Raw genomic sequence first — 114,396 nt, 5'->3', positions numbered from 1 at the left:
CGGTAACCCAGGCTAAGCTTGCGCTACTCACCTTAAACGGCAGTTCAGGTTTTTCCGTTGCGCGATAATACCAGTTAGGGGGCGACTCTGTGTCGGACTACCAGCAGTTCGCCGCAGCGGCTTTAGTGTTTTTCACGGGTGCGATGACTATAAGTTTCGGCAAAGGCTTTTCGCGCCGATCAACTCTATACGCGGATCGAATTGCTTTGAATACGTTCGGTTGCTTGGCAGCTGCGGTCGCAATCGTATTTGCCCTCGTACTTTGGCAAACTTTTTAGGCCAGCCCGGCCAGTACCGTTCGCTCTGAATGACCTAAATGGACCCTACTCGTTCGAAGCCTAGCACCTTATTCAATTGAAGTAGAAACGGTGAAACGGAGCTCAACGGCACCACGTTCGGAGCTCGCTTCCTGCGGGCCAGAGCAAACATCAGCTTGCGCGCCATCGGGATTAGCTGAAATTTTTCAGTCAGGGGTGCCCGAATTACCGCCCGGCGAAAGACTGGCCTGCCGGATGCCAGCGCGGGGCATCCGGTTTGCATCTCCTAGGCGTCGTGGCCTGCCTCTGGCGGTCTGCATTGCGCAGACGGCGAATGCCTCCGATGGTGCGCCCGGCGATTCGCTCACCCGGGAGACATAATCATGAAGATCACTTTCGTAGCCGCAATGATCATTGGCATCGCGATCAGCGCACCCGCATCCGCATCCGCATCCGCATCCGCGCGGAATTACGACTGCGCGAAAGCTGGAAACGCAAACAAGGCGGCCTGTAAAACCGCGTCCGTGTCAGCAACTAAGGTAATTGCCAAGTCGGCCTCGAAAGCGACCGCAGCGCCAAAGGCGGTCACAACCAAAGTCGCTTCAACCACCACAACCAAGAGGACTACCGAGCGGACTTATGATTGCTCCAAGGCGGGCAACAAGACCAAAGCTGTGTGCAAATCAGCTGCCATGACGTCTAGCAAGCCGGTCGTCAAACAAACGACGACCGCTGTGGCAGCGCGGAATTATGACTGCTCGAAAGCGGGCAACGCAACAAAGCAGGTCTGCAAAATATCGGCTGTTTCGCATCAGGCTACTGTCACCAAGCCGGTCGCATCGCCGCGGGCCGCTCCGTCACGTCCCTCGATGGCACCCGCTCCCTCACCGGCCAGCAGCATGGCAAGCGGCGTGACTGCCATGTGCAAAGATGGCTCGACGAGCCATGCGAAGGTGCACGCAGGTGCATGCTCGCATCACGGTGGCGTGGCGAAGTGGCTTTAAACTAACGGACTTCGCGGGCTCGGCTCAATCACCGGGCCCGCGCAATCCGCCTTCGACAGTCCGCCGCACCTTGAGCCGGAGGCCACCGAGCAAGCCGATGGACCGGATACCGACGACGAGCCCGAGTTATACGACCACGGCCGATGAAATGTCGAGGACGACGACGAGCCCCGCTATTGGGATATTGCATGCCGGATATGGGATCATCGATGATTCGATAGAACCATCATCACCTTACGCACTTTGAGCCTTCCCCGCTCATGGCTAGCCCGCCCAGCTCCGGCTCGGGATTTTAACCTTCCTGACCGGTCCAAGCTTGGCCGGTCGTTATTGTGGTCATGGTCCGAACTTTGCGTCCACCGGGACCATGGTGCGCCCCCCCGATGATGAGCTGCTCGATGCTTCGTAGCCCGAGGGTTAGCAGCTATGTAATTCTGTTCAGTTTGAGACGTGATTGTCGTTGACGTCGGGGCGGGCGCGGGAGCCTGTATCACGACAGGCGGTGCGGATCGTGCCGCTGCCGCAGCAGCCTGAGCGGCAGCGGCGTCCGACTGCGCCGCCGCGGGCCGCGCGTTTGCCTCTGCTGCCTGACGCTGCGCTTCGGTCGTGGCCGCTTGCTGTGCATCCGTGCGTTGGCGCTGCGACGCTGCTAAAGTCATGTGTCGGCTAGTCCAGACGCGTGAGTCGCATCGTGAATATCGGCATCCTTCGCATGATGCCTGAGTTCGCCTTCTGCGAGGTGAAGGGCTGCCACTGCTTGGGCATGAAGGCGTGGCGCGTAACCTGTTGCCCCCACGAAATTAACCGCGTCAATTTTGGCCTTGGCGGCAGCAATTGCTTTGCGAGCCAAGTCAGCCTTTCCCTCACCAAGTGCCCCCGACGATAGAGTTACCGCCGTGGAGGCAATAGAACCAAGCGCGAAGCGCAACTTATAAATCATAAATTCTATCCCTCTGAAACGACGGAATAAATGATCAACAGCGTTCCGGATCCATTGGCCTTCGCCTCGTGAAGCGCGGCGAGCATCCGCCAAGCCGGACTAGAATTTGCCAATAAATGTCTTGCACGGGCACGGTTCCTTCAGCCATTTAGTGCATCACGTTCCGCGATGGCGATCCTCTGTCGCCTACAATGTCGAAAGGGTAATTATGCACACGACCGTCAAGGCGCTGATGCTTGGAGCTGTTTGTCTCGGGATGACCGGCTGCAAGGTAAATAAGACTCAGGAAGGTAAACTGCCCGAAGTTAACGTGAGCGCGAAAAGTGGCCAGCTTCCCGAGTATAATGTTCAGGGGCCGAAGGTTGAAATGGGCTCGAAGAACGAGACGGTTAAAGTCCCAACGGTTAAAGTCAAAACGCCTTAGTCCAAGGACCGCTATTTTGCCCTTGGCGTGTTAGGTCCCACCCGGTGCCCCGTGGGACCAAGGCGAGGCGAGAAGGCCGGTCATTTATTTGACCGGCCTTTTGCTTACGTGTTACTGGCAGGAATAGTTTTTACCTATGACGCATTCTTCATTCGATGACTGCGTATCTTTGCTGAATTGAGGACCGGTCGGTACCTCCGATTGTCCATGCTTCCCTGACAGAGCGAAATTTGACGCGGCTAAAGACGACGTGATGCCGCGCTTTCCCGCCGATCATGTGCGTGCCATGATCGGCTAGTGGGAAAGCCAGCGATCAACACAAATATCATAGCAGGGCTTTCGGTCGCTGGGCTCGTCCTTCCTGAATCGATTGCCTATGGCTCAATTGCCGGGCTACCGCCGGTCCACGCGCTGGCTGCCGCGCTCGCGGGCCTGAGCGCTTATGCTATCGCGGGACGGTGCCGGGAGGCGATCGTCACGCCAACCTCGGCTAGCGCGGCGGTACTGGCAGCGGCACTCGCTAGCCTGGGCCCGGGCGCGCCCGAAGCGCGGCTGGCGTTGACGCTCGCGCTGGTTGGCTGTGTTGGTCTGCTGTTCGTTCTTGCAGGTCTATTGCGGCTGGGCTTCGTCGCAGCCTTCGTGTCACGGCCAGTGCTGCGCGGCTTTGCGTTCGGACTGGCGGCAAGCATTGTGCTTCGTCAGTTCTTTTCGGTTACTGGGGTTCACCCAATCCGCAGCTTGCTAATTTATCAGCTAGGCGAGGTCGCCGCAGGCGTCGCGCGATGGAATGTCACTGCGTTGGCGATTGCCGGGCTTGCGCTGAGCGTCATGCTCGCCTTGCGTCGATGGCGCATGGTGCCAGCGGCATTTGTCATGCTGGGGTTGACTGTGGCACTTTCGTTTGTCGTCGATTTTGGCGGGATGGGAGTGCCGACGATTGGCCGGATTGCCCTCAATATCGATTGGCCGATGCTTCCCCGAATTGGCGTCTCGCAATGGCTGTCGATCGGATCGGCGAGCCTCCCCCTTGCCCTGATCCTATTCGTCGAAGCGTGGGGAACGAGCAGAACGCTGGCGTTGCGGCATGGCGATACGCTCGACCCCAATCGTGAACTGGTGGCGCTTGGATTTGCGAATCTGGCTGCAGCGAGCGTTGGAGGACAGCCAGTCGGGGCGGGCTTTTCAGCCTCGTCGGCCAATGACGCTGCGGGTGCAACCAGTCGCCTCGCCGGAGCGGTCGCCGCAATCGCGCTGGCCGCGCTGTTGCTCGTCGCGTTGCCGTTGATCGCGCGAGTGCCGAGCGCGGTTCTGGCCGCGATCGTCGTCGCCGCGCTGGCCCATGCGCTGGATCCGCGCCCGCTGTTGCGGTTGTGGCAGCTAGGACGGGATCAGTGGGTCGCACTTGCCGCGGCGGTCGGCGTGCTTGCCTTTGGCGCTCTCTATGGGATGCTGCTTGCGGTATCGCTGTCGGTGCTGGCCATCGCCCGACGTCTGTCGGAGCATGACATCGATCGGCTGGGCCAGCTCGACGGGGGACGCAACTACGTCGATCTGGCACGCCATCCCGACGCCCATGTCGATCCCGCCGTCCTCGTCGTCCGCCCACGAGAACCGCTGTTCTTCGGCAATGCCGAGGCTATCATGAACGCCATCGAACGCGCGACGGGCGCGGAGACGCGGGCCGTGGTTCTCAGCCTCGAGGAAAGCTACGATCTCGACAGCAGCGCGGTCGACGTTTTGAGCGAAAGCGCAACCCGGCTCCAGGCACGCGGCCAGCGCTTGATCCTAGGGCGACTGAAGGACCCGGTGCGCGAATTGCTTGCCGTGGCGGGAGAACCGCTGGCAACGCTTGCCACCGAAGGCCATCGAAGCGTCGCCGACGCGGTTGAGTCAGCGCGCGCCCAACCCGGGTTACAGGAGATACCTCATTGAGAAACAGCCGCGAACCCATCGTGACTCCCATTCAGATCGCCTCTCTCCGTCCGACGCAAATTACCGTGGGATTGCACGAAGTGGAGCGCAAGCGCCTGCAATGGCGCGGTGAGGGAGAACACGGCGGCGCCTATCTTGGTCGGCATATGATCCCTGTCGTGCTCGGGCCTAAGCGGCGGCCCTATGTGATTGATCATCATCACCTGGCACGAGCACTTCATGACGAAGGGCAAAGCGAAGTACTAACGACGGTGGTTGCCGACCTTCACCAGCTTAGCCTTCCGGCATTCTGGATATTTCTCGATAATCGTGGCTGGCTCCATCCGTTTGACGCCGACGGCAAGCGGCGCGACTATTCGGCAATCCCCAAGCGAGTTGCCAAGCTAGTCGACGATCCATTTCGATCACTGGCGGGGGCGGTGCGCGAAGCAGGCGGCTATGCCAAAGATACCACGCCGTTCAGCGAATTCATTTGGGCGGACTATTTCCGCCGCCGGCTCAAGCGTCCGCAGCTTGAAGCCCATTATGAGCGCTCAGTCGCCAAAGCCTTGGTTCTTGCGCACGCGCATGAGGCTTCCTTCATGCCGGGATGGTGCGGTCCTGACCACTTCCTCTCAGCGCCGTAAGCGAGATCGCTTAAGCTGAACGTTGATCATATGCGTCCTCCCGGGAATGGCCGCTCGTAAGCTCATGAAAACTTTGCAGAGCGGCCGGGTCTAGGCGCTTTGTCGACAGACCCCTAGACTTGGCTGTTAGCCGACTGATAGATATTGGCGGCATAGAGGTTGGCATCGTCGAGGCTCGGGCCTTAGTGTTAGTTAAACACTCGGTTTGATAGCCGCTGACGGATCGCGTCCGCCCCAGGTCATTCAGCAGGCGATCAGCGGATTGGAGAAAGGTGGCCGCCTTGGCGTCCACGCTCGCAGACTGCAAAGCGATAGAGGTTTTGTGGCATTTTTCTACCGTCGCTGAACGGTATGAGATTTTGCTAAGGCTGGCCCAAAGGACATATTCTGATGCTCCACTGGCCGTTCATTCTCGTCCTGATCCATCTCGTGTTGATCGTTCGCGCGTTACTGGTTGAGGGACGCGATCCCTATTCACGGTTAGCTTGGGTGCTGGCGCTCCTTTTATTTCCGATCGCGTCGATCGTCGCCTACTTGTTGCTCGGCGAACCATGGGTTTCGGGCCGCTTCCGGCGACAAGCGGACTGCGCCTACAAAGAACTGGCTAAGCTGCAGCCCGATCCGCTGGATGACGACGCAATTGAAGCGATCCCCGAAGCTGATCGTGGTCCATTCCAGGTGGTCCAGCATATCAGCCGCTTCGCGGCGACCAGCGGAAACACGGTCGCGTTGATGGCCGACAGCAATGACGCCATCGCGGCGATGGTGGCGGCGATGGCGGCGGCCGAGCATCACATCCATCTCACCACCTATATCTGGCTTACTGATCGTAACGGCCGGTCAGTGGTGAAAGCGCTAATCGCGGCGGCGAAACGAGGGGTTAAATGCCGCGTCTGCGCCGACGCGATCGGGTCGCGCTTGATGATCCGGGCGCCACAGTGGGAGGCTATGAAGCAGGCCGGGGTCAAGCTTTGCCCCTCGCTTGGCCGAGAAGGGCGGTTGAGCTTCATCGCTGCGCACCGCATCGACTTGCGCAACCATCGCAAAATATTGATCATCGATGGACGCGTTGCCTTCATCGGAAGCCAGAATCTGGCGGATCCTGAGTTTCGAATAAAGGCGAAGTTTGCGCCTTGGGTGGATATCATGCTGCGTGTCGACGGGCCGGTAGCTGCCCAGAACGACATCCTGTTCGCCAGCGATTGGGTGATTGAGAAGGGCGAGGATCTGAGCCGAGAGCTCTGCGGCGCGCCGGTCACCGGAACCGGCGACGTCACCGCGGTCGCTTTCGGGACCGGCCCCTTGTCGCATCGCGGGGCGATGTCTGACGCATTCGTCGGCCTGCTCTATGCTGCGAATGAGGAAGTCGTCATCACGACACCCTATTTCGTGCCCGATCCGCCATTGCTAGCGGCCCTGCTGAGTTGTGGGCGACGGGGCGTGAAGACCAGCCTCATCCTGCCCCGGCACAACGACAGCCGGGTTATCGGCGCAATCAGTCGCGCGCTTTATCCACAACTCGTCGATGCTGGGATCAGCCTATTTGAATATCGCCCGGGACTGCTTCATGCGAAGACGATGGTCGTGGATGGCGTGCTGTGCCTGCTGGGCTCGTCGAACATGGATCGGCGTAGTCTCGAGCTGAACTTCGAGAACAATCTGCTCTTTCATTCGCGTGCAGTGGCTGCGCTGATCCGCGAGCGGCAAGACTCCTATCTGGCGGACAGCGATGCGGTTGACCCCGACACGGCGCGAAATCGATCGGTCTTCAAGCGGCTCGCAGACAATATACTGACCATGGCAGGAGCACTTTTTTAGGGAGCCGATTGGCATAGTGATCGCAGCCCAACCGAGGAACGGCTGCGTAAGAGATCAAAATGACCGGCATCGAAACGACCGCTGTTGGGCGCATTCCCGCCGAACGTCGTAAATTGCACGGAAGGCGGCTTGGGTTGGTGAGATATTTCCGGGAACGTCCGGAGATGGGCGCAAAGCGGACAAATCTTCGAGTGTTCACAAATGATTAGTGCCCCAATATCTGCAACCTGCGGTCGTTAAAACGATTGCATGGGCAATCTCGAGATCTCTCGATCGGTTTCTCCATGGTACATGCACATAAACCGGCCGCGAATGCCCGCCAGCGCCATTGGCTGCACACTCCGCAGAGTGGCGGTCATACATTCGCTATACGAATGATAGGCATATTTCGGAACGTAGCCCTCGCCCAATGCATGAAGCGGCTCGCCTTGCACGGACACGACCAGTGCCGAGAACCATGCCTTGTTCACTTCAGAATTATCCTCGTTTGAAGTTAGCCGCGAGGGCCCAGCCGCTCCCGCGTAAACTAAGCCGTCAAGCAACGCACCGGTCGCCAAGCGCCCACGACGATGCGGCGCGGGCGGTTTATTCCCAGCAACCGCAATAGCCTTATCGCCACGAGCCCTAGCTAACTCACCGAGCTGATTTGAGTTCTCGGGAATTGCCCGACCCTCAGTTGTAAAGCGGCACCGTCCGGTCAGTTCGCGCCCGGCCACGAAATACTGCACCGTCACGTCTCTCCCGTCACCGCGCGCGATCTCATCCGTGTCGGCATCGGCAGAGGGGAACATCGGTAAGTCGTGGGCCCAGGCCCACGAGCAGTAATCTTTCTCCCAGCTTCGCGCGACCTGAGCCAATTGAGTGCGCCAGGCTGCGTCGTCAGTCGTCGGTCGCGTCGCTGGCTCAGCGCGTATCGCTTCAATGGTATGCTGGACGCTACTCGCGTCCGACGCAGTCTTCTTGAGATTGACGGCCCCCTGCCCCGCATCGTTCAATGTATAAGCTGCTGCCCCAAGCAGCGCTGCTGCGACGAGCCCCTGTACCAAGCGCATGTACGATCCCCCGCTCGCCCGGCAGGAGCCGGGTGGTTCGTAACGTGCGAGCACGGGTGCAGCACGCCCCACGTATTCGCCGTGAGGCTATTGTATTTCGCGGGCCGCCCGACAGGAGCGGACCCATGCTCAGCACATCACTGTGCGTCGCGAAGGCTTACGAGACCCGAGCGACGCAACCAGTGTTACCGGCAACTTCTCAAAATGTCACCAGCAGCTTTGCTGAAACAAGGAGACGCCCTCGCCCTTCTCAATATAACCCGCCTTCAACGCCGCCCACTCGCGCCGTTTATGAGCGCCGTGTAAATTTTCAGGCCCGCCTCCGGGTCTGCCCTGAGCCTCTTGAGCTCCTCCTCGTCCGGTATTTCCACAACTCGCGCCGCCCACTGCTCCGCATCGGTTTGATAATTGAGGATAGTTCGCACAGCGTCCTGTTTCCCAGCGAGAGCTTGCTGGGCGGTCCGAGTAAGGATTGCTTCAATCATCGTCATTTTAGTCTTCTTATCGTTAATGGTAATTGAAATTTCGCGCTGCGAAACTCTGTTCAGAAGCTCCATCAACGTCTCGCGCTTGGCAGCTTTTTTCTTGCCTTTCGGCCGCCCACTGGGATTGCCTGACTGGCCCTTGGCGAACCGGTGCTGGGCCGGCGGACGACAATATCCGACCGCGTAATCGCCGCTCTGCCCTTTCGACCGCCGGCTCACGCTTCACCTCCCAGGCGCTCGCGGGAAACCGCGTCGAACGTGCCTCCGTGTTCAGAAAGGATAGCGTTTTTACCGGTGAGCGCCTGGTAGCGGCGGATGATGACGTCACAGTACAATGGGTCATATTCGATCATCCGCGCCGTCCTGCCGCATCGGTCTGCCGCGATTAGCGTCGTGCCTGAGCCACCGAAACAGTCGAGCACGATGTCGCCACGGCGCGTACAGTCCTCTATGGCATCAACGACAAGCTTGAGGGGCTTCACCGTGGGGTGCATCGAAAGCTCGTCGGCCCGCGTCGCGGACATGCTGCTGATGCCCGCATAGTCCCATACGTTAGTCCGGTAGCGACCCGACTCGCCGAGGCCGAAATTGTTTAGGTGCGGCGCCTTTCCGATCTTGTAGATGAACACCAGCTCGTGCTTGCTTCGGTAAAACGACCCCTGTCCGCCGTTCGTCTTGTTCCAGACGCAAAGCTGCTTCAGGCCGTCCAAGACAAGGTCACCAGCGTTCATCAGCTCCAGCATATGGCGCCAGTCCATGAAGATATAAGCCAGTGCTCCATCACGAGCATTTCCCGCCGCGAGGCCAAGGGTTATCGCGAGAAAGGCCGTGAATTCTTCAGGCGACATTTCGCCGCTGGCCATGGCAAACTCACGGTGCTTCGTCTTTCCCGATCCCGAGACGTGTCCGTTTATCGGGACATTATAAGGAGGGTCCGTGAACACTAGGTCCGCCTTCGATCCATTCATAAGGCGGTGGAACACTTCAATTTGCTGAGCATCACCGCACACCAACTGATGCCGTCCAAGCGTCCAGAGGTCGCCAACACGCGAAACCGGGGTTTGCTGAGGCAGGGGCACGATGTCGCCGCCGTCAATTGTTTCAGGTGACGAGGCGGTCGCCGTGTCCAGTGCGATGTCGATTTCCGCGATCGAGAAACCCGTTACGTCCATATCGAAGCCGGCATCGATCAGACTTTGAAGCTCCGCGGCCAGCATCTCCTGGTCCCAGCCGGCATTGAGGGCGAGTTTGTTGTCCGCAATGACAAGTGCGCGCCGTTCCTCCGGGCCGAGATGAGAGAGCCGCACAACTGGTACCACCTTCATCCCAAGCTGCTTCGCGGCAGCCAGTCGCCCGTGACCGGCAATGATCTGGAGCTCGTCTGAAACCAGGATCGGATTTGTAAATCCAAACCGATCTATGGATCCGGCGATTTGTTTGACTTGTGTCGCGGAGTGAGTGCGCGCGTTTCGCCCATATGGCTTGAGCAACTTTAAAGCTACGTTCTCTATTTGCATTTCATTTGCCCCTATCAGCTCCCCTAACAAGGGACATTTTGATCTCAACGAATTCTAATTTCAATCCGTTAAATATTTTGGGGGCATTTATGACGGCTGTTTTTTACTCGGTTGACGGTCCTGTCAACTTAAGGCAATTGATATAATACTTAAATATCTGACACTTAAAATCTCGGTCGAGCAGACGGCTGGGATCCAGCGAACCGGAAAAAAAGACTCAATTGTTAAAATTTTTTGCCGCTTTTTTAGGGGTTTGGAATGCCTCGGATGCTACCAGGAGGCACGCAGTCTAAATGCTGGGCGTCCGCGGACGTGCGCGATTCGGCCAGCTTGCCGAACTCAGTATTCCTGAAATTGTAATCTGAATACTTGTCGGCTCCGTCGTTGCACCGAACAACGCGGCGATGATGACGAACAGCAGGGAGTGTCCGATCGCTGATGTCGATCCCAGCGATCCTTGCTTCCATTTTTTTCATTCCCTGATAGCTCGCCTAGGGAATGCACGAAATTTCCGTGGCGTTTTCAGAGCGTTGTGCGCCACACGGTCGTCGAATTGCATAAGTACGGCGCTGTTTGCCTGTTCTTTTCGCTGTTAGCAGGCAATCGTCTGTGAGAGACGGGTTCGCGGTGCACTGCGTCGCGCACCACTCGACGCTTAGTGCTGGGGCGAAAAGTCACATCGAAGTTTCGCGTAACGAGGCTTCGCCCAAGCGGTGACCAGGCGACTGCTGTCACGAAAGCTGCGAATCGCAATCCGCTCGAGTTCGGACCGATTGTAACAGCAGCAGCCCCGCGATCAGAAGTCCGGACAGCGGCAATAGGCCAACCCGTTGGGATCCACTCATCGCAGTGGCAACCTGAACGAGCAGCGGGCCAAGCCACATGGTCGCGGTTCCGGCGATCACGAATAGTCCGAAGAAAATGCCGATGCGGTCGGGTGGAGCGACCCGGGTGAGCATCGTCCGGCTCGACGAATAGGCGGCGGTCACGGTGACCGCGCCGAGGATGCTGGCCAGGATCAACCCGACCTCGGGGGCAGTGGTGAACATCGGGCCGTTCCACAGCGGGACGTGGGCGGCGGGGTTGAACGGTTGGTAGAAAAACGACGTCTTCGTATTACCGAGCAGCAGGAGCTGGGAGACGATCACGCCGATGATCTCGATCGTCAGCGCGCGCTTCGGGCCGAGACTGCTATCGAGCTTGCCCGCTAGGAGCCCGCCGACGACCGAGAAACTGCTGAGGATCAGGCCGTAGGCAAGCAACTGCAGCGTCTGCCAGCCCATCGCGCCCGCGGCATAGACGCCGATGAAGATGAGGATGCCCGTCAGCCCGTCAGTGAATAATAGTCTGGAGCCGAGGTAAACGAGCGCATCGCGATGCCCCCGCGCCTCGACGAACAGCTTCCGCAGGTCACCGACTGCGAGGCGGACCGCTTGGCCGATCTTGATCCCGGTGGCGGGAACGTCGGGGACATAGCGCAGCAGCGGGATCGTCAGGAGTGCCAGCAGGACGGCGATGATCGGGCCGACGATGCGGTCAGTCTGGTGGCTCGCAGGATCGAGCCCGAACAGCGGCTGCGAGGGGATGAAACTCCACGCCACCTTGCCCGGAAGTGCGAACGCCCACAGCGTGAAGGCGAGAAGGGTCACCGAGACGAAATTGCCGAGCGCAAGCGCGAGCCCCGACGCTTCGCCCGCGCGTTTCATCCCTGCGGCGGGAAGGAGCAGCGCATTGTGAAGCGTCTCGGTGTAGGCGAACAGCGCGCCGAGCAGCGCGAGCATGGCGATGACGGTGGTGATGCCGAGCCCCGCGTCGCCCGGCCTCGCGAACCATAGTAGCGCAATCAGCGGCACCATCATCGCGACCACTGCCGCCAGCCACGGCTTGCGTGGGCCCATCCGATCGACCGTCGCGCCCAGCAACGGTGCCGTGAGCATGACCAGCCACCCGCCATATTTCGCGCCCGACGCGACCAGTTCCTGCCCGCGCACCGGATCGCCGATGACGCTCGTCACCAGATAGGGCACGAACACATAGATTGTGATGAGGATGACATAGGGGTCGCGTCCGCCCTGGAACATCGCCCAGCTCCAGATCGAGCGGGTGTTTGCGCTAGTCGGGTTCGCGGCAAGCGGCTCGCTCACGCGCCCGACAGGACGGCCTCAACCAGCCCCGCTGCCTTGGCATAGGGCGCATAGAAGGCGGCGATCATGTCGCCCTCGCCGCGGATCACGACGCCGCGTTGGTTGGAAAATTCGCGATAGCCCTCGATACCGTGGTGACGGCCCATGCCGCTCATGCCCGATCCGCCAAAGCCCAATGAAGGCAGCGCGCCCTGCACTGCGCAAGTGTTGACGCACGCCCCGCCCGAGTGGGTGCGGTCGAGCACATCACGGGTCAGTGCCTCGTCAGCGCCGAACACATAGAGCCCGAGCGGGCGCTCGCCGGCGTTGATCCCGGCGATAACGGCATCCAGATCGTCATAGGGGACGATGGGCAGGATCGGGCCGAAGATCTCCTCCTGCATGATGCGCAGGTCGGCGGCAGGATCGATCACCAGCGACATCGGCATCCTCCGCGACGTGGCGTCGACACTGTCGTCGGATTCAAGCGTGACGATCTGCCCCTGCCGCTCGCGTACTTCGGCGAGCATGTCAGTCAACCGCGCAAGATGGCGCGGCGAGATGATCCCGGTGACCTCGTCGCCGCGCGCATAATCGGGCGCGGCTTCCGCCAGGAACGCCTTGGCATGGTCGACGAATGCATCGACCTCGCCGCGCGGCACGAGCGCATAATCGACCGAAATGCACATCTGGCCATTCTTGATGATCTTGGTGCCGATGACCGACTCGACATTGGCGGCGTTGACCGATCCGAGAGTCATGATCGCCGGGCATTTTCCACCGAGTTCGAGCGTCACTGGGGTCAGATTGGCGGCGGCGGCCTGCATTACCTGGCGGCCGACGTTGGGGTTGCCTGTGTAGAGGAGGTGATCCCACGGCGTGGCCGCGAAAGCTTGGGCGACGTCGAGCCCGCCATTGACGACATGGACGACCGCAGGGTCGAATGCGGCGGCGACCATCTCGGCCAGCAACGCGCCGCACGCCGGGGTATATTCGGATGGCTTGATGATCACCCGATTCCCCGCCGCGAGCATTTCGGTCAGCGGACCGACCGACAGGTCGAACGGGAAATTCCAGGGCACGATATTCCCGACCACGCCCTTGGGCTGGAGCTGGACAAATGCCTGCGCGGTGCCGTGGAGCGCGGCTTCGGTGTGGCGAACCGATGGCCGCATCCACTCCTCGAGATGCTCGAGAACATATTGCGCGCGACCGACGACGCCGAGGACTTCGATCAGGTCCGACGCGGGTCGCGGGTGCGCGCCGAAGTCGGCAATGAGCGCGTCGCCGATCTTCTCGCGGTTGGCCATCATCATGCCGATCAGCGCCATCAGCCGTTCGCGGCGGACCTCGATCGACGGATTGCGGTCGGTCGAGAAGGCCGCCTTCTGCGAGGCGAACGTGGCAGCGAGATCGCCGATCGCGGCACTGTCGTCGGCGGGGTGGACGACCGGATTGGAGACGCTTTCGAGGATCGACATCTGAGTGTCCTTCAGGAAGTTGGGGCTTGGCCGAGCATGGCGGCGAGCAGTTCGGTCCGTTCGTCCCTCACCACTTCGGGCTCGCGAACGACCTGCGCGTGGAAATCGCGCAGCTCCTCGGGAATGTACCAGTGAAGCGTGTCCGAAACGTAAGCCTGCCAAACCACTTCGGCGACCGCCGACGGTGCAATCAGTCGCCACATTCCGTCCGGCGGGGCCATGCCGCGCACGGGGTCGGACAGTAGAGGCGTATCGATCAGGCCGGGGAGGAGGTCGTTGGCGCGCACACCATAGCGCTTGAGTTCGATCGACAGCGCCTCGGTCAGCCCGCGAACAGCATGCTTGGTCGCCGAATAGATACTGATCCCGGCAGTGCCGAAGATTGCCGACGACGACGACATGTTGAGCAGCAGCGAGCCTGGAGTCGCGCGCAAGAACGGGATTGCCGCGCGCGCGCCGATGATCACGCCGATCAGGTTGATGTCGATGACCCGCTTGATCTCGTCCCACGGCTGCTCATCGAGCAGGCCGCCGGCGCCGACCCCGGCATTGTTGAACATCAGGTCGAGCGTTCCGCCGGTCGCCTCGCCGAAGCGCGCCATCGCCGCCCGGAACGCGTCGGGATCGGCGACGTCAAGCAGCTCGAACAGGCCATGGCCGTCGATCTCCACCGCAAGGCTGTCGAGGCCGGCCTGGTTGACGTCGTAAGCGCCGACGAACCAGCCTTTTCTCGCGAACAGCAGCGCGGTCTCGCGCCCCATCCCCGACGCCGCGCCCGTAATGAAGATCGACTTTCGCGCCTCAGCCATCAACGGATTCCTTGTTGCCATGCGCGTGCGCGCCGTCGAGTTCGAGCCCGTCGAACGTACCCGCCCTGCGCCATTCTGCGAGAATGTTGACGAATGCGACCGGCCCCGCGCCGAACGGCAAATTGCGGTCCGAAGCGACCGAGCGCTGGCCCTCGTTATTATAGAAGCCCGGCGTGCAGCTCTCGAGGAATGCGCGGCGTGCTTCTGACAAGTCTAGCACGGCCTGAACCCATTGCTGTTCGGCCTCGGCCGTCGCTTCGACCGTTTCGATCTCCCGCTCGCGCGTGCTCGAGACGAGATAGGCGAGATGTTTCGACTGCTCATCAATCATGTGCGGGAAGTTCACTGACATCCCCGATTGGGTCTGGCTCATGACGAAGCAGTTGGGAAAGCCGCGGCTGTGCATGCCATGGAAAGAGATCATTCCGTCGGCCCATTTGTCGTGCAGCGCCTGCCCGTCGACCCCGACGACTTCGAAACCGGATCGCTTCGAATAGTCGGTCGCGGTTTCGAATCCGGTGGCGAAGATCAGGCAGTCGATTTCGTGGCTTTGGCCGCCGGCGACGATGGCATGATCGGTAATTGCCTCGACCCCGCGTCCCTTGGTATCGACCAGCGTGACGTTGGCGCGGTTGAAGGTCGTCAAATAATCGTCGTGGAAGCAGGGCCGCTTGCAGTGAAGGCTGTACCACGGTTTCAAGGCGTCGGCGGTAACGGGGTCTTCGACCAATTCGTCGATACGGTCGCGGACGCGGGCCATCGCCTCGAGATCGGCCTCTTCGAAGATCGCATCGGGCGTGCGCGTCGGATCCTGCGCAAACTTCTCGCGCGCTGCCTTGGCGAGGATCGTCCAGCCGTCGCCGACCAGGTCGGGGACATGGAGGTCGCCGGTGAACTGGCAGGTAAAACTCTCGATCCGCTTCTGCTGCCAGCCCGGTTCGAGCCCGGCATACCAGTCGGGATCGGTGTCGGAATTGTTGCGCACATCGAGCGCCGACGGGGTGCGCTGGAACACGAACAGCTGCTTGGCGTCGCGAGCGAGGGGTGGGATGCATTGGACAGCGGTAGCCCCGGTGCCGATGATGCCCACGCGCTTATCGGCGAGGCCGTTCATCGGCGCAGTCGCGCTGCCACCGGTATACGCATAATCCCAGCGGCTCGTGTGGAAGCTATGGCCCTTGAACATCTCGATGCCGGGAATGTCAGGCAATTTAGGACGGTTGAGCGGGCCGGTCGTCAGCACGACGAATTGCGCACTGAATTCATCGCCGCGGTCAGTTGCGACGCGCCACCGCGCGGTTCCGCCATCCCAACTCAGGCGCGTGACCTGGGTCGAGAAGATCGCCTCGTCGTAAATGCCGAAATGGCGCGCGATGCGGCGGCAATGCTCGCGAATTTCGGCCGCCTTTGAATAGCGCTCGGTCGGCATGTAGCCGGTTTCCTCGAGCAACGGCAGGTAGATATAGCTTTCGACATCGCACGCTGCGCCGGGATAGCGGTTCCAGTACCATGCGCCGCCGACATCGCCCCCGGCCTCGACAATGCGCACTTTTGGTATGCCCGCCTGCTTCAATCGTGCCGCCGTCAGCAGCCCGCCGAACCCGCCGCCGACAACCAGCACATCGACCTCATCGCAGATTGGCTCGCGTTCGACCCTTGGCGTGTAGGGGTCGGCGACGAGGTTGGGCGACACCTCGGCAATGTCGCGGTAGCGACGGTCCCCAGCCGCAACGCGCGCATTGCGTTCGGCCGCATATCGCTTGCGCAGATGTTCGAAGTCCAGTTCGGAAGGGTCGATGTCAGCCATGCTCAATCCCACTGCGAAATTGCGGTGCGGCAGCTCGTATTGAGCCCCCGCACACGATCAGAAGCGCTTGCTTAAGGTGACGCCAAAGGTGCGCGGTTCGCCAAGGAAGCCGGTGTAGCTGCCATCTTGCGCGACGGTCGGGAAGCTCAACACCACAGTCTTTGTATTGGTCAAATTGCGCGCCCAGAACAGGATTTGCACGCCGAGCGGTTCGCTGGCGATGCCGAGGCTGGCGTTGACGTTGTGGACGCCGAAAGTGCCGACATTCGCCGGGGTCGTTTCGGTCAACAGCGTCTTGCTGCTGTAGTCATATTCGCCTCGGAGGAATCCACTCAGACCATTGCCGAACTTCTGTGAAATCGTTGCCGAGGTGGACGTGTTCCATTTGGGAATTCCCGCCGGGCGCTGCCCTGACAGGTCCCGGAAGAACGGGATAGCATTGGTCGAAGGGTTCCGCGGGCAACGTACCGTGTCGAAGGCAACGCACGGCGCGCGAGTGAAGCTGTTGTATTTGGCGTCCAGATAGGTGACCGCGCCAGTCAGGGCGAGCCACGGCAGCGGCCGGACGGCAGCATCGATCTCGAAGCCCTTGACCGACTCCTTGCCAGCGTTGACCAGGCTGTAGCCCGTTCCGGTGTAGGCGTTTGACTGGAAACCCTTGATGGCTTGGTTGAACACGGCAAGGTTCACAAAGCCGCCGCGGAAATTGGTTTTCAGGCCCGCCTCGTAGAGGGTGACACTTTCGGGATTCGCGGTCCGGCCGACGCCATTGTTCGGCGCCCGCGCATCGGTCGAAAGGTTGAACGCGCCCGCCTTCCAGCCGGTCGAGAAACTGACATAGGCATTGACCCGCCCAAACTTATATTGCGCGCGGGCAAGATAGGTCAGCTTGTGGGCCTTGAGGACGCCAGACTCGTTGGCGTTGGGATAATTGACGGGGCCATGGGTCGGTACGTCGCGGTAGAAGAATTGCACCGGGTTGAGGGCCGCGAATGCATTTGCGGGCACACCGATATAAGGCAGCTGCGGGACATTCTGCAGGTTGAGAAGTGAAAACTTGTCGTAAAGTACAATGTTCGAGGTCGAGGCTTTCCGATCGCTCAGATAGGCCAGTCCCCCAGTCAGCGTGAGTGCGTCGGTGACCTTGTAATCGGCTTGGCCGAACAGCGAGTAACTATCCTGCTTCAAGGTAAATGGCGCAACAATCGCAACCCCCGGCTGAAAATAGGTGCGACCCGCAACAATCGACGGCGTGACATAGCCCTGCAGCGTCTCGAGCAAGGTAATGTTGCCTCCGCTTAGAACATCGACATATGGGCGAATGTCGCGGCCAAAGTTGATCGTGCTCGACGTCTCCAGATTTTCATGGTCGTAAAAGGCGCCGACCAGCCAGTTGAACCGACCTTTCCCGTCGGATGCGAGGCGGAATTCCTGAGTGAAAGTCTTGGTACGGGTATGATCGACCCGGCTCGCGATATCGGCGCTAGTGAAGTCGACATCCTGCGCGCTGTTGTTAAGCTGGTCGCGATAGGCGGTGATCGAGGTCAGCTTGGCGCCGCCGAAATCATAATCAACCTCGCCTGAAATCCCCTTGCCGACGATAGTATTGGTCGGATCGACATTCAGCGTCGTCTCGCGATTATATTTGCGATTGGGGTCGCCAATTTTCGCGCCGAGGCCAAATGGTCGAGGAGCGCCGATGAATTGCGACGCGGGGCCATTCAGCAATTGCACCGTGCCGCAACACAGCTCATCGATCCTGTTGTAGTCGGCGATGATCCGAACCCCGAGCTGGGAAGTCGGGGTCCACAGCAGATCGCCCCGCACCGAGTAGCGGTCGCGATTGTTGAGCCGGGTGCCGGTGGCGAGATTGCGAATCGTGCCGTCGCGATCATTCACGTTGCCCGACAGGCGCAGCGCGAGCGTCTTGCTCAACGGCCCGGTCACGGTACCTTTGGCCACGACCTGACCGTAATTGCCCAGTGTAACCTCGGCACTTCCGCCGGGTTTGAACTGCGGCCGACGCGTAACAATGTTGATCGCGCCGGCCGAGACGTTCTTGCCAAACAAGGTCGATTGCGGGCCACGCAACACTTCGATCCGCTCAACTTCCGGAAGATCGTTAAGCGAGGCGGCGCTGCGCGAGCGATAAACGCCATCGATGAACACGCCGACGGAGCCTTCAATGCCGACATTGCCGGCGCCATTGCCGAAACCGCGGATATAGAAGTTGGTTTCCGCGACAGAGGTGCCCTGGGTCACCTTGAGCGATGGAACCACTGACTGGAGATCGCTCAGATCGCGGATCTGGGCGCGCTCGATCGTCTGCTGACTGGTAACGGCGACCGAGACTGGCACGTCCTGCAGGGTCTGCACGCGCTTGGTCGCCGTAACGATAATGTCGCTCGAGCTATCGGCAATGCTCGAGCCCGTTGCGGGGATCCCTGGGGCAGAGGTGACCGGTACGGTGACATCCTGAGCCGACGCCGCGCTTGCTAAGGTCAAGGTTACCGCCAAAAGTGAAGCGCCTGCGAAATATGTTCGAGCCATGTCCATCTCCCGGTGGCTCGATGTTTTCCCGAGCCTGTAGACGAATTCTAGCTCGGACTAGATTTTGGTACAAGCTAGAAAACACACATTGCCCGAATTGCTGGCGCCCGTTAGGTCAGCGTCGTGGACCATACCGCTACTTCCTCGCGAGCCATCGCCGACCCTGCCTCGCGGACCGTCTCGCGAAAGTCGATTTCGAAGAGCCACAAGTCGGCAAGCAAGCGTCGCGCGATCATGCGGGTGGCGATCGACGTCATTAATCTGCGCAGCTTCGCGCTCGCGACGATGACTGAAATTGCCGACAGGCTCGGTTTGAAGGACGCCGCACTTTACTATTATTTTCCGGGCAAACAGGCTCTCGTCTATGCCTGCCACGTCGATTCGATGGAGCGGTTCGAGCGGCTAGTCGGCGAAGCCGAGGCGAGCGCATGCGATGGACTCGGCAAAATCGGCTTGCTGCTCAAACTGTTTCTCGAAGACTCCGAAAGCCATGGCCAGCACCTTTATTTTGGCGACCACAGTTACCTCGCCGAGCCGGATAGGCTCGCGATCGACGACTGGGCGGCGCGTCTCACCAAACGCATCGAGGGATTTATTGAAGCGGGCATTGCTGACGGTTCAGTTCGGATGTGCGAAGCAGAGCTCACCGTTCAGCTGATTCTGGGCATGCTGATCTGGCTCGGCAAGTGGGCCCCGTCCATCGAAGGTTTGACTGCAGAGCGGCTGCTTGCTTCGCTCTCGTCGCTAACCATCGGCGGGCTGCGCGCAGAGCCGACGCGACACTGTCTTCCGTGAAACAAGCCACGCGGCCGTTCTTCGGAGACGTTCTCAAGCTGCGTTTCCCTGCCCGCCTCGCGAATGGCGAGCAGGTCAGCCGCCATTTCAGGACGTGATTGGACGGCCGGAGCGCGATTCGCCCGCCGGGACCCGACGGACCCAAGTCCGCCCAACGTGCCAATCTCAATGACAGAATAAACGGCTGCTTTCGGTATCGGCGGTCCTGCTCACGAACGATTGAGGATAGGCGCTTATCAGACTTCCTGTTGCTCGCGATCTCGTTGAATACGCGTCAAATTAGCGAACGCAGTAGGCGCCGCCTTTCGAATTCTCTGTACAAGGGCGAGCTTTGCGGAGTCGTCATGATCGACGGCCGCCATAAGGCCCGAGAAGCCATCAAGCCGCGACTTCCGCAGCCACGCGCGAGAGTCGCTGTCGTGAGACTGTCGTTGCTGATTCGCCATATTTCCCAAGATCAGTGGCACGTAGTCAGCGACGGTGTCGCCCATCGACACCGGCTCGCACAGCGCATTCTTGATTTCATCATCATGTTTGTGCGCCTCGACAAAGGCGATCATCGCTGCGCTGAGTGATGTACGCGGGGACAAGACATATTGGAGAATGATCCGGTCGCCTTGAAAGACGGGCTGGACCGGACACGGGACTGCCCCCGATGCCGTGCAATCAATGTACATCGGTGACCCACACGTCGGTTCGTTGCCATCGGCAAACTCAATTGACCCGGCCTGGATCGTCCGCACTCGCCCGCGTCGGACCACCTTCTTGATCCTTTGAAGCACCTTGATCTCGTGCGTTGACATCGTCGCAAAGTGCATCGTCCGTGGCCTCACGCTGCGATCGATCCGTAACATCACGCCGGTTCGTTCGAGACGATCGAACAGGTCGTCGAGGTCAGCCGCTTCAGCGTATGCTTCCATCTGCGCAGCCTGCGCGCCGATGCAGACTTCGAAGAAGTCCATGGCCGGTTGTATGGCCTGTCGATTGATCAGCCAGGATTCGCGCGGTCGTACCCAAGTGACGGCCTCGGGCAAAACGCCAGTGGTCAGCAGCCAATGGGCCACGTCCATGCCAGTCTTTCCGCCGCCCAGGATCACGTATCCGCTTGGAGGCGGTCCGTGACGCAGAACGGTCGCTAGGCGGTGCGGTGTAACGAGTTGTACGCCATCTCCGACCAGGAAGCTCGGCGTGTGGAGCGCTGGAACCGATGCTTCCAGATAGGTAGCATCGACCGTCTTTCGCCGGACCCGGAGCTTCGACATGGCACCGGAGGTCAACGACACAAATGTGCCATTGCCTTTGTATTCGGACAACGGGTGGTAGGTCACCCGGCCGCTCGGAAGGAAAATGCGACGCATCACCTGTTCGAAGTATGCACGCACCTCGGTACCGCTCGAGAGTTCGTAAAGTCCGGCGTTGTGACCATTTGTGTCCTTTGCGCCCGTGCCCAGGGGTAATGAATTCACTCCATAGAGCATCGACGGCTGGTGAAGGGTGACGAACGGATAGGCGTGGTTCCAATGGCCGCCGGGCGCTGCTTCGCGATCGACGATCGTCAAATGAGCATCGGTTTCGGTCAGCAGGGTGTCGGCGAAGGCCATGCCGACAGCCCCCGCGCCAATGATCAGATAATCGGTTTCGGTCACTATCCGCGCGCTTCGAGGACCATGTTGAATGGACCATCGGTCGCACGCCGGACACTGCCAAAGCCGCCGCTGCGGATAACCTCGCTCAGGCGCGCCTCGCCGGCCTGAGCGCCCAAGCCCTCGCCGACCTCTTGGTCGAGCGACGTTGGAATGCAGATCATCGTCGACGCATTGTAGAACAGCCGCCCGACCGGGTTCATGTTGTCCGCAGGGGTATCGCCCGCGTTCGGCTCGACGATCATCCATGTGCCGTCGTCGGCAACAATGCGACGCATATGCGCTGCGCATCCCGGTGGGTCGCCCATGTCGTGCAGGCAGTCATACATGGTGACGAGGTCGAAGCCCTGTTCGGCAATTTCCTTCGCCGCGACTGCCTCGAACCGCACGCGATCGCCAAGTCCGTGCTCCCGGGCATGCTCTCGCGCCGAAGCGATCGACGGTTCGTGAAAGTCGAAGCCGACGAAACTGCTCTTGGGGTAAGCCTTGGCCATAAGCAGGGTCGAGAAGCCGACGCCACAGCCGACATCTGCAACACGTGCTCCGGCTTGGAGCTTTGCCTCGACGCCGTCGAGTGCAGGAAGCCAATTCTGGACGATGTTGTTGACATAGCCGGGCCGGAAGAACTGCCCCGTCGCGCAGAACAGGCAACCGGCATGATCTCCCCACCGAACTCCGGATCCCTGCCGAAAACACTCTTCAACCTTTGGTTCGGCCTCGATCATCGCGGCCGCCAGCTCAAAGGCGCCGGCGAGATAGACCGGGCTGTCCTTGACCACGAATACGAGTGCCTGTTCGGGCGAGAGGCTGAATCGATCCGTCGTGGCGTCGTAGAGAGCATAGCCGTTGGCCGCCTGCGCGAGTCCCCACTCGCGGACATAGCGCACCGCCAGGCCGCCGGTGCGCGCCGCCAGTTCGGCCGCAGTTGCTGGCCCGCCTTCATGAAGCGCTTCGAACAGCCCAAGCCGAATGCCGATCCTGACGGTCGGCACGCTGAAAACTCCGCCAAGGTCGCCGAGCATTTTGCCAACGAACGCATTAAGCCCGGCTTCGTCGATCATGGTCATTTGCCTTCCTCCCGAGCGTCAGTTGTTGGCTGTTGTAGGATCGATGATCTGGGAGATCTCGGTGATCCGTGAGACCGGGATGCCGCTTTGCTCGGCGTGCGCCTGGATGACGTCTTCGCCATCGGCCAGGTAAATGCAGAAGGTCTTGTCACCCGCGACATAGCTATGTTGCCACTGGATGCCGCTGCCGAGCTTCGCGATCGCCTGATTGGAAGCGCGGGCCGCGCCGCACAGTTCGATCAGCGACATGCCGCCGATGCCGGCGATCTCGCGCTCGACGAGATATCGTTTCAGCTGACTCATGATGCCGATCTCCATCAAGGTTTGACGTGTCCAGCTTCGCGCAGCAGTGCCGCGTACACAAACTAAAATTCGTGGCGTTGACTAAAGCTAGTGTTTAGTGAGTTCGGATGGTGATTACTTCCCATTTGAAGTCACTCCAGGCGCTTGAACTCGCGATTCGGACGGGATCGTTCAAACGGGCCGGCGAACTGCTCGGGTTGACCGCCGCAGCGGTCGGACAGCGCGTCAAGGCACTCGAAGATTATCTCGGCGTCGAACTCGTCGTGCGCGGCCGCGCGGGCATCCGCGCGACTCCGGAACTCAGGGCGGCGTTGCCGCACCTCGAGCGCGCCTTCGCCGAACTTGGCATCGTCTCGCGCGAGCTTGACCTGCAGCGTGGGCAGGAACTCCACATTGCTGCCCCGACAGATCTGATCCAGCTCTGGCTTACCCCCAGGCTCCCCAAGTTTCGCCAGGCGCATCCCAACGTCTCCTTCTGCATCAATGGTGAAGGCGATGCACCGATTCGGTTGGCGCGAGTCGATTGCCGGATTGAATTTGGCCCAGTTGAACACCCTTCGGAGACAGAGTTTCTGTTTCCGGAATTCATCGTGCCGATCAGTTCGCCGGCAATCCGCGACCGCACTGCAAAGGAGCCGGCGCACAGTCGGCTGGAGGGCTTTCCCCTGCTTCATCTCGACGCGTACCGCGACGACCCGACCAGTCCAACATGGCCATCGTGGCTCTCGGCTTGCGGCATGGCGCGTTCGGCTCCCGATCGGGGAATACGTTTCCGCCGGATCGTGCCCGCGCTGGATGCCGTTCTAGCTGATGCCGGCATCTGTCTTTGTGGCATCGCTTTGCTTGAGGATGCGCTAGAAACTTCCACCATTTCATTGCCTTACCCCGTAAGCACGGGCGCAATGACGAGCCACGCATTCGTTGCTCACTTCCCGGCCGCAGCAAGTGCGAACCGTCCGCACGTCCAGCGCTTTAGAAATTGGCTCGCAATGGAAGCCGCGGGGACTCAAGCTTGGCTTCGCCATGTTACGTGCAGCTGAAGATGATAGGGATGGCGCGACCGTCTTCGTGCCCTGATATTTCGCGCAGGGAATGTGCAGGATTTCCGGGGGCCTGGCAAAGCGTTAGCCGCCGGGCAAGCGACAGATTGTCACGATCGCAGATGATTACCTGTTTCTTTCGCTGATGGCAGGCAATATGCGACCCTGAGACGGGTTCGCGCTACACTGCGTCGCACCATAGGCACGGAGAAGGCATGGATTTCGATTTCGCACTCGGGGACATGGCCGACGCCATCCGCGACACGACCCAGCGCTTCGCTGCCGACCGCATTGCCCCCCTCGCCGCCGAGATCGATGCTGCCGACCGCTTCCCGGTCGAACTGTGGCCGCAAATGGGCGAGCTCGGGCTGCACGGGATCACCGTCGAAGAGGAGTGGGGCGGGCTCGGGCTCGGTTATCTCGAACATGTCGTCGCGCAGGAAGAAATCGCCCGCGCCTCGGCCTCGGTCGGCCTGTCCTATGGCGCCCACTCCAACCTGTGCGTCAACCAGGTCCGCCGCTGGGCCAATGACGAGCAGAAGCGCAACTATCTCCCCAAGCTGATCTCGGGTGAGCATGTCGGCGCGCTGGCGATGAGCGAGGCAGGGGCCGGCTCCGACGTCGTCTCGATGAAGTTGAAGGCCGAGAAAGTCCCCGGCGGCTACCGCCTCAACGGCACCAAGTTCTGGATCACCAATGGCGCGTATGCCGACGTCCTCGTCGTCTATGCCAAGACCGGCGGCGCCGACGCCAAGGCCAGCCGCGCGATCACCACCTTCCTGATCGAAAAGGGCATGTCCGGCTTCACCATCGGTCAGAAGATCGACAAGATGGGGATGCGCGGCTCTCCCACCTCAGAGCTCGTGTTCGACGATTGCTTCGTCGCCGACGAGCAGGTCATGGGCCCCGAAAATGGCGGCGTCGGCGTACTGATGAGCGGGCTCGATTACGAGCGCACCGTCCTCGCCGGCATCCAGCTCGGGATCATGCAGGCGTGCCTCGATGTGGTCATCCCCTTCGTCCGCGAGCGCAAGCAGTTCGGTAGCGCGATCGGCAGCTTCCAGCTGATCCAGGCCAAGGTCGCCGACATGTATGTCGCGCTCAATTCGGCCCGCGCCTATGTCTATGCCGTCGCGCGCAATTGCGACGCGGGCAAGACCACGCGCTTTGACGCGGCAGGCGCAATCCTGCTGGCTTCCGAGTCGGCTTTCAAGGTCGCGGGCGAAGCCGTCCAGGCACTCGGCGGCGCGGGCTATACGAAGGACTGGCCGGTCGAACGCTTCCTGCGCGACGCCAAGCTGCTCGACATCGGCGCGGGGACAAACGAGATCAGGCGAATGCTCATCGGCCGGGAGCTCATCGGCGCATGACCCCCTTGGCCACGCTCCGCCTGGAGGTCGACCTCGACGAGACACTGCCGATCGGCCCTGGCCCCGATGGTGATCGAGGGGTCGCGTTCATCGCCGGCGGCCGGCTGGAGGGCGAGCGCATCGCCGCGACCGTGCTTGGCGGTGAGGACTGGTACGTCCGCCGCGACGACGGCAGCATCGCCATCGACGTCCGCCTGACCCTCCACACCGATGACGATGCCTTCATGACGCTGGCCTACACCGGCGAGTTGACCGGCACCCCTGAAGCGCTCGCGGCGCTGGGCCGGGGCGAGAAAATGCGACCGGGAAGCTACGAGATCGCCATCAAGGCCATCATCGGCTGCGGCGACGAACGCTACGAATGGCTCGACGGCGTCGCCCTCACCGGTACCGGCGAACAAGTCGCGGCAGGCCCGGTCTACCGCCTGTCGATGGCCGAGGACTCATCCCGATGAGCGGCCCCCGCCTCGACACCAAACTCGATCCGTCCTCGCCCGAAGCGCAGGCTCGCGCCACCCACAATCGCACCCTCGCGGAACGCCTCCGCGCCGACGTTGCGACCGCATCGCTCGGCGGCACCAAGAAAGCCCGCGACCGCCACACCGCGCGCGGCAAATTGCTTCCCCGCGACCGCGTTGAACGCCTGCTTGACCCCGGCTCGCCCTTCCTCGAAATCGGCCAACTCGCTGCGGGCGACCTCTACGACGGCGAAGTCCCCGGCGCAGGCCTTATCGCCGGCATCGGCCGCGTCTCGGGTCGACAGGTGATGATCGTCTGCAACGACGCCACGGTGAAGGGCGGCACTTACTATCCGCTCACCGTCAAGAAGCACCTCCGCGCACAGGAAGTCGCCGAAGCCAACCGCCTACCCTGCGTCTACCTAGTCGACAGCGGCGGCGCCAACCTGCCCCACCAGGCCGAAGTCTTCCCCGACCGCGATCACTTCGGCCGGATCTTTTACAACCAGGCGCAAATGAGCGCGAAAGGCATCCCCCAGATCGCCTGCGTCATGGGCAGCTGTACCGCCGGGGGCGCCTATGTCCCCGCCATGTCCGACGAGAGCGTCATCGTCCGCGAACAGGGCACGATCTTCCTCGCCGGCCCGCCGCTCGTCAAAGCCGCGACCGGCGAGATCATCAGCGCCGAGGAACTTGGCGGCGGCGACCTCCACGCGCGCAAGTCGGGCGTCGTCGATCACCTCGCCGAAAATGACGAGCACGCCCTGACCATCGTCCGCGACATCGTCTCGCATCTCGGGAGCGAGACAGGAGCGGGGATCGAGCTGAAGGACCCGCGCCCGCCGCGGTTCGACGCCGACGAACTCTACAGCCTCATCCCCGAGGACGTCCGCGCTCCCTACGACGTCCACGAAATCATCGCCCGTCTCGTCGACGCTAGCGAATTCCACGAGTTCAAGGCGCTCTACGGCCCCAGCCTCGTGTGCGGTTTCGCCCACATCTGGGGGATGCCGGTCGCGATCCTCGCCAACAACGGCATCCTGTTTTCCGAAAGCGCGCAGAAGGGCGCCCACTTCATCGAACTCGCCTGCCAGCGCCGAATCCCCTTGCTGTTCCTCCAGAACATCAGCGGCTTCATGGTTGGCGGCAAATATGAGGCCGAGGGCATCGCCAAGCACGGCGCCAAGCTCGTCACCGCCGTCGCCACCGCGCAGGTCCCCAAGGTCACCGTCCTGATCGGCGGCAGCTTTGGCGCGGGCAATTACGGCATGTGCGGCCGCGCCTATTCGCCGCGCTTCCTGTTCTCATGGCCCAACTCGCGCATCTCGGTGATGGGCGGAGAACAGGCGGCCTCAGTCCTCGCCACCGTCCACCGCGACGCCGACAAATGGAGCGCGGACGAAACCGAAGCCTTCAAGCAACCCATCCGCGACGACTATGAAGCGCAAGGAAACCCATGGCACGCCACCGCGCGCCTATGGGACGACGGCATCATCGACCCCGCGCAAACCCGCGACGTCCTCGGCCTCGCCTTCGCCGCCTGTTTGAACGCCCCGATCGAAGAGAAAGCGCGCTTCGGCGTGTTCAGGATGTGACTAATCCTCCCCGGTACGGGGAGGGGGACCGTGCGCAGCATGGTGGAGGGGTCCCCGCCATCCTCACGACCGCAATCAAGACGGTGAAAACCGCCCGCCGCCTGCGCAAGGAAATGTCACTTCCGGAAGTCCTGTTGTGGCAAGCGCTCCGCAAGCGTCCCGCGGGTTTCCGCTTTCGCCGCCCGTTCCCGCTCGCGCCATTCGTCCTCGACTTCGCCTGCCTCGAATCACGTCTCGCCATCGAGGTCGACGGTGCGGCACATTCATGCGGTGATCGGCCACAGCGTGACGAAGCCCGCGATCGCTACGTTGCCCAAAAAGGACTTCACACAATGCGCATCCCGGCTCGAGATGTTCTTCGCGACCTTCAGGGTTGTGTCGATATGATAATTGCCGTCTGTGCCGAGCGAGGGACCCCTCCACCGTCGCTGCGCGACGGTCCCCCTCCCCGTTCCGGGGAGGAAAAATGATCACCTCCCTCCTCATCGCCAACCGCGGCGAGATCGCATGCCGGATCATCCGCACCGCGCGCGCCATGGGCATCCGCACCGTCGCCGTCTATTCCGACGCCGACGCCAAGGCGCTCCACGTCCGCCAAGCCGACGAGGCGGTCCACATCGGCCCCTCCCCCGCCCGCGAATCCTATCTCGTCGGCGCCAAGATCATCGCCGCTGCCAAGGCCACCAACGCCGAGGCGATCCACCCCGGCTATGGCTTCCTCAGCGAGAACGCCGACTTCGCCCAAGCGGTGATTGACGCCGGGCTGGTCTGGGTCGGCCCGCGCCCGCAATCGATCCGCGACATGGGGCTGAAGGACGCCGCCAAGGCGCGCATGATCGCCGCCGGTGTCCCCGTCACCCCGGGCTATCTTGGCGAGGACCAGTCCCCCGCCAACCTCAAGGCCGAGGCGGAAAAAATCAGCTACCCGATCCTGATCAAGGCGGTCGCCGGCGGCGGCGGCAAGGGCATGCGCCGGGTCGAGGCGGCAGCCGAGTTCGACGACGCGCTCGAAAGCTGCCAGCGCGAGGCCGCCTCGTCGTTCGGCGACGACCGCGTACTGCTCGAAAAATACATCCACTCGCCGCGCCACATCGAAGTGCAGGTGTTCGGCGACACCCACGGCAACATCGTCCATCTGTTCGAGCGCGACTGCTCGCTCCAGCGCCGCCACCAGAAGGTCATCGAGGAAGCCCCCGCACCGGGCATGGACGAGGCCACGCGCGAAACCTTGTGCGGCGCAGCGGTCCGTGCCGCAAAAGCGGTCGATTATGTCGGCGCGGGTACGATCGAATTCATCGCCGACGCCTCCGAAGGCCTCCGCGCCGACCGCATCTGGTTCATGGAAATGAACACGCGATTGCAGGTCGAACATCCCGTCACCGAGGAAATCACCGGCGTCGACCTGGTCGAATGGCAGCTCCGCGTCGCGAGCGGGGAGGCCCTCCCCAAGCGCCAGGACGAACTGTCGATCAACGGCTGGGCAATCGAGGCGCGGCTGTATGCGGAGGACCCGGCGAGAGGGTTCCTCCCCAGCGTCGGCAAACTGGAGCATTTCGATCTGGGTGACGACGGCCGGATCGAAACCGGGGTCGAAGACGGTGATGCCATTTCGCCCTTCTACGATCCGATGATCGCTAAACTGATCGCTCACGGCGAGACGCGCGGCCAAGCAATCGACGAACTGGCGGCGATTCTCGACGAAGTCGAAGTCTGGCCGGTCCGGACGAACGCCGGCTTCCTGTTCAACGCCGTCACCCACCCCGATTTCGCCGCCGCCAGGCTCGATACCGGGTTCATCGCCCGGGAACAGGACAGCCTCGTTCCCGCGACCGACCCAAGCAATGAAATCTGGCGCGGGGCAGCGGCGGTTGCCCTCGCCGACGATGGTCAGGACGAGTTTGCGGGGCTCGCTGGTTTTCGCCTCAATGCCCCCGCTTCGGCCGCCGTCGCACTGGGCCATGGCGGCAAGTTCCGCTCGATTGCGCTCGACGTCGAGGGTCCGATTGCCGATGTGTCAGGCTTCCGCGACGACCGGCAGATTGTTGTGTTTAGCGAAGGCCAGGCGTACACGTTCGATCTCGCCGCCCGCGGCACCGTCGGTGCCAAGGCTGGCGATGGCGCCCTAATCGCCCCCATGCCCGGCAAGGTCACCGCGGTCGATGTCGCGCCCGGCGACACCGTCACCAAGGGCCAGCGCATCCTCACGCTCGAGGCGATGAAGATGGAGCATGCCCTCGTCGCCCCGTTCGACGGCACTGTCGCCGAACTGACGGTCGAGGCCGGCGCGCAGGTTCAGGTCGACGCACTGCTCGCCCGCATCGAACCCGCCGCGCCCGCCGAAACACCGCCCGGCGCTTAACTCAAAGCCCTTCGAAGAGCTTATCGAGCGACTTCGCCAGGTCACGGATCGCCCGCGTCCCGTCGCTCCACTCCTGCGGCAGGGGCGACTCGCTCGGGCTCGGCGGCGGCGGGGCGGGTTGGGGCACATGGAATGCCTCGGGCAGCGTCGGCCCCGCGCGCCGATCCACGCTGAGCGCCGGCGCCATGAAATTCTTCCAGATCGTTGCCGGCAGCGTGCCTCCGCTGACCTTGCCCAGCGACTTGTTGTCGTCGCGCCCGACCCACACGCCGACCACCAGGTCACCCGCGAACCCGACGAACAGCGCGTCGCGATTTTCCTGGGTCGTCCCGGTCTTCCCGAACGTCGGGGTCGCCAGCGCCGCACGCCGCCCGGTGCCCTCGTTCGCCGCCGCCCACAGCAAATCCAGCATCGGCGCCCAGTCACGATCGGGGTCGAGCCGCCCGTCGCGCTCCAGAAGCCCCGAAAACACCGATCGCGGCTCTTCGGCCTTTGCCGGAAGGCCTCTCGGCACCACCGGATAGCGTCCGCCCGCGACCGCTGCATAGGCCGACGTCAGCTCGATCAGGCTCATCCCCGACGCTCCCAGCGAAAGGCTTGGCCGGTCCGCCAGCGGACTCCCCACGCCCAGCTCGCGCGCCGCGCGAATGATGTTCGCCCGCCCGACCCGCTCGGCCAACCGCACCGTCGCCGCGTTCGACGACCGCGCAAACGCCTCGCGCATCGTGATCCGCCCGCGATAGATGCCGTCGCTGTTGACCGGCTTCCACCCATCGATCGTGATCGGCGTGTCCTCGATGATTGTGTCGGGCGTGTAGCCCGCCCGCAGTGCAGCCAAATAAACAAATAATTTGAACGCACTACCCGGTTGTCGCCTGGCCTGCGTCGCGCGGTTGAACGGGCTGTCCTTATAGCTCGTCCCGCCGACCATCGCGACCACTTCGCCGGTCGGCCGCATCACCACCATCGCGACCTGCGCATCCCCCACCGCCGCCTGCGATACCGCCCTCACCGCCAGCCGCTGAAGGTCGATATCGAGCGTCGTCGGCACCCGCGTCTGGCCATAATCCGCAGTGAAACTTGCGGCCGCTGCGGGAGCCACCCAGTCGGCGAAAAAAGTCCCTGTTGGCACACGGTTAGCACTCATCACCGGTCGCGCCATGACCGTGTCCGAGCGTCTCGCTTCGCTGATCTTTTTCGTCTCGACCATTTCGGCCAGGACCAGCCGCGACCGTGCCTGCGCCGCGGCCAGATGCTGGGTCGGGGCGAGCCGCGACGGCGCCTGCACCATCCCCGCCAGCATCGCCGATTGGGCCAGGCTCAGATTCTCCGGCTCCCGCGCGAAGTAATGATGCGCCGCCGCCCTCAGCCCATAGACCCCGTCGCCGAAATAGACTGACGACAGATAGCGCGAGAGGATCTCCTGCTTGGTCAGCCACGCCTCCAGCCAGAAGGCGATGATCACTTCCTGCGCCTTGCGACTGAAGCTCCGGTCCGACGACAGGAAGCTGGTCTTGGCAAGCTGCTGGGTGATCGTCGACCCGCCCTCGCGCACCCCGCCCGCGCGCATGTTGGCCACCATCGCCCGGGCAATCCCGCGCGGGTCGATCCCCCAATGCGAATAGAATCGCCGATCCTCGATCGCGACGAACGCCGCCGGGGTTAGCGCCTGCAGCTTGGTCACGTCGACCGGCGCCTCCTTGACCGCCCCGCGCCGCGCGATCGGCTGGCCCTCCTGCGACAGCAGCAGCATGGCGGGCGCGGGCAAGGGCTCGAGCGCGCGGGACAAGGGCGCGGTGATGATCAGCCACAGCACCGTCACCACAAACAGCGCGAAAAAAGTGTAGGCGCCATATTTGACCAGCGTCCGCCGACGACGTCGCGGTTTGGCCGGGGCGATCGACGCGTCCATCGGCGCCAGGCTCGGCGCGAGCGGGTCGGGCAGCTCCTCGACATTGGCGCCGCCGCGCTGCCAGATCTGGTCGCTATCGGCCATTCGACTCCTTGAAGCGCCCGCCACTCGCAGCCACTGCCTTAGTCCACTAAAACACTATGGCTTGCGAATCCAGACGGTTTACGAACCGCACACAGCCACTAAACCCTTTGGGGATGCAGTCGTTTCCCAATCATCCAGTCAAATTGGCCGTGCTGCTCGCAGCGGTTGCGCTGCTGGCAGGCTGCAACCGCGCGAAAACCGGTTCGCTCGATGTGATCGTCATCAGCGAGACGGCGCCAAAGCTTGTCGACCCGGTCGACGGGACGTTGACTGAAGCCGACGACGTCCTCCTCGCCAATGCCGCGCAAGGTCTCGTCCGGTTCGATCCACGCGGCCAGATCGAGGCGGGCCTTGCCGAACGCTGGAACGTCAGCGACGACGGCTTGAGTTACATCTTCCGTCTCCAGTCGGGAAAATGGCCGTCGGGGCGAAAGATCGATGCGCGCGACGTTGCCCGCCAGCTCAATCGGGCGCGGCGCGAGGCCAGCCTCGATCAGCTCAAAGACACATTGGGCGCGGTCGACGAAATTCTGGCGATGACCGACCGCGTCATCGAAATCCGACTGAGCGCGCCCCGTCCTCACCTGCTTCAACTGCTCGCCCAGCCCGATTTCGCCATCACTCGCGACACCGAGGGTACGGGCCCGTTCCTGATTCTTCCGACCGCTCCCGAAGTCCCGCTTCACTTTCGGCGGATGGTCCCCGGCGCCGACGGCGAGCCCGAGCGGATCGAGGATATTCGCCTCGGCGCCCTGCCCGCTCCCTCTGCCGTCGCCAGGTTCATCGCCGGCAAGGCCGACCTCGTTCTCGGCGGAGGGTTTGCTGACCTGCCCGTTGCGCTTCAGGCCGCCCTGCCTCGCGGCACGCTCCATTTCGATCCTGTCGCGGGTCTGTTCGCGCTCGTTCCCGGTCGTGTGGGCGGCCCGCTGGCCGACCGCGCCCTACGCTCCCTGCTCAATCGCTCGATCGACCGCGATGCGCTGGTCGGGGCGTTCAAGGTCGACGGCCTGGCCCCGCGCACCACGCTGCTCCAGCCCGGGCTTGACGGCATTGCCAGCCTTACCCCCCCGGGCTGGGCGAACATTCCCCTCGCCCGCCGCGCCGCTGGACTCACCATCGAGGCAAATCGCCTGTTCGGGCGTCGCCTTCGCCCGACGCTGACCATCAGCCTGCCTGCCGGTCCCGGCTCAACACTGTTGTTTCGCCGCCTCGCCGACGACTTCGGCCGGCTCGGGGTCACGCTGCGCCCGGCGGTCGCGGGTGAAGCGGTCGACCTTCGCCTGATCGACCAAGTTGCTCCCTCGACATCGCCGGCGTGGTTCGTCCGCCGCCTCCATTGCGGGCGCGTGCCGCTTTGTGACGCCGACCTTGACCTCATCGCCGATGCCGCCCGTGCGACTCAGTCGGCCGACCAGCGAGCCCAGCTACTCGCGACGGCCGCCGAGCGGTTCGACAGCGAGACGATGATCTTTCCGCTGACCGCACCGATCCGCTGGTCGCTGGTCAGCAGTGATGCCCCCGGATTTGCGGAGAACCGTTTCGCCCGCCACACGTTCATCGACCTGGGCCACAAGGCGGCCAGCGAAAGGTAATTTCTTCATGGCCCTGCCGACCAGCATCCGCGGACTGAACACCTCGTCCGATCCCGAATCGGTCCGCCAGCGGGTCGAGGCACTCGAACATCTGCTCGAAGGCCTGTTCACAATCCCGGGGACCAATCGCAAGATCGGGCTCGACGTCATCCTCGACCTGATCCCCGTAGCCGGCGATGCCGCCGGCGCCGCGCTCGGTGGCTACATGATCTGGGAAGCGCGCAACCTGGGCCTGTCGAAATGGCAGATGAGCCGGATGGCGGGCAATGTCGGGATCGACTTCCTGCTCGGGCTCATCCCGTGGCTCGGCGCGGTGCCCGATTTTTTCTTCCGCTCGAACAGTCGCAATCTGAAAATCATCAAGCGCCACCTCGACACGTTGGCGCTTGGGGCGGCGACCTTGCCCGGTCGGCCTTGACGCCTAGTCGCCGCTGAGCACGGGTCTGCCGACGTCGCCTTGCCCTACCGTGCGCCCGGCCATCTCCAGCATCCGCTCGAGTGGCACTCGCGCCTTGTCCATCAGCGCCGTCGACATTTCGATCCGCGGCTCCAGGTCACGCAGCGCGACATAGAGCTTCTCCATCGTGTTCAGCGCCATGTACGGGCACATGTTGCAGTTGCAGTTGCCGTCCCCGCCCGGCGCGCCGATGAACCTCTTGTGCGGGGCGGCTTTTTCCATCTGGTGGATGATGTGCGGTTCGGTCGCGACGATGATCGTCTGTGCCGGACTGGTTAGCGCAAAGTCCAGGATTGCCTTGGTCGATCCGACCATATCGGCATGATCGACGATCTGCGGCGGGCATTCGGGGTGCGCCGCCACCGGAGCTCCCGGATTCTCGGCCATCAGCTTGAGCAGCTCGGTCTCTGAAAATGCCTGGTGGACGATGCAGATTCCCGGCCACAGCAGCATCTCGCGCCCCGTCCGTCGAGCGAGGTAGCCGCCAAGATGCCGGTCGGGGCCGAAGATGATCTTCTGTTCCTTGGGGATCTGGCTCAGGATGATGTCGGCCGAACTCGACGTGACGATTATGTCGCTGAGCGCCTTCACCTCGGCCGAGCAGTTGATGTAGGTCAGCGCGATATGGTCGGGGTGGGCCTCGCGAAACGCCTTGAATTGATCAGGTGGGCATGAATCCTCAAGGCTGCATCCGGCATCCATGTCCGGCAGGATCACGGTCTTTTCAGGGGACAGGATCTTGGCCGTCTCGGCCATGAAGCGCACCCCGCAAAAGGCGATCACCTCGGCATCGGTCGCCGCCGCCTTGCGCGACAGGTCGAGGCTGTCGCCGACGAAATCGGCAAGGTCCTGAAGCTCGGGCTTCTGGTAATAATGCGCCAGGATGACCGCATTGCGTTCCTTCTTCAGGCGCACGATCTCGTCGAGCAGGGCAGGTCCGCGAAAGATCGATTGGGCGGTCAACGTTTGGCTCCGGTGCGACTGCGAGCAATTGCTAGCTGCTCATTTCGCTTCACTTGCCAGAACTTGAGCGAGCGATCTACTGACATCCCAGCGTTCGCCAGCCGAACTGTCGATTACCTCGACGTGTACACCTTTGACCCCAGCGACTTCGAGCGGCCCTTCCAGATTGCGGGCCAGCGCAGACCTGGCGTTCTCGCGTGCAGCCTTAAGGTGCTCTGGTTTTAACGCTTCTGAATTGGCTTGGGCGACTGCGCCGATCGCTATCTTTCGCCGAATAATATTCTGCATTTCCTGTGTAATTACCCAACCTTTTGCCACGATGATCTGGCGGCTTTCGTCGATGTTGGGTGCGTCAGGAGGAATTTCTGGAAGCCGCACAAACAACGTTTTAGCGCGCTCGTTCCAACTATAATCGGACAGATTCATCTTATTCATGTCGACATGATAGGAAACAGAAAAGGGTTGGCGAATGGTGAGGCGCCCTTCAAAAATCCCAAATGGGCCTCCCGATGCTTCCCTAGCAGTTGTTACAGCGCCGTTGATGACCTGCACTTCCAACCTATTCGAAGCCTTGCGCACAACACTTGTAACGATGTCTCGATTATCCTTTCCGACGTCCGCGTTTTGCAAGTGCTTCACAAGAAGCATGATGCTGACAATGGTCAGCCCGACTAAAATCGCCGTAACGACAGCTGTTTTAAAATGGCCGGCTTTCGCATCACGAATTGAGTCATCCCGCATGCCAAGTTCCTGTCTCGCCGTCACTTGATTGTCTAACAATCCCGCGCCGTTCAAGGTCCACCAGATGCGCCAGCACCGATCCCCCCGCCGCCGGGACCAGGCGCGGGTCGAGCCCGGGATAGGCCCCCGCAACAATCGCCGGGATCGTCGCCTTGCCCTCGCCGACCAGCCGCAATATCTGCCGCTCGCGCTGCATCCGGTGGCCGATCATTCCACGCACCAGCTGCTGCGGCTTGGTCACCGCTGGTCCGTGCGCGGGATAATAGACCCGGTCCTTGCGCCCGCGCAGCCGGTTCAGGCTAGCCATATAATCGGCCATGTCGCCGTCGGGCGGGACGACCACGGTGGTCGACCAGCCCATCACATGATCCCCGGTAAACAAGGCTCCGCGATAGGCCAGACACAGGTGGTTCGACGTGTGCCCCGGCGTCGCCACTGCGGTCAGTGCTTCGCCGTCAATCATGATCGTCTCGCCATCGCCAAGCACGCGATCAGCGATGTAGTCCCCGTCGAAACTGGCATCCGCCCGCGGCCCGACCGTTTCGAGCGCCAGCGGTGCGCAGCCGATGATCGGCGCGCCCGTCGCGGCCTTCAGGGGCGCTGCCGCCGGGCTATGGTCGCGGTGGGTATGCGTGCACATGATCGCGACCAGCCGGCGCCCGTCGATCGCGTCGATGATCGCCGCGACATGCTCGGCCTCGGCCGGTCCCGGATCGATCACCGCGACCTCGGCCTCGCCAATCAAATAGGATTGCGTGCCCGTAAAGGTGAAGGCCGACGGATTGCGCGCCAGCAAGCGGGAGATCCCGGGCTCGATCGGCTCCAGTCGCGCATAGGGCTGGTCGGCAAGGATGGGGACGTCCACAGGTCTGCTCCTGCCATGACCGCCCCCAAAATTATAGCTATTTTGGTGGGCCTTCGACGACCGACGCTGCCGTTCCCGGGTCGATCCGCGCGATTTCGGCGTCGATATCGGCCACGATTTTCGTCCGGCTTTCCGACGGAAGCGACTCTGTCCCCCTGATCGTGGTTGCCGCCTGGCGAAGCGACTTGACCCATGTCGCCTGGTCCTCGCCTGGTTTCGCGCATAGCTTGATCTTGATCACGCGCTTGCGGCCCTGCTGGTCGACTTCGGCGCTCGTTTCGAATCGCCGATCGCCGCAGCTCGCCACGATCGCGCGTGCCGCCGGGTCGCCGGTGACGACGGTCTTGACCGTGCCGTCTTTCGCGACAGTCTTTCTCACCACCACCTTGCGGACGCTGGTCGCGGGCGCGGCGATGGCCGCACCGCTCAGCCCACCAAGCGCGACAATCGACATCATCATTACAAGCCGCATCGCCATGTTCCTTACTTTTGCCCTGCAAGCGTGACACTTGCGACTGAACCCGTCTTGAACGACGCCCGGCGCCGCGCCATTGCCAGCGGATAGACGTCGTCGATCAGTCGCTCCATCGCCTTGTCCCAGCTCATCGTCGCGGCATGCGCCCTCGCCGCGTCGCGCATTACCGGCCGCGCCGGATCGTCGAGCAGCGCGACAATGTTCGCCGCCATCGCCGCGGCGTCGCCCATTGGGCCCAGTCGCCCAAGCGTCGGCGCGACACGGTCGATCATTGCCCCTTCGGCGATCCCGACCACCGGCAACCCCGCCGCCTGCGCCTCGATCACCGAAATGCCGAACGTCTCGTCGGCCATTCCCGAGACGTAAAGATCGGCGCTCGCCAGCCACCGCGCCAACAGCGCGCGATCGCTGATGAAGCCGGGGCAATGGACGCCCTCAACCCCGGTGAACTGCTCACGCAGCGGCCCTTCACCCAGCAGCACCAGCCGTGCGCCTAGTGCTGGCTCGAGCTGCCCGAACGCCTCCACCACCGTTTCGGCGCGTTTTTCGACATCCAGTCGCCCGACATAGATTAATAGCGGCGAGCCCGGCGCACATCCGGCCGCCGAACGAAGCGCCGGATCCGCGACGATTCCGGCGAAATCATCGATATCGACCCCCAACGGCGCGACCTCGACCCGCGACACGCCAATCGACCTTAGCCGATCCGCCCCGCCATGTTCACTCAGCGCCACGACCGCGTCGAACCGGCCATAAAGATTGCGCAGGTAACGATAGGCGATCCGCTTGGCGGTCTTGCCCAGCCACGCCCCACCCAACCGATCGCCGATCCGCTGGGCATAAGCCTTTGGAAAATCGGTCATGAACGACGCCACCAGCGCACATTCGGGGTGCGCCCGGCGATGTGCCAGTGCCGCCCAAGGCAAATTATACGCATCCTGGCACTCGACCAGGTCAGGCTGAAACCGCGCCAGTGCCGCCCGCACTGCCCCGTTGCGAAGCAGCAGGCGGTAGTTGGGGCTACCCGGCACATGCCGTGACTTTACCGTCACGGTGATCGCGCGGCCGTCTTCCTCCACGTCAACGCGATCATCGTCGCCGGGAATGATCATCAAATGCCCGTCGGCTGTGTTCTCAAGGATGTGGCGCCGCTTGCGGTTCAGATAGACACGCACGCCGCCGCCCTGTTCGGACCAGCTCTGCGTCACATCGGCAAAAAGCAGCCCGCTCATCGCGCATGGCCTCCAACCTGTCGGATTTCTTTACGAAGCTTGCGGATCGAGCAGCAAGCCTGCCAGCAAAAATCCCCGAATATTGCCGGATTTTTCAATTGGCACGGCGGTTGCAAAGTATATTCCGTCCACTTGGTTCCACGACCACAGAAAGGGACGGTGCAGCGGTTTCTGGTCCCGCGCACCGTCCCTTTTTATTTGTGCCCGTCAGGTGGCGCTCACCAGCTCTTTCAGCTCGCCGCTCTCGTACATCTCGGTCATGATGTCCGATCCACCGACGAATTCGCCATGGACGTATAGCTGCGGGACGGTCGGCCAGTCGCTGAACGCCTTGATCCCTTGCCGGACCTCGGGGTCTTGGAGGACGTCGACCGTCTCGTACGTCGCGCCAAGATGATCGAGGATCGCAATCGCCCGGCTCGAAAAGCCGCATTGCGGGAACAGCGGCGATCCCTTCATGAACAACACGATGTCATTGGCTTTGACTAGATTATCGATGCGGTCATGAACAGGAGAAGTGGCGGGGTCGGTCATAGATGGTCTCCGGAAGGAACGTCGGTGGTCAGTTGAAGCGCGTGAAGCTCGCTCCCCATGCGCCCCCCCAGCGCAGCATAAATGGCGCGAGTGCGGGCAATTCGGCTCATGCCCGCAAAACTCGCCGACACGACTTTCGCTGCATAATGGTCGCCGTCGCCGGCAAGGTCGGTCATCGTCACGGCCGCATCGGGAATGGCAGCGACGATCAGCGCCTCGATCTCGGCCGCAGCCATCGCCATTATTTGGCTTCCATCAGCTGGCGGCGGGCGTCGACGTCCTTATGGCCCATCTCGGCGCGGATCCGCGCTTCGTCGATGTTGACCCCGGCGGCAGTCAGGTCGCCCAGCAGCTTGCGCACGACGTCCTCGTCGCCGGCTTCCTCGAACTCGGCGCGAACAACTTCCTTGGCATAGGCTTCGCCCTCGACCTCGGTCAGCCCCATTTCGCGCGCGGCCCACTGGCCGAGCAGGCGGTTGCGACGAGCACGGACTCGAAACGCCATTTCCTCGTCGCGGGCGAACTTGGTCTCGAAGGCCTTTTCGCGATCATTGAAGTTGGTCATGGCGGTCCTCGCTGATGATCTGGGTCGACACGCCAGATAGGAGCCGCGACCGGGCGGCGCAATGCAGCGCTTGTCTTCGACCTAGGCTACGACGTCACACCGTGGCGTGAAACAGGCGACCGGTCCCGAACGTGATCGCCATGGCAAGACTACCCCACAGGACCACCCGCATCATCGCGGGAACGATCCGCGCACCGCCGGCCCGGGCCCCGGAGGCGCCCAGCACCGCCAGCATTAAGATCGTCACGATGACCAGCGCGGGCAGGACCAGCGGCTCGGGCACCAGCATCACCGCGAGTAGGGGCGTGATACCGCCAGCAATGAAACTCGCTGCCGAAGCAAGCGCCGCCTGGACTGGCCTTGCTGCCGAATGCTCGTTGATGCCAAGCTCGTCGCGAGCATGCGCTTCGACCTCGTCATGCGCGGACAGCGCCTCTGCGACTTCAATCGCCAATTCCTTGCTCAGCCCGCGGCGGATATAGATCGCCGCAAGTTCGCGCCGTTCCTCTTCGGGATGCTCGGCAAGTTCGGTTCGCTCACGGGCTAGGTCCGCCGCCTCGCTGTCGGCTTGCGAACTGACCGAAACATATTCGCCCGCCGCCATCGACATCGCGCCGGCGACGATCCCCGCAACGCCAGTCAGGATGAGCTGCGACCGGCCCAGGGAGGCAGCCGAAACGCCCACCAGCAGGCTTGCAACTGACAATAGCCCATCATTGGCGCCGAGGACGGCTGCGCGCAACCAGCCGATGCGGGTAATGAAATGGCCCTCTGGTGCCGCACCGGTAGGCAAAGACGACATCAGTCGAGCGTCACCACCAGCTTGCCGATGACATTGCGCGCGGCGAGGTCGGCGATTGCCGCGCCGCCGTGGTCGAGCGGATAGGTCTTGCTCACCACCGGCGCGATCTTGCCCTCGTCCCACAGCCGGAACAGCGTCGCGACATGGGCCGCGTTAGCCGCCGGATCGCGCGCCGCAAATGCGCCCCAGAACACTCCGCACACGTCGCAGCTCTTGAGCAGCGTCAAGTTAAGCGGCAGCTTCGGGATCCCCGCCGGGAAGCCGACCACCAGGTAACGCCCGCCCCACCCGATCGATCGCAGCGCGGGCTCGGCATAATCGCCCCCGACCGGATCATAGATCACATCGGCACCCTTGGGCCCCACCGCCGCCTTGAACTGCTCGGCCAGCGCCTTCTGTCCATCGCGATCGAACGGCCCGCGCGGATAAACCATTGTCACATCCGCTCCGGCCTTCGATGCCGCAGCCGCTTTTTCATCGCTCGACACCGCCGCGACGACCCGCGCGCCTTTGGCCTTGGCCAGCTCGATCGCTGCAAGCCCGACCCCGCCCGCAGCGCCCAGGACCAGCACCGTCTGGCCAGCCTGCAGCTGCCCGCGATCGTAGAGCGCATGGATCGACGTCCCGTAGGTCAGGATCAGCGCCGCGCCGTCGATATAGCTGCGGCTGGCGGGAAGCCGAAATGCCGACTTGGCCGGAATGACAATTTCTTCGACCAATCCGCCGAACCCGGGAACAGCAACCAGCCGGTCACCGACTGCCCAGCCTTCGACCCCCTCACCAAGTGCGATCACGTCGCCCGCAATCTCGCCCCCCGGCGCAAACGGCCGTGGCGGCTTCATCTGATACTTGTCCTCGATGATCAGGACGTCGGGATAATTGATCGCCGCCGCCTGCACTCGGACGAGCAACTCGCCGGGTCCCGCGACTGGCGACGGAACGTTATCGATACGGAGCGTGTCGGGGCCGCCGACGGCGTGGCTGAGGAGAGCTTTCATGGGGTTCGCCTATCAGGTTGCGCGCCCAGATGGAAAGGGCCGCCCCGCTTCCGGGACGGCCCTTTGCATCGATTGAACCGATCGATCAGACCTTGTTGCCGAACGCGCCTTCGACACTGCCCTTCTTGTCCTGAAGGTCGCCCTTCAATTCCTGGCGCCTTCCTTCGGCGCGGGTCTCGGAATCATCCGATTCCTGCTTGGCATTACCGACGGCGTTATTGACGGCACCTTTGATCTTGTCGGTCATCTCGCCCATGTCGTGTCTCCTCAGAGGGTTACAGTATGGGTAGATAACGAAGGGCGGCGAAAGGCGTTGCTCGTTTCGGCGCACTGCGAGACTGCACACTGGCCAAAAAGCCTGGGTGATCAAGACGTCAAGGACATCGGCAGCCTCGGTCAGGCTGCCTTCAAGACCTTGGAGCCCCACTCATTGCCCTGGACTCGGTGCAGCTGCGGCGCGTCCTGATCGATCAGCATCAGGATCTCGGTCGTCTTGAGCGCGGTGCAGAATTCGCCGTGCATGCTCGCCACGGCCAGGTCGTGGACCAGCTGCGGGTCGTAATCGGTGCCGTCGAAGCCGACCCGGTTGGAGGTCGCGCAAGCATCTTCTGCAAGATACATGTCATAGCCAAGGTTTCCGCCGTGGCGTACCGTTGTCTCCACACAGAAGTTGGTGAAGAACCCCCCGACGACCACCCGCCGGACGCCCGCGCGGCGCATCATGATCTCCAGGTTGGTGCCGATGAAGCCGCCGTTAATGTCCTTGCGCACCACGCCTTCGTTCCCACGTGGTTCAAACCCGGGCTTGGATGCCCCCCCTGGCACATCGGCACGCAGAGGCGAAAGTTCCTCGCGCGAATTGTGGAGCGTCCAGAACACCGGCAGTTCGCGCGTGCGCCATCCATCGAGCAGTTTGGCAAGCCGGACTTCGGCATCGGGATTATTGCGCCGTCCGTTTGGGCCGCCCCAGTGCGCAAGGTCATCGACGCCGACCTGGACGTCGATCAGCAAAAGTGCCGTTTCGCTTCCGAATTTCGTGATCATGCCAGCCCCCCAGGTTCAATAAAGTCGTGCAAGGCTACCACCTGTGACGGCTCTGGCAAGGCAAATGGCGAGGTCGCGCAGAGCAGTCATCAGGCATGCAGTCAATTTTGGTGTCAGGCCTAGATCAACCCTGCCAGCGGGCTGCTCGGATCGGCATAGCGCCGCTTTGCCATTCGCCCGGCGCGATAGGCCAGCCGCCCGGCCGCCACCGCATGCCGCATCGCTGCCGCCATCAGCACCGGATTCTTCGCTTCGGCAATCGCGGTATTCATCAGCACTCCGTCGCAACCAAGCTCCATCGCCGCCGCCGCATCACTCGCCGTACCGACCCCGGCGTCGACCAGCACAGGCACCTTGGCCTGCTCCACGATCAGCCGGATCATCACCGGGTTCTGCACCCCCAGCCCCGATCCGATCGGCGCGCCCAGCGGCATCACCGCGACCGCGCCGGCGTCTTCGCAGCGCCTCGCCATGATCGGGTCGTCGGTGCAATAGACCATCACCTCGAACCCCTCCTTGGCGAGCAATTCGGTCGCGCGGATCGTCTCGATCATGTCGGGATAGAGCGTCTTGGCCTCGGCCAGCACTTCCAGCTTGACCAGATTCCACCCCCCCGCCTCGCGCGCCAGCCGCAGCGTCCGCATCGCGTCCTCGGCAGTGAAGCAGCCGGCGGTATTGGGGAGGTAAACGATCTTCGTCGGGTCGATGAAGTCGGATAGGCGCGGCGCATTGGGGTCGGTCACGTTGACCCGGCGCACCGCGACGGTAACGATCTCCGCCCCCGACGCCTCGACCGCAGCGGCATTCTCCTCGAAGCTTTTATACTTGCCCGTTCCCACGATCAGTCGCGACGAAAACGTTCGCCCGGCCACGGTCCACGTATCGGCAACAACACCCTGATGCACGTTCACTCATCCACCCCCGACGAAATGCACGATCTCAAAATCATCGCCATCCTCGACGCATAGGGTCGCGAACGTCGACCGCGGGACGATCTCCAGGTTGCGCTCAACCGCGACTCGCCCGGGGTCCTGGCCGATCGAATTAATCAACTCGGCCAGCGTCATGCCGGTGGGAACGCGGCGGTGCTCGCCATTGATGCGGAGCGAAAGGGTGGAATCGATGGTCATTGACTTGCGGTAAATAGGTGGCGCAGGCCGTTGGCGCAACGTGGTGTGGCCAAGTCGGGGGACGAAATGAGCGAAACGGTGTTCGTGCTTAACGGGCCGAACCTCAACCTGCTGGGATCGCGCGAGCCCGAAATCTACGGCTCGCAGACCCTCGACGACATTGGCGCGATGCTGACCGCCGGGGCGGAAAAGCTCGGCCTCGCCATCGACATGCGCCAGTCAAACCACGAGGGTCATCTGATCGACTGGCTGCACGAGGCGCAGGCGACGGGCGCGAAGGCAGTCATCCTCAACCCCGGCGGCTACACCCATACTTCGGTCGCGCTTCGTGACGCCGTTGCCAGCATCACGGTGCCGGTGATCGAGGTTCATTTATCCAATCCCGACGCGCGCGAGGACTTCCGTCACAAGAGCCTTGTCGGCGCCGCCTGCAAGGGCTCGATTCGCGGCTTCGGAGCGAGCAGCTACACGCTCGCACTGGACGCGGCTGCACGGCTCTGACAGGGGAGCGCGCTTCCATTTGTACAGGAACTGAGTGAATGGCCGACCAAAAGCAGGGCAATAAGGAGGAGACCGCGATGCGCGTCGACGCCGCGCTGGTGCGCGAACTCGCCGAACTGCTCGACGCCAACAGCCTGACCGAGATTGAGGTCGAGGACGGCAACCGCAAGATCCGCGTGCGCCGAGAGTCGGCCCCGACAATGCACGCCGCCCCCTCATCCATGCAGTCCACACCGGTCGCCGCCGCGCCTGCCGCTGCTGCCCCCGAAGCTCCCGCGCCCGTCGCCACCGTCGATGCGGTCAAATCCCCAATGGTCGGCACCGCCTTCCTCTCGGCTGAACCCGGCGGCAAGCAATTTGTCGCCCCCGGCGACACGGTCAAAGCCGGCGACACGCTGCTGATCGTCGAGGCGATGAAGGTCATGAACCCGATCCTCGCCCCCAAGGCCGGGATCGTTCGCCAGCTGCTCGTCGCCGACGCCCAGCCGGTCGAATATGACCAGCCGCTCGTCGTCGTCGAGTAGCATCACCATGGCCATCACCAAGCTGCTCATCGCCAATCGTGGTGAGATTGCGCTGCGCATCCATCGCGCGTGCCACGAAATGGGCATCAAGACCGTCGCGGTGCACTCGACCGCCGATAGTGACGCGATGCACGTTCGCCTCGCCGACGAGACGGTGTGTATCGGCCCCCCCTCGGCGACCGACAGCTACCTCAACATCCCCGCGATCATCTCGGCCGCCGAGATCACCCACGCCGACGCGATCCATCCGGGCTATGGCTTCCTGTCCGAGAACGCCCAGTTTGCCGAGATTGTCGAAAGCCACGGAATTATCTGGGTCGGCCCCAAGCCCGAACATATTCGTATCATGGGCGACAAGGTCGAAGCCAAGCGCACCGCTGCAAAGCTTGGCCTGCCGCTCGTCCCGGGCTCCCCCGGCCCCCTCGAAACCATTGCCGAAGCCAAGGAAATCGCCGCCGCTGTCGGCTACCCCGTCCTGATCAAGGCGGCGTCAGGCGGCGGCGGGCGCGGCATGAAGGTCGTGCCCTCCGAAGACCAGCTCGAAAGCCTGATGGCCCAGGCCGCGTCCGAAGCCCGCGCCGCATTCGGCGACGACACCGTCTATCTCGAAAAATATCTCGATGACCCGCGTCACATCGAATTCCAGGTGTTCGGCGACGGCGAAGGCAAGGCGATCCACCTCGGTGAGCGCGACTGCTCGATCCAGCGCCGCCACCAAAAAGTCCTGGAGGAAGCCCCCTCCCCCGTGATCTCGCCCGAACAGCGCGAGCATATGGGCGGCATCGTCGCCAAGGCGATGGCCGACATGGGCTATCGCGGCGCCGGCACGATCGAATTCCTGTACGAAAACAACGAATTCTATTTCATCGAAATGAACACCAGGCTCCAGGTCGAGCATCCCGTGACCGAGATGATCTCAGGGCTGGACCTCGTCCGCGAGCAGATCCGCATCGCCCAGGGCGACGGCCTGTCCTGCACCCAGGACGAGGTGGTCCTCCACGGCCACGCCATCGAATGCCGCATCAACGCCGAGGATCCCGAGACCTTCACTCCCTCGCCCGGAACCGTGCAAAATTACGTCGCCCCCGGGGGCATGCACGTCCGCGTCGATAGCGGGCTTTACGCCGGGTATAAGGTCCCGCCCTATTACGACAGCATGATCGGCAAGCTGATCGTCTATGGGAAGACCCGCGAGCGCTGCATCATGCGCCTGCGCCGCGCGCTCGAGGAATATATCATCGACGGGATGAAGACTACCATCCCGCTCCACCGGCGGATCATCGACGATCCTGCCTTTCAGTCGGGCGACTACACCATCAAGTGGCTCGAACGCTGGCTCGAGGAACAGCGCGACACCCCCGAGGCTTAACCCGGTTTTCACCCGTCCATATTAGGCTGCCGCTCCTTGCTGGGGAGGCGACCGTGCGTGCAGTCTGGTTTTCGATGATGACGATGGCGGCACTGGGCGGCTGCGACTTGAACACGATTCCGGTCAAGGCAACGGTGCTGAGCATCGACCGAACGTGCACCTTCATTGCGAAAGACGCCGCCAAAACCGAAACCGAAGAGCCGTGCAGCGCCACGCCCGAATTTCGCCAATTCGCCGACAAGGGCAAGCCCAAGGGCAATCGCCTTGTCGGGCGCGAAGTGATGCATCTGAGCTGGACCGCCCCGGCCGAAGGCTCGATGCATTATGGCGAACTCAAATTCACCGGTCGCGACGATGAATTCTACACCGTTAACGCTGGCGACCTGATCGATATCCGGATCAAGAAAGACGATCCGTCGATGTTCCGCCGCGCCTGACCGGCATTGCGCGCTGTACTCGACTTGAAGCTCGCCCCCGCCTAGCCTCGCCCGGCACGGTCGCCACGACCGGCGGGGAGGATCCATGGCGACTGTTTCAAACGAACGGCGAGCGGGCGCGGGCGCCGGGTTCGCACTCACCCTGGCGCTGGCGCTGCTCGTACTGTTTAATTACATGGACCGTGGCGCACTCGCCATCGCCGCGCCCCAGCTCAAGACCGAACTGATGCTCAGCGCGACTGGCTTCGGGCTCGCCGTCTCGGCCTTCGCCTGGGTCTATGCCCCCGCCCAGCTGGTCGTCGGCTGGCTGACCGACCGCTTCTGTGTTTATCGCCTCGTCGCCGCGGGCCTCGTCCTGTGGGCGCTCGCCACCACACTGACCAGTTTCGCGGGAAGTCTGGCCGCACTAATCGCGCTTCGCGTCATGCTCGGGATAGGCGAGGGCGTCGCCTTCCCTGCCGCATCGAAGATCATCGCCGCACAGGTCGCCGGAAAGCATCGCGGCATCGCCAATAGCGCGGTTGCCTCCGCCCTCTACCTCGGACCCGCGCTCGGCATCTTCGTCGGCGGACTGATCATGGTCCATTTTGGCTGGCGCTCGGTATTCCTCGTTTTCGGGCTGGTCACCTTCCTCTGGCTAGTCCCGTGGCTGATGGTCTCGAAGCCCCACTGGAAGGAGCGCGCCACCGCCTCGACCTCGGTCCCGATCGGCCGGGTGATGAAGGAGCGCGCGGTCTGGGCGATGGGCGTCGGCCATTTCACCAACACCTATGCTTTCTTTTTCCTCCTCGCCTGGCTGCCGCTGTTCCTCGTCAAGACGCGCGGGCTCCAGGTAATCGAGATGACCCGCTTGCTGACGATGGTTTACCTTGTCCAGGCTGCATCTGCGCTGTTCCTGGGCTGGCTTTCCGACCGGCTCGTTGCGCGCGGCTGGGACGAAGGCACGCTCCGCACCCGCCTCATGGCCGCCGCGCATATCCTGACCGGTGTCGCGGTCCTCGGCCTGTCGGGGGCGACCGACATTCCCCACATCACCTTCTGGCTCGTGTTCGCCGCCGTATCCGGGGGGCCCGCCGGCTCCAACGTCTATGCCATCGCCCAGATGTTCGCCGGCCCGCGTGCGTCGGGCAGCTGGGTCGGAGTGGTCAACGGCATTGGCAATTCGTCGGGCATTTTCGGGCCGATCCTGACCGGGATGATCGTCGATTCGACCGGAAGTTACGCCAACGCATTCTACATTGCTGCTGCGCTGTCGTTTGTCGGCGGACTTTGGTGGCTGTTCGCCATCCCCCGCGTCGAGCCGGTCGACTTCGGCAATCCGGCGGCCGTGTCACCGGGATAAGGCCCCCGCGAGTCAGGCACTTGCGCCAATTCGGAGCCAACTGTGGTGGCGTTCGTCACGACCCGGGCATAGCCTTGGGTCATGCTTCAGACGCGCATCGACATTCCTGGAAAACTGGCCGGATACGACGCCGCGCGCGCCTATTTCGCCGACTGTTTCAGCCGCACCGACCCGGCGCGCGAAACGCTGTTCGTGGCCTATCTCGATGAAGAGGCGCGCTGCGTCCATTTGTCACGACATCAGGGCGATGCCAGCGGGGTCGATTGGCCCCTCCGCTCGATCCTGGTCGAGGCCGCCAGTCGCAAATGTGCCGGCCTCGTCGTCGCGCACAACCACCCCAGCGGCGACGCCACGCCCAGCCACGCCGACCGTGAAGCAACCCGCCGCCTCGCCATCGCGGGCGAAGCGATCGACCTGACGCTCGTCGACCATTTGCTGTTCGCGGGCAATGACTGCACCAGCTTCCGCCGCATGGGCCTGCTCTAGCCTCGTCCCTCAGGCCGTCAGCTCCAGAGCGTCATTGCCTGACTGCCCCTCAAGCAGTGCACGGCTTGATCGCTGCCGGCTCAGGCCGTGGTGTCGCAATCCGAAACGCCGCAAAATAAGCATCGGCCCCCGGGATCGGTCTCCGGCTCACCGGCGCCATCCCCAGCGCGGCAAATTCACACATCAGCCTTGCCGGCGGAGTCCCGTGGCGCTTTGTCGGCCGGTCGGCATCGACGACGACAACCTCCCCGCCCGGCTTCAACCCTTCGCGCAAATGCCACAGGAAAGCATAGGGCGAGGTCACTTCATGATACATATGGACGAGGAAAATCCGGTCGAACGACTTTGGCGGCAGCTTCGCATCGTCGGGCGTCCCCAGCTTGACTGCGACATTGTCGAGCCGTTCGCGCCCGACCCGCTCGGCCAATCGGTCACGAGTCGCGGGCACGATATCTTCGGCCAGCACGCGCCCCCGCGGCCCGACCAGCGGCGACAGGCGGACGGTGTAATAGCCCTCGCCCGCACCGATATCCGCTACTGACATCCCGCGCGCCACCCCCGCCATGCGCATGACCTCCTCGGCCTCGCCGACCCGATCGCGGACATCCTCGGTCGAAAAACTATCCGATACGATCGGCGCAACATCTCGGTCGGCTTTCGGAAAACCGCCATTATCCGCCGACTGGCGACACCCCGTCAGTAGCGCCGGCACCATCAAAGCCGCCGCCAGCAGGACCATCACCCTAGTCGACATCCTCGACCTCGACCTTCTCACCTGTCACTCGCTGCGACAAGGCAGCGGCCATAAACCGGTCGAGATCGCCGTCGAGGACGTCGGCCGGCGCGGTCGAGATCACCCCGGTGCGCAAATCCTTTACCAGCTGATAGGGTTGCAGGACGTAGCTGCGGATCTGGTGCCCCCAGCCGATGTCGGTCTTCGCCGCCTCGGTCTTGTTGCTCTCGGCCTCGCGCCGCTGCAACTCTGCCTCATACAGCCGCGCCTTGAGCTGTTTCATCGCCTCGGCCTTGTTCTTGTGCTGTGATCGCTGGTTTTGGCACTGGACGACGATATTTGTTGGCATGTGCGTGATGCGCACCGCGCTGTCGGTGGTGTTGACGTGCTGGCCCCCGGCGCCGCTGGCACGGAAGGTGTCGATTTTTAGGTCGCTTTCGTTGATCTCGATGTCGATATCGTCGTCGACTTCTGGGTAGACCCATACGCTGGCAAAGCTCGTGTGGCGCCGCGCTGCGCTGTCATACGGGCTGATCCGCACCAGCCGGTGCACTCCGCTTTCGGTCTTGGCATAGCCATAGGCATTCTCGCCCTTGACCAGCAGCGTCGCCGATTTGATCCCGGCCTGCTCGCCCGAATGGAAATCGACTAGTTCGACCTTCATGCCGTGACGCTCTGCCCAGCGCGAATACATCCGCTGCAGCATTCCGGCCCAATCCTGGCTCTCGGTTCCCCCGGCCCCGGCATTGACCTCGATATAGCTGTTGTTGGCGTCGGCCTCGCCCGCCAGCAGCGCCGCAACCTTGTCGCGCTCGCTGCTCGTCGCCAGTTGCTCCAGCGCCTTGACCGCATCGTCGACCAGTCCCGAATCGCCCTCGGCCTCGGCCATGTCCATCAACTCGACAGTGTCGGTCAGCTCGGTCTCTGTCTTCCTGGTCGCGCCAATTGCCTCGTCAAGCCGGCGCCGTTCGCGCATCACTCCCTGCGCCGCCTTGGGGTCGTCCCACAGCTTCGGATCCTCGACCATCGCGTTCAACTCGTCGAGCCGACGGTGCGCGCGATCCCAGTCGAGAAAGCGGCGCAGCAGCGCGGTCGCGGCATTGATCTGGTCGACATAGGCTTGCGCTTCGGCGCGCATGGGCAATTCCTTGGGGATGAAAGCGTGCGGTCGCGCCTAGTAGATGCCGCCCTGCCGTTGCAAGAAATCGTCGGAGGCGGGCTTGGGCGTGGTGGCGCGCGGTTTTGCCCGATGCCGGGCCGCAACAGCGTCGGCTCCGGCACCCGGTGCCGTCCCGTCCCCCGCCACATCGTCATTGCGGCGGAAGCTGCGGCGTGGCTCGGTTTCGGGCTGGAAGGCTTCCCAGATCACCGCCGACTTGGGGTCTTCAGTCGTCGGGAAGGTGCCATAGACCCGCTTGCCGGTAATCCGGTCGATCCGCACCATGCGGATCCCGGGTGGCGCGATGAACGGGATCGGCGGCATTCCGACGAACGCCTTTTGCGCGAATTGTTTGAAGATCGGTGCAGAGATCCTTCCCCCTTGCGCATAGCCGCCAAGACTGCGCGGCTGGTCATAGCCAAGGTAAACTCCGCCGACGACTTCGGGCGTGCCGCCCACGAACCACACGTTGGTCGGGCCGTTGGTCGTCCCGGTCTTGCCGAACATCGGCCGGTTGAGATCGCGCAGCGTGGTCGCCGTGCCGCGCTCGATCACGCCTTCCATGATGTGGACCATCTGGTAAGCAGCCAGCGGGTTGAGCAGCTGGCGCGCGCGCTCGGGCGGGCGCGGCATCGCCTTGCCATCCCAGTCGGGCGCGCTGCAATTGCCCATCACGGCACAGCGATTGTCGGTGCGATAAATGACCTTGCCGAACCTGTCCTGGACATAGTCGATCACGGTTGGCTTCACCTGCCGTCCGCCGTTGGCCAAAATCGCATAGGCGTTGACCAACTGCGACACGGTGACGTCCCCCGCGCCCAGCGCGATCGATAGATAGGCCGGCAGTCGTCCCTTGCCGACGCCCAGCTTCTCGGCGGTCGTGACGACCTTCTCCATCCCCGTCTGCGACGCCGCGCGCAGCGTCATCAGGTTGCGCGATTGCTCCACGCCCCACCGCAGCGTCTTGGGCCCGGCATAGCTCCCGTCGAAATTCTTGAAACATTTATTGCCCAGCGCGGCGCCCTGATAGGCGCACAGCGGTGCATCCATCAGGATCGTCGCCGGGCTCAGCCCATTTTCCAATGCGGTCTCGTACACGATCGGTTTGAATGCCGATCCCGGCTGACGCCACGCTTGGGTCGCGCGATTATAGGACGAGCCGATGACATCGAACCCGCCCTGCATCGCCAGCACCCGGCCGGTGCGCACTTCCTGGGCGACCATTCCGCCCGACACTTCTGGGATCGATCGCAGGGCATAGGACATCGTGCCGACCTTCTTGACGATGATCACCATGCCACGGCGCAGATAGCTGAACGCTGCGCCGCCGACGCCCCGCTTGGGCTGGACCGCGTTCGATGACGGCAATGTTCCGGTCGATCCGTCGGGCAGCCCGATGGTCACCTCGCCCCCACTCTTGTCGAGCACAACCGCCTTCGACCAGTCGGCAAAACCCGTGCCCAGCGGCGTCGCCAGCAACTGCCCGCGCCAGTCCCGGTTCATGTTCAGGCTCAGTTTGGGATCGATCCAGCCGCGCCCACCATCGAAATTTGCCAGCCCCTCGCGCAGCGCGTCCGCCGCCGCGTCCTGCATCACCGGGTTCATCGACGACCGCACCCACAGCCCGCCGGCATAGACGCTGTTGGGCCCATCCTCGCTCTTCTCGCCATATTTCTTAAGCAGCTCGCGGCGCACTTCCTCCATGAAGTAACCGCCCGCTTCGCGGACATGCGTCCCGCTGCCATAACGGATCGCGCCCAGCGGGGTGGTCTTTGCGGCGTCATGCTCGGCCTGGCTGATGAAGCCGTTGGCCAGCATCTCCTTGAGCACATAGTTGCGCCGGGCCAGCGCCTTCTCGGTCGCGCGTTCGGGATCATAATTTGACGGCGCCTTGGGCAGCACCGCGAGGTACGCCGCTTCGGGCAAGGTCAGGTCGGCGACATCCTTGTCGAAATAGGCCCTGGAGGCGGCCTGCACCCCGTAGGCGTTGCGCCCCAGGAAAATCGAATTGAGATAGATTTCCAAAATCTGCGGCTTGGTCAGCGTCGACTCGAGCCGAAACGCGAGGATCGCCTCGCGCACCTTGCGCTTGACCGAATATTCATCGTCGCCGAGCATGTGTTTCGCCACCTGCTGGGTGATCGTCGATCCGCCCCGCGCCCGCGCGCCGCTGGTGATCTTCTTGCGCCCATAGTCGAACACCGCCGCGGCAAGGCCCGGATAATCGATCCCGCCATGGCTGAAAAACGTCTTGTCCTCGGCCGAGATGAACGCATGCACCACCAGCGGCGGATATTCGTCATAGGCCAGTTCGACCCGCCGCTCGCGCGCAAAGCTGCCGATCGGGTCACCGTCATAACCGCGCACATTGGTCGGCAGCGCCGACTGATAGGCCATCAGCTTCTCGGACGACGGCAAGCCCGCCGAAAAATATAGCCAGCCCACCGCGAACAGCAGCAACAGCGCGCTTAGCGCATACGCCACGAACCGCACCGGCCGCCGCTCGAACAACGGATCGACCCGCGAATGGACCCGACCGTTGAACGCCACCATGTCGGGCAGCCGATCGAGAAAGGCAAAGCTCGGGCGCCGAAAAGCAGGCAGGCGAAGCTGGGGAAAGGTAACCATCGCGGCCTCGTCTAGCCGCCTCTGCGCGCGGCCGCAAAGGGTTAGCGCGTTCGCCAACAATTCCTACTTCCGTACCGCCAGGTCCGCCTCGATCGCCTGTGCCAGCGCCAGCACCAGCGGCGCCCTGCCGTCGCGCGTCACCAGCGCCGCCTCGTCATCGATATTGCTTATATAGCCCGCCTCGACCAGCACCGCCGGGGTTGCCGCCCGCCGCAGCACGTGGAACGCCGCAAACTGGTGCGGGCGCGGGCGCAGCAGCACCGGCCCCGCTGCGCGCCGCACGATCCGCTCGGCCAGCGCCGCACCATCCTCCATCTCGCCGCGCAGCGCGAGATCGTCGAGCAGCGCCCTGACCGCGCCATTGGTTTCGCTCGACGCCGGTTCGGCCCGGCCATTTTCGGCCGCAGCAAAGCGCGCCGCATCGGCATCCGATGCAACGTCCGACAGCGAATAGACCGTCACCCCCCGCGCCAGCGGGTTGGGCGCATGATCCATATGCACCGACACGAACAGCCCGGCCCCCAGCCGCCGCGCAAGATCCGCGCGGCTTTCCAGCGGGACATAGCGGTCGTCGGTCCGCGTCAACGCCACCCGCACTCGCCCGCGTGCAACCAGCAAATCGCGAAGCTCGCTCGACAGCGCCAGCGTCAGCGCCTTTTCCTCGACCTTGCCCGATGCGCCCCGCGCTCCCGGGTCATGCCCGCCGTGCCCCGGGTCGATCAGCACGATCGGTCGCCCGGGAACGCGCGCCTCGCTCACCGCGACATCGGCCACCGCGCCGGGCAGGTCGAGCGTCAGCCTGCCGCCGCGCGCCTCACCGACCAGCGCCTTGCCGGCCTCGTCCCCGCGGTGTCCCGACACGCGAAACAGCACGGCTGTGCCGATGACGAGGACCGCTATCCCCGCCGCCATCATCGCCCGCTGCCTTTTGCCTGCCCCCAACGCACACTCCCGCCTTCAACCGATATCATAGATGGCCCAACGAGGTTAACGCCAGTTTAGCAGTTTCGCAGGGGTCGGGCCATTGCGGCGCGGGGCGCGCGATGCTAGTCGGCCCTGTCCGTCGTCCATTCGACAGACCATCGCCGCGCGGCCTTTTCCGGCGCGGCAGTCAAGGTTGACGCTGCATGACTTCACAGGACGCTTTCCGCCAGCTCTCATCAGAGCCGCGCGGCGCGTCCTTCCCGACGAGTGTCGGGATGACCATTGCAGCAGAGGCATTTTTCACAAGCACCGCTGTGCCCGCCGGAACGCTCCGGTCGGGCCTGGCCCCTATGCACGCGCGCCGCGAGGCACTGCCCGCCGCGCGCGGCCGGAGTAATATCAATGACCATGCGCATGCTGATCGACGCGCGCCACCCGGAGGAAACCCGGGTCGCAGTCGCCAAGGGTAACCGGATCGAGGAACTCGATTTCGAATCTGCCGAGCACAAACAGCTCAAGGGAAATATCTACCTCGCCAAGGTGACTCGGGTCGAACCGTCGCTCCAGGCGGCGTTTATCGATTACGGCGGGAACCGTCACGGCTTCCTCGCTTTCTCGGAAATCCATCCCGACTATTACCAGATCCCCAAGTCCGACCGCGACGCGCTGCTGCGCGAAGAGGCCGAACATGCCGCCGAGGAAGAACGTCTTCGCGGCAATGGCGACTATGACGATGATGATCATGGCGATCATGACGATGACGGCTTCGAGGACGCCCCGCGGTCGGCCGACGCCGATGATGACGACGACCATCATGACGATGACGACGGCGAGCCGCGCGTAATTGCTGGAGTCGACGAGGCCGGAACCGGCTCGTCGCGTTCACCGGTCGACGAAAGCGCTGCCGACGAACTTCGCAAGAAGCGCCAGGCCCTTCGCCGCCGGTATAAGATCCAGGACGTGATTCAACGTCGGCAAGTCTTGCTTGTCCAGGTCGTCAAGGAAGAGCGCGGCAACAAGGGCGCGGCCCTGACCACCTACCTCAGCCTCGCCGGCCGCTATTGCGTGCTCATGCCCAACACCTCGCATGGTGGCGGGATCAGCCGCAAGATTTCGAACGGCGCCGATCGCAAGCGGCTGAAGTCGATCATGAGCGACCTCTCGCTCCCTTCGACAATGGGCCTCATCGTCCGCACCGCGGGCCTTCAGCGCACCAAGGTCGAGATCAAGCGCGATTTCGACTATCTTGCCCGCCTGTGGGACGAGATACGCGAGCGCACCCTGGGCTCCTCCGCCCCGGCGCTGATTTATCGCGACAGCGACCTCATCAAGCGCGCCATCCGCGATCTCTACCACCGCGAAATCGACGAGGTAATCGTCGAGGGCGAGGACGGCTACAAGGCCGCCCGCAGCTATATGAAGCTGCTGATGCCGAGCCACGTCAAGCGCGTCACCAACTACAATGACCCGACCCCGATCTTTCAGCGCTACGGCGTCGAGGACCAATTGTCGGCGATGTACCAGCCGCTCGTCCAGCTAAAGTCCGGCGGCTATCTTGTGATCAACCCGACCGAAGCGCTGGTGTCGATCGACATCAACTCGGGCCGATCGACCCGCGAGCATAATATCGAACAGACCGCGTTCGCGACCAATATCGAGGCCGCCAACGAAATCGCCCGCCAGCTTCGCCTGCGCGACATGGCCGGGCTCGTCGTCATCGACTTCATCGACATGGAACAGTCGTCGCACAACCGGAAGGTCGAGCGCGCGATGAAGGAAGCGCTCAAGAACGACCGCGCCCGCATCCAGGTCGGCCGGATCAGCTCGTTCGGCCTCATGGAAATGAGCCGCCAGCGCCTTCGCACCGGTGTCCTCGAAGCCTCGACCAGGCCCTGCGCTCATTGCGAGGGCACTGGCCTGATGCGGACCGCGTCGTCGGCCGGCCTCTCGGCCCTGCGGATCATCGAGGACGAGGCCGCCCGCGGTCGCGGCGACCGGATCATCCTTCGCGCCGGGCGTGAAGCCGCCATCTATGTCCTCAATCGCAAGCGCGCCGAGCTCGCCGAGATCGAGGCGCGCTACGGCGTGTCGGTTGAAGTGCTGGTCGACGAGAGCTTCGAAGGCGCGCGCATGGCCTGTGACAGTGCGGGCGACCGCCCGATCGTCCCGCCGCGCGCCCTCCCCGCGCCGATCGTCGACGACATTGCCGACGATGAATTTGAAGACGAGATCGACGAGGAAGACGTCGAGATTGAGGAAGAAGCCAGCGACGACGATCGTGGCCCGCGCGACCGCGCCCCGCGTGAAGCTCGCGAAGGCGAGGAAGGCGATGGGCGCAGCCGTCGTCGTCGTCGCCGCCGTGGTGGCCGTGGCCGCAATCGCCGCGAGGATGGCGAGGAGCAGGGCGCCGAGGGCGACCATGCGCCGAATGCCGACGACGGCGACCAGCCCTATGCCGAGGATGGCCACGCCGAGCCGTCGAATGACGACCAGCCTGCGCAGGCTCATCAGCAAGCCGAAGACCGCCAGCAGGAACGCGCCGAAGGTGACGAAGCCCCGCGTCGCGCGCGTCGTGGTCGCCGCGGTGGCAGCCGCCGCCGCGAGCGTGGCGAGGGTGATGGCACCGAGAGCGAGACCATCGCTACGGACTCCGCGCCCATGATCGAGCCCGATCCGGCGCCTGCAGGCGACACGCTCGGACACGGTATCGAGGCGGTCGACGAGGCCCCCAAGACCCGCCGCCGCCCGCGCGCCCGCAAGGACGTCGCAAGCGAGACGGTCGCCTCGCCGATGGTCGAGGCGCCCGCCCCGGCTCCGGCCGCCGAAGCCGCTGCGCCCGAGGAGGCCCCGGCCACCGACGACGCCGCCAAGCCGAAGCGTCGCTCGCGCGCCAAGAAGGCTCCTATGGCCGACCTGGCCGAACCCGACGCCGCCCCGGCTGAACCCGCCGCGCCGGAAGCCGTCGCCGCTGAAGCGCCCACCAAACCGAAGCCGAGCAGGACCAGGGCTCCGGCCAAGGTCGAAGCCGACGCGGTCGCGACCACCGACACTGCAACCCTTACCGACGACCCCGACAGTGACGAGCCGCGCCGCAGCGGCTGGTGGTCGCGGACCTTCGGCTAAACAATGATGCACAACGTAAAGGGCGGTGCCGGGCAAATGCCTGGTGCCGCCTTTTTCGTGGGCACGTTTTTCATGGCCGGTTCATCGCCCCGGTGGGAAACCGTTGCATGACCAATCGAACCTGGCGCGCCGCCCGCACCGCGCTCATCGGCGTGACCCTCACGCTCACCGCTGCCCAGCCCGTTTTCGCGCAGGCCGTGCTTCGTGACAGCGAGACCGAGGCGCTGTTTCGCGACATTTCCAAACCGCTCATCCAGGCGGCCAAGCTCGATCCCACGAGCGTCAACGTCGTCCTCCTCAACGACCCCGAGATTAACGCCTTCGTCGCCACCGGGCAGACGGTCTATATCCAGTCGGGCCTGCTCGCCGCCGCCGACAATGTGAACCAGCTCCAAGGCGTCATCGCCCACGAACTCGGCCATGTCGCGGGCGGCCACTCGATCCGTATCCGTGACGGCGAGGCGGTCGCGACCAAGATCAGCCTGCTCTCGCTGCTGCTCGGCGCAGCGGCCATGGCGGCCGGCGCGGGCGATGCCGGGATGGGCATCATGGCGGCGGGCCAGCAGGCCGCGCAAACCAATCTTTTCTCGTTCAGCCGCGCCCAGGAATCGAGCGCCGACCTTGCCGGCGCCCATTATCTCACCACTGCCGGGATCAGCGGCAGGGGCACGCTCCAATTCTTCCAGAAACTGCAGAACCAGGAATATCGCCTCGGCATCGTCCACAAGGATGATTATGCCGGCACCCACCCGCTCAACAGCGACCGCATCCAGGCGCTCGAGCAGATCTACAAGGCCGACCCCGCGTGGAAAAAGCCGATCGACCCCGCGCTCGAGGCGCGCTTCGAACGCGTCAAGGCCAAGCTGCTCGGCTATGTCGACCCCAAGCGCGCCATCATCGCCTATCCCGAGAGCGACCAGGGCATCCCCGCCCATTATGCCCGCGCCTACGCCTATCACCTCGGCGCCTACCCCGAAAAAGCCGCGCAGGAAGCCGATGCGCTGCTCCGCCTCGCCCCCAACGACCCTTATTTCCTCGAACTGAAGGGCCAGATATTGCTCGAGGGCGGCCAGCCGCGCGATGCTCTCACGCCCTTGCGCCTTGCCGTCGCCCGCGCGCCCGACAAGCCGATGATCGCCGCTTTGCTCGGCCACGCCCTCGTCGCGACCGAAGACGCCAAGAACTACCCCGAAGCCCGCTCTGTCCTCAAGGCCGCCATCGCCCGCGACAATGACAATCCCGACGCCTGGTACCAACTTGGCATCGTCTACGACCATGACGGCGACGCCCCCCGCGCCGCGCTCGCCACCGCCGAGCGCAACAACCTCGAGGGCGAGAACAAGCTGGCCCTCGCCAGTGCTAAGATGGCACTCAACGGGTTGAAAGCGGGCACACCCGACTATCTTCGCGCGCAGGACATCGCCATGGTCAGCGAAGCCGCGCTGAAGAAGGACAAGAAGAAGAAAAAATGAGCGACATGCAGGGGGCCGCCGGGGGCAAATGGGGACCGGCCATCGCCGGCGGGATCATCGGCGCGCTGCTGACCGGGGCCATCGGGCTGGCCTATGCCCCGCGACTGGTCGGGCCCGATGCCGTGCGCAAGGCGCTGATCGCCGACCCGTCGATGCTGGTCGACGCCGGCAATGCACTGCGCGACCGCCAATATGCGCCGGTAATCGCCGCCAACCGCATCGCCATCGAAACCCCTTATGGTTCGTCATGGAAGGGCGCGGCCACGCCAGACGTCACTTTGGTCGAATATTACGACTATGCCTGCGGTTATTGCCGCAAGAGCATCCCCGACATCGAACGGCTGCTGGCCGAGGACAAGGGCCTACGCGTCGTCTTTCGCGAGCTTCCCATTCTTGGACCCAACAGCCTTGCCGCCGCGCGCGTCGCGCTCGCCGCATCGAAAGCCGGCAAGTTCGCTGCCTACCATGACGCGCTCTACGCCGCAGGCCCGCCCAGCCCCGAAAGCATCGCCAGCGTCGCCACCCCCCTCGGCGTCGCGCCCACCCCGCAGGAGGTTCCCGAGCAGGAAGCCGAACTCAAGCGCAACTTCCAGATCGCCGGCCAGTTGGGCGCGACCGGCACCCCGCTGTTCGTCGTCGGCGACCGTGTGATCAACTCCGCAGTAGGATATGACGCGCTGAAGAAGGCGGTGGCGGACGCTCGCGCCGCAAAGGGCTAGGCAGCGGCGTCCGCTTCGCACCCGCTCACGACCGAAGCATGTCGCCGATAAAGGCCTCAAGCTGCGCCAGCGTTTCGCTCATCCCGGACGTCGCCCCGGACGCGATCTCACTGTCGAGTGCTTCCTTCGATGGAAAGAGGTCGTGAATGACAATATTCGTGCGGCCGTCCATTTCCTCGAAGGTCACCGTGGTCGTTGCGCCGTCCGGGCTTTCCTCATTGGTCCACGCCACGCGCGCATCGGGGATCACCTCGTTATAGCTTCCGAAGAAAGCCATCGGCTGATCGGAAGCGGGATGACCGAACTCGAGGCGGTATTTGCCACCGACCCGAACGTCCATCTCGCACGACAGCAGGGTCAGGCCGAATGACTTCGGCACCCACCATTGTTTGAATAACTCGGGCTTGGTCCAGGCCTCGAACAGGATCCGCACCGGCGCGGCAAAGCTTCGCCGGACCACCAGCTCGCGATCGGACACGCGTTCCGCCACGGTCCGGCTCGCCGGAGACGTGGGCTTATCCTTGGCTTGATCCATCACTTTTCTCCTGCTGAATCATATTTTCGACCACAGCTGACAGCGCGTCGAAGCGTTCGTCTCATCGCCGTCGATACTCCTCGATCCACCTCATTTCGGCCTCGAGCCCGCGACCGCCCAACCGGCAGGTACGCACTCGTCCGATCTTTTCGGTGCGCACCAGCCCGGCCTGTTCGAGCAGGCTGACATGCTTCTTCATGCCAGTGAGGGTCATCTGGAATTTCTCGGCGAGCGCAGTGATGGACGCTTCGGATCGCCCCAGCTGCTCAAGCACGCCACGGCGAGTAACGTCGGACAGCGCGCGGAACGAAGCATCGAGCGCGAAGGGCAAATGGTGAACCATATGGTTCAGTGTTTAGTGGATTCGGCGAGGCTGTGCAAGGGCTTCATGGCGCACGACTTTATGCGCTCTGCCCGATTTTCCTGTCCTACAAGTGGCCGTTTATGCTTGCCTCATCCGATGATATTTCGCGCCATCCCTGACCAACGGCTACTCGTTGACACGCGGGTCACGCACGACATCGCTGACATGCATGTCACAAAACCGCGATGCACTGTCTACTTGTCCAAAATGCCGCCGCCCGCGAGCGAGCGGAAGCGACAGGCGAGCCAACAAAGACTCGCGAGCCACAAACCCTCCGCTCAGCCCTCGTCGTCACCCTCATCCGTGACCGCGACTCGGCCCTTGAAACCTTGCGCAACGACATACCATTCGCTCGATCCCTTGCGGCTGGCGGGCGGCTTGGCGTGCTTGACCGTGGTGAAATGGCGTTTGAGCTCGGCGACCAGCCCGTGATCCGCGCCCCCCGCCAGCACCTTAGCCACGAACGCTCCGCCGGGGCGCAATATCTCGGTTGCGAAGTCGAGCGCCGCCTCGACCAGCCCCATCGTCCGCAGATGGTCGGTCTGCGGATGGCCGACGGTGTTGGCGGCCATATCCGACAGGATCAGGTCGGCCTCGCCATCGAGCGCCTCGCGCAGCGTCTCGGGCGCGGCTTCCTCCATGAAGTCCATTTCCAGGATGATGACCCCGTCGATCGGGTCGGTCGGCAACAGGTCGATGCCGACGATCCGCGCCTTGGGGACCTGGCGGCGAACGACCTGCGCCCAGCCGCCGGGTGCGATGCCAAGGTCGATGATCCGCGTGCAGCCCTTAAGGAAGCCGAACCGCTCGTCGAGTTCGGTCAGCTTGTACGCCGCACGGCTGCGATATCCGTCGGCCTGGGCGCGGCGCACATACGGGTCGTTAAGCTGCCGCTGGAGCCAGCGGATCGAGCTCGACTTGCGTCCCTTGGCGGTCTTGATCCGCTGCCGGTCGCCCTGGCCACCCCTGCTCATCGGCCGCTGCTCACAGCACATATCCGTCACGGGCCATGAGGGCGCGCAGGATGCCCTCGCGAATTCCGCGGTCGGCGATGCCCAGCCGTTCGGCCGGCCAGATGTCGAGGATTGCGTCGAGGATCGCGCAGCCGGCCACCACCATGTCGGCCCGCTCGGCGCCGATGCACGGCAAGGCAGATCGCTCGGCAAGGTCCATGCGGGCGATCATCGCATTGATTTCGCGCATTGATTCGATCGGCACCTGAAGCCCGTCGACCGCGCGCCGGTCATAGCTCGGCAGGGCGAGGTGGACGCTGGCAAGGGTGGTGACGGTGCCGCTCGTGCCAAGCAGGCGAATATCCTCGCGGCTTTCGGGGAGCATGTCGACGAAGCGGGCAAAGCTGCGAAACACCCGCTGGCGCATCCGCTCATAGGCGGCGACACGGTCCTTGCCCTCGATCGCTTCGCGGCCTTCGGTTTCGGTGAGGGAAACGACCCCCCACGGCGCGCTCCACCAGGCGCGGATGCGGGGGCTGACCTCCCCCGGCTCGACTAGCACCAGCTCGGTCGATCCGCCGCCGATGTCGAAGATCAGGGCCGGGCCGTCGCCGGGCTCGAGCAGCTTGTGGCAGCCCAGCACTGCCAGCCGGGCCTCCTCCTGCGGCGGGATGATGTCGAGCGCGAGCCCGGTCTCGACCCTGACCCGCTCGACGAATTCGCAGCCATTTTCGGCGCGGCGGCAGGCCTCGGTGGCGACCGAGCGGGAGAGCGAGACATTGCGGCGGCGAAGCTTGTCGGCGCAGATCGACAAGGCGGCGACCGTTCGGTCCATCGCCGGCTGCGACAGCCGCCCGGTCTGGCCAAGCCCCTCACCCAGCTTCACGACCCGGGAAAAGGCATCGAGCACGGTGAACGTCCCGTCGTCGGGACGAGCGATCAGCAGCCGGCAATTATTGGTGCCAAGGTCGACCGCGCCATAAGTATGACGTGTCGCACCCTTGTGGGAATGCGGATCCCCTGCGCCGGGGGGCGCGGAGGCGGTGGCGGCGAACTGCGCCATGACGTCGCGACCAATCTTTTCCTGCACCGCGAGACATACTCGCGGCTGACCTGTCCCCGGTTTACTCCATATGATCCGCCTCTGGCAACGGGCGAGCGTGGTGCGGCGGCGTTGACAGGGCGCATCCCCCTCCCCTATCTGCGCGGCGCCGGCATTGCCCTGTCGTCTAATGGTAAGACTACGGACTCTGACTCCGTTAATCGAGGTTCGAATCCTCGCGGGGCATCCAGCGGCCACGCTCCATGCGCCTCCAGGCTTTCGCGAACGCGGGCAAGGGCGATGTCGACCGGATGGTCCTCACCCATCAGCGCGAAACTGCCCGACACGGCAAAGGCACAATGGCCATGGACCGTGGCGATCAACGATCGCGACAGCGCCGAGACGCTTGCATTAATCTCGCTATCCAGTGCCCGGGCCACTTCCTCGATCACGATCGCGGTCAGGACGGCGCGGGTCGCCGCGTCGCTTTCGGAAATCGGCATCGTGGCTGGAATCCGATGCTCATAGATCGCCATCCACAAATTGGGATTGGTCTGAGCGAAGTCGAAATAGCCTTCGACCAGCGCTCCGATCCGATCATCCCCGCCATCCTGCAAGGCTGTCTTGAGATGATCCGCCCACAGCGCGAAGGTACAAGTGTTGATCGCCACCACCAGCGCGTCGGCATTTTCGAACATATTGTAGATGGTGCCCACCGAATAGCCGATCCGCTTGGCCACCTCGCGGGTCGAGAAGCGGGCAAAGCCCTGCTCGGCCATCAGCACATGACCGACGGCGACGATAAGTGCCTGCAACTCGGCGCGGCTATGATCGGATCTTCTACCCATGAGAAGCTGATAACCGAAAAACTGAGCGGTGTATAATTATTATATTGAACGGCGCTCATTTTACGGTATGGCGGTTCCTTGACGGGAGAGCGAACATGGGCGCGCTGATAATCTTTGGCATGGTGATGGTCTGCGCGAAACTATGGTTTGCGGTCGGCGAGCTTACCCGTCGCGTCGAATGGCTGGAGCAACCGTCGTTGGCTGGCGCGGTCGCCGCGGTCGAGCAATGGCCTGAACCGTCAGGGGAAGTCGCGCCGGCGGAACCGCCACCCAATCCCATTCCGTCGGTCACCCCGCTATCCAATTCCAAACCCGAAATCGCCGCCCTTAAGCCCGACGAAGTTGAAGAGGGCCCTCGCTTCGCCTTTCCCCGCATCGGCTTCGAGCAACTGTTCGGCCGTACCCTGCCAATCTGGGCAGGTGGCGCAACGCTGGCCGTCGCAGGCTTCCTGATCGTCAAATATTCGATCGAGATCGGGCTTCTGCGACCCGTGGTGCGGGTCATCCTCGGACTGCTATTCGGAACGTCGCTCATTGTCGGGGCCGAAATGGCGCTGCGCAAGGACGATGTGGTACGCGATCCGCGCGTTCGCCAGGCCCTGGCCGGTGCCGGCGTTGCGACCCTCTATGCCAGCATTCTGGTCGCGGCGAACCTCTATCACCTGATCGGTCCGATCCCCGCATTCGTGGGAATGGCGATCACAACCGCGCTGGCCGGCGGCCTGTCGATAAGGTTCGGCGCACCGAGCGCAGTCCTTGGACTGATCGGTGGGCTTGCGGCACCCGCGCTCGTTGGATCAACCACGCCCGACGTGCCCCTGCTCTCCGCATATCTTGCGCTGGCGGTAGCGGGGCTGTGTGGACTGTCGAGGACGCAGCGCTGGGCATGGCTTGGCATCGGCGCACTGGTCGGCGGATTTGGGTGGGGCGCGGTGATGATCTTCAGCAGCGCACTCGATTCGGCCGGACTGGTCTCGATCGGCGCGCTGATCCTGCTCATCGGCATTCTACTGCCAGCAATATCGTCCGGAAACCCCCGGGTCACGACCCTGCGCTTCATTGCGAGCCTAGCGGCATGCGCCCAGCTCGCCGCGCTCGTCGCCATGGGCGGTTTCGAACCTCTGGTGTGGGCGCTGTTCGGCCTGATCTCGCTTGCGCTCGTCTGGATGGCGGCTCGCGAACCCGCGCTTCGGGACCTGACCCGGATCGGCCTGATGGTTTCGGTCATGCTGATCGCATGGTGGCCGACGCCGTCCATGGAAACATTGTCGCTAGTCCTTGCCGGAATGACCGCAATTTATGGCAGTGCGGCGGGGCGGCGGATCTGGAGCGTTCGTGGACGTCAGGCCGACGCCGGCGAAGTCGCAGCGCTGGCGATCGGGATCATGCTGCTGCCGGCGCTTCACTTCGCGCTTACCGATCGCACTATGTCGCTGCTCGCGCTGCTCGGCGCGGGACTTGCCGGGGGCATCGGGCTGCTTGGCTGGTCATGCGCGACGCGGCGCGATGATGCCCGGTTTGCGATCGTGGCGACCACCGTTGCCGGCCTGCTTTCGCTGGCGCTGACAATCATCGTACCCGCGTGGGCAGTTGCGCCGGGCATCGCCGTCATGGCCGTCGGGACGCTGCTCTTTTCGACGGTCGCGGACGACTGGCGGATCGAGCGGAGCGCGTGGGCGATCGGCGCCGCCGCCCTCGTTGCGGCATCAGTTCCGCCCGAAATCTTTGCATATCGCGCGGTCGGGCTGGGCGAGCCCGGGACCGTGACGGATGCCCTGCGCTGGCTCGTCCCCGCTGCTGGCGCCGCAGTTTTCGCGTGGCGCGGCAAAATCCCGTTCGCGAGTGTTATCGCACAGCCGATCGCCGTGCTCCTGTTCTACGTCGGCGTCGCGCAGGTCATGCCGTCTTCGCTACTTTCGCTTGTTCCAACCGCCATGCTTGCCGGGTTGGCGCTCGAGCGGCGCCTGTGGCCGGCAGTTCTTTCGGCTGGGGTGCTGGTGGCGGGTTGGACAGCGCTGCCCTTCTTCGCCTGGCTGACGGCAGGGTTAACAGCGCTGGTCGCGATGCCGACATTCATGACGATGCTCCCGACGCTCGATGACACGCTCCTGCGACTGGCGCTTCCGGCGTTTGCGCTGATCGTCGTCGCATGGCGTGCTGAGGCGCCGCGCCCGCGCCTTTTCGCGATCGCCACCGCCGCGACGTTCGCGCTGATCACTGCACACGTCGCTTACAAACAGTTGTTCGCAATTGCCGATGCCACCGCCTTCGCCCGCTGTGGGCTAGCCGAACGTACCCTGTGGGAGGCACTGTTGGCGCTTGTCGCGCTTGTTTCGATCCGCCACTGGCGACCGGTCGCCTTAGCCTTTGCCGGTGCCAGTATCGCGCACTTCGTCCTGTTCACCACGCTTTACCAAAACCCGCTGTGGGCGGAGCAGGCGGTCGGCGAGTGGCCGCTCGTGAATCTTCTTATTCCCGCTTACGGCGTGGCCTTTGCTATCCTGTGGGCTGCGCGAAAGTTCGGGCTGTCCGACATCGCCGATCGCCTTCGCGGCGGGTTGCAGATGATGCTTGTCCTCCTGCTCGCCGCGTCGATGCTGCGCCAACTGGTCCACGGCTCGTTCCTAGTCGAAGGGGGCGTCGGGCAAGGCGAGGATATTGCAAGGTCGGTGCTGCTCATCCTGCTCGCGCTCGGTTTCCTCGGGCACGGGATCCAGTCAGCCAAACGGGACTGGCGGATCGCATCGCTGGTGCTGATGCTGGCCGCAGTGACCAAGGTATTCCTGTTCGACGCCAGTGGCCTCGACGGAGTCATGCGGATCGGTTCGTTCGCCGCGCTCGGTTTCAGCCTGATCGGGCTGGGCTGGCTTTATGCCCGCTACCTTCCTGATGTCTCACGGTTAACCAAAGATTCGGGGTTGCCGCCTATCGCGGTCGAGGGGGAATCATAGAGCATGTCGGCACCAGATCTTTCGTTGCTCGGCAGGCGCCGCTTCGGCCCGCTGTTCGCAGTCCAGTTCCTGGGCGCGTTCAACGATAATCTGTTCAAGTTCGCGCTGCTGTTCTTCGCGAATTTCACGCTTTATGCAGCAGCGCCGGCCAAGGCGGAAATGCTGGCGACGGTCGCGACCGGCCTGTTTATCCTGCCCTATTTCCTTTTCTCCTCGATCGCCGGGCAGCTTGCGGACGGCTATGACAAGGCGGTCCTCATTCGCCTGGTGAAGCTGGCCGAGATCGTGATCATGGCGCTGGCGCTGGCCGGCTTCTGGACGGCATCCATTCCCCTGCTACTCGGCTGCCTGTTCCTGATGGGGGTGCATTCGACAGTCTTCGGGCCGATCAAATATTCCATCCTTCCGCAGCACCTCCATGACGGCGAAATCATGGGCGGGACGGGCCTGATCGAAGCTGGTACCTTCCTCGCCATCCTCGGCGGCCAGCTGCTCGGCGGCGTGATCCCGCCGTGGGAAGCGGGCATGGTTGCCACCGGGATCGCGATCTTCGGGGCATTGGCCAGCCTTGCCGTCCCCAGCGCACCTTCGATGAATCAGCGCCCTGCAATCGACCTCAACATCCTGCGCGGCACGATCAGCATCTTGCGGGCCGCCCACGGTGGTCGCGGTGTGTGGTTGGCGATCCTGGGGATCAGCTGGTTCTTCTCGATCGGCGCAATCATCCTGTCGGAGCTTGCGCCGCTAGTAAAGTCGACGCTCGGTGCCGGCCCGACCCTGGTCACCCTGTTCCTGCTGGTTTTCTCGGTCGGCGTCGCGATCGGTGCCCTGGCGGTCAATCGCTTGCTTAAGGGAGAAGTTTCGGCCCGCTTTGTGCCGATAGCCGCGCTCGCGATGGCAGGGTCGCTCATCATCCTGTGGCTGGCGACTAGCAACTTCGTTGCCGTCGGCGCTGAGTCGTCAGTTGCGGCGTTCCTGGTCGCACGCGGCAGCTGGACCATTATCGCCGCGATCGCCGGGACCGCCATGTCGGGCGGCGTGTTCATCGTCCCGCTCTACGCCATCCTCCAGACGCACAGTGTTCCCGAACGTCGGTCGCAGATCATTGCAGCCAACAACATCGTCAACGCCCTCGTGACGGTGGCGATGGTTGCCGCCGTGCTCGCGCTGATGGCGGCGGGAACGACCATCCCCGGGATCATCGGGGTACTCGGCTTTTCGACGCTGGCCGTCGCGCTCATCACGTGCTGGCTGTTGCCGGAAACGATCTTCAAGGCGCTTGTCCGCTCGCTGCTGACGCTGTTGTACCGGGTCGAGGTGCATGGCGGCGAGAATATGCCAAGGCCCGGGGAGCCGGCCGTCGTCGTCGTCAATCATGTCTCGTTCCTCGATGGCCTGCTGCTTGCGGCCTTCCTCCCCGGCAAGCCGACCTTCGCCGTCCACAGCCGCATCGCCAAGGCGTGGTGGATCAAGCCCTTCCTTGGCATGTTCGACGCCTTTCCGGTCGATCCGACCAATCCGATGGCCGCCAAGGCGATGGTCAAGGCCGTGCGCGATGACCGCACGCTTGTGATCTTCCCGGAGGGGCGCATCACGACAACCGGCGCGCTGATGAAAGTGTTCGACGGGCCCGGGATGGTCGCCGACAAGGCCGATGCCCCGATCATCCCGGTACGCATCGATGGCGCCCAGTTCACCCCTTTCTCGCGCTTGTCCGGCAAGGTGCGGGGCCGCTGGTTTCCCAAGATCGACCTCACCATCCTCCCGCCGCGCCGGTTCGAAGTCACCGGTGACAGCGCGCGCGAGCGGCGGGCAGCGGCCGGACGCAAACTCTACGACGTGATGAGCGACATGATTTTCGCGACGTCGGATATTGACCGGACGCTATTCCAGGCGCTGCTCCATTCCCGCGCTGTCCATGGCGGCAAGGCGCTGGCAATCGAGGACATCAAGCGCAGCCCGCTCAGCTATAGTCGGCTCGTGACCGGAGCGATTGCACTGGGCGAACCGCTGGCCATGGCAACGCGCGAAGGCGAAGCGGTCGGCGTCCTGCTGCCCAATGTCAGCGGCGTGGTGGTCACTTTCTTCGCGCTGCAGGCCCGAGGCCGAGTCCCCGCAATGCTCAACTATACCGCCGGTCTCGCCAGTCTGAAGGCTGCGTGCATCGCAGCCAATATTCGTACCATCATTACCGCACGAGCATTCGTAGAGCAGGCCAAGCTCGGGCCGACCGTCGAGGCGCTCGCCGCAGAGGGAATTATCGTCCGGTATCTCGAAGATCTAGCCGCCGGGATCGGCAAGCGCGCCAAGCTGCGCGCGCTCATCGCCTCGCCGTTCGCCGAGCGCGCACATCGCCGACTCGGCATCTCTCCCACGGCGCCCGCGGTGATCCTGTTTACCAGCGGATCGGAAGGCGTGCCCAAGGGGGTCGTCCTGACCCACCGCAACCTCCTCGCCAACTGTCACCAATTGTCTGCGCGGATCGATTTCAGCGCGAGCGACGTGGTGCTCAACGCACTGCCGGTATTCCACAGCTTCGGGCTGACCGGCGGCACGTTGCTGCCGATTCTGGCGGGGGTGAAGACTTTGCTCTACCCCAGCCCGCTTCACTATCGGATCGTCCCGGCGCTGGCGTACGACGCCAACGCGACGATCCTGTTCGGGACCGACACCTTCCTGTCGGGCTATGGCCGCATGGCGCATGGCTATGACTTTTACTCCTTGCGCTACATCTTCGCCGGGGCCGAGCGAGTCCGCGACGAAACCCGTCGGACCTACGCCGACAAATTCGGCCTGCGCATTCTCGAAGGCTATGGCGCGACTGAGGCCTCGCCGGTGATCGCGGTGAATACCCCGATGCATTTCCTGGCGGGCAGTGTCGGGCGGCTGTTACCCGGCATGGAAAGTCGCCTCGATGCAATTCCGGGGATTGTCGAAGGCGGTCGCCTGTCGATCCGCGGTCCTAATGTCATGGCAGGCTATCTCAAGGTCGATCAACCGGGTGTGCTTCAGCCGCCCGAGAATGGCTGGCACGACAGTGGGGATATCGTGACGATCGACGAAGCGGGATTCATCACCATCCGTGGCCGCGCCAAGCGTTTCGCCAAGATCGGTGGCGAAATGGTCTCGCTGCCGGCAGTCGAAGGCTATGCCGCCGCACTGTGGCCCGGCTTCGATCATGCCGTCGTGACCCGTCCCGACCCACGCAAGGGCGAGCAGTTGATCCTTTTCTCGACCCACCACGACGCGTCGGCAAACGAGCTTCATGAATGGGCCAAGGCGAACGGCGTGGCCGAATTGATGGTGCCGCGCGACATTCGAATCGTCGATGCCCTGCCCGTATTGGGCACGGGCAAGATCGACTATGTGACCATGACTGCGCTGGCGGTCGGCGGGGGGAAATGAAGGTGCGCAACTATCTCAAGGATCTTGAACGCGATCTTCAGTCGCCGATCGAGGTTCGGCGGTTCGGCAGCGGCTGGTTCACCGGCTTCTTCGCCCTGATCTTCGCCATCGCCGGGCTTTGCTTCGTCATGGCGCTGCGCTGGCCGACCTGGTTCGCCATGCCCGAACTGGCCGCGATCCGTGACTCGTCGAGCTTTCGCCTGGTGGTCCATGCTGTCCTCATCACAGCGTATGGCCTGGCGCTGCTCAGCCTCCTGCTGCGACCGCGCAAGGCGATTGGCGCAACCGCGCTGCTGATTGCTCTTGGCGCAACTCTGCTTGGCGGTGCCGGGGTCCAGCCCCACGAAAGCCGTCACTGGGGGATATTCTTCGGGATCGACTTCTTCGCGCTCAACATGGTCGCCACAGGGCTGATGTTCGCGCCGATCGAACGGCTTTTCCCCAAGCGGCGCGAACAGCGACTGTTCCGCATCGAATGGCGCGAAGACCTGTTCTATTATCTCGTCAGTTCGATGATGGTCCAGCTGATCACGTTCCTGGCGCTGGCTCCGTCGACCCTCATCATGGCGCGAACCGGTGGCCTTGCCGATATCCGCGCGGTCGTCGCCGCTCAGCCGATGCTGTTGCAATTTGTCGAAGTCATGGTGCTGACCGATCTTGCCCAATATTGGTTCCACCGCGCTTTTCACCGTGTGCCCTTTCTTTGGGGCTTTCACGCGGTTCACCATTCGGCAAAAGCAATGGACTGGCTCGCCGGGGCGCGGATGCATTTCGTTGAGATCATCCTGCTTCGCGGCGTAACCTCTCTGCCGTTACTGACGATCGGTTTCGCGCCGGTGGTGATGCAGGCCTATATTGCGTTCGTCTACGTCTACGCATCGCTCGTCCACGCGAACCTGCGCGGCGACTTTAATCGGCTGGGGAATTTCCTGGTCACCCCGCGGTTTCACCACTGGCACCATGCGAGCGAGGCAGAAGGCGTCGACAAAAATTTCGCGATCCATTTCCCTTTGCTCGACCGACTGTTCGGGACGTTTCATTTTCCCGCTGGCCGGTGGCCGGGCGGCTATGGCGTTCCCGAACGGGTGCCGCACGGATATCGTGCCCAGTTCATCTACCCCTTTCGCCGCCGCCGCGATGAGGCCGGCGACCCTACCGAATCCGGGGTGACGGGTGGCAAGTGACTCGATGCTCGGCGAGAGCTGGACCGATCGCCGAGCGATCAATGAGTAGCGGTACGAGCGCCGCCTGGATCCAGGTCGCTGGCCAGTTCGCGGTGAAGCAGCAGAGCGGCAGCCAGCCCCGCCGGCCCGCTATCGGCATTCGCGATATCGAGCGCTCGCGCATCACCCCAAGAGCCAGAAAAAGACATGCGGCCATTCAACGGATGGTTGAAAGCGGAGCGAAGCGCGCCATTGTATCGTTGTACGTTCATTCCGATCAGACCAGAAAGCCGTCTATGCCCATGCCCGCCGAGTGTGCACGATGACCCGCATCGCCATCGCCGGAGTCGGCAAGATCGCGCGCGACCAGCATATCCCGCACATTCTGAAGAATCCGGCATTTGACTATGTCGCGGCCGTGACTCGCGGATCGACCGATGGCGACGGCGTTCCGGCGTTCAACACGATTGACGATATGATGAAGTCGGGTCTTGGGGTCGAGGCGATCTCGATCTGTACGCCGCCGATCGGTCGCTTTGAGCTCTTGCAGGCAGCCTTCGCCAACGGGCTCGACGTCCTGCTCGAAAAGCCACCGGCGGCAACGATTAGCGAGGCCGAACTCTTTGGCGAGATGGCGGCAAATGCCGGGCGTTCGCTTTATATGAGCTGGCACTTGCGCCAGGCACCTGCGGTCGAGCCTGCGCGAGCGTGGCTGGTAGGCAAGACGATCCGGAGCGTGAACGTTAACTGGCTCGAGGATGTTCGCGTGTGGCACCCCGGACAGGACTGGGTGTGGGAGCCGGGGATCGGGGTATTCGACCCGGGGATCAACGCCCTGTCGGCAATCACGCGGATCCTGCCGTGGCCGCTGCGCGTGATGAACTCGGATCTGAAGGTGCCGGCCAACAAGGATGCGCCGATCGCGGCGTCACTCAAGCTGGCCGGGCCGACGGATGCCGCTATGGCAGTCGAGTTTGATTGGGACCAGCGTGGCCCCCAGACGTGGCAGATCGACATCGCGACCGACGGCGGACTGATCAGCCTGACCCAGGGTGCGTCGAAAATGACGGTCGACGGCGTGGCAGTCGATGTCGGCACCGAAGAGGAATATGCATCGATGTACCGCCATTTCGCTGATCTTATCGCTAAGCGCGAAAGCGATATCGACCTGTCGCCATTCCGTCTGGTGGCAGATGCTTATTTGATCGGGCGCCGTCATGCCGTCGAGGCGTTCGCCTGATGGCCGACGAACCCGAATATGTGCCGCCTGCTGTTTGGCAATGGGACAAGGAAAGCGGTGGGCGCTTTGCCGCGATCAATCGCCCGATCGCCGGCGCGACGCGCGAGCAGGAGCTTCCCGTCGGCAAGCATCCGCTTCAGCTCCATTCGCTTGCCACACCCAACGGCGTGAAGGTGACGATCATGCTCGAGGAACTGCTCGAAGCTGGTCATGCGGGAGCGGAATATGACGCCTGGCCGATCCGCATCATGGACGGTGACCAGTTTGGCAGTGGCTTTGTGGGGATCAATCCCAATTCCAAGATTCCGGCGCTGCTCGACCGTTCGACCAGCCCGCCGACGCGGATTTTCGAAAGCGGTGCGATCTTGGTCTATCTGGCTGAGAAGTTCGGTGCGTTTTTACCCAAAGAAGGCGCTGCACGGGCCGAGTGTTTGTCGTGGTTGTTCTGGCAGATGGGCGCGACGCCGATACTTGGCGGTGGCTTTGGCCATTTCTACGCCTATGCCCCGGTCAAGATCGAGTATGCGATCGATCGCTATGCGATGGAAGTGAAGCGGCAACTCGACGTCCTCGACCATCGGCTTGCAGAGAGCGAATATATCGGCGGCGCATTCTATACAATCGCCGACATGGCCATCTGGCCGTGGTACGGGGCGCTGGTCCAAGACAAGGTCTACGAAGCCGGGACCTTCCTCGACGTCGCAACCTATCTTAACGTCATCCGCTGGACCGAGGCGATCGCCAAGCGGCCAGCCGTCCGGCGCGGGCGTCTCGTCAACCGGCTGTTCGGTCCCGATGAAGAGCAGATGGCCGAGCGGCACGATTCATCGGATTTCGATCGATACGCCGCCGTGCTTGGGTAAATCCGCCAACAATTCTGTGACCCGACTGCATCATGAACAAACTATTCACGACCTCGCAAGACGGAGGAGGCGAAGACGGCGCGATTACTGGCTTGTGTCACGATTCGACATAAACCATTACAGCCGGGCCCGTAGTCGGGAGGACCAGATGCGCCGTCGTACCAAGGATTATATTGAAATCAGCGACCACACGTCGCTCGATATGCTGATCAAGACTCTCACCGCGATCCGGGACAACCTCGACGATCATGCCGAGCCGGAGCTGAAGCTGCGCGGCGACGATGTTTTCGGACGACGCCTGTCGATCAGCTATCTTCGCGAAATCAGCGAGGAAGAGGCCGATCTCGAGCGCCGCTATGAACATGCCCATCGCTCGGCCGATGCTGCCGAGATTGAGCGGCTCCAGCGCTCACTTGATGACGTCCCGTCGGTCAAGGACCGGTTGCGCGATGCCGCTTGAGCGGGCTCACCATTCTGCAAAGCTGCCATCTTCGAGTCGCCAGATCGGGTTGCGCCAACGGTGGGGATCGCGCGCTGCTTCGCGCACCGCAGTTTCGTCGATGGTGATCCCAAGGCCAGGCCCCGTCGGGATCGGCAGATAGCCGTCGATTGTCGTCAACACCTTCTTGTCGACTACGAAGTTGAGCAGGTCGTGGCCGCCGGTGTTGTAATGAATGCCCAAGCTCATCTCCTGGATGGCAACATTGGGCGAGCAGGCGCCAAGCTGAATACAGGCGGCTAGCGCGAGCGGCCCGAGCGGGCAGTGCGGCGCGACTGCGATATCATAAGCTTCGGCCATCGCGGCGATGCGGCGGCATTCGCTTAATCCTCCGGCATGGCTCAGGTCGGGCTGGATGATGTCGACCGTGCGAGCTTCGAAAAAAGGCTTGAAGTCCCAGCGCGAATAGAGCCGCTCGCCCAGCGCGATCGGTGTCGTGGTGTGCGCGGCGATGGCGGCCAGGCCTTCGTGGTTTTCAGATAGCAACGGCTCTTCGATGAACAGCAGTCCAAGGGGTTCAAGGGCCTTGGCAAGTTGCTTGGCGATTGGACGATGGACCCGGCCATGGAAATCGAGCCCGACGTCCATCCCGGCGGCCTGGGCGGCCGCGACCCTCGCGATGACCTCGTCGAATGCCTTGGGCGTGGCGAGCCAGCCGAGTTCGGCGGTGGCGTTCATCTTGACTGCAGTAAAGCCCTGAGCGGCGCGGGCCTTGGCCGCATCGGCGATCTCGTGCGGGCGATCGCCGCCGATCCAGGCGTAAGCCCGGATCTTATCACGGACTCGCCCGCCAAGCATCTCGTAGGCGGGCAGGCCAGCGCGCTTTCCTTTGAGGTCCCATAATGCCTGGTCGACGCCCGACAGCGCCGACATCAGCACTGCGCCGCCACGATAGAAGCCGCCACGATAGCCAATTTGCCAAATGTCCTCGATCCGATCGGGATCGTGGCCGGTGAAGCGGTCCTTGATCGCCTCGAAAGCACCGGCCACCGCCTCGCCATGGCCCTCGAGGCTTGCTTCCCCCCAACCGACCGCGCCATCGTTGGCCTCGATCCTCACGAACAGCCAGCGGGGCGGAACCAGAAAGGTTTCAATGCGGGCGATCGTCGTGGGGGTCATCAGGCGGCATCCGGATTGGCGGGCTGGGCTTGCTGGTTGGGACCGTCCTTGACGTCGACCGCCTGCGCGCGGGTCGGCGGCCAGACCGTTTGCGACGGGGTCAGGATCGGCACGGCAAGACACACGCTCGACGCCGGCAGCACGTCGCGCCAGTCGGCGATCAGCTTCTTGTAGGCGGTCCCGACGTTGCGGATCTTGCGATCGAGATCGAACAGCCCGAGCGGGTTCACATTGCCATTCTGCTCGCGAAGAGCGGTGTCCCAGTCGACCTGGTCGGTCAGCGAATACCAGGTGAAGCCGACCGTGGGGATGCCGACGTTGCGCAGCCGAAGGACGTTGGCCCACTCCTTCCACAACCACTGCACCGCTTCCTGCCCGGTCGGACCTTCGCGCAGGTTGGTCTCGGTATGCATGATTGGGACGCGGTAGCGGTTATGATATTGGCGGGTGATCTCGGAGTAGCCGAACACTTCGCCCGATGCCTCGGTATGGCCGTCGGCGAACACGCGATGCTCATTGGTCATGTAATAGTCGTTGCCAAGAATGCAGTGCTGTTTCAGCCGGTTGTCGAGGAAGAAGTGATATTCCTCGCGGGTCATGCCGTTATCCATCAGATATTCGTACATTTCGCTGTCGACCCGGCGACCATAGTTGAGGTCGAGGCTGAGAAAGCGACGCGAGTTCATCACCTCGGCCTTGCCGATCGCCGCCGGACTGTCGGCATGAAAATATTCCGAAGATTCAGACTGGATGAAGATCGCGTCCGAGCGGCGCTTGAGGATCTCGGTCATGGCGAGGACGTTCGCCTTGACGATATTTTTCAGCGCGGTGACAAAGGTCAGATCGGTCGTCCCCTGCTCGTTCCACCAGCCATATTTGGCCGAGAAGACGGCGCAAATAAACATCTCGTTGACCGGGGTGTAGAGCTGGACCCACGGGTAACGCTCTGCAAAAGCGGCAGCATAGACCGCGAACAAAGCAGGGAAATCGGGATTCTGGAAATTGCCGATCCAGTCGGGAACGCCAAAGTGGCACAGGTCGACGATCGGCGTAATGTCGCGGCGCTTGAGGTCATTCAGCGTGAGGTCGGCGAATTCCCAGTCGTAACGGCCCGGCGCCAGCCACGCCTTGTGCAGTGGCGGACCGAAGCGGAGAAAACCGATGCCAATTTCCTGGACGCAGTCGAAATCTTCCTTCCACCGGCGATAATGGTCCGATGCTTCCATCTGGTCGACGCGGACTGTGCCATTCTTGACCGTTGGAATGCTGTTTTCGATCCCGGTCGCGAACATGAAGTTGGTAATGGCATATCTCCTTGGGGCCGCCGTCAACCGGCGAAGGGTCGTTCCGCAATGCCCTTGATGCCCGCTTCAACCATAAGCAGCGCGCCGGCATAAGGTTGCACGGCCAGTGCTGTTTCATCGAGACCTACCCGTGCCGACGTAATGTAAATGCGGTCGAGGTCGGGCCCACCAAAGGCAATGCTGGTCGGGCGCTGGACGGGGACTTCGATGGTGTCGAGGAGCGCTGCATCGGGCCCGAAGCGGCGCACCGCCCAGCCGTCCCAAAAGGCAACCCACAAGCAACCTTCAGCATCGACTGTCATGCCGTCGGGATAGCCCTCGTCGCCCTTGAAATGGGCGAATAATTCTCTTGGACCAAGTATACCGTCAGGCGACAGCGTGAAGCGGTAGATCCGCCGGCGCGCGGAATCGGTATGATACATGATATTGCCGACGCGGTTGAAGGCGGGGCCGTTAGTGACGCCATAACCCTCGTCCTGCTTCGTGCAGCGATGATCGGGATCGAGTCGGTAGAGTATCCCGACCGCCTCCTGTTCGGTGTCGTCCATCGTCCCTGCCCAGAAGCGTCCGTGGCGATCGACCTTGCCATCGTTAAAGCGATTGTCGGGACGGTCCTCTTCGGGGTCAAACAGGCGCTTGAAGGCGAGCTGGTCGCCAACCTCGACCGTGTAAAATCCGCCATCGGTCCCGGCGATAAAGCCGCCCCCGTCGCGCGGGGCGATCGACCCGACGCGCATCGGGGTCGGCCATTCGCGAAATCCCCTGTCGTTGATGCGGAAAAGACGATGGCCCTTGATGTCGAGCCAGTAGAGTGATTCTTCGCGAGCGACCCATACGGGCCCCTCGCCAAGCACGGCCTTGACGTCGGCGACGACGGTGATTGCGCGGTTCATGGCGAGCGTGGATAAGCCCGTCGACGATTATTGTTAAGAGGCGAAGCGATCGCCAGTGCGTTGGGGAAGCAATGTTCGAAGCTGGGTTCATCGCGGTCGACTGGGGCACCACTAACCGTCGCGGCTATCGCGTCGGCCCCGACGGGCGGCACGACGCCGAATATGAGGACGAGCGTGGCGTGCTCTCGGTCGACCCGGGCGATTTTCCTGCGGCCGCAGCAGAATTGCGGAGTCGATTGGGTGATTTGCCGATGCTGCTGGCCGGGATGGTCGGATCGAACCGTGGCTGGGTCGAAGCCCCCTATGTCCCCTGCCCCGGCAGCTATGACGCGCTTGCGGCGGGCGTTATATGGGCGGAACCGGGGCGTTCAGCGATCGTGCCTGGCCTGTCGTTCCTTAACGATGACCGCGCCGACGTGATGCGCGGCGAGGAAGTGCAGTTGTTGGGCGCGGTGACGAGCGGCGTGCTTCCGGCAGACGGACTTGCCTGTCACCCCGGCACGCACAATAAATGGGTGAGCCTGACCGCCGGCGCGATCCGGTCCTTCCGTACGGTGATGACGGGTGAATTGTTCAACCTGCTCAAGTCGAAGGGCATATTGGCCGATTGGCTGCAGCGGCCGGTCGTGGTGAGCGATGCATTCCGGGCCGGTGTCCGTCAGGGCTTGAAGGGCCAAGCGATGGGCGCCGACCTGTTCGCGGTCCGGGCGCGGGTGCTGCTCGGCCAAGCGAAGGAGGAAGACGCGGCGAGCTTCACGAGTGGCTTGCTGATCGGATCCGACGTTTGTGCCGGGCTGGCAGAGGCGTCGACCGGGCCCGTGACCGTCATCGGGCGGCCCGAGTTGACGACGCTCTATGCCGCCGCAATGGAAGAAGCCGGTCGCGAAACGCACGAGGTCGACGGCGAGGACGCCTTCCTTGCCGGCATCGTCGAAATCGCAAGGAGAGTGAAGTGATCGAGCTATTTCGGCACTATTTCGACCCTTGCCCATTGGTCGCGATCATCCGCGGGGTCACGCCCGATGAAGTCGTCGCCGTCGGCGAGGCCTTGTTGGCGGCGGGGATCAGCATCATCGAGGTCCCGCTCAACTCGCCCGACCCGATCGAATCGATCCGGCGCTTGTCGTCGGCGATGGGTGATCGCGCCCTGATAGGCGCGGGGACGGTGCTCAGGGTCGAGCAGGTCCACGACGTGAAGGCGGCCGGCGGTCGGCTAATCGTGTCGCCCAATGCCAATATCGCGGTCATCGCCGCCAGCGCTGCCGCCGGGCTCGTCTCCGCTCCCGGCATTTTCACCCCGACCGAGGCCTTCGCTGCGCTTGAGGCGGGCGCTACCGCGCTCAAGCTTTTTCCTGCTGAGGCAGCAAGTCCGGCAGTGGTGAAGGCGCAGCGCGCTGTTTTGCCAAAGAACGTCCCGTTGCTGATCGTCGGCGGGGTCGGACCCGATACGATGGCGCCATGGCTGGCGGCCGGTGCCGATGGCTTCGGGCTGGGGTCGGGAGTGTTCAAGCCGGGGCAAAGCGCCACCGAAGTCAGCACCCAGGCACGCGCTTACGTTGCTGCACTCTCGTCAATATACTCGTCGAACTTGCCGTAATCGATCGTCCGCATGCCGTCGTCGCCTTGGCCCAGGATGTCGGCGAAGCGCGCGTTCCAGCGGATGTCGCGCGCGGTGTAGGCCCAGCGGCCGTGGATCGTCTGGCCGCTCCGCTCGTCGATCCCGGCGAGGACAACGATGATTTCGAAGCTATCGCCGGCTGCCTCTTCGGGGCGGCCAAGCCATCGGTGAAGCGGGCTGCCCTCCTCGATCGGGTGCATGATGCTCCAGGTCAGCGTGAACACGGGGTTGGCGGTGCGCGCCAGCTTGAGATCGCGAAACCGCCGCATTCGGTTGCCATCGACGGTCTCATCACCGATCAGCGAAACGTGCGCGCTGGCCTCAAAGATCAGGTTATGGCGCTGGTTGGCGGCGCGGAAAACCAGCGTCGGGACGCCTTCGATCTGTGTGACGACCGCCACGCTCGAGAAAATGATCCGGGCAGTCGGCCGCGAGAAGCGGGCGAACATGATCCCCGTCACCAGCGCAAAGAACAGGATCCCGAGCGAAATCTCGATCGCGACCACGATATTCGCAAACAGCGAAAGCGGTACCATATTGCCATAGCCGACCGTGGCTACCGTCTCGATCGAGAAGAAAAAGAACTGCCAGAAACGCGGTGCCTCGATGACTGGATCTGGATGAGTGAAGCCAATCGCATCAAGCATGAACAGGCCAGCAAAGACGCAGTTGAACAGGAAAAACACCGCCAGAAAATAGAAGGTGATCCGCGGCCAACTTGCGCGCAGCAATTGGTGATACACATCGGGCGTGCGCCAAATCGACCGGTTGAGCGGGCGCACCCGTAGCTCGCTGTTGGACTTGATCATCCGCGACAGTGATGGCGGCAGGTTGCGCGGGGGCTTGCTCATCGGGGTGGGTTAGCGCCTCGCAAGCGCAAGCGGTAGCCTAGCCCTGCGTTCCCGCGATCCAATGTTCGAGCCGAGTCTTCAACGACCGCCGCGACGGAATGTACCCGGGTTGCGGATCATTCGCTGCCTCCGACTCGACTGACGCGCTGTACAGCGTCAGGTTGAGCGGGGTACGCTGACGAAATGTCTCTCGCCCGCGCATCATGTCTTCGGCCATCGCCAGGCTGCGGTGGACATCCTCGGCGGTGAACGGCTTCATCAGGCACCCCAGCGCCAGGTCGGGCATCGGGAAATCGGGTGCCTTGCCGGTCACGAACAAAACCGGCACTTCATCATCGGCCAGGCGCACCGCAACCGAAAAGCCGGTGGTGCCATTGGCCAGTCGAAGATCGACCAACGCCAGATCTGGACGATGCGTCGCCGCCGCCGCGACCGAGCTGTCGAGATCATCGCTGATCGCCACGACCTGGTAGCGCGGGTTGTCTTCAACCAGATATTTAAGCGTCGTGGCGAGCTGGCTATCGTCTTCGACGATCAGGATGCGCAGCATGGTCGAGCCCCCTTCGCTTGCCGTCACAATGACTTAAGACGAAGCGTGGCCCACATGAGGGCAAATGCGAATCCTTTAACGACGCGGTTTACGACCAACCGCGTCAGGGACGCGCCAGTGCGAGGGAACCTGGCTCAGGCGCGGTAGAATATATGCGCGCCGATCTTCTCGACCTTAATCAACGCCTGCCGCCAGCGAGGCGCGACATAGTCGGCGTGGTACCACAGCACGTCTGAAGGAAGGCTCGCGACCAGCCGCTTCGTGGCGATACGGGCAATCGCCTGAGCCCTGCGCCAGGCGTTGCAGCCGGCATCGACCGACGGGAAATTGCCGTCACGGACGAACGAGAATTGAGCATGCTGCTTGACGACCCCGCAAAGGCTGGCGGGATAGCGGCCCGACGCCGCCCGGTTGAGCACAACTTGCGCGACCGCCAGCTGGCCTTCGAGCGGCTCGCCCTTGCTTTCGAAATAGACTGCGGTCGCGAGACAGTTGGCCTCCTCGTCGAGGATCCCCACGCTGTTGGCGTCGACCATTGCCGCAAGCCCGCTGAGCGGCACCCCGAGCATCGGTGATTCGCGATGGACCATCACGGCATAGGGGGCCGGCGAGTAAGTCGGCGCCATCGGCGCGGGCACCAGGCTCGGTGCCTGCTGGGCATAAGCGGGGGCATTGGCTTGGGCGCTTCGGGCGACCGCATTGATCAGTGCCTGGGTGCGCAGGTCAAAGGCTGGTGCCGGTGCAACCGCGACAGCGACCGGCTGAGGCTGAGGCTGAGGCTGAGCTTGAGCCTGTGCCGCCGCTGCCGGGCTCGACGCCCCGACGAGAAACAACAAAAAGCATCCGACCGCGGCCACGCCGCGGGCTCCCAGATAACGGGTCAAATCTTGCTCTGTCTCGTGCGGCCAATCATCCTCGGTGCGCGATCTTCGCATCGCACCGAGGGAGATCGTCCGTCTCGCCCCGGGACCTTCGGCGTGAAGTCACGCCCTGGGTCCGCTCGCTCTCAAATCAGTTTGCGAGGAGAGACATAGCGGGCGACCACTTAAAAAATAGTGACCGGACGGCGAGTCGAGACAGTTCCGGGACGAAACCCGGAACTGTCTCTAGTCAGGCCGCTTTTGATCGGCTCGCGCGCTTGCGATCATGCGGATCGAGATGGATCTTGCGAAGTCGAATCGACCCGGGCGTTACTTCGACCAACTCGTCTTCGTCAATATAAGCTATCGCCTGCTCCAGCGTCATGCGCTTTGGCGGAGTCAGTCGGATCGCGTCATCCTTGCCGCCCGACGCGCGGAAGTTGGTCAGCTGCTTGGCCTTCATCGGATTGACTTCAAGGTCGTCGGTCTTAGCATTCTCGCCAACGATCATGCCTTCATAAAGCGCTTCCTGATGCGCCACGAACAGAATCCCGCGCTCCTCAAGCGGCCCGAGGGCATAGTTGTTGGCCTCGCCCGACCCATTGGAAATGAGCACGCCATTCTTGCGGCCCTCGATATTGCCCTTGTGCGGGCCATAACGTTCGAACAATCGGTTCATGATACCCGTGCCGCGCGTGTCGGACAGGAACTCGCCGTGATAGCCGATCAGGCCGCGCGACGGGGCTGAGAAAGTGATGCGGGTCTTGCCGCCGCCCGACGGACGCATGTCGGTCAGCTCTGCCTTGCGCATCGCCATCTTCTCGACGACCGTTCCCGAATATTCGTCATCGACGTCGATCACGACGGTCTCGTACGGCTCGGTCTTCTTGCCATTCTCGTCCTCGCGGAACAGGACTCGCGGGCGGCTGATGCCGAGCTCGAACCCTTCGCGACGCATCATTTCGATAAGCACGCCAAGCTGCAGCTCGCCGCGGCCAGCTACTTCGAAGCTGTCCTTGTCGGCGCTCTCGGTAACCTTGATCGCGACGTTCGATTCGGCTTCGCGGAACAAACGGTCACGGATCATCCGCGACGTGACCTTGGTGCCCTCTCGGCCCGCCATCGGCGAATCATTGACCGCAAAGCGCATCGAGAGCGTTGGCGGATCGATCGGCTGGGCATGAAGCGGCTCGCTGACCGACGGGTCGGCAATCGTATCGGCGACGGTCGCGATGGTCAGGCCAGCGATCGAGATGATGTCGCCGGCGTTGGCCACATCGACCGGAACCCGCTCGAGCCCGCGGAACGCCATGATCTTCGAGGCACGGCCGGTCTCGACGATCTTGCCATCGGGGCTGAGCGCATGAATCGGCGCATTGGTCTTGATCGATCCCGAAAAGACCAGGCCAGTCAGGATACGACCAAGGAAATTATCACGGTCGAGCAGGGTCACCAGGAATTTGAACGGGCCATCGGGATCCGCCGACGGGGCCGGCACATGCTCGACAATCTTCTCGAACAGCGGCGCCAGCGTGCCGTCGCGAACATCATCGGTCAGCGCGGCATATCCATTGCGGCCCGAGGCGTAGAGCACGGGGAAATCGAGTTGCTCGTCATTGGCTTCGAGCAGAACGAACAGGTCGAACACCTCGTCGAGCACTTCTTGCGAACGCGCGTCGGGGCGGTCGATCTTGTTGACGACAACAATCGGCTTGAGCCCCAGCGCAAGCGCCTTGCCGGTGACGAACTTGGTCTGCGGCATCGGCCCTTCGGCAGCGTCGACGAGCAGGATAACGCCATCGACCATCGACAAGATACGCTCGACTTCGCCGCCGAAATCGGCGTGACCGGGGGTATCGACGATGTTGATGTGGGTCGTCGTGCCATCCGCGCCGGGCCACTCGACCGAGGTGCACTTAGCGAGAATCGTGATCCCGCGCTCCTTCTCGAGGTCGTTCGAATCCATCGCACGCTCTTCGACGCGCTGATTGTCGCGGAAGGTGCCCGACTGGCGGAAAAGCTGGTCGACAAGGGTCGTCTTGCCGTGATCGACGTGGGCGATGATCGCCACGTTGCGTGAGGACATGGTTCGATTTTTCCGAAAAAGAGAAGGCGCGCCCCTAGCCTAAGTGGTGCGCTGCAGCAAGGTTTGGCTTCAACCGGTGACGGCTCGCTCGATCCGGTCATCGATGGACTCGTCCGGACGACGGGCGGCGGCGATCAGCAGCGACACTCCGGCATAGGTCACGACTGAGGTCACCAGCCAGCGGAGCATTGTAAGCGGGAGGTCCCGAACCACGAATGCTGCAATCAATACTGCCGGGATCGCGCCGAGCGTCAGCCCGACCGCGATCCTGAGGTCGATCCGCCTTTCACGAATGACCCGCGTGGCCGACGTGCAGCCGGCGAACGATGCCGCGCAAGCCATGATCGGGAAGGCCAGCCGCGGGTCCATTCCAAACAGGCTCAACATCGCCAGTGTCGGCGCGTAATTGCCGACGCCGAAGCTCATCAATATGCCGAACAGCAGGTGCGCCGCGACGGCAATCAGGAAATAGGGCTGGGCAAGAGTAGTCGCCGTGCCGCCGGCGGGCATCAGGTCGAGGTTGGACAGGGCGTAGAAGACGGCCGCCACCAGCAAGGCAATGCCGACGATCGTTTGCACCACTCGGATCGGCAGGCGCAGCGCGATCGGCACGCCGAGGATCCCGCCGATGACCATCGACACGCTGCAGGCGATGATCAGCCACGGGTCGACCCGGACGCCGAGCAGGACGAGGAAGATCAGCGCCTGAGCCACTGAGGGGAGGATGTAGCCGGCCAGCATCGTAAGGGGCATCATCCGGTCGGGGACCATTTGGCGGAAGCGCATCCACGCCATCGTCGGGGCGAACGAACCGATGCCAAGCGTATCGAAGAAGTTGGTCACCGCACCGAGCAGGATTGGTTCGAAACGAGGGAGATATTGGCGCGAGATGACGGCGGCGCGTGCCAGCGCGAAACCGTAAGCAACGGCAGCGAGTGCAAGCGTCGCCAGCAACAATGTCAACATCATCAACCCCCCAGATTGGCCGGCAACGCTACTTCGGCATGCGTTCCAAAATCTCGAGGGCGCGTTCGACGGCGCGCAATTCGCTCTGCGCCAAACGACTGACGCGCCGGACGAGGGGACCCGCAGCGGTGCCCCGCTGGGTGAGGAGCGCCCTGCCCTGTTCGGTCAGCCGCAGCGCCAGGCGGCGGCGGTTGGTCGGGTCGGGAGCGCGGTCGACATGGCCGGCCTGGACCAGTGCCTCGACCCCGCGGCTGGCGGCAGGGGCGCCGCGGGCAGATGCGGCCGCGACCTGGCCGAGAGTGGCTGGTTCATGATCGGCCACGGCGGCCAGCAGGGCGCGGGTCGCGCGGTCGCCACGATCGGCATGGCGTTGGTCGTCGAGCGCTTCAAACAGCGCCGACAGCCGCTGGGCGATGGCCTGGGGTGTTGACTGATTCCACATTTTGCCAAGTTGCAACAGTTTCGTGCATTTTACAATTGCATGGTGAAATTTGCGATGCTGGATTGCTTCGTCGCTGTGCTCCTCGCAAGGACGGAAAGATGGACCAGCCTACCGCACCTCGCCCGCCCCTGCCCCGAACCGTCTGGATACTCGGGGTCGTCAGCCTCTTGATGGACCTGTCGAGCGAGATTTATCACGCGCTGCTGCCGGCCTTCCTGACGGTCACGCTCGGGCTGCCGGTGGCGGCGATGGGGGCGCTCGACGGATTTGCCGAGGCGACGGCGTCGATGTCGAAGCTGGTGTCGGGCAAGCTGAGCGACCGCAATCGCAAGCGCAAGCCGTGGGTGCTGTTGGGCTATGGCATGGCGGCGCTGTCAAAACCGCTGTTTCCGCTGGCCAGCGGGATTATCCCGGTCCTCGGGGCGCGCTTCATCGACCGGATCGGCAAGGGCATCAGGGGCGCGCCGAGGGATGCAATGATCGCCGACGAGACCCCGCCCGAGTTGCGGGGCCGAGCGTTCGGGCTGCGTCAGTCGATGGACACGGTCGGGGCGTTCCTGGCGCCGCTGGCGGCGATCGGGCTGATGATCTGGTTCCGGAACGACATCAGGGCGGTGTTCTGGGTGGCGGTGATCCCGGCTTTCCTTTCCTTCTTTTTTGCCTGGACGATGCTGCGGGAAACGGGCGAGCGGACGACGCCCAAGGCCAAGATGGTGTGGGGCGGGTTCCGGGCGCTCGATCCGGCGGTCAAGCGGCTGATCGGGGTGGGCTTTCTGTTCGGCCTTGCCCGCTTTTCGGAGAGCTTCCTGATCCTGAAAGGGATTGATGCCGGCATCGCGCCGAGCTGGTCGCCGATCGTGCTGGCCTTGTTCAACCTCGCCTATCTGCTGCTGGCCTATCCCGCGGGGGCGCTGAGTGACCGGATGAGCCCGAAGACGCTGCTGTTGGTCGGGATTGGACTGCTGGTGGTCGCCGACCTGGTGCTGGCCGAAGGGATGTCGTTGTGGACGCTTGGGCTCGGCGTTGTCCTGTGGGGAGCGCATATGGCGTTTACGCAGGGGATTTTCAGCCGGATGATTGCCGATGCCGCGCCGGAGCATCAGCGGGCAACGAGCTTTGGTGCCTTCTTCTTCGTCAACGGTATTGCAGCGCTGCTGTCGAGTCTTGGTGCCGGGCTGTTGTGGGACCAGAGTGGCGCTCCGGCGACCTTCAACGCCGGGGCGCTGCTGGCCGCGATTGCCGGGGCGATGTTGCTGCTGTTGCCGAAACCCGCGTCAGCCGCGCGGTGAGTGGAACGGCGGCATCCGGTCGGCAACAATCGACTTGTCGAAGAATTGCTGCTTGAGCGCGGCGGCGACGTGAAGGACGAGAAGACCGATCATTCCCCACGCAAGGATCGTATGGCTTTCGGCGACCCCGTAATAGGGCAGCACAGGGATGGATATTCCGCCGATCAATCCCGTCATCCCAGTAGGGGAATGTTCGCCGACCAGTGACAGGCCGGTGAGCGGTAGCGCGAACATCAGGAAGTAGAAAAGGCGGTGATTCCAGACGGCCGCCACGCGCTCCCACCTCGGAAGGTCATCGGGAAAAGCGGGCGGCTTGTTAGTCAGGCGGACAGCCAAACGAGCGATAGCCAGCAGGAGGATCACGACCCCAACAGTCTTGTGCCAGGTAAACATCTCGATCCGCGCCGGGCCCTTGGGCATATCGCCGAATTTGAGGCCGAGGATGATCTGGGCGATGATCAGCGCCGCACTGAGCCAGTGAATCGCAATTGCGATGCTCGTATAGCGCTGGACCGAACCACCCGTCGTCTCGTCGATCATCCGGTCCATGCTTGTCTTCCTCAATCAGTCAGTCGTTCAGCGCGTGAACTTGCCACCGGATGCTGCCGTGTCGAGCAGTAACTGACTGAAGGAGAAATCGCTCCCCATCCGCTGCTCCTGGTTTTTGAGCCCGGCAACGATCTTGTCGAGGCCTTCGCCATCGGCCCAATGCATCGGGCCGCCGCGATAGACTGGCCAGCCATAGCCATAGACCCACACGACATCGATGTCCGAGGCGCGCTGCGCCATGCCTTCCTCGAGGATTTTCGCGCCCTCGTTGACCATGGTGTAAAGGGTGCGTTCGATGATTTCCTGGTCGGTGATGTCGCGCTTCTGAACGCCTTCCCTGGTGCGGAAGTCGTCGATGATTTCCTGCACGCGCGGGCTTGGGCTCGGGCGGCGCTTTTCGTCATAATCGTAGAAGCCGGCGCTTTTCTTCTGGCCCCAGCGGCCCTCGGCGGCGAGCGCGTCGCGGATATTCTCGATCCGGGTGGGATCGCGGTGCCAGCCGATATCAACCCCGGCGAGGTCGGCCATCTGGAACGGACCCATCGGCATGCCGAACTCGACATGGACCCGGTCGATCTGATCGGGGGTGGCGCCTTCGAGCAGCAATTTGGTCGCTTCGACCTGGCGCGGCATGAGCATGCGGTTGCCGATGAAGCCGTGGCAGACACCAGCAACGACCGCGACTTTCTTGATCCGTTTGGCGAGCGCCATTGCGGTGACGAGGACGTCGGACTCGGTCCTGGCGCCACGAACGACCTCGAGCAGCTTCATGACATTGGCGGGTGAGAAGAAGTGCAGGCCAACTACGTCCTGTGGGCGCGAGGTGGCGGCGGCGATCTCGTCGACGTTGAGGTAGCTGGTGTTGGAGGCGAGGATGGCGCCGGGCTTGGCAATCTTGTCGAGCTTGCCGAAAATGTCCTTCTTGATCTCCATCGTTTCGAACACGGCTTCGATGATCAGGTCACAGTCGGCGAGCGCAGAAAAGTCGAGCGTGGGGGTGAGCGCGCCCATTGCCTGTTCGACCTGATCCGCGGTCATACGGCCCTTGGCGGCGGTCGCCTCGTAATTCTTGCGCATCGTGCCGGTGCCGCGGTCAAGCGCGTCCTGCGCCATTTCGACGATGGTGACGGGGATGCCGGCCGAGAGGAAGTTCATCGAGATACCGCCGCCCATCGTGCCGGCGCCGATGACGCCGACGCGGCGGATGTCGCGCGGTTTGGTGTAGGCGGGGATGTCGTCGATCTTCGACGCCTTGCGTTCGGCGAAGAAGAAATATTGCTGGGCGCGGGCCTGGGACCCGCTCATCAGCTGCATGAACAGGCGGCGTTCGTCGAGCACGCCTTCGGCATAGGGCTTGGCAAGCGCGGCTTCGACTGCCTGGATGTTGAGTTCGGGCGCCTCGAAGCCCTTCATCTTGCGCGCATTGGCCTTGCGAAAGTCGGCAAAGATCGCCGGGTTAGCGCGGGCTTCGGCGAGCTTGTCGTCGCGCTCAGACGATTTGGGGAGCGGGCGGATGTCCTTTACCTCGTTGGCAAAGGCGACCGCGTGCTGGACCAGGTCACCCTCGATCAGCCGGTCGACGAGGCCGATGCTGGCGGCTTCGGCGGCGCCGATCATGCCGCCGCCGGTGACCATTTCGAGCGCCTTGGGAACGCCCGCGACGCGCGGCAGGCGCTGGGTGCCGCCGGCGCCGGGGAGGAGGCCCAATTTGACCTCGGGAACGCCGAACTTGGCCGAGGGCACGGCAACGCGGTAATGGCAGCCGAGCGCGACCTCCAGCCCGCCGCCAAGCGCGGTGCCATGGATCGCGGCGATAACCGGCTTGGGACAATTTTCGATAATGTCGACGACTTCGGGCAGCCACGGCATGACCGGCGGCTTGCCGAATTCGGTGATGTCGGCGCCGGCGAAGAAGGTCTGCCCGGCGCAGGTGATGACGACCGAGTGGATGGCGTCGTCACCGGTTGCCTGCTCGATCGCGGCGACCAGGCCCTGGCGAACGGCGGCGCCGAGTGCGTTGACTGGCGGGTTGTTCGAGGTGACGATGAGGGTCGAGCCATGCTTGTGGGTCGAGATGGGCGAGGTCATGGGGGTCTCCGCAGATAGTCGGGGTTTTGGACAACTAGACAGTGTATCGCCAGTTTTCGTCATTCCTGTCAGGCTCGTCGCGAGCGACAATCGAGTCAGCCGCGATACGCATCGTTGGTTTTCGAACCATATTGGTTAGCCCAATACTTCAAAAGAAGACAGTTTTCTTTTTCGAATTCATATTGCCGTGCGGCCATAGCGTTGCGCGTTGAACGGGTGGGACGAGCTGAGGCCGCCGTCGACGACCAGCGCGTGGCCGTTGACGTAGCTTGCCTCGTCGGACGCGAGGAACAGCGCGGCATTGGCAATTTCGGGAGGCTCGCCACCGCGCTGTAGCGGGTTGAGGTGGCCAAGCTTGTCACCCTGCCCCTTTTCGCGGGCGCGTTCATAGATGAATTCGGTCATCCCGGTCTCGATCAGCCCGGGGCAAATGGCGTTGACGCGGATGCCGGAGCCGGTGAGCTGCTGCGCGGCCGAGCGGACGAGGCTGATGACCCCGGCCTTCGACGCCGAATAGGCCGGACCGCCCGCGCCCGAGCGGAGCCCCGCAACCGAGGCGGTGCAGATGATCGACGCGCCCGCGGTCATGACCGGAGCGGCATGCTTGATCATCAGGAAGGGGCCGATAAGGTTGACCCGGAGGATCTCGTTCCAGTCGTCGACCGATTGGTCGAAGATCGAGGCGAGACCGCCCGAAATGCCGGCGTTGGCGAAGGCGATGTCGAGCCGGCCGTGATCGGCGATGGCCTGGTCGACGAGGGACTTCACGGCCGCGTCGTCGCCCGCGTCGCAGGTGACATCGGCGCCGTGAAGGTCGGCGCCGATGACGGTCGCGCCTTCGCGGCGGAACAGGTCGACGGTCGCCTTGCCGATGCCCGAGCCCGCTCCAGTGACGATCGCGATCTTGCCCTGGAGGCGCATCAGAACCCCGCCCCGAAGGTGGTGCCGCCATCGACAATCAATGCCTGGCCAGTGACGAAGCTGGCGGCGTCGGAGGCGAGGAAGACCGCGGCGCCGGCGATCTCGTGGGGCTCGCCGATTCGTTGGAGGGCAGCGATACTGGTCACCATCTTGAGCGTTTCGGGATTCTCCCACAGCGCTTTCGCAAAATCGGTGCGGACGAGGCCGGGGGCGATCGCGTTGACGCGCACGCCCCGGGGCCCGAACTCGCTGGCGAGGTTGCGGACCAGCTGGAGGTCGGCAGCTTTCGAGATGTTGTAGGCCCCGATATTTTTCGAGCTGGTCACGCCGCCGACCGACGAGATGATGATGATCGAGCCGTGGCAGCGATCGAGCATGGCGGGGGCGGTCATCTGGACCAGCCAGTGGTTGGCGAGGACATTATTGTCGAAAATCTTGCGGAACTGCTCGTCGGTGATCGTGCCGAGCGGGCCGTAATGCGGGTTGGACGCCGCGTTGCAGACGAGGATGTCGACCGGCCCGAGCTGACGGACGGTTTCGTCGACCATGTGCTGGAGCGCGTCTTTCGAGGAAAGGCTGGCGGCGACGGCGATGGCGGTGCCCGGTCCGTGTTCGTCGTTGATCGCTTCGGCGACGGCGGTGCAACTGTCCTGGTTGCGCGAGGAAATGCAGACCTTGGCGCCATGCGCGGCGAGCCCCTGGGCGATGGCGAGGCCGATGCCGCGCGACGAGCCGGTAACAATGGCGACCTTGCCGGTCAGGTCGAAGAGTTTGTTCATGCGGTCACCTCGGGATATTTGCCGAACTCGTTGCGGGCGATGGCGCGGTTGTGGACTTCGTCGGGGCCGTCGGCGAAGCGCAGGGTGCGGATTCCGGCCCATGACGCCGCGAGCGGGGTATCCTGGCTGACGCCCATGCCGCCATGCGCCTGGATCGCCTCGTCGATGATTTTCAAGGCCATCAGCGGGGCCTTGACCTTGATCATCGAAATCTCGTTGCGCGCGGCCTTGTTGCCGGCCCTGTCCATCAGGTCGGCGGCCTTCAGGCATAGCAGGCGCGAGCAGTCGATCTCGATCCGGGCGTCGGCAACGCGTTGTTCCCACACGCTTTGTTCGGACAATTTCTTGCCGAAGGCAACGCGCGACTGGAGGCGGCGGACCATTGCTTCGAGGGCTTCCTCGGCAGCACCGATGGTACGCATGCAATGGTGGATCCGGCCCGGCCCGAGCCGACCTTGCGCGATTTCGAACCCCCTGCCCTCGCCAAGCAGCATGTTCGAGGCGGGGATGCGGACGTCCTTGAGCTCGATCTCCATATGGCCGTGGGGGGCGTCATCATAGCCATAGACCGAGAGGTGCCGCTCGATGGTCAGGCCGGCCGAGTCCATCGGCACGAGGACCATTGACTGCTGGCGGTAGGTCTTCTCGTCGGGGCTGGTCTTGCCCATCAATATGGCGACCTTGCAGCGCGGGTCCCCTGCCCCCGACGACCACCATTTGCGGCCATTGATGACATAGTCGTCGCCGTCGCGGCGGATTTCGGTCTGGATGTTGGTCGCGTCGGACGACGCCACGGCAGGCTCGGTCATCAGGAAGGCCGAGCGGATTTCGCCGCGCATCAGCGGGCCGAGCCACTGGTCCTTCTGATCGCGGGAGCCGTAGCGGTGGAAGACTTCCATGTTGCCGGTATCGGGCGCCGAACAGTTGAACACCTCGGCCGACCAGATGATGCGGCCCATTTCCTCGGCACATAGTGCATATTCGAGGTTGGAGAGCTGTTCGCCCTCGAACGCGAAACTCTCGTCGACGTGGGCGAGGACGGGGGCGGGAGGCATGAACAGGTTCCACAGCCCGGCGGCGCGCGCGAGCGGCTTGAGGTCCTCGATCAGCTGGATCGGTTGCCACCGGTCACCGGCGTCGATCTGCTTCTTATAGTCGGCGACTCGGGGGCGGACATGCTCGGTGATGAACGCGCGGACCCGGTCGCGGAAGAAAGACTGGCGTTCCGTAAGGTCAAAATCCACTTGGCCATCCTCTCGACTGCCGGTCGGTTCCCGGGCGTTGACGACGCGCTAGGACGGGCGCTGGCCAAGGGCAAGACGGGGGGTGCGCGAAGACCGCGATCTCCCCGCTATGCTGAAGGCCGTTGCTGTCGCTTGACCGGCCCGAGGATTGACGGTGTGACGAAATATGCCCGGCAGGCGGTTGTCGGGGGTTGAGTTTCATCGGGCCACTTGCTTTAGCGTAGGTTCGCACTGGCGCCAGTCCGGCGGCCCCTTGGGAGAGTGAAAAATGGTTGAGCTCGACACCTTCAGGGGCGACACAAGCGCTTGGCTCGAGGCCAATTGCCCGCCCGAAATGCGGGTGCCGATGCGGTCCGAGAAGGACGCCTGCTGGGGCGGACGGGGGTGGGTTTTCCAGTCCCCGGCGCAGGACGCCTGGCTTCGCGCGATGGCCGGAAAGGGGTGGACGGTCCCTGACTGGCCGAGCGCCTATGGCGGCGGCGGGCTGGACGCGGCGGAGACCAAGGTGCTGCGCGAGGAGATGGCGGCGATTGGCGCGCGCAACCCGCTCAGCAGTTTCGGAATTTCGATGCTTGGGCCGGCGCTGCTTAAATATGGCAGCGAGGAGCAGAAGCTGCGGTTCCTGCCCGAGATTGCGCGCGGTGAAATCCGCTGGTGCCAGGGTTATTCGGAGCCGGGCGCGGGGTCCGACCTGGCCGGGCTGCAGACCAAGGCCGAAGATGCGGGTGATCATTTTATCGTCAACGGGCAAAAGGTGTGGACCAGCTATGCCGACGAAGCGGACTGGATCTTCTGCCTGGTGCGGACGTCGAGCGAGACCAAGCATGGTGGGATCAGCTTCCTGCTGTTCGACATGGCGAGCGAAGGCGTGTCGACGAAACCGATCCTGCTGATCAGTGGCAATTCGCCCTTCTGCGAGACATTCTTTGACGATGTGAAGGTGCCCAAGGACCAGCTGGTCGGCGAGCTCAACAAGGGCTGGGATGTCGCGAAATATCTGTTGGGTCATGAGCGCGAGATGATTTCAGGGATGGGGCTTGGCGCCGAGCGGCAGGCGCTGGGCGCTTCGCTTACAGGAAATGGCGGACCGATCGACGATCCGGTGCTTCGCGCCGATATCGCCGCGTTCGATGTCGACAGCCTGGCATTTGCGGCGATGAGCGAGCATTTCCTCGACCAGCTGAAGCATGGCGAGACGCATCCCGCGATGCCGAGCATGATGAAATATGCCGGGACCGAGCTTAACAAGGCGCGCCACGAGCTGATTATGGCGGCGGGCGGATCTGACACGCTGGAATGGGACAGCGACCGGTCGCGCGGCGGCAAGGCAGCGCGCGAGTGGCTGCGGACCAAGGCCAATTCGATCGAGGGCGGGACGAGCGAAGTCCAGCTGGGCATTATCGCCAAACATATCCTTCGCCTTCCGGGAGCCTGATCGTGCGCCTCAGTGATGACCAGACGATGCTTGCCGATACGGCGCGGACCTTTCTTGCCGAAGAAGGGAGTATTTCGAAGCAGCTGCGCCACTGGCGCGACATCGGCTGCAAGGACGGGTTCGGGCACGATCACTGGAAACAGTTTGCCGAGCTGGGGCTGACCGGCATCTGCATCCCTGAAGGCGCTGGCGGGATGGGCATGGGGGCGGCCGAGGCTGGGCTGGTGCTGGAGGAGATCGGGCGCAACCTGACCCCCTCCCCGTTCCTGACGACCGCAGTGGCGGCGGTGCGCGCGCTGGAGGGAAGTGCCCAGGCGGAGCGCTGGTATCCGGGGATATTGGCCGGGGAGACGGTGGCCGCGCTGGCGATCGACGAAGGTCGGCGGCATGACCCAAGCGGGATCACGATGCGCGCCGAGAAATCGGGCAATGGCTTCACCCTGTCGGGGGCCAAGCAATTCGTGGTCCATGGGGCGAGCGCGGACCTGATCCTGGTCGCGGCGCGGACGGGCGGATCGGCGGGCGACGCCGACGGGCTGACGCTGTTCGCGGTAGCGAGCGATGCGGCCGGGCTGGGGATCGAGGATGTGGTGCTGGCGGATAGCTCGCACGCGGCGCGGCTGACGTTCGAGAATGTGGCGGTGGATGGCGACGCAGTGGTCGGTGAGGTCGATGGTGGGGGCGTGGCGCTAGCCCGCGCGCTTGGTGCGGGGCGCGCCGGGGCGGCGGCCGAGCTAGTCGGGGTTGCCGCGGGGGCAAGCGCGATGACGCTCGACTACCTCAAGCAGCGCAAGCAGTTCGGACGGCTGATCGGCGAGTTCCAGGCGCTTCAGCATCGGTCGGCGCACCTGTTCGGCGAGATCGAGATTGCCCGCGCGGTGGCGCAAAAGGCGGCGGCGCTGATCGATGCCGGGGATGCGCGCGCCGAGCTGATGGTCTCGGTCGCCAAGGCCAAGGCAGGCAAGGTTGCCGCGCTGGCGGTGCAGGAAGCGGTCCAGATGCACGGCGGGATCGGGATGACCGACGCGCACGACATCGGCCTGTACATGAAGCGCGAGGCGGTACTCGGCGAGCTGTTCGGAAGCGCGCGGTGGCACGCCAACCGGGTAGCGGAGCTTAGTGGTTACTGAGCTGGCTTGCCCAAGCTCAGCGGTTAAGCTTTTTCAGGTCGCTCGAACAGGAAGTTGAGGCGCGCCAGGGCAATCGGGGTGTGCTCGTCGTCCTGCCATGCGCGGACTTCGAGATTGGCGATTCGCTGGCCGAGCCGGATGATTTCGGCACGCGCGGTAGTGTCCTCGAGCTTGCCGCCGCGCATATAGTCGACGGTGACGGTGATCGGCTTGATGACCGTTTCCTCCTCGCCGAGGGCGGCGCGAAGGGCGGCGAAGGCGGTAAATTCGAGCAGCCCGGCAATCGCCCCGCCATGGAGGAAGCCCGGACGCCCGACGACCCCGTCGTGCGCCGGCATGCGCATGAGTGCGGTCATATCGTCGGTGGCGGGCACGGGTTGCAGGCGAAGGAGCTGCGCGTAGGGGGGAAGGCCGGGCATGGTGCTGGCCTTAGGGGCAGATCGGGGGCGGCGAAAGCCGCAACGTGCCGCTATCCCCGCGCCTTGAACCCGCACAGGATGCCAAGAACGAAGCTGGTGACCAGCGCCAGCTGGATCATGCTGTTGGCGGAGTCCCAGCCGAAATAATCGGCGCCCCAGCCGAACAGGAAGATGAACATTGCCGATGCGATTGCGACGATCATGCCCCGGCCTCCTTCTCATGTATCGTGGTAGCGACGAGTGTGCCCGGCCATGGTAAAGAAAGAGTGAATCGTTGAAGTATGGGCAAGCCTTCGCCATAGCGCGGCAAACAATCCCGAAAGGCCCCTGCATGAAAGCGCGAATCTTTGTCACGTTGAAGCCCGGCGTGCTCGATCCGCAGGGCAAGGCGATCCATCACGCGCTCGAGGGGCTGGGGTTTGACGGCGTCAGCGACGTGCGCGCGGGCAAGCTGATAGAGCTCGACCTGGCCGACGGCACGAGCGAAGCCGACATTGAGGCGATGTGCCGCAAGTTGCTGGCCAACACGGTGATCGAGAATTTCAAGATCGAGCAGCTCGCGTGAAGAGCGCGGTGCTGGTTTTTCCCGGGTCGAACTGTGACCGCGACCTGGCCGTCGCGATCGAGGCCGTGACGGGCGCCAAGCCGGCAATGGTTTGGCATCGCGAGACCGAGCTTCCCGACGGGACCGATTTCATCGCGATCCCGGGGGGTTTTTCCTATGGCGATTATCTGCGCTCCGGGGCAATGGCGGCGCGATCGCCGGTGATGCGTGCAGTCGCCGATGCAGCGGCGCGCGGGGTGCCCGTGCTGGGAGTGTGCAACGGCTTTCAGGTGCTGACCGAGGCGGGGCTGCTGCCCGGCGTGCTGATGCGCAATGCCGGGCTGAGCTTCATCTGCCGGACGGTGCCACTGACGGTCGAGAACAGCCAGACGATGTTCACGGGGGCCTATCGCGCGGGCGAGCAGATCCGCGTGCCGATCGCGCATCATGACGGCAATTACCAGGCCGATGCCGAGACGCTCGACCGACTGGAAGGCGAAGGCCGGGTGGCGTTGCGCTACGCCGAGCCGGTCAACGGGTCTGCGCGCGACATCGCCGGGATCGTCAACGATGTCGGCAATGTGCTGGGCCTGATGCCCCACCCCGAACGGGCGGTCGACCCGCTCCACGGTGGCAGCGACGGGCGGCGGATGTTTGAAAGCGCCTTGGGCAGCCTGGTTGAAGCGGTCGGATAGTTTTTGGTTTTGCAGAGCCGCGCAATAAGCGCGGGCGGCCATTCGGCCTTGCGGCGCTTTGCGCCGGGTCATAAGCGATTTGCCACGCGCCCGTAGCTCAGCTGGATAGAGCACGAGACTTCTAATCTTGAGGCCGCTGGTTCGAATCCAGCCGGGCGCGCCACGCATTCCTTAAGTACGGAGGAAAACAGCAGTTCCTGAAGGCCGCTCAATTTCTCCCCGCATTTCCGCGGCTTTGCAGGCTGCGTTTTCCGGCCCGTGGCCAGAGACGGGGGAAGCGCTAACGATTCGACACGTAGATTAGCCAGAGTCTCGAATGGTAATTTTCGTGGCCACGGAATGACAAAGCCCGCCACGAGGGCGGGCTAGCGGCATGATACAATTTGAGGCTCTAACCGAACCCGAGCATCTCGCGCTGAGCTTTCCAGCAAAGCGGAAGGTCGCCGCGTTCGAGCTTTCGTGATCGCAGGCCACCCGGTTGGCGTCCCTCAACGATGGCGGCGACAATGTCCGGGGCGAGATAAGCGATGCGGGCCACCCGGACGAGTTCCCGTCGAAGGTCGCGGGGCGCGGTCATGTCCAATGCTGCGAGCTGCTCTCGAGCCGCATGAGCGCGAATGAGCAGTGCAATGAGCTTGGGGTCACGGTCGTCATGCCCGCCGACGGGATCGACGCGCAATTTAAGTTCTTGTCCGCGGCGTTGAAGGGAAGCGGGCACGGTGATCGTCATTCGCTCTGACACGCTGCTCCAGTCCGCCTGGGGATCGATCAGCTTGAGAAACTGGTCTTTGCAGAGGCTGGCTGAAATACCATCGTTCTCGATTACGATCCTGAGATCGAGGACGAGCAGCATCGGCCTGAGGGTAGAGGTTCGAGCCCGCCGAACCACTTCAGCGAACTTCTGCTGGCCCGAGCGGAGGCGCGTGATCTCCGTGGCAGAGATGATCGGCGAATCCGCAATCAACGACGCGGTATCGTCGGTTGCTCGAAGCAACGCTGCGATGACAGATGCCTCCAGCGTCTTTGCCGGCAGGCGCATTGCGAGCGCCGGTTGGTCGACGCTCGGTTCATTTGAGACGTAATAGCGGTATCGCTTTCCGCCTTTCAACGTGTGGCTCGGTGACATCGGCCGGCCGGCACCATCGCGGATCATTCCCGCCAGCAGGCTTGGCGAGGTAAAGTGCTTGCCGCTTCGGCGATCCCCGATGTTGGACGCAAGCAATGCTTGTACATCATCGAACAGCGCTTCGGGGACGATCGCGCCATGCTCGCCGGGGTAAACCTTGTCATGATGGACGATGTCGCCACAGTAGATGCGGTTCTTCAAGAAATAGTGGAGCGCCCCTCGGCTGAACGGATTACTCCCGCGAAGGCTGCCATCGCGCATAATCTGGGATTTGGTAACGACGCCAGTGGCTCGAAGATCGTCAAGCAATGCCCGCACCGTGCCCAGCTCAAGGTAGCGCTGAAAGATACGCCGGACGATTTGCGCTTCCGCCTCATCGACAATTAGCTTGCGGTCCTTCGCCTGATAGCCAAGCGGGACGCAGCCGCCCATCCACATCCCCTTGGTCTTTGAGGCGGCAATCTTGTCCCGCACCCGCTCCGAGATAACCTCGCGTTCAAACTGGGCGAATGACAGAAGCACGTTTAGCGTCAGCCGGCCCATGCTGGTCGTGGTGTTGAACGCCTGGGTGATCGAGACGAAGCTCGCCTCGGCAGCATCGAGGATATCCACGATCTTGGCAAAGTCCGATAGGGCACGGGTGAGACGGTCAACCTTGTAGACGACGATCACGTCGACCTTGCCCGATCGAACATCGGCCAGCAGTCGCTTCAGGCCCGGTCGCTCCATGGTGCCACCCGAGATCCCGCCATCATCATAATAGTCCGGGACAAGCAACCAGCCTTCGTGGCGCTGACTGATAATATAAGCTTCGCACGCCTCGCGCTGCGCATCGAGGCTGTTAAACTCCTGATTGAGCCCTTCTTCGGTCGACTTGCGGGTATAGATCGCACAGCGGAGCGAACCGCTACGCTGCTCCTGACGTTGGCTCCTGCCCTTCGCCATCTTAGCCTCGTGCCCTGCCGGTCAGGCCAAAGAAGCGCGGGCCTGACCAACGGGCCCCCGTAATCAGGCGGGCGATTGCGGTCAGCGAACGATAATGTTCGTCACGATACTCATACCCTCGGTCCAGAACGTGCACGTGGTGGGTTCGGCCGTGCCACTCGCGGCTCAGGCGCGTTCCCGGTTGTAACGGCCGAGGACGATCAGGAGACACTGACGCTGCGCCAAGCTCGATCACGCCCCGTCGGATCTCGCGCGCGACGTTGCTTGGCAAACCGCCGCTGGTCTTTTCCTGCAACGTGTAGGCAAGCGCCCTCGCGAGCAGGTCAGGTCCAAAAGCTGCTGGAGGGTCAGAGCGATAGACCCGGGTCCATTCGTCGCGAAGCGCCGGTGGCTTCATATCGGCCAGCACCACCAGCTTCTGCGCAAGCGGCGTCACGAAACGGCTTTCTCGATGCGGTAAGCAGTAATCCCTTCCCGGCTCTCCTTGGCAATGACGTAACCCTTCTTGCGCAGACCGGTCAGTGCTGCGCGGGTCGTGTGGGGCTGCCATCCCGTATGTTCGACCAAGTCGGCGAGAGAGGCGCCGCCTGGTCGCCCGAGCAGGATGGTGACCTGCGCGATCTTGGAGGCAAGCGCGACTGCTGGGTAGGCCAAAGGCAAGGTGCCATCATTTGGCGCAGCATCATGAGTCGGACGGGCTTTTCTTGAGGTTCGTGCCACGTTGGTGGTCCTTATGATGGTCGCAGCTTGATTGCTGCTTCCACCAACCACAGCCCCGCAGCCTGCAGGGCATTGCTGGACCCCGCGTTGCGCGGCCCGTCGCAACACCAATGCTCCGTTTTGGTCCCAAGTCGAATGGAAAGTGACGCGATGTCGTTAATCTTACGAAGTACGAAGCTGGGTCTGGACTTGGCAACGGAAGCGGACCCTGTGGTCCTCGCGAGGAGGACGAACCATGTTGGACGAGGATGTGGCAGATCTGGTTTGCCAGCTCTGCACTCGCGCGGGCATGATTATGGAAGACGTCAGCGTCATCGCCATCACCGCTCGAGTTGCAGACGTGGCAAGTGCGCGAAAGGTCACGACGCAATTACAAGCCGCCGCCGAGCGGATTGGCGCATTAGCGAAAGCCGCCGAGATGCTTATTGGCTGAGGTCAGGTCCGCTTCGCGCCCAATATCGGTCATCGAAGCCCTGCCATCGATCGCCGGTAAGCGGACGTTTTTGAGCATCCTTCAGGCGCCCGGATGTGGGACGTTGCCGACAGTCCGGTTTCAGGGCCTCGGGTGCGGTAAGCGGCGGTTAATTTAGCGCATCTGGAATGTCTGCCTCGCGCCCCAATCCTGGTCATTCTTAGGGCTGATGAATGCATAGATAAACGGACATACCCCGGACATGAATGGGTCGAGCGACTGCCCGTGACGTCTCATCTACGCTTCGAGAATAGGCGCTTCGCCTTGGCGCGGACAATGCTGTTGCTGATTATCGACACTGGGATGCGGCGCATCCCAATTACCCTCCCGGCTGAATGAACACTGATGTCCATGTAGTGCCTGCCCCGATATTCTGCGGTTTCGTGTTGAGAGGTCTGGCCGAACCCGCTGAAGTGCCCGAGGTCATTGACGGCTTCTGCCGCCGCTCCGGCGTTCCTCACGGTCCACCGAACCAGCGCGCCCGCCGGTGCCAGCCCGTAGTTGACCAAGCGGAAACCGAGAGTGCTTCCCTTGGGTACGTTGGCAGCACCGTTTTTGAGCACATAGGACTTCTTGGTTTCCAAGGTTACCGTAACCTCGACTTCGGGGACGAAAGCCGCAACCAGCGCTCGCGAATCTGCGGTTTCAGACTTTTTGAGATCGTCATCTTCAGGCAGCGGGAAGTAGAACTCAAAGGGCTCAGACCAGATGCTGGCCGCAGTAACTACGTCCTCGGCTGCGAGCGCCCTGTCACAAGCATCGCCTAGTTCACTCAACCTATCTCTAAATATGGCGAAGTCGTCGCCCATACGATTTAAATTCTCGCTGACATCGACAGGGTTGGGTACCTCGTCGGAATTCGATTTACCGAGGTACGACCTGATCTGCTCGATCAGAGCGGCAAAGAGTTCATCGTCCCCGCTTACGTTGGCGAGATCGACCGACGGGTAGGCATAGGCGACCAGTACCGTAAGCAGGATAGACGATGGCACATTCTCCGTCTTGGCATCGAATTTGAGCGCCGCCCACATTTTGAGATAGCGGACCATCCGGCGCGCCCGCGGGCGCTCGGCCAAGTCGTAAGTCTGAATCCACCATTCCCAAATCGTGTAGGGGTCGCGATCCACAAAGCCATCGCTGGCGCTCGCGAGGCGGCGAACGTCATCCCATTCGTGGTAAGCTGGCACATCGACGTGGAAGTCGTCGCTGAACCTAACGCGCGAACAGAATTCCTTTGGATCGGAAACGCCAGTCGCGTCGGTCTCCACGTCGTTCGCGTAAACCTGCAGGCTCTTTTGAACTACTGATTTGAGATTTGCGGCGCTAAACCGGCCATCTTCGGGTTTGCCGGCCCACGCGAAGTACACGCCGAGGTCAATGTCGTAATCCATGCCTTTTCTGGCAGGTCGAATTTGCGTCGCGAACTTGTAGGAGCCCTGAATCCAGCTGGACACCGCATACCCCGAACGCACTTTCAAATCGGCCTTGAGGTAGTCCGCCAAGTCATTCCAATACTCGCGCTGGCTCTCCACCTGCTCAGCCGACGGCGTAATGCGCTTGTACAGGGTTTCCTTGTCGGCATTGCCCGAGCAAAACAGTGACGCTCCAATTCCCATGCTATCTCCCCACTACCAAAAACGCTTCTACCTGACCGCGCTTTATCTAGGAGATGGCGCGGCTAATTTTTAAAGTGCCAAACGTATTGCGGCCACGCCCGTTGAAATAGTCGCCCATCGCAGACTGCTCATCTTCTGCGAATACTAGCTCTGTGAAACCGTGATGCGGGGCCATCTTAGGAGATCCAACGCGCGGCTGATTGCGATAGTGATAGAATAAGCGATAGCCCTCGGCGGCATCATATTGGAGGGCGGCGGCGAGGCTGTCGGACTTTGAGTTCTCAGTTTTCAAATGAACTCGGATACGATCCCATGACTGGACGATCCGGATTTCGCCTTGCCAGGGTACGGCCTTCCCGTTGTCGAGAGGCACACCTTCGCAATCCCACTTTCCCGAGAGATCGGGTACCTTCAAAAGCTTAGCGACAGGGCCCAAACGCCAAAGGTAGCGGTCAAACAGCCAAAAGAGGATTCCGTAAACGGCGCCCGCTCCAACGAGCGAGAGGAAGGTCGGGGGCAGATTGACGTTGAGTCCGAACGCCTTCGCCAAGTCCACGGCTGACAGTAGCAAGAAGACAAGTGTACCCGACAGTGCGGCTGAGATTATGCTGATCCAACGTCCGATGCTCGCTCGGTTAATGCCCCCTAGCAGGGCGTACTCGTGTTCCAGCATTTCGTTTCCCCTTGGCTGGTTTTCCCTGCGCTCTAGTTGGTGGTTTCGACAAGACCCGCAGGCTACCGAAAAGCCGGACCCAACGAAATATCAACACGTTGCAGGTTGTGTGCTACCCCATAGAAAATCGTTGAGGTGACATTATTATGAATATTGAACTAACTCCGGCTGATGTCAGGGCCGCACGGGCGATTGCACAGTGGTCGCAAGATGAGCTGGCGAAGGCGGCGGGTGTTGGAATCTCGACAATCGCCGATTTCGAGAAAGGCACCCGCCGGCCAATCGCGAACAACGTCGAGGCAATCCGGAGAGCTTTCGCCGAGCGCCACATCTGGTTCACGCCGAACGGCCCCGCGGTCTTCGGCGTAGTCGTCATCCATGTGGTGACCGAGACCGGCGGTTTCGACCTGATCTTCCGCTACATGGCGGCAGAGGCGGCGGCGGTGCAGGAGATCGTCGCCACGTTCGGCAAGATCGACGCCGATCATGTTGAGCTGTGGATGGATCAGGTCGTCACGCCGGAACTGCGTGCGGCGGTCGATGCGTTGGTCGTCAAATTCGGTGCAGCGCTGCCGCAGCTGAACAAGCTTAAGCAGAAGATTGGGCTGCTGACCGACGGCGAATATTTCCTAATGCTACCCGGACAGCCCGCCTCCACCATCGACCGACTGGCCTTCGAGCAGTATTTGCACGCACTCAACCATCCCGACGCCGAACCCCTGTCGGGAGAGGAGGAGGATGGTCTGTTCGCCCGGTTGATCGAACGATACGACTTCACGTCACCGCGCACCGACCGGAAGACCGTGATCGGCTCGGGCGCGCAGCCGTGCGTCTGCCGCTTCTGCCACCGCACGTCGGACGAGACCAAGTTCAAGAAGGTGGCGCACGTGATCCCGACCGCGCTGGGGAACGACCATCTTAAGTCCGCCGAAGAGTGCGACGACTGCAACGAGTATTTCGGCCAGCACACCGAGCCGTCGCTAATCGCGATGCTCGACCTGCAACGGGTCTTCCTGGGCACTCAGGGCCGCGGCGGGACCAACGGACGGCCGAAGCTGGCGTTTGGCCGCGACTCGCTGACCCATGATGGCGCGAAGGTGGTGATCAAGGCCTATGACGTGGCGAAGGGTGAGGACGACTCGGTAGAGGTCACGCTCGGCCGCGGCGCCCGCCAAATCCCGGTCGCGGCTTATCGCGCGCTCGTGAAGATCGCTGTCGCTGTGATCGGCGCCGAGCATCTGCCCGACCTCACCGAGACGATCGATTGGGTCCGCGTTGGAAGTCACGGCGACCGGCCGCTGCCGCTTGTCGCGACGGCGACCATCGAGCTGCCGTCCAACCCGTCGGCGCAGATCACCGTCTACACGCGCAAGGAGCCGCACGACCGGTTGCCGCACGTCGTCGGCGAATTCAGGCTCGGCTGCTACATGTTCGTGTTCGCCCTCCCCTTCTCAAAGCGTGATGCGTGGAACCTTATTGGCTTCTTCGACGATCCCGATTTTACGGACACTTTCCGCCACTATTTCGCGGCCGCGCAATGGGCTCACGTCGATCTCAGCGGCACAAGCCCGATGCGTATTGCACCACGCCTGAAGTTCGTCCGACGCTGACAGAAACGCGATGGGGCTCTGACCATCTACAAGCGCTCGATCGCCGGCATGCCCTTCAGGCACCGCGACGTTGGCGGGGGGGGAGCTTGCCAGCCCAGAATTTGGTGGTGATTAAGAGTCCGAGATTGACCGCAGCCGCCGCAAAACAGACCGTCGGCTTGCGGCCCAGAAGGTGTCAGTACGCGATTGTCGAGTCCGTCGACTAACGTGACAGGACGTTCGAATATTAGGTAAAGCGTCGTGGTATGAGCGATGACCGATCCTCGATCACCCTGGGAAAGCTACTTAAAGGTGGTCCCATCGTTCTGTTCGATGCCGAATGCATCCTCTGCTCGGCCAACGCGCAATTCATCCTCACTTATGACAAGGCAGAACGCTTCCGCCTGGCTTCCCTGCAGGGGGAGGTGGGCGCATCGCTCTTTCGCTCGCACGGGCTCGACCCGGCCGACCCGACCAGCATTTTGGTCATCAATGGATCGTCTGTCCGCAAGGATAGCGATGCTGTCCTGAGCATTTATGAAGGCTTGGGCTAGTCGGGGTCAGGAAGCCCACAGCTACGCAACGGGTTGCCAATAAGGCCGCTGACCATCGCTGCTTGAATCCAGGTTGCGGGCCAGAGCTTGGAGATCGGCCCGACCAGCGTATCGCGCAGTACCGGCAGGACCCGGCTGTCGGATTGGTAGACCGGGGTGAACAGCGCGGTCAGCGCCTGGTAAAGCCTGACATGGCTGTGCCGCATCGCCACGGCTCGTTCGAGGCCGACTGTGACCGCGTCGGCCGCTTCCACCCCTTTCGCCAGCGCCCATGCGTCGAGCAACGCCATATTGGCCCCTTGCCCGAGTTGCGGGCTGGCCGAGTGCCATGCGTCGCCGATATGAACCAGCGCGGGCTTCACTGGCGTCGCCAGGGTACGGTGCGCATAGCGAGCAAAGGTCAGTTGCTCAGCGCGTTCGATCTGGTCGAGGAGCGGGGCGCACGCCGGCCATAGCTCGCGCACCTCGGCTTTCCACGGCGCGAGTCCCGCGGCGCGCCACGCGTCGACCCGGTCGCAGCGCAACGACCAGAAAAACGCGCCCTTAAGGCGCTCGCCTCGCCCGCAACCGATGGGCAGGACCCCCGCCATCACGCTCGAGCGGCGATAGCGTTGCTGGAGCGCGTCCTGGTCGAACGCGCTGCCTTCGGGCCAGTCGAGCGTGGCCCACAAGGCACCATAAGCGAGGTCGCGACCGCACGCCGGGGCGAGCAGCGAACGCGTGCCCAGCGCGTCGACGATAAGGTCGAACGGTTCGCTGCGGCTCCCGTCGGCGAAGGTTAGGCGTCGTTGATTCTGCTCCAGCACGCTCGACGCGATCGTCATGCCGGTGCGAAGTTGGATGCCGGCGGACCGGACGGCGTCATGAAGTGTGTCGAACAGGCTCGAGCGATGCACTCCGATTCCATATCGCGTCGCCCCCCCAAGCGAGCGATACCGGACGTCGAGAACGGTGCGCTTGCCCGCGCGTCCATAGAGGCGATCGATGCGCGACCCTTCGAACTTCACCCGGTCCAGCAGGCCCAGCTCAGCCAGCACCGCCTGCCCGGTCGGCTGGATGATCAGCCCTGACCCGATCGGCTGTGGTTCGTCGAAGCGCTCGAACAAAGTGACGCGCTGGCCGCTCCGAGCGAGGAAGAGCCCCGTGGCCAAGCCACAAGGCCCACAGCCTGCTACCGCAATGTTCAACCCTCGCATCGCTGCCTCTTATATAGAAGTCGTCGGCCATGAGGAGGGAATGACTCTGATCAAACTTGCGCCGGACGTTGCCCTAACAAGGCTCGGAGAATCCAGATCCATAAGTAGGTTGCGGCGGATGTCGGCTTACTGCCATTTCGTGCTGCAAAGCCGACGGTCCGCTAACGGCCCAATAGCCGACCAGCGCTTCTGCGTTCCTCTCTTGGCTAATCATGGCCGAGGAGAAGAAACATGGGCTACTCACAGTTTGATCCCGCGACGCAGAGCCGTGCGGCATGGAATGCCGGCAAAGCGGTGGGAACAAAACGTCCTCTGACACAGAAGCAGATTTGGGCAATCCGGTTTTTCCTGGACCGCGAAGGTCGCTTGCGTGACCGGGCGCTCTTCGATTTGGCGATCGACAGCAAACTTCGCGGCTGCGATCTTGTGAAGGTCATGATCGGCGACCTTGTGTCTGGCTCCGACATAAGGACCCGCGCCTTAGTCGTGCAGCAGAAAACTGGTCGACCGGTACAGTTCGAACTGACCGCCGATGTCCGGGCAAGCTTGATTTCCTGGCTGGAGAGACGTGGTGGCTCGACGAGCGACTTCGTCTTCCCAAGCCGGATCGACCACGCGAACCACATGAGCACCCGGCAGTACGCGCGATTGGTCGACGAATGGGTGACTTCAATCGGATTGCGTCGTGCCGAATATGGAACGCATTCACTCCGTCGAACGAAGGCGGCAATGATCTATCGGGCGACAGGCAACATCCGAGCGATTCAGATCCTGCTCGGCCATACTAAAATCGAAAACACCGTCAGGTATCTAGGCGTTGATATAGAGGACGCTCTGTTGCTGGCTGAGCGAACCGAGATCTAACCACGGAGCGGTCGCCTACCTCAGGGCGACCGCTTTCTGTGACGCTCTTTCTAGTCTCAAGCGTCCGATATTGGGTGGGAAACGGACGTTAAAATTTCCCGCTCCTTGAAATCACTGTATTTCAATTGATGGGTCACCAGGTTACCGGTAAGCTTGCGGCATGACGTCGAGGTTGGGCGAAAACATTGAACGCGAGTGGGACCAAGAGCCGCTTCAGAGCGATCTCTGGAATGCCCTTCAAACCCGTAAGCAAAATAACGGCGAAGGGACGGCCATGCTGACCGATCTGACCAGTCGTGGCTCTGTACTGTCGATGATGTATCTCGGCCATGCTCACGTTTCCAGCGGCGATTCCGATCAACGGGCGCAAGGCGAGGAATTGCTGATCCGATCTGCCAACGGAGGATCGATCGAAGGGCGCTTTCAGCTCGCCCTTCATTATCAGCTACAACAAGATTACATTAAAGTCGTAGTTGAACTGAAAGTCTTGGCCGATCAAGGCTATTCACCTGCGATGTATTACTTGGGACGGCTCCTATACAGCGGTGACTTGGGTTATAAGGCCATTCCCGAAGCAGTCGGCTATCTCAGAATGGCCATCGACGCGGGGCACTTGCCTTCGATGGCACTGCTTTCACTGATATACAGGAAAGAGAAGTTCGGACTCGCCGGGAGGATTGCGTCGCACTGGCTCTGCCTTACCAAAATACCGGCCTTTGTGCGGTGTATGTGGAGTTACCCGAGTTCCGACAGACTAAGGCCGTACGGTATTTCCACGGTCGCGTGATCTGAGGTGGCGTAGCGTGTGCCGCAATGTCCGCTATTGGGCCGGTAGCTGACCGTCCTCTTTGGGCGTCCGGCAAATCGATGGGATGGCTGGAAGTGGGTGGAAAGCGGACGTTGTGCGCGGTAGGATCAACCTATGTCTCTCCCGCCTCGTATCGTCCTCCACTCGCCCGTTGTTGACCAGACGACGCTTGGGCCGTTTGTCGAGCAATGCCTAAAGGACGGCGTCCGCCTCCTTGCGATCTGGGGCGAGGGCGCGGAGGCACTCGAGGACGATGTTGATTGCCTTGTGATCGGGGATGGCGTCGACAAGAGCCGCTTTTTGGTGACCTCGGCACACTCCGAGGACAGCCTTGAAGAGGTGTTGGATTTTGCCTCTGGGTGGCACTGCGAACGGGACGGCCTTACAGAAGTTCGCCTTTGATCGAACGTCCGCTTCTGGGTCGAAAGCGGACGCTTAACGGTGCGAGAGGAAGAGGCGGCGTTGATCTTCATTTATAGCGCTCTCGTCCCAATCGACCTCCCGCAACGTTGACGGAAAATACTCTTTCCGATCATTCCACTGCTCGAAGAGCGTGCCATGAATACCTTGAGCGTCCCTCTTGAGGACGGGCCGACCCCATAGCCTGTCGAGGATCAGCGCGGCTTGTCGCTCTCCCACCCGTTGAATGAAGTCTTCAAAGAACTCCATGTCTCGTGCTTCCGGAAAAATGACCTTGAAGTCCTCGTCGGAAACTTGGAAAATGCTGAACGTGGCATTCAGCGCGGGATCGATCATCTGGACGTTCTTCATCGAGCCAGCTTAGCCTTGCTGCCAATGTCTGCAATTGGGTCGAAAGCCGACCGTCCCCTCTTGGGATCACTGCCGAGGCGGGCGGACGGCTCAAACTGGGTGGATAGCGGACGTTGCTACTCGGCCTCCGGTAGACATGGAGCCGGAACTGTTGAAGATTAGGCAGTGAGCGACGGCGGGGGAACAATGCAACAGCCTGAACCAGTCAAACTTCGCCGAGTGCTGAACGCCTTCTTGGGCGCCGCCATCGTTGTCGGCGGATCGATTGGTATTGGCATATTGAGCATACCGGGCGTCGTTGCCGGGCGCCTGGGCGACCCGCTGCTCGTTATGGTCTGCTGGTTTGTTGGCGGAGCACTCGCGCTACTGGGTGCAAATATCTACGCGGAACTGGGCACGACCTTTCCACAGGCAGGCGGACCCTACGTATATCTGCGCCGTGCGGCGGGGCCGTTCGCCGGCTTCGTAATTGGTTGGGCGGATACGGCGGTCAGCATTTTAGGCATGGCCGCAACAGCCGCTTTGATCGGTGAGTATCTGGAAAATGGTGTAGCAGGGCGGCACAAAATAGCCGTCGGCCTGATATTCGCGCTGGGGCTGATCAATTGGTTTGGGCTAAAGGTAGGCGCGCGTGCGCAGCAGGCGCTGACCTTATTCAAGCTTGGGGGCTTGGTTTTTCTCGCTGTGGCCTGCTTTTTTGTGGGCGGGCAAAAAGGCGACTTTGGCGCCGGTCCGGTACGTCCAATCTCTATCGCTGCTTTCGTTGGCGCGCTCGTCCTTATCACGGAGACCTATGCTGGATGGAACTCTGCCGTTTATTTTTCCGAGGAAGACAAGGACACCGACAGGAACATTCCTCGGGCACTTTTCTGGGGCATTAGTGCAATGATGGGCGCATATCTGCTCATCAATGCTGGGTTACTTGCCGTCCTGAACCTAACCAGCCTCTCTGCATCGGAACTCCCCGCTGCTGATGCGTCCAAACTGGTATTCGGCGACGCGAGCGTAGCGCTTGTGCGAACCTTCGCCGTCGTGTCCCTGGTGGGCATCTTGAACGTAGCCGTGATGTTCACACCTCGCATATTGTTTGCAATGAGCCGCGAAGGAGTCCTGCCAATCCGGCTATCGATGCTGAACCGCTTTTCCACGCCCGCTCCGGCCTTAGTTTGTTGCCTTCTTCCGGCTGCCGTACTCGCGGCCGGGCAGTCGTTTGACATCCTCTTCAGGATCACGGCGTTTCTCGGTCTCACGATCAATTGCGCGATCTATGCGTCTTTCTTCATCCTCAGGCGCACCGAGCCTCTGGTCGAGCGCCCATTTCGGGCACGCTGGTATCCGTGGGCACCGCTTGTAGTTCTGCTGCTGTCGTTAGGGCTGCTCGTCAGTTATCTAATCACGGATCCCGAACCATGTTTGTGGGGGGCCGCCGCAATCGCATTGAGCTGGCCTGTTTATAAAGCACTTTCACGACGCAAGAGGCCACTTGTGGCGCGTTAGCCGACTGGTCCTGTTAGTTTCCGCTTTTGGATCGTTAGCAGACGGGCTGCTTATAAGTTATGGCGCCCGCCGTCGTCACCGGGAACGGCTTAAATTGGTTAGCGAAACGGACATTGCTAACGCACCTGTCACAAAGCAAGGTCGGCATATTCTAGCAGGGGAGTTTAACTTGAAATCCACACTCGTATCCATTTTCGGCATTTTGATGCTCACGTTCAGCGCGGCAGCGAACGCTGGTGAAAACCCGCGAGTGGCCGCTGAGATTATCGCCCTCGTTCGGTCCCAGTGGGATGCCGAGATGAAGGGCACAGCCTTGCCGGAGCAGTTGAGCACCCTCGCTGATGATTATACTGAGTTCAGTCATGAATTGCCGGTGCTGCTATCGGGCAAGGCGCTGATGGAACGATTCTCGGGTGCACCGTCAGATGGAAAAACACTTTACTCCGAAATGCTCAATCCCAAGGTGCAGGTTTATGGCGACACCGCTGTGCTCACCTACCATTACCTTGGTTATTTTCGCGAACGGGACGGAAGCATGAGCAAGAGTTTGGAGAAGGCCACTCGCGTATATGTCCGTCAACGCGGCGGCTGGATGCTTGTGCACGCCCATTTCTCGGCAACCGCTGAGGTAAAGTAGCCGCGTCGCATCAAATGTCCGTGTTTGGGTCGGTTGCCGACCGTCTGCCTTTGGCATCAGCTCCGACGGTGCTGAGCGGCGGGAACTGGGTGGAAAGCGGACATTAACCTGCAGGCGTTGGGCACCCAGCCAACTGACTGGTCCACGTAAGATTGTAAATTAGCCAGCGCCCGTTCTTCCGAACGAGCTGGAACTGGTCGACGCCACAATGAGAAAACTTCCCGTCAGCGTAAACGGCAAAGCGACCCCAAACCATCGCCATGTCACGTTCCACCAGAACCTCTGGGTTGAAGATGCGCTCTCGGTAATTACCGCCCCCACTTAGGACCTCCTCTACGTAGCTTGCCCAATGCCAGCTCACGAGAGTCGGGGACTTGCCATCATGAAGGCGAACGAGCGTGGCCAAGCCTTCCGGAACAACGGCGGCTAGAACTTGCTCGTGTCGATTGGCTTCGACCGCGGCGAAAAACGCATTGACGGCATCAAGCGGCTCCCGCTGTGCTTTCGTCAGGGTCCGCTGGACAGTCGAGGCCGGACTAGCTGGATGAGCGACCGACGCCGAAGCGCAGCAGCCAATCAAGATAGCTAATAGCAAAGTCGATCTGGTTATGGCCGCCCTCACTTCCAAGGCGATACTCCCACGCACGGCTAATGTTTGCAATTGGGTCGCAAGCAGAATTGCTGCTTCCGGCTTTCATGCCGGCTCACCTTGGCGATCGAACTGGTAAAAAATCAATCGTTCGCTCTGTTTCGGTCCGAGGCTGTCATTCCATTTTCCAAAGACTCCGGACGTTGCGCTCATGAACTGCGCTGACAGTCGGATAGCCTAGCGGACGCCGATCGGGTCGGGATTCCCGTCCGGGTCTCCTGCGACAGTGCCGCCTTGATGGATTGCCGGCTGCGGCGGTGCCCCCATCAGCAGCAGGATGCCCGCAAGATGAGGCGCCGCCATCGAGGTGCCGGAGAGGGTCGCGTAGGTGCCGCCCCTGTATGTAGAGCGAATGTTTACGCCGGGCTCGCCGTAGCCCACGACCGTGCCATAATTCGAAAAGCTTGCCCATGTATCGCCTGAGGCGAAGGCGGAAACAGTGTAGACATTTCCTCCACTGGCGCGCCCTGGGCTGTAATTAGCGGCGTTGGCGAAATTATTGCCAGCAGCAATTGTTACGTAGACGCCCTTCGCGCCGAGGTTCTTAACGGCCGCATCCATCGTGGGACTGACAGCGTCGGCAATCAGACTGAGATTGGCAACATCTCCGGCGATAGCGTGATTGAATACATAGTCGATGGCAGCAATGACCCCCGAGTCAGGTCCCGTTCCGGTTCCGTCGAGAACCCGGACCGGAACGACCCGCGCGCCTGCCGCAATCCCTACAACACCAATAGTGTTGTTTCTGGCACCAATGATTCCGGCAACATGTGTCCCGTGGCCGTATGTGTCGTTCAGGCTTGTGACCCCGGACAGGAAGCTAGCGCCATCGGCCGCGTCGACATTGAGGTCTGGATGGGTGAGGTCAATCCCGCTGTCGATGATCCAGGCTCTGGCGGTAGATGCGCTCGCGTTCCCCGCGCCGCCAACACGAGTAACACCCCATGGAATGGTCTGCGTCGAACCGCCCCCTCCGCCTCCGGGGCGCCCGAAGAACAACGCCGCCCGAGTGATCCCGTCGTGCTCGCAGGCGCTAACATTCGGGTTATGTGACTTTAGGCGAGCAGTTGCGCTCCTCCCGCCGGGCGACGCAGGAAGCCGGACGGCAAAACCTTTAACTGCCCATTTGTAGGTGTGAAGGACTTGCCCGAGCTCAGGACCTACTGCCTTGGCCGTTTCCTGCTCAACGCTGCTGCGTGAGACCTTCGAGCTGAAACTGCAGATGTAGTCATTTGCATTCGCAATCGGCGCTGCTCGGGATTCAGCGGTTGCGCCCGCGCTGTCTTGCGCCATTGCAGGCCCAGCTAGGCACAGCCCCACTAATCCGAGTGACAGCTTGTGAAGCTCTCTCATCTCAGCCCCCTGAAATTGCCGAGTCGTTAATATATCATAAATGAAGCCGCTTCACTACATTGAGGTATAAGAAGCTGCGTCTGCTAACGGGTCGGTACTGGACCGACCGCTTCCGGCGCTCGTCAATCAGCAACGGACGGCTGGAACTGGGTGGTAAACGGACGTTCGGCTAATCTGTTTTCAAAGCTCGAGGTATCCTGTGGAGGATGTGCCAACTTTCCGCGCTCGAGCCCCTCAAATCTAAATTTCAATTAAGCCGAGTTAGCGCAGCGCCTTGGGCTCTCCTCCGCAATCGTGCAGGCTTGGTGGCACTGTTGCGGCGGTTGGGGCATGGGTGCACGATCAGCGAATCGTGGAGGGGCAGTGGCCAAGATATTTCTAAGCTACGCGCGTGAGGATGAAGCCGCTGCCAAACAGCTTGCTGAGGGCATCGGCAATGCGGGGCACGAGGTCTGGTGGGACAAGCACATTCAAGGTGGCTCCCGGTTTTCCGCCGAGATCGATCGCGAGCTGAAAACCGCTCAGGTCGTGGTGGTTTTGTGGTCTCAGGCCTCGGTTGATTCGGCATGGGTCCAGGACGAGGCCGCCGAAGGCCGCGATTCCGGCCGGCTCGTTCCAGTGACGCTGGGCGGAAGCAGGCCCCCACTCGGCTTTCGGCAATTTCACACGGTGGATCTCGGCACGTGGATTGGTGACGGGGCCCCGGCCAACCTAAGCGAACTCGTAGACGCCATCGCCAACACCGCGGGCAATAAGGCGACCGAAAATGCGGCAGCGTCAGCCGACTCAAAAAAGAAGGCGCCGGGGCCATCGGTCTGCGTGCTGCCGTTCATTAATATGAGCGGCGACCCGGAGCAGGAATATTTCAGCGACGGAATCACGGAAGACATCATCACCGATCTGTCGAAAGTTTCGGCATTGCTGGTGATCGCCCGCAACACAGCGTTCACCTTCAAGGGCAAGGTAATGGACGTGAAGGAGGTGGCCCGCGCTCTCGATGTCAGCCACGTGCTTGAGGGGAGCGTGCGCAGGGCTGGCGATCGGGTCAGGATCACCGCTCAGATGATCGATGCTACGACCGGTGGGCACTTGTGGGCCGACCGTTACGACCGCGACCTAACCGACATCTTCGCCATTCAGGACGAGATATCGAAAGCGATTGTTGCCGCGCTCCGAGTGAAACTGCTTCCCGAGGAAAAGAAGGCTATTGAGGCACGGGGCACGACGAATGTCGAGGCGTATAATCTTTACCTGATGGCGCGACAGCAGTGGATCACCGGCGATTATAGCGACGCTCGCCGAGGCGAATCAATTGTTCGAATCTGCAGGCAGGCGGTGTCATTCGATCCCGATTACGCGCAGGCGTGGGCGTTAATGGCGCTTGCTCAGGCGCAACTGCGTTCGCATCATGGCAAGAAAGTTGATGCCCTTCCAGCCGCCGAACGCGCATTATCGACCAATCCTAATATTGCGGAAGCTTACTGCGTTAAGGCGCAGCTGCTTCAAGAGGAGGGCAAACAAGAGGAGGCTAACCGGGAGATTCAAATTGCGCTCCGTCTCGACCCCGAATCCTGGGAAGTGAACCGGGAAGCGGCGCGTCTCAGTTTCCGGCAAGGGCGGATTCGTGAGGCTATCCCCCATTTCGAGAAAGCCGCTTCGTCGATGCCTAGCGATTGGCATAGCCCTATGATGGTGATGACTTGTTACCAGAGCGTGGGCGACGAGTTATTGATGCTTAAGGCAGCAAGGACATCCATCGAGCGTGCGGAAACAGCTCTAGCGAAGGATCCTTCAAATACTCAGTTACTGGCGGCTGGAGCGAATGCACTTGCCATCCTTGGCGAAGATAGCAGAGCTAGAGATTGGATAGACCGGGCGCTACTTCTCGATCCGGACAATAATGCGACCCTCTACAATTTGGCATGCGCCTTGGTCGTTCGCCTTAATGATCCGGAGCGCGCAATGGAGGTCCTAGTGTCCTTTTTCGAACGCACTCCTCCGGATACGATCAAGCATGTCGAAGCTGATCCTGACATGGATAAGATCCGTGACGATCCACGATTCAAAGCGATGATGTTGTCGGCTAAGCAACGGCTCGGAGTTGCGGTGTTGATCGACGCTCAAAAACCCTCAGTATAATGTCCGCTTTTGGGTCGATTGCCTACCGACGACTTTGGCAATCGCCACCCCCGAGGCAAATGGCTCGAAGTGGGTGGCTAGCTGCGCTACGCGTTCAGACTTTCCCAGTCGCCCGTGCGACATCGAAGGTGTCGATATACTGCTGGAAGGCGATCACCTTACCGTCCTGTAACGTCCAAACATGGACAGCTTGCGGGTTCATGCTCCGACCAGTTGTTTTAGCGGAACCCCGATACCGACCCAAGGCCACCACCCGATCGCCGCCGTCGATCAAATCTTCCATTGCCACTGCAAATCCGTCCCACTCGCCGATACAGCGGGCGAATACGCCCTCAGCTATCGCTTCTGGGCCGTGATAGGGATTATGATCGGAATAGGGGAAATTCTCGGCTTCGTTCCAGACAATGTCAGGACTCATTCGCCCAAGTACTCCCGACAGATCGCCCACGCCGAAAGCGTCATAGAGCCCCTTGATCACGGCGACATTATCGGCAGACATAAAGTTCTCCAATACGATTGACGTTGTTCTGCGATTGTCGTCTCAACGTAGTTGGAAGGCAAGCAGGTTACGCCCTAATTGGGCGAAGCCGACCGACCGCTCTCAGCATTTGTCGCCGGCCGCCTAACCATTTGAAAGTGGGTAGAAACCGGACGTTGCTTGCCGCTCACTTGAGTGGCTTCTCCATGAACACCAAGTAAGGCATCAATCGTTCAGGATATTCTTGATAGGGCTTGATGTGCTTGAACGCCATGGACTCATACATGGAAATTGCCTCCGAGGCGATTGCCGGTGTCCAACTGCATGGTAGAGTAGCCGTTAGCCATGGCCGCGCTAATCAGGGCATCGGATAGCTTTCTGCCCACACCAGAGCCTCTTGCCCCATTGATGACATGTAGGCGCTTTCGCCGCGCCAGGGGCAGGTGCTTAAGCTTCTCGCCAACGGCCTGCTGAACAAGCAGATTTCAGCCGAACTCGACCTGGCCGAAATCACCGTGAAGATGCATTGCGCAATTCTGCTCGACCGTCTCGGGTTTAAAACAACTGCCGACCTCATTCGTCTCGCTGTCGAAGCGAGGCTCTAATATTTACGGCTTTCGTTTGGCGTGCCAGCAAAGCCTTGCCGTTACCGGTAACGCCGGAGCCGGGTATGTTGCTGCCCCCGGCTCCGATCAATTCGAGTTCAGATCTTGGGCAAGAGCACCGCGTCGATCACGTGGATGACGCCGTTGGTGCAAGCGATGTCCGCGGTCACAACTTTGGCGCCGTCAATGCTGACGCCGTCGGTGCCGTCGACATGAACGGTCGCGCCGCCGACGGTGGCCGGATCCAGATTCTGGCCAGCGACGTCCGCCGCCATTACTTTGCCCGGGAGGACATGGAGCAGCAGGATGGCCGTCAGCTTCGCCTTGTTCCCGGACCTTACCAAGTCGTCCACTGTGCCGGCCGGCAGTGCCGCAAATGCCGCGTCGGACGGCGCGAAAACCGTGAACGGTCCCTTGCCCTTAAGGGTCTCGACTAAGCCGGCAGCGGTCACGGCCGCAACGAGCGCGGTGAACGCACCGGCAGCAACCGCCGTATCGACGATGTCATGTGTGGTATCGGTCATGTTCAATCCTTGGTTCAAACGAGGATGTTGAGCTCGCATTCGCCCTGATTGACCCGCATGTTACCGGGCAGCACGGCGCTGGTTCCTTAAAAAAACGCAGTCGGCGGCACCGTTCTCAATACGCGCTTTAGGCCAGCTTTCGTCACGCTGGAGGGAGCGGTAAGCGAACCGCAATGATTTTTACCCCTTCTCGAACCGCCGGTCTGGCGGCGCTATCCGACTTCATCCCCAACGCCGGTCGGCGATATGCCGAGACTCGAAACTTCGACTACGGTCCGGCGGATCGAAGCAATGTTTCGTTGTTGTCGCCTTACCTGCGGTATCGACTGATCACTGAAGCCGAAGTCGTGGCGGAGGTTCGGCGCGAGCATTCAGCCAGAGATGCAGAAAAGTTCCTCCAAGAAGTGCTTTGGCGTACTTATTGGAAGGGGTGGCTTGAGCTTCGACCAAGCATCTGGTGTCGTTATTTGAACGATATCGCTGCGTTGCACGCGCAGCCGGGTGATCGGTATACGATTTATGCCCAAGCACTGTCAGCCAGCACTGGGATTGACTGCTTTGACGCATGGGTTCGCGAGCTTGCAGAGTACGGCTATTTGCATAATCATGCACGGATGTGGTTCGCCAGCATTTGGATTTTCACGCTCCAATTGCCGTGGCAACTAGGAGCCGAACTGTTTCACCGCCAACTTTATGACGGCGACCCGGCATCCAATACGCTTTCGTGGCGCTGGGTGGCAGGCTTGCAAACGGCAGGTAAAACGTACCTCGCCACTAGTGAGAACATCGCTCGCTACACAGGAGGGCGGTTTGCAGCAGCGGGCCTTGCGACAACAGCAAGGGCATTGTCCGAACCCGTAACCCCGCCACAGAATCTTCCTTTCCCATCCCGGTCACCGTCCGGCCGTGTCGGTTTGCTTATCGGCGAAGACGACCTTCACCCTGAAACTCTCGAGATAAATGCGGAGACAAAGGTGATAGCAATCGCGGGCGCGTCGACCAAGAACGACCGGTCCGGGTTCGTTCAAGCATTCATTGGCGGAGCAATAGCGGACGCACTGGATCGCGCTGCAAGCCATTTTCGAGCGCCCATCGAGATACTCGCCGAGCCAACTGCCGATATCGTTCGTGAGTGGGCACTTCGCCATGACATACAGAGGATCATCGTCGCTCATGCGCCAGTCGGTCCGGGGTCCACAGCGCATGACACGCTGAGAGCGGCTTTGGCTGGAGATGATATTTCTCTCATAGTGTTGCGGCGGCCATGGG

107 protein-coding genes, 2 tRNA genes and 3 pseudogenes are annotated in these 114,396 nt (G+C 62.4%); 49 read left to right on the top strand and 63 right to left on the bottom strand.

All coding sequences use genetic code 11. The annotated features are described in order from the left end of the window. Positions 1-640: 640 nt before the first annotated feature. Positions 641-1,261, top strand: a complete 621-nt coding sequence (locus U1700_RS13060; RefSeq protein ID WP_332753120.1) for a DUF3761 domain-containing protein — start codon at positions 641-643, stop codon at positions 1,259-1,261. A 655-nt stretch (positions 1,262-1,916) separates the two neighbouring features. Here the strand turns inward: U1700_RS13060 and U1700_RS13055 are convergent. Further along, the gene (locus U1700_RS13055; RefSeq protein WP_332753119.1) at positions 1,917-2,201 is read right to left on the bottom strand and encodes a hypothetical protein; all 285 of its coding nucleotides are present in this window, start codon (positions 2,199-2,201) and stop codon (positions 1,917-1,919) included. Positions 2,202-2,409: 208 nt separating this feature from the next. Between U1700_RS13055 and U1700_RS13050 the strand changes: the two genes are divergently transcribed. The 4 genes from U1700_RS13050 (at position 2,410) to cls (ending at position 7,001) form a co-directional block, all read left to right on the top strand. Then, positions 2,410-2,625: a hypothetical protein gene (locus U1700_RS13050; RefSeq protein ID WP_332753118.1), complete on the top strand. Its 216-nt coding sequence runs from the start codon at positions 2,410-2,412 to the stop codon at positions 2,623-2,625. 297 nt (positions 2,626-2,922) lie between these two features. Beyond that, positions 2,923-4,557 (top strand): SulP family inorganic anion transporter, encoded by a 1,635-nt coding sequence (locus U1700_RS13045; protein WP_332753117.1) that lies wholly within the window; start codon positions 2,923-2,925, stop codon positions 4,555-4,557. Next, complete coding sequence (locus U1700_RS13040; RefSeq protein WP_332753116.1) at positions 4,554-5,183, top strand: ParB-like protein; 630 nt, start codon at positions 4,554-4,556, stop codon at positions 5,181-5,183. Before U1700_RS13045 ends, U1700_RS13040 begins: the two co-directional genes overlap by 4 nt. Before the next feature lie 390 nt (positions 5,184-5,573). Then, positions 5,574-7,001 (top strand): cardiolipin synthase, encoded by a 1,428-nt coding sequence (gene cls / locus U1700_RS13035; protein WP_332753115.1) that lies wholly within the window; start codon positions 5,574-5,576, stop codon positions 6,999-7,001. 236 nt (positions 7,002-7,237) lie between these two features. On the opposite strand, the gene U1700_RS13030 is transcribed toward cls, so the two are convergent. The 9 genes from U1700_RS13030 to U1700_RS12990 form a co-directional block, all read right to left on the bottom strand. Then, on the bottom strand, positions 7,238-8,053 hold the full coding sequence (locus tag U1700_RS13030) for a hypothetical protein (protein WP_332753114.1): 816 nt from the start codon (positions 8,051-8,053) through the stop codon (positions 7,238-7,240). Positions 8,054-8,319: 266 nt separating this feature from the next. After that, on the bottom strand, positions 8,320-8,757 hold the full coding sequence (locus U1700_RS13025) for a DUF5681 domain-containing protein (protein WP_332753113.1): 438 nt from the start codon (positions 8,755-8,757) through the stop codon (positions 8,320-8,322). Next, the gene (locus tag U1700_RS13020; protein ID WP_332753112.1) at positions 8,754-10,085 is read right to left on the bottom strand and encodes a site-specific DNA-methyltransferase; all 1,332 of its coding nucleotides are present in this window, start codon (positions 10,083-10,085) and stop codon (positions 8,754-8,756) included. Before U1700_RS13020 ends, U1700_RS13025 begins: the two co-directional genes overlap by 4 nt. Before the next feature lie 701 nt (positions 10,086-10,786). Beyond that, complete coding sequence (locus tag U1700_RS13015; RefSeq protein WP_332753111.1) at positions 10,787-12,199, bottom strand: MFS transporter; 1,413 nt, start codon at positions 12,197-12,199, stop codon at positions 10,787-10,789. Further along, a complete protein-coding gene (locus U1700_RS13010; protein ID WP_332753110.1) occupies positions 12,196-13,659 on the bottom strand; it encodes an aldehyde dehydrogenase family protein in 1,464 nt (487 codons plus the stop codon). The genes U1700_RS13015 and U1700_RS13010 overlap by 4 nt, the downstream gene beginning before the upstream one ends. Positions 13,660-13,670: 11 nt before the next feature. Further along, positions 13,671-14,468 (bottom strand): SDR family oxidoreductase, encoded by a 798-nt coding sequence (locus U1700_RS13005; protein ID WP_332753109.1) that lies wholly within the window; start codon positions 14,466-14,468, stop codon positions 13,671-13,673. Beyond that, positions 14,461-16,275 (bottom strand): flavin-containing monooxygenase, encoded by a 1,815-nt coding sequence (locus U1700_RS13000; protein ID WP_332753108.1) that lies wholly within the window; start codon positions 16,273-16,275, stop codon positions 14,461-14,463. The genes U1700_RS13005 and U1700_RS13000 overlap by 8 nt, the downstream gene beginning before the upstream one ends. A gap of 57 nt (positions 16,276-16,332) precedes the next feature. Further along, on the bottom strand, positions 16,333-18,780 hold the full coding sequence (locus U1700_RS12995) for a TonB-dependent receptor (RefSeq protein ID WP_332753107.1): 2,448 nt from the start codon (positions 18,778-18,780) through the stop codon (positions 16,333-16,335). 155 nt (positions 18,781-18,935) lie between these two features. Then, the gene (locus tag U1700_RS12990; protein ID WP_332753106.1) at positions 18,936-19,061 is read right to left on the bottom strand and encodes a hypothetical protein; all 126 of its coding nucleotides are present in this window, start codon (positions 19,059-19,061) and stop codon (positions 18,936-18,938) included. On the opposite strand from U1700_RS12990, the gene U1700_RS12985 reads away from it, so the two are divergent. Next, positions 19,060-19,620, top strand: coding sequence for a TetR/AcrR family transcriptional regulator (locus tag U1700_RS12985; protein WP_332753105.1), 561 nt, complete (start codon positions 19,060-19,062; stop codon positions 19,618-19,620). The genes U1700_RS12990 and U1700_RS12985 overlap by 2 nt on opposite strands. 236 nt (positions 19,621-19,856) lie before the next feature. Here the strand turns inward: U1700_RS12985 and U1700_RS12980 are convergent, their stop codons facing one another. The 3 genes from U1700_RS12980 to U1700_RS12970 are packed head-to-tail and all read right to left on the bottom strand — an operon-like array spanning position 19,857 to position 22,648. Beyond that, positions 19,857-21,266: an NAD(P)-binding protein gene (locus U1700_RS12980; protein ID WP_332753104.1), complete on the bottom strand. Its 1,410-nt coding sequence runs from the start codon at positions 21,264-21,266 to the stop codon at positions 19,857-19,859. Continuing rightward, positions 21,266-22,330 carry a class I SAM-dependent methyltransferase gene (locus U1700_RS12975; protein ID WP_332753103.1) on the bottom strand — a complete coding sequence of 355 codons (1,065 nt, stop codon included), beginning with the start codon at positions 22,328-22,330 and terminating at the stop codon, positions 21,266-21,268. Before U1700_RS12975 ends, U1700_RS12980 begins: the two co-directional genes overlap by 1 nt. 18 nt (positions 22,331-22,348) lie before the next feature. Then, the gene (locus tag U1700_RS12970; protein ID WP_332753339.1) at positions 22,349-22,648 is read right to left on the bottom strand and encodes a DUF4242 domain-containing protein; all 300 of its coding nucleotides are present in this window, start codon (positions 22,646-22,648) and stop codon (positions 22,349-22,351) included. Between the two features lie 92 nt (positions 22,649-22,740). Between U1700_RS12970 and U1700_RS12965 the strand changes: the two genes are divergently transcribed. The 6 genes from U1700_RS12965 (at position 22,741) to U1700_RS12940 (ending at position 29,455) form a co-directional block, all read left to right on the top strand. After that, entirely contained in the window at positions 22,741-23,673 is a 933-nt protein-coding gene (locus U1700_RS12965) for a LysR substrate-binding domain-containing protein (RefSeq protein ID WP_332753102.1), read from the top strand. Between the two features lie 215 nt (positions 23,674-23,888). Then, positions 23,889-25,043, top strand: a complete 1,155-nt coding sequence (locus U1700_RS12960; RefSeq protein WP_332753101.1) for an acyl-CoA dehydrogenase family protein — start codon at positions 23,889-23,891, stop codon at positions 25,041-25,043. Next, entirely contained in the window at positions 25,040-25,498 is a 459-nt protein-coding gene (locus tag U1700_RS12955) for a DUF3237 domain-containing protein (RefSeq protein WP_332753100.1), read from the top strand. Before U1700_RS12960 ends, U1700_RS12955 begins: the two co-directional genes overlap by 4 nt. Beyond that, positions 25,495-27,096, top strand: a complete 1,602-nt coding sequence (locus U1700_RS12950; protein WP_332753099.1) for a carboxyl transferase domain-containing protein — start codon at positions 25,495-25,497, stop codon at positions 27,094-27,096. Before U1700_RS12955 ends, U1700_RS12950 begins: the two co-directional genes overlap by 4 nt. Continuing rightward, entirely contained in the window at positions 26,979-27,566 is a 588-nt protein-coding gene (locus U1700_RS12945; protein WP_332753338.1) for an endonuclease domain-containing protein, read from the top strand. The genes U1700_RS12950 and U1700_RS12945 overlap by 118 nt, the downstream gene beginning before the upstream one ends. Next, complete coding sequence (locus tag U1700_RS12940) at positions 27,563-29,455, top strand: acetyl/propionyl/methylcrotonyl-CoA carboxylase subunit alpha (protein WP_332753098.1); 1,893 nt, start codon at positions 27,563-27,565, stop codon at positions 29,453-29,455. Before U1700_RS12945 ends, U1700_RS12940 begins: the two co-directional genes overlap by 4 nt. 1 nt (position 29,456) lies before the next feature. Here U1700_RS12940 and U1700_RS12935 read toward each other — a convergent pair whose 3' ends face one another. Continuing rightward, the gene (locus tag U1700_RS12935; RefSeq protein ID WP_332753097.1) at positions 29,457-31,451 is read right to left on the bottom strand and encodes a transglycosylase domain-containing protein; all 1,995 of its coding nucleotides are present in this window, start codon (positions 31,449-31,451) and stop codon (positions 29,457-29,459) included. Positions 31,452-31,564: 113 nt separating this feature from the next. On the opposite strand from U1700_RS12935, the gene U1700_RS12930 reads away from it, so the two are divergent. Continuing rightward, a complete protein-coding gene (locus U1700_RS12930) occupies positions 31,565-33,043 on the top strand; it encodes an ABC transporter substrate-binding protein (protein WP_332753096.1) in 1,479 nt (492 codons plus the stop codon). Between the two features lie 7 nt (positions 33,044-33,050). After that, positions 33,051-33,461, top strand: coding sequence for a DUF4112 domain-containing protein (locus U1700_RS12925; RefSeq protein ID WP_332753095.1), 411 nt, complete (start codon positions 33,051-33,053; stop codon positions 33,459-33,461). A gap of 3 nt (positions 33,462-33,464) precedes the next feature. On the opposite strand, the gene nadA is transcribed toward U1700_RS12925, so the two are convergent. From nadA to thiS, 13 genes and pseudogenes are all read right to left on the bottom strand, one after another. Continuing rightward, on the bottom strand, positions 33,465-34,463 hold the full coding sequence (nadA, locus tag U1700_RS12920; RefSeq protein WP_332753094.1) for a quinolinate synthase NadA: 999 nt from the start codon (positions 34,461-34,463) through the stop codon (positions 33,465-33,467). A 39-nt stretch (positions 34,464-34,502) separates the two neighbouring features. Beyond that, entirely contained in the window at positions 34,503-35,204 is a 702-nt protein-coding gene (locus U1700_RS12915; protein ID WP_332753093.1) for a DUF4230 domain-containing protein, read from the bottom strand. Beyond that, positions 35,194-36,069 carry an MBL fold metallo-hydrolase gene (locus tag U1700_RS12910; RefSeq protein WP_332753092.1) on the bottom strand — a complete coding sequence of 292 codons (876 nt, stop codon included), beginning with the start codon at positions 36,067-36,069 and terminating at the stop codon, positions 35,194-35,196. Before U1700_RS12910 ends, U1700_RS12915 begins: the two co-directional genes overlap by 11 nt. A 37-nt stretch (positions 36,070-36,106) precedes the next feature. Then, complete coding sequence (locus tag U1700_RS12905) at positions 36,107-36,541, bottom strand: hypothetical protein (protein ID WP_332753091.1); 435 nt, start codon at positions 36,539-36,541, stop codon at positions 36,107-36,109. An 11-nt stretch (positions 36,542-36,552) separates the two neighbouring features. Then, the gene (locus U1700_RS12900) at positions 36,553-37,776 is read right to left on the bottom strand and encodes a glycosyltransferase (RefSeq protein WP_332753090.1); all 1,224 of its coding nucleotides are present in this window, start codon (positions 37,774-37,776) and stop codon (positions 36,553-36,555) included. A 207-nt stretch (positions 37,777-37,983) separates the two neighbouring features. Then, the gene (gene grxD, locus U1700_RS12895) at positions 37,984-38,310 is read right to left on the bottom strand and encodes a Grx4 family monothiol glutaredoxin (protein ID WP_332753089.1); all 327 of its coding nucleotides are present in this window, start codon (positions 38,308-38,310) and stop codon (positions 37,984-37,986) included. Then, positions 38,307-38,552, bottom strand: coding sequence for a BolA/IbaG family iron-sulfur metabolism protein (locus U1700_RS12890; protein WP_332753088.1), 246 nt, complete (start codon positions 38,550-38,552; stop codon positions 38,307-38,309). The genes grxD and U1700_RS12890 overlap by 4 nt, the downstream gene beginning before the upstream one ends. Next, the gene (locus U1700_RS12885) at positions 38,552-38,875 is read right to left on the bottom strand and encodes a DUF1476 domain-containing protein (RefSeq protein WP_332753087.1); all 324 of its coding nucleotides are present in this window, start codon (positions 38,873-38,875) and stop codon (positions 38,552-38,554) included. The genes U1700_RS12890 and U1700_RS12885 overlap by 1 nt, the downstream gene beginning before the upstream one ends. A gap of 94 nt (positions 38,876-38,969) precedes the next feature. After that, on the bottom strand, positions 38,970-39,677 hold the full coding sequence (locus U1700_RS12880; protein WP_332753086.1) for a VIT1/CCC1 transporter family protein: 708 nt from the start codon (positions 39,675-39,677) through the stop codon (positions 38,970-38,972). Then, a complete protein-coding gene (locus tag U1700_RS12875) occupies positions 39,677-40,675 on the bottom strand; it encodes an NADPH:quinone oxidoreductase family protein (protein ID WP_332753085.1) in 999 nt (332 codons plus the stop codon). The genes U1700_RS12880 and U1700_RS12875 overlap by 1 nt, the downstream gene beginning before the upstream one ends. A gap of 85 nt (positions 40,676-40,760) precedes the next feature. Next, entirely contained in the window at positions 40,761-40,931 is a 171-nt protein-coding gene (locus tag U1700_RS12870; RefSeq protein WP_332753084.1) for a CsbD family protein, read from the bottom strand. 140 nt (positions 40,932-41,071) lie between these two features. Continuing rightward, a complete protein-coding gene (locus U1700_RS12865) occupies positions 41,072-41,719 on the bottom strand; it encodes an isochorismatase family protein (RefSeq protein WP_332753083.1) in 648 nt (215 codons plus the stop codon). A gap of 119 nt (positions 41,720-41,838) precedes the next feature. After that, positions 41,839-42,849 (bottom strand): annotated as a pseudogene (gene thiS / locus U1700_RS12860) (sulfur carrier protein ThiS). Positions 42,850-42,915: 66 nt separating this feature from the next. Between thiS and aroQ the strand changes: the two are divergent. The 6 genes from aroQ to U1700_RS12830 all read left to right on the top strand — a co-directional run bounded on the left by aroQ (position 42,916) and on the right by U1700_RS12830 (position 47,508). After that, positions 42,916-43,350, top strand: coding sequence for a type II 3-dehydroquinate dehydratase (aroQ, locus tag U1700_RS12855; RefSeq protein WP_332753337.1), 435 nt, complete (start codon positions 42,916-42,918; stop codon positions 43,348-43,350). Between the two features lie 38 nt (positions 43,351-43,388). Further along, positions 43,389-43,874: an acetyl-CoA carboxylase biotin carboxyl carrier protein gene (accB, locus tag U1700_RS12850; RefSeq protein WP_332753082.1), complete on the top strand. Its 486-nt coding sequence runs from the start codon at positions 43,389-43,391 to the stop codon at positions 43,872-43,874. 7 nt (positions 43,875-43,881) lie between these two features. Further along, positions 43,882-45,243 (top strand): acetyl-CoA carboxylase biotin carboxylase subunit, encoded by a 1,362-nt coding sequence (gene accC, locus U1700_RS12845; RefSeq protein ID WP_332753081.1) that lies wholly within the window; start codon positions 43,882-43,884, stop codon positions 45,241-45,243. 53 nt (positions 45,244-45,296) lie between these two features. Beyond that, the gene (locus U1700_RS12840; RefSeq protein ID WP_332753080.1) at positions 45,297-45,680 is read left to right on the top strand and encodes a hypothetical protein; all 384 of its coding nucleotides are present in this window, start codon (positions 45,297-45,299) and stop codon (positions 45,678-45,680) included. Positions 45,681-45,765: 85 nt separating this feature from the next. Continuing rightward, positions 45,766-47,022, top strand: coding sequence for an MFS transporter (locus tag U1700_RS12835; RefSeq protein WP_332753079.1), 1,257 nt, complete (start codon positions 45,766-45,768; stop codon positions 47,020-47,022). An 81-nt stretch (positions 47,023-47,103) separates the two neighbouring features. Further along, positions 47,104-47,508 carry a JAB domain-containing protein gene (locus tag U1700_RS12830; RefSeq protein WP_332753078.1) on the top strand — a complete coding sequence of 135 codons (405 nt, stop codon included), beginning with the start codon at positions 47,104-47,106 and terminating at the stop codon, positions 47,506-47,508. Between the two features lie 49 nt (positions 47,509-47,557). Here the strand turns inward: U1700_RS12830 and U1700_RS12825 are convergent, their stop codons facing one another. The 4 genes from U1700_RS12825 to U1700_RS12810 all read right to left on the bottom strand — a co-directional run bounded on the left by U1700_RS12825 (position 47,558) and on the right by U1700_RS12810 (position 52,970). Beyond that, on the bottom strand, positions 47,558-48,262 hold the full coding sequence (locus tag U1700_RS12825; RefSeq protein ID WP_443025950.1) for a methyltransferase domain-containing protein: 705 nt from the start codon (positions 48,260-48,262) through the stop codon (positions 47,558-47,560). Beyond that, on the bottom strand, positions 48,252-49,379 hold the full coding sequence (prfB, locus tag U1700_RS12820) for a peptide chain release factor 2 (RefSeq protein ID WP_332753077.1): 1,128 nt from the start codon (positions 49,377-49,379) through the stop codon (positions 48,252-48,254). The genes U1700_RS12825 and prfB overlap by 11 nt, the downstream gene beginning before the upstream one ends. A 36-nt stretch (positions 49,380-49,415) precedes the next feature. Continuing rightward, the gene (locus U1700_RS12815) at positions 49,416-52,028 is read right to left on the bottom strand and encodes a penicillin-binding protein 1A (RefSeq protein ID WP_332753076.1); all 2,613 of its coding nucleotides are present in this window, start codon (positions 52,026-52,028) and stop codon (positions 49,416-49,418) included. A 63-nt stretch (positions 52,029-52,091) separates the two neighbouring features. Continuing rightward, entirely contained in the window at positions 52,092-52,970 is an 879-nt protein-coding gene (locus U1700_RS12810) for an N-acetylmuramoyl-L-alanine amidase family protein (RefSeq protein ID WP_332753075.1), read from the bottom strand. 384 nt (positions 52,971-53,354) lie between these two features. On the opposite strand from U1700_RS12810, the gene U1700_RS12805 reads away from it, so the two are divergent. From U1700_RS12805 to U1700_RS12795, 3 genes are all read left to right on the top strand, one after another. Continuing rightward, entirely contained in the window at positions 53,355-56,075 is a 2,721-nt protein-coding gene (locus U1700_RS12805) for an Rne/Rng family ribonuclease (protein WP_332753074.1), read from the top strand. A gap of 107 nt (positions 56,076-56,182) precedes the next feature. Then, positions 56,183-57,547, top strand: coding sequence for a M48 family metalloprotease (locus U1700_RS12800; RefSeq protein ID WP_332753073.1), 1,365 nt, complete (start codon positions 56,183-56,185; stop codon positions 57,545-57,547). Continuing rightward, a complete protein-coding gene (locus U1700_RS12795) occupies positions 57,544-58,266 on the top strand; it encodes a DsbA family protein (protein ID WP_332753072.1) in 723 nt (240 codons plus the stop codon). Before U1700_RS12800 ends, U1700_RS12795 begins: the two co-directional genes overlap by 4 nt. 25 nt (positions 58,267-58,291) lie before the next feature. Here U1700_RS12795 and U1700_RS12790 read toward each other — a convergent pair whose 3' ends face one another. The 4 genes from U1700_RS12790 to U1700_RS12775 all read right to left on the bottom strand — a co-directional run bounded on the left by U1700_RS12790 (position 58,292) and on the right by U1700_RS12775 (position 61,181). After that, positions 58,292-58,801, bottom strand: a complete 510-nt coding sequence (locus tag U1700_RS12790; RefSeq protein ID WP_332753071.1) for an SRPBCC domain-containing protein — start codon at positions 58,799-58,801, stop codon at positions 58,292-58,294. Between the two features lie 61 nt (positions 58,802-58,862). Continuing rightward, a complete protein-coding gene (locus tag U1700_RS12785; protein WP_332753070.1) occupies positions 58,863-59,144 on the bottom strand; it encodes an ArsR/SmtB family transcription factor in 282 nt (93 codons plus the stop codon). Between the two features lie 299 nt (positions 59,145-59,443). Continuing rightward, positions 59,444-60,139 (bottom strand): RlmE family RNA methyltransferase, encoded by a 696-nt coding sequence (locus U1700_RS12780; RefSeq protein WP_332753069.1) that lies wholly within the window; start codon positions 60,137-60,139, stop codon positions 59,444-59,446. Positions 60,140-60,149: 10 nt separating this feature from the next. Next, positions 60,150-61,181: a Ppx/GppA phosphatase family protein gene (locus U1700_RS12775; RefSeq protein ID WP_332753068.1), complete on the bottom strand. Its 1,032-nt coding sequence runs from the start codon at positions 61,179-61,181 to the stop codon at positions 60,150-60,152. 155 nt (positions 61,182-61,336) lie between these two features. On the opposite strand from U1700_RS12775, the gene U1700_RS12770 reads away from it, so the two are divergent. After that, positions 61,337-61,410 (top strand) — tRNA-Gln (locus tag U1700_RS12770). A 124-nt stretch (positions 61,411-61,534) separates the two neighbouring features. On the opposite strand, the pseudogene U1700_RS12765 reads toward U1700_RS12770, so the two are convergent. After that, positions 61,535-61,939: pseudogene (locus tag U1700_RS12765) on the bottom strand (TetR/AcrR family transcriptional regulator); the annotation flags it as partial. Positions 61,940-62,103: 164 nt separating this feature from the next. Here U1700_RS12765 and U1700_RS12760 point away from each other — a divergent pair. From U1700_RS12760 to U1700_RS12735, 6 genes are all read left to right on the top strand, one after another. After that, positions 62,104-64,959 carry a DUF2339 domain-containing protein gene (locus U1700_RS12760; protein ID WP_332753067.1) on the top strand — a complete coding sequence of 952 codons (2,856 nt, stop codon included), beginning with the start codon at positions 62,104-62,106 and terminating at the stop codon, positions 64,957-64,959. Positions 64,960-64,962: 3 nt separating this feature from the next. Further along, positions 64,963-68,364 (top strand): acyl-[ACP]--phospholipid O-acyltransferase, encoded by a 3,402-nt coding sequence (locus U1700_RS12755; protein ID WP_332753066.1) that lies wholly within the window; start codon positions 64,963-64,965, stop codon positions 68,362-68,364. After that, on the top strand, positions 68,361-69,548 hold the full coding sequence (locus tag U1700_RS12750) for a sterol desaturase family protein (RefSeq protein WP_332753065.1): 1,188 nt from the start codon (positions 68,361-68,363) through the stop codon (positions 69,546-69,548). Before U1700_RS12755 ends, U1700_RS12750 begins: the two co-directional genes overlap by 4 nt. A gap of 301 nt (positions 69,549-69,849) precedes the next feature. Then, a complete protein-coding gene (locus U1700_RS12745; RefSeq protein ID WP_332753064.1) occupies positions 69,850-70,767 on the top strand; it encodes a Gfo/Idh/MocA family protein in 918 nt (305 codons plus the stop codon). Then, entirely contained in the window at positions 70,767-71,630 is an 864-nt protein-coding gene (gene yghU / locus U1700_RS12740; RefSeq protein ID WP_332753063.1) for a glutathione-dependent disulfide-bond oxidoreductase, read from the top strand. The genes U1700_RS12745 and yghU overlap by 1 nt, the downstream gene beginning before the upstream one ends. Positions 71,631-71,778: 148 nt before the next feature. Next, positions 71,779-72,090 (top strand): hypothetical protein, encoded by a 312-nt coding sequence (locus U1700_RS12735; RefSeq protein ID WP_332753062.1) that lies wholly within the window; start codon positions 71,779-71,781, stop codon positions 72,088-72,090. Between the two features lie 6 nt (positions 72,091-72,096). Here U1700_RS12735 and dgoD read toward each other — a convergent pair whose 3' ends face one another. From dgoD to U1700_RS12720, 3 genes are read right to left on the bottom strand one after another with little or no spacing between them, the layout of a single operon-like run. Further along, the gene (dgoD, locus tag U1700_RS12730) at positions 72,097-73,248 is read right to left on the bottom strand and encodes a galactonate dehydratase (protein ID WP_332753061.1); all 1,152 of its coding nucleotides are present in this window, start codon (positions 73,246-73,248) and stop codon (positions 72,097-72,099) included. Beyond that, positions 73,248-74,540: a family 1 glycosylhydrolase gene (locus U1700_RS12725; protein WP_332753060.1), complete on the bottom strand. Its 1,293-nt coding sequence runs from the start codon at positions 74,538-74,540 to the stop codon at positions 73,248-73,250. Before U1700_RS12725 ends, dgoD begins: the two co-directional genes overlap by 1 nt. Before the next feature lie 35 nt (positions 74,541-74,575). After that, positions 74,576-75,445, bottom strand: coding sequence for an SMP-30/gluconolactonase/LRE family protein (locus U1700_RS12720; protein ID WP_332753059.1), 870 nt, complete (start codon positions 75,443-75,445; stop codon positions 74,576-74,578). 71 nt (positions 75,446-75,516) lie between these two features. Between U1700_RS12720 and U1700_RS12715 the strand changes: the two genes are divergently transcribed. After that, positions 75,517-76,401 carry a 2-dehydro-3-deoxygalactonokinase gene (locus U1700_RS12715; protein WP_332753058.1) on the top strand — a complete coding sequence of 295 codons (885 nt, stop codon included), beginning with the start codon at positions 75,517-75,519 and terminating at the stop codon, positions 76,399-76,401. Then, positions 76,398-77,042, top strand: a complete 645-nt coding sequence (locus tag U1700_RS12710; RefSeq protein WP_332753057.1) for a 2-dehydro-3-deoxy-6-phosphogalactonate aldolase — start codon at positions 76,398-76,400, stop codon at positions 77,040-77,042. Before U1700_RS12715 ends, U1700_RS12710 begins: the two co-directional genes overlap by 4 nt. Here U1700_RS12710 and U1700_RS12705 read toward each other — a convergent pair. The 6 genes from U1700_RS12705 to U1700_RS12680 form a co-directional block, all read right to left on the bottom strand. Beyond that, positions 76,997-77,914, bottom strand: a complete 918-nt coding sequence (locus U1700_RS12705) for an ion channel (protein ID WP_332753056.1) — start codon at positions 77,912-77,914, stop codon at positions 76,997-76,999. The two genes, U1700_RS12710 and U1700_RS12705, sit on opposite strands and share 46 nt — an antisense overlap. A 37-nt stretch (positions 77,915-77,951) precedes the next feature. Then, positions 77,952-78,464, bottom strand: a complete 513-nt coding sequence (locus U1700_RS12700) for a response regulator (RefSeq protein ID WP_332753055.1) — start codon at positions 78,462-78,464, stop codon at positions 77,952-77,954. A gap of 134 nt (positions 78,465-78,598) precedes the next feature. Next, positions 78,599-79,321: a cell wall hydrolase gene (locus U1700_RS12695; protein ID WP_332753054.1), complete on the bottom strand. Its 723-nt coding sequence runs from the start codon at positions 79,319-79,321 to the stop codon at positions 78,599-78,601. Between the two features lie 253 nt (positions 79,322-79,574). Beyond that, a complete protein-coding gene (typA, locus tag U1700_RS12690) occupies positions 79,575-81,410 on the bottom strand; it encodes a translational GTPase TypA (protein ID WP_332753053.1) in 1,836 nt (611 codons plus the stop codon). A 69-nt stretch (positions 81,411-81,479) separates the two neighbouring features. After that, entirely contained in the window at positions 81,480-82,379 is a 900-nt protein-coding gene (locus U1700_RS12685; protein WP_332753052.1) for a sulfite exporter TauE/SafE family protein, read from the bottom strand. Positions 82,380-82,404: 25 nt separating this feature from the next. Further along, entirely contained in the window at positions 82,405-82,818 is a 414-nt protein-coding gene (locus U1700_RS12680; RefSeq protein ID WP_332753051.1) for a MarR family winged helix-turn-helix transcriptional regulator, read from the bottom strand. Positions 82,819-82,916: 98 nt separating this feature from the next. Here U1700_RS12680 and U1700_RS12675 point away from each other — a divergent pair, with 98 nt between their 5' ends. Beyond that, on the top strand, positions 82,917-84,107 hold the full coding sequence (locus U1700_RS12675; protein WP_332753050.1) for an MFS transporter: 1,191 nt from the start codon (positions 82,917-82,919) through the stop codon (positions 84,105-84,107). On the opposite strand, the gene U1700_RS12670 is transcribed toward U1700_RS12675, so the two are convergent. The 5 genes from U1700_RS12670 to U1700_RS12650 form a co-directional block, all read right to left on the bottom strand. After that, positions 84,093-84,656, bottom strand: coding sequence for a cytochrome b (locus tag U1700_RS12670; protein ID WP_332753049.1), 564 nt, complete (start codon positions 84,654-84,656; stop codon positions 84,093-84,095). The genes U1700_RS12675 and U1700_RS12670 overlap by 15 nt on opposite strands. A gap of 27 nt (positions 84,657-84,683) precedes the next feature. Continuing rightward, positions 84,684-86,744, bottom strand: coding sequence for a 3-hydroxyacyl-CoA dehydrogenase NAD-binding domain-containing protein (locus U1700_RS12665; RefSeq protein WP_332753048.1), 2,061 nt, complete (start codon positions 86,742-86,744; stop codon positions 84,684-84,686). Positions 86,745-86,921: 177 nt separating this feature from the next. Beyond that, positions 86,922-87,665, bottom strand: coding sequence for an SDR family NAD(P)-dependent oxidoreductase (locus U1700_RS12660; RefSeq protein WP_332753047.1), 744 nt, complete (start codon positions 87,663-87,665; stop codon positions 86,922-86,924). After that, positions 87,665-88,444, bottom strand: a complete 780-nt coding sequence (locus tag U1700_RS12655; protein ID WP_332753046.1) for an SDR family NAD(P)-dependent oxidoreductase — start codon at positions 88,442-88,444, stop codon at positions 87,665-87,667. The genes U1700_RS12660 and U1700_RS12655 overlap by 1 nt, the downstream gene beginning before the upstream one ends. Continuing rightward, positions 88,441-89,688: an acyl-CoA dehydrogenase family protein gene (locus U1700_RS12650; protein ID WP_332753045.1), complete on the bottom strand. Its 1,248-nt coding sequence runs from the start codon at positions 89,686-89,688 to the stop codon at positions 88,441-88,443. The genes U1700_RS12655 and U1700_RS12650 overlap by 4 nt, the downstream gene beginning before the upstream one ends. A 268-nt stretch (positions 89,689-89,956) precedes the next feature. Between U1700_RS12650 and U1700_RS12645 the strand changes: the two genes are divergently transcribed. Both U1700_RS12645 and U1700_RS12640 read left to right on the top strand, forming a co-directional pair. Then, entirely contained in the window at positions 89,957-91,123 is a 1,167-nt protein-coding gene (locus tag U1700_RS12645) for an acyl-CoA dehydrogenase family protein (RefSeq protein WP_332753044.1), read from the top strand. Continuing rightward, the gene (locus U1700_RS12640) at positions 91,120-92,253 is read left to right on the top strand and encodes an acyl-CoA dehydrogenase family protein (RefSeq protein WP_332753335.1); all 1,134 of its coding nucleotides are present in this window, start codon (positions 91,120-91,122) and stop codon (positions 92,251-92,253) included. The genes U1700_RS12645 and U1700_RS12640 overlap by 4 nt, the downstream gene beginning before the upstream one ends. A 23-nt stretch (positions 92,254-92,276) precedes the next feature. Here the strand turns inward: U1700_RS12640 and U1700_RS12635 are convergent, their stop codons facing one another. Both U1700_RS12635 and U1700_RS12630 read right to left on the bottom strand, forming a co-directional pair. Next, a complete protein-coding gene (locus tag U1700_RS12635; protein WP_332753043.1) occupies positions 92,277-92,672 on the bottom strand; it encodes a PaaI family thioesterase in 396 nt (131 codons plus the stop codon). Between the two features lie 50 nt (positions 92,673-92,722). Next, entirely contained in the window at positions 92,723-92,875 is a 153-nt protein-coding gene (locus U1700_RS12630) for a hypothetical protein (RefSeq protein ID WP_332753042.1), read from the bottom strand. Between the two features lie 128 nt (positions 92,876-93,003). Between U1700_RS12630 and purS the strand changes: the two genes are divergently transcribed. The 3 genes from purS (at position 93,004) to U1700_RS12615 (ending at position 94,074) form a co-directional block, all read left to right on the top strand. Further along, positions 93,004-93,237, top strand: coding sequence for a phosphoribosylformylglycinamidine synthase subunit PurS (purS, locus tag U1700_RS12625; RefSeq protein WP_332753041.1), 234 nt, complete (start codon positions 93,004-93,006; stop codon positions 93,235-93,237). Continuing rightward, positions 93,234-93,911, top strand: a complete 678-nt coding sequence (gene purQ, locus U1700_RS12620) for a phosphoribosylformylglycinamidine synthase subunit PurQ (protein ID WP_332753040.1) — start codon at positions 93,234-93,236, stop codon at positions 93,909-93,911. The genes purS and purQ overlap by 4 nt, the downstream gene beginning before the upstream one ends. A gap of 86 nt (positions 93,912-93,997) precedes the next feature. Next, positions 93,998-94,074, top strand: a tRNA-Arg gene (locus tag U1700_RS12615). 228 nt (positions 94,075-94,302) lie between these two features. Here the strand turns inward: U1700_RS12615 and U1700_RS12610 are convergent. The 3 genes from U1700_RS12610 to U1700_RS12600 are packed head-to-tail and all read right to left on the bottom strand — an operon-like array spanning position 94,303 to position 96,636. After that, entirely contained in the window at positions 94,303-95,982 is a 1,680-nt protein-coding gene (locus tag U1700_RS12610; RefSeq protein WP_332753039.1) for a recombinase family protein, read from the bottom strand. 1 nt (position 95,983) lies between these two features. Then, on the bottom strand, positions 95,984-96,418 hold the full coding sequence (locus tag U1700_RS12605) for a DUF2924 domain-containing protein (RefSeq protein ID WP_332753038.1): 435 nt from the start codon (positions 96,416-96,418) through the stop codon (positions 95,984-95,986). Then, on the bottom strand, positions 96,415-96,636 hold the full coding sequence (locus U1700_RS12600; protein WP_332753037.1) for a DUF3489 domain-containing protein: 222 nt from the start codon (positions 96,634-96,636) through the stop codon (positions 96,415-96,417). The genes U1700_RS12605 and U1700_RS12600 overlap by 4 nt, the downstream gene beginning before the upstream one ends. Positions 96,637-96,937: 301 nt before the next feature. Between U1700_RS12600 and U1700_RS12595 the strand changes: the two genes are divergently transcribed. Next, entirely contained in the window at positions 96,938-97,135 is a 198-nt protein-coding gene (locus U1700_RS12595) for a hypothetical protein (RefSeq protein ID WP_332753036.1), read from the top strand. Positions 97,136-97,407: 272 nt separating this feature from the next. On the opposite strand, the gene U1700_RS12590 is transcribed toward U1700_RS12595, so the two are convergent. After that, positions 97,408-98,790, bottom strand: coding sequence for a cyclic GMP-AMP synthase DncV-like nucleotidyltransferase (locus tag U1700_RS12590; protein ID WP_332753035.1), 1,383 nt, complete (start codon positions 98,788-98,790; stop codon positions 97,408-97,410). Positions 98,791-98,836: 46 nt separating this feature from the next. Next, positions 98,837-99,463: a Cap15 family CBASS effector gene (locus U1700_RS12585; RefSeq protein WP_332753034.1), complete on the bottom strand. Its 627-nt coding sequence runs from the start codon at positions 99,461-99,463 to the stop codon at positions 98,837-98,839. 146 nt (positions 99,464-99,609) lie between these two features. On the opposite strand from U1700_RS12585, the gene U1700_RS12580 reads away from it, so the two are divergent. Together U1700_RS12580 and U1700_RS12575 are read left to right on the top strand one after the other, a co-directional pair. Continuing rightward, on the top strand, positions 99,610-101,073 hold the full coding sequence (locus tag U1700_RS12580) for an HNH endonuclease (protein ID WP_332753033.1): 1,464 nt from the start codon (positions 99,610-99,612) through the stop codon (positions 101,071-101,073). 245 nt (positions 101,074-101,318) lie between these two features. Beyond that, the gene (locus tag U1700_RS12575) at positions 101,319-101,606 is read left to right on the top strand and encodes a thiol-disulfide oxidoreductase DCC family protein (protein ID WP_332753032.1); all 288 of its coding nucleotides are present in this window, start codon (positions 101,319-101,321) and stop codon (positions 101,604-101,606) included. Here the strand turns inward: U1700_RS12575 and U1700_RS12570 are convergent. Beyond that, the gene (locus U1700_RS12570; RefSeq protein WP_332753031.1) at positions 101,603-102,802 is read right to left on the bottom strand and encodes an FAD-dependent oxidoreductase; all 1,200 of its coding nucleotides are present in this window, start codon (positions 102,800-102,802) and stop codon (positions 101,603-101,605) included. The genes U1700_RS12575 and U1700_RS12570 overlap by 4 nt on opposite strands. Positions 102,803-103,033: 231 nt before the next feature. On the opposite strand from U1700_RS12570, the gene U1700_RS12565 reads away from it, so the two are divergent. The 3 genes from U1700_RS12565 (at position 103,034) to U1700_RS12555 (ending at position 104,876) form a co-directional block, all read left to right on the top strand. Then, positions 103,034-103,666, top strand: coding sequence for a tyrosine-type recombinase/integrase (locus U1700_RS12565; protein WP_332753030.1), 633 nt, complete (start codon positions 103,034-103,036; stop codon positions 103,664-103,666). A gap of 172 nt (positions 103,667-103,838) precedes the next feature. Continuing rightward, positions 103,839-104,453 carry a tetratricopeptide repeat protein gene (locus U1700_RS12560; RefSeq protein WP_332753029.1) on the top strand — a complete coding sequence of 205 codons (615 nt, stop codon included), beginning with the start codon at positions 103,839-103,841 and terminating at the stop codon, positions 104,451-104,453. A 135-nt stretch (positions 104,454-104,588) separates the two neighbouring features. Continuing rightward, entirely contained in the window at positions 104,589-104,876 is a 288-nt protein-coding gene (locus U1700_RS12555) for a hypothetical protein (protein WP_332753028.1), read from the top strand. 33 nt (positions 104,877-104,909) lie between these two features. Here the strand turns inward: U1700_RS12555 and U1700_RS12550 are convergent, their stop codons facing one another. Beyond that, the gene (locus U1700_RS12550; RefSeq protein WP_332753027.1) at positions 104,910-105,245 is read right to left on the bottom strand and encodes a hypothetical protein; all 336 of its coding nucleotides are present in this window, start codon (positions 105,243-105,245) and stop codon (positions 104,910-104,912) included. A gap of 165 nt (positions 105,246-105,410) precedes the next feature. Here U1700_RS12550 and U1700_RS12545 point away from each other — a divergent pair, with 165 nt between their 5' ends. Together U1700_RS12545 and U1700_RS12540 are read left to right on the top strand one after the other, a co-directional pair. Next, positions 105,411-106,742: an APC family permease gene (locus U1700_RS12545; RefSeq protein WP_332753026.1), complete on the top strand. Its 1,332-nt coding sequence runs from the start codon at positions 105,411-105,413 to the stop codon at positions 106,740-106,742. A gap of 169 nt (positions 106,743-106,911) precedes the next feature. Then, complete coding sequence (locus U1700_RS12540; RefSeq protein ID WP_332753025.1) at positions 106,912-107,379, top strand: nuclear transport factor 2 family protein; 468 nt, start codon at positions 106,912-106,914, stop codon at positions 107,377-107,379. A 536-nt stretch (positions 107,380-107,915) separates the two neighbouring features. Here the strand turns inward: U1700_RS12540 and U1700_RS12535 are convergent. Beyond that, a complete protein-coding gene (locus U1700_RS12535) occupies positions 107,916-108,077 on the bottom strand; it encodes a hypothetical protein (RefSeq protein WP_332753024.1) in 162 nt (53 codons plus the stop codon). Between the two features lie 128 nt (positions 108,078-108,205). Next, positions 108,206-109,321 carry a S8 family serine peptidase gene (locus U1700_RS12530; protein ID WP_332753023.1) on the bottom strand — a complete coding sequence of 372 codons (1,116 nt, stop codon included), beginning with the start codon at positions 109,319-109,321 and terminating at the stop codon, positions 108,206-108,208. A gap of 423 nt (positions 109,322-109,744) precedes the next feature. Here U1700_RS12530 and U1700_RS12525 point away from each other — a divergent pair, with 423 nt between their 5' ends. Then, positions 109,745-111,520 (top strand): TIR domain-containing protein, encoded by a 1,776-nt coding sequence (locus tag U1700_RS12525; protein WP_332753022.1) that lies wholly within the window; start codon positions 109,745-109,747, stop codon positions 111,518-111,520. Between the two features lie 94 nt (positions 111,521-111,614). On the opposite strand, the gene U1700_RS12520 is transcribed toward U1700_RS12525, so the two are convergent. Next, entirely contained in the window at positions 111,615-112,019 is a 405-nt protein-coding gene (locus U1700_RS12520; protein WP_332753021.1) for a nuclear transport factor 2 family protein, read from the bottom strand. Positions 112,020-112,432: 413 nt separating this feature from the next. Between U1700_RS12520 and U1700_RS12515 the strand changes: the two are divergent. Beyond that, positions 112,433-112,603: pseudogene (locus tag U1700_RS12515) on the top strand (LuxR C-terminal-related transcriptional regulator); the annotation flags it as partial. Between the two features lie 98 nt (positions 112,604-112,701). On the opposite strand, the gene U1700_RS12510 reads toward U1700_RS12515, so the two are convergent. Next, the gene (locus U1700_RS12510) at positions 112,702-113,127 is read right to left on the bottom strand and encodes a fasciclin domain-containing protein (protein ID WP_332753020.1); all 426 of its coding nucleotides are present in this window, start codon (positions 113,125-113,127) and stop codon (positions 112,702-112,704) included. Positions 113,128-113,300: 173 nt separating this feature from the next. On the opposite strand from U1700_RS12510, the gene U1700_RS12505 reads away from it, so the two are divergent. Further along, positions 113,301-114,396, top strand: a 1,096-nt coding sequence (locus U1700_RS12505; RefSeq protein ID WP_332753019.1) for an FAD-binding domain-containing protein, incomplete at its 3' end; no start/stop codon positions are given.

This window comes from Sphingomonas sp. RB1R13 (assembly GCF_036663775.1).
Taxonomy (GTDB): Bacteria; Pseudomonadota; Alphaproteobacteria; order Sphingomonadales; family Sphingomonadaceae; genus Sphingomicrobium.
This window is presented reverse-complemented; position numbering and strand designations above follow the sequence as displayed.

Coding starts and splice junctions, on each gene's coding strand:
- U1700_RS13060 (WP_332753120.1), top strand. CDS start 641: ATGAAGATCACTTTCGTAGCCGCAATGATCATTGGCATCGCGATCAGC.
- U1700_RS13055 (WP_332753119.1), bottom strand. CDS start 2,201: ATGATTTATAAGTTGCGCTTCGCGCTTGGTTCTATTGCCTCCACGGCG.
- U1700_RS13050 (WP_332753118.1), top strand. CDS start 2,410: ATGCACACGACCGTCAAGGCGCTGATGCTTGGAGCTGTTTGTCTCGGG.
- cls (WP_332753115.1), top strand. CDS start 5,574: ATGCTCCACTGGCCGTTCATTCTCGTCCTGATCCATCTCGTGTTGATC.
- U1700_RS13030 (WP_332753114.1), bottom strand. CDS start 8,053: ATGCGCTTGGTACAGGGGCTCGTCGCAGCAGCGCTGCTTGGGGCAGCA.
- U1700_RS13010 (WP_332753110.1), bottom strand. CDS start 13,659: ATGTCGATCCTCGAAAGCGTCTCCAATCCGGTCGTCCACCCCGCCGAC.
- U1700_RS13005 (WP_332753109.1), bottom strand. CDS start 14,468: ATGGCTGAGGCGCGAAAGTCGATCTTCATTACGGGCGCGGCGTCGGGG.
- U1700_RS13000 (WP_332753108.1), bottom strand. CDS start 16,275: ATGGCTGACATCGACCCTTCCGAACTGGACTTCGAACATCTGCGCAAG.
- U1700_RS12985 (WP_332753105.1), top strand. CDS start 19,060: ATGCGGGTGGCGATCGACGTCATTAATCTGCGCAGCTTCGCGCTCGCG.
- U1700_RS12990 (WP_332753106.1), bottom strand. CDS start 19,061: ATGATCGCGCGACGCTTGCTTGCCGACTTGTGGCTCTTCGAAATCGAC.
- U1700_RS12975 (WP_332753103.1), bottom strand. CDS start 22,330: ATGACCATGATCGACGAAGCCGGGCTTAATGCGTTCGTTGGCAAAATG.
- U1700_RS12970 (WP_332753339.1), bottom strand. CDS start 22,648: ATGGAGATCGGCATCATGAGTCAGCTGAAACGATATCTCGTCGAGCGC.
- U1700_RS12965 (WP_332753102.1), top strand. CDS start 22,741: ATGGTGATTACTTCCCATTTGAAGTCACTCCAGGCGCTTGAACTCGCG.
- U1700_RS12960 (WP_332753101.1), top strand. CDS start 23,889: ATGGATTTCGATTTCGCACTCGGGGACATGGCCGACGCCATCCGCGAC.
- U1700_RS12955 (WP_332753100.1), top strand. CDS start 25,040: ATGACCCCCTTGGCCACGCTCCGCCTGGAGGTCGACCTCGACGAGACA.
- U1700_RS12950 (WP_332753099.1), top strand. CDS start 25,495: ATGAGCGGCCCCCGCCTCGACACCAAACTCGATCCGTCCTCGCCCGAA.
- U1700_RS12945 (WP_332753338.1), top strand. CDS start 26,979: ATGGGACGACGGCATCATCGACCCCGCGCAAACCCGCGACGTCCTCGG.
- U1700_RS12940 (WP_332753098.1), top strand. CDS start 27,563: ATGATCACCTCCCTCCTCATCGCCAACCGCGGCGAGATCGCATGCCGG.
- U1700_RS12935 (WP_332753097.1), bottom strand. CDS start 31,451: ATGGCCGATAGCGACCAGATCTGGCAGCGCGGCGGCGCCAATGTCGAG.
- U1700_RS12930 (WP_332753096.1), top strand. CDS start 31,565: ATGCAGTCGTTTCCCAATCATCCAGTCAAATTGGCCGTGCTGCTCGCA.
- U1700_RS12925 (WP_332753095.1), top strand. CDS start 33,051: ATGGCCCTGCCGACCAGCATCCGCGGACTGAACACCTCGTCCGATCCC.
- U1700_RS12915 (WP_332753093.1), bottom strand. CDS start 35,204: ATGCGGGATGACTCAATTCGTGATGCGAAAGCCGGCCATTTTAAAACA.
- U1700_RS12905 (WP_332753091.1), bottom strand. CDS start 36,541: ATGCGGCTTGTAATGATGATGTCGATTGTCGCGCTTGGTGGGCTGAGC.
- U1700_RS12900 (WP_332753090.1), bottom strand. CDS start 37,776: ATGAGCGGGCTGCTTTTTGCCGATGTGACGCAGAGCTGGTCCGAACAG.
- grxD (WP_332753089.1), bottom strand. CDS start 38,310: ATGACCGACCCCGCCACTTCTCCTGTTCATGACCGCATCGATAATCTA.
- U1700_RS12890 (WP_332753088.1), bottom strand. CDS start 38,552: ATGGCGATGGCTGCGGCCGAGATCGAGGCGCTGATCGTCGCTGCCATT.
- U1700_RS12885 (WP_332753087.1), bottom strand. CDS start 38,875: ATGACCAACTTCAATGATCGCGAAAAGGCCTTCGAGACCAAGTTCGCC.
- U1700_RS12880 (WP_332753086.1), bottom strand. CDS start 39,677: ATGTCGTCTTTGCCTACCGGTGCGGCACCAGAGGGCCATTTCATTACC.
- U1700_RS12875 (WP_332753085.1), bottom strand. CDS start 40,675: ATGAAAGCTCTCCTCAGCCACGCCGTCGGCGGCCCCGACACGCTCCGT.
- U1700_RS12870 (WP_332753084.1), bottom strand. CDS start 40,931: ATGGGCGAGATGACCGACAAGATCAAAGGTGCCGTCAATAACGCCGTC.
- U1700_RS12865 (WP_332753083.1), bottom strand. CDS start 41,719: ATGATCACGAAATTCGGAAGCGAAACGGCACTTTTGCTGATCGACGTC.
- aroQ (WP_332753337.1), top strand. CDS start 42,916: ATGAGCGAAACGGTGTTCGTGCTTAACGGGCCGAACCTCAACCTGCTG.
- accB (WP_332753082.1), top strand. CDS start 43,389: ATGGCCGACCAAAAGCAGGGCAATAAGGAGGAGACCGCGATGCGCGTC.
- accC (WP_332753081.1), top strand. CDS start 43,882: ATGGCCATCACCAAGCTGCTCATCGCCAATCGTGGTGAGATTGCGCTG.
- U1700_RS12835 (WP_332753079.1), top strand. CDS start 45,766: ATGGCGACTGTTTCAAACGAACGGCGAGCGGGCGCGGGCGCCGGGTTC.
- U1700_RS12830 (WP_332753078.1), top strand. CDS start 47,104: ATGCTTCAGACGCGCATCGACATTCCTGGAAAACTGGCCGGATACGAC.
- U1700_RS12825 (WP_443025950.1), bottom strand. CDS start 48,262: ATGTCGACTAGGGTGATGGTCCTGCTGGCGGCGGCTTTGATGGTGCCG.
- prfB (WP_332753077.1), bottom strand. CDS start 49,379: ATGCGCGCCGAAGCGCAAGCCTATGTCGACCAGATCAATGCCGCGACC.
- U1700_RS12815 (WP_332753076.1), bottom strand. CDS start 52,028: ATGGTTACCTTTCCCCAGCTTCGCCTGCCTGCTTTTCGGCGCCCGAGC.
- U1700_RS12805 (WP_332753074.1), top strand. CDS start 53,355: ATGACCATGCGCATGCTGATCGACGCGCGCCACCCGGAGGAAACCCGG.
- U1700_RS12800 (WP_332753073.1), top strand. CDS start 56,183: ATGACCAATCGAACCTGGCGCGCCGCCCGCACCGCGCTCATCGGCGTG.
- U1700_RS12795 (WP_332753072.1), top strand. CDS start 57,544: ATGAGCGACATGCAGGGGGCCGCCGGGGGCAAATGGGGACCGGCCATC.
- U1700_RS12790 (WP_332753071.1), bottom strand. CDS start 58,801: ATGGATCAAGCCAAGGATAAGCCCACGTCTCCGGCGAGCCGGACCGTG.
- U1700_RS12785 (WP_332753070.1), bottom strand. CDS start 59,144: ATGGTTCACCATTTGCCCTTCGCGCTCGATGCTTCGTTCCGCGCGCTG.
- U1700_RS12780 (WP_332753069.1), bottom strand. CDS start 60,139: ATGAGCAGGGGTGGCCAGGGCGACCGGCAGCGGATCAAGACCGCCAAG.
- U1700_RS12775 (WP_332753068.1), bottom strand. CDS start 61,181: ATGGCGCAGTTCGCCGCCACCGCCTCCGCGCCCCCCGGCGCAGGGGAT.
- U1700_RS12760 (WP_332753067.1), top strand. CDS start 62,104: ATGGGCGCGCTGATAATCTTTGGCATGGTGATGGTCTGCGCGAAACTA.
- U1700_RS12755 (WP_332753066.1), top strand. CDS start 64,963: ATGTCGGCACCAGATCTTTCGTTGCTCGGCAGGCGCCGCTTCGGCCCG.
- U1700_RS12750 (WP_332753065.1), top strand. CDS start 68,361: ATGAAGGTGCGCAACTATCTCAAGGATCTTGAACGCGATCTTCAGTCG.
- U1700_RS12745 (WP_332753064.1), top strand. CDS start 69,850: ATGACCCGCATCGCCATCGCCGGAGTCGGCAAGATCGCGCGCGACCAG.
- yghU (WP_332753063.1), top strand. CDS start 70,767: ATGGCCGACGAACCCGAATATGTGCCGCCTGCTGTTTGGCAATGGGAC.
- U1700_RS12735 (WP_332753062.1), top strand. CDS start 71,779: ATGCGCCGTCGTACCAAGGATTATATTGAAATCAGCGACCACACGTCG.
- dgoD (WP_332753061.1), bottom strand. CDS start 73,248: ATGACCCCCACGACGATCGCCCGCATTGAAACCTTTCTGGTTCCGCCC.
- U1700_RS12725 (WP_332753060.1), bottom strand. CDS start 74,540: ATGTTCGCGACCGGGATCGAAAACAGCATTCCAACGGTCAAGAATGGC.
- U1700_RS12720 (WP_332753059.1), bottom strand. CDS start 75,445: ATGAACCGCGCAATCACCGTCGTCGCCGACGTCAAGGCCGTGCTTGGC.
- U1700_RS12715 (WP_332753058.1), top strand. CDS start 75,517: ATGTTCGAAGCTGGGTTCATCGCGGTCGACTGGGGCACCACTAACCGT.
- U1700_RS12705 (WP_332753056.1), bottom strand. CDS start 77,914: ATGAGCAAGCCCCCGCGCAACCTGCCGCCATCACTGTCGCGGATGATC.
- U1700_RS12700 (WP_332753055.1), bottom strand. CDS start 78,464: ATGCTGCGCATCCTGATCGTCGAAGACGATAGCCAGCTCGCCACGACG.
- typA (WP_332753053.1), bottom strand. CDS start 81,410: ATGTCCTCACGCAACGTGGCGATCATCGCCCACGTCGATCACGGCAAG.
- U1700_RS12685 (WP_332753052.1), bottom strand. CDS start 82,379: ATGATGTTGACATTGTTGCTGGCGACGCTTGCACTCGCTGCCGTTGCT.
- U1700_RS12680 (WP_332753051.1), bottom strand. CDS start 82,818: ATGTGGAATCAGTCAACACCCCAGGCCATCGCCCAGCGGCTGTCGGCG.
- U1700_RS12675 (WP_332753050.1), top strand. CDS start 82,917: ATGGACCAGCCTACCGCACCTCGCCCGCCCCTGCCCCGAACCGTCTGG.
- U1700_RS12670 (WP_332753049.1), bottom strand. CDS start 84,656: ATGGACCGGATGATCGACGAGACGACGGGTGGTTCGGTCCAGCGCTAT.
- U1700_RS12665 (WP_332753048.1), bottom strand. CDS start 86,744: ATGACCTCGCCCATCTCGACCCACAAGCATGGCTCGACCCTCATCGTC.
- U1700_RS12660 (WP_332753047.1), bottom strand. CDS start 87,665: ATGCGCCTCCAGGGCAAGATCGCGATCGTCACTGGAGCGGGCTCGGGC.
- U1700_RS12655 (WP_332753046.1), bottom strand. CDS start 88,444: ATGAACAAACTCTTCGACCTGACCGGCAAGGTCGCCATTGTTACCGGC.
- U1700_RS12645 (WP_332753044.1), top strand. CDS start 89,957: ATGGTTGAGCTCGACACCTTCAGGGGCGACACAAGCGCTTGGCTCGAG.
- U1700_RS12635 (WP_332753043.1), bottom strand. CDS start 92,672: ATGCCCGGCCTTCCCCCCTACGCGCAGCTCCTTCGCCTGCAACCCGTG.
- U1700_RS12630 (WP_332753042.1), bottom strand. CDS start 92,875: ATGATCGTCGCAATCGCATCGGCAATGTTCATCTTCCTGTTCGGCTGG.
- purS (WP_332753041.1), top strand. CDS start 93,004: ATGAAAGCGCGAATCTTTGTCACGTTGAAGCCCGGCGTGCTCGATCCG.
- U1700_RS12610 (WP_332753039.1), bottom strand. CDS start 95,982: ATGGCGAAGGGCAGGAGCCAACGTCAGGAGCAGCGTAGCGGTTCGCTC.
- U1700_RS12595 (WP_332753036.1), top strand. CDS start 96,938: ATGTTGGACGAGGATGTGGCAGATCTGGTTTGCCAGCTCTGCACTCGC.
- U1700_RS12590 (WP_332753035.1), bottom strand. CDS start 98,790: ATGGGAATTGGAGCGTCACTGTTTTGCTCGGGCAATGCCGACAAGGAA.
- U1700_RS12585 (WP_332753034.1), bottom strand. CDS start 99,463: ATGCTGGAACACGAGTACGCCCTGCTAGGGGGCATTAACCGAGCGAGC.
- U1700_RS12580 (WP_332753033.1), top strand. CDS start 99,610: ATGAATATTGAACTAACTCCGGCTGATGTCAGGGCCGCACGGGCGATT.
- U1700_RS12575 (WP_332753032.1), top strand. CDS start 101,319: ATGAGCGATGACCGATCCTCGATCACCCTGGGAAAGCTACTTAAAGGT.
- U1700_RS12570 (WP_332753031.1), bottom strand. CDS start 102,802: ATGCGAGGGTTGAACATTGCGGTAGCAGGCTGTGGGCCTTGTGGCTTG.
- U1700_RS12565 (WP_332753030.1), top strand. CDS start 103,034: ATGGGCTACTCACAGTTTGATCCCGCGACGCAGAGCCGTGCGGCATGG.
- U1700_RS12555 (WP_332753028.1), top strand. CDS start 104,589: ATGTCTCTCCCGCCTCGTATCGTCCTCCACTCGCCCGTTGTTGACCAG.
- U1700_RS12550 (WP_332753027.1), bottom strand. CDS start 105,245: ATGAAGAACGTCCAGATGATCGATCCCGCGCTGAATGCCACGTTCAGC.
- U1700_RS12535 (WP_332753024.1), bottom strand. CDS start 108,077: ATGAAAGCCGGAAGCAGCAATTCTGCTTGCGACCCAATTGCAAACATT.
- U1700_RS12530 (WP_332753023.1), bottom strand. CDS start 109,321: ATGGCGCAAGACAGCGCGGGCGCAACCGCTGAATCCCGAGCAGCGCCG.
- U1700_RS12520 (WP_332753021.1), bottom strand. CDS start 112,019: ATGTCTGCCGATAATGTCGCCGTGATCAAGGGGCTCTATGACGCTTTC.
- U1700_RS12510 (WP_332753020.1), bottom strand. CDS start 113,127: ATGACCGATACCACACATGACATCGTCGATACGGCGGTTGCTGCCGGT.